Origin of the sequence: Microbacterium canaveralium (genome assembly GCF_047238045.1) — a bacterium.
In the GTDB taxonomy this organism is placed as follows: Bacteria; Actinomycetota; Actinomycetes; order Actinomycetales; family Microbacteriaceae; genus Microbacterium.
On record NZ_JBDFMA010000003.1, the window covers coordinates 2094365 to 2209707 of the forward strand.

Sequence of the window (115343 nt, forward strand, 5' to 3'; positions counted from 1 at the left end):
GTTTCGCCGAGCTGTGGAGCCGGGGCGACGTCGGCGGCGAGCGCCACGCGGTCAAGCACCTCGTCAACCCGCGCGTCGGCGAGCTGCACCTCGAGATGTCGAGCGTGTGGGTCGACGAGAGTCTGGGTTCCCGGGTGGTGTGGTTCGCCCCGCGGGATGCCGCGACGGCGGCGCGCCTCGAGCGCCTCGCCGCCGAACATCCCGAGCAGGCGTTGATCAGCGCCGTCGCCTGACGGCCGGGGCGGAGATCAGCCGAGCGGCTTCATCTCGAGCGACTCCACCGTGGTCTCTGCGCCGACGGTGGCGAACGACGTGTAGCCGTCGGCGCTCGAACGCTCCAGCAGCGCCTTGAAGTTCTTCGGGCGCTGCTCCAGGCGCACGCGGGCGCCTTCGGCGACGAGGGCCGCCTTGATCCGCAACAGGTGCGCCAGGGGGACGTCGCGATCGTGCACCAGCACCACCGAGCGCTCGTCCCCGTCGTCGGCATCCTGGAGCAGGTCGACGATCCGCTCGAACCCGATCGAGAAGCCGACCGCCGGGACGTCCTGGCCGAGGAATCGGCCGATCATGCCGTCATATCGGCCGCCGCCGCCGAGCGAATAGTCGACGCTCGGGTGCGCGAGCTCGAAGATCGTGCCGGTGTAGTAGCCCATGCCGCGCACCAGGAACGGGTCGAATCGGAGGGGGGCCTCGGCGCCGCGCGCGGCGGCCACCGTCTCACCGAGCGCCACGAGGTGGTCGACGATCTCGTCGGGGATGCCGGCCGGCAGAGCCGCGCGGATCCCCGACGCATCGAACCCCGCGTCGTCGCCGCTCGGACGGTCGAGATAGGCGGCGAAAGCGTCGACCGCCGCGGCGGTGGCGCCCCGATCGCGGAGCTCGGCCACAACCCCGGAGGGGCCGATCTTGTCGAGCTTGTCGATCGTGATGAGGACGCCGGGTCGTTCGTCGGCGGCGAACCCGAACACGTCGAGCATGGCATCCAGCGCGCGGCGGTCGTTGACGCGGACGATGCCGCCTTCCAGGCCCAGCGCGTCGAGCACGTCCAGGCTCGCCGTCATCAGCTCGGCCTCGGCGCGTGCCGACGCGTCACCGATGATGTCGATGTCGCACTGCACGAACTGGCGGTAGCGCCCCTTCTGCGGACGTTCGGCGCGCCACACGGGTGCCATCTGGATCGCGCGGAACACCGTCGGCAACTGTGCCCGGTTCGTGGCGTAGAACCGCGCGAGCGGCACGGTGAGGTCGTAGCGCAGCCCCAGGTCGGCGAGCGCGGCCGGGTCGTCGGCGGCGGCGCGGATCGCCTCGGCATCCATCCCTCGCTTGAGGATGCTGAACGAGAGCTTCTCGTTGTCGCCGCCCATCCCCGAGTGGAGGCGGGAGTACTCCTCCATGACGGGCGTCTCGATCTCGTCGAAGCCGTGCGCGCGGTAGCGCTCACGGATGACGGCGAGCACGCGTTCGCGTCGGGCCTTGTCAGCGGGGAGGAAGTCGCGCATACCGCGCGGCGGGTTCACGGATGCCACGGTTCCATTGTTCCAGGCCCGGGCCGGCGGCCGCGCGCGATGCGCCGAGAGCCCACGATCCGGCCGAGCGCTCACGGTGCGGACGCCCGGAACGCGGGCGCTCGACCGAATCGTGAGCGCTCGCGGTGGCTACTCGGCGGACCGAACCTCGGCGGACAGACGGCGGAGGCGCTCGCGGAGGGCGCGATCGGCGTCCCAGCCGTGCTCGCGGGCCAGCTGCACGAGTGCCAGCAGGGCATCGCCGAGTTCGGATTCATCGGCGGGGGCGAGAGGCGCGCGGCCCGCGACGACGCCGACCTGGGCGGCCTTGCCCAGCACCTTCTGTGCGAGCGCGAGCGAGGGCATGTGCTCGGAGACGCCGTCCAAGACGCTGGTGCGCTCGCGCTTCTCGGCGGCCTTCGCGGCGTTCCAGTGCACGAGCACCTCTTCGGGGGTGGATGCCACGGCGTCCCCGAACACGTGCGGGTGCCGGCGCACCATCTTCTCGGTGAGACCGCGGGCCACGTCGTCGATGTCGAACGGATCGTCCGGGTCGCCCGCGGCGATCTCGGCGTGGAACAGCACCTGCCACAGCAGGTCGCCGAGCTCCTCCCGCAGGTCCGCCCGCGTGCCGGACTCGACCGCGTCGATGACCTCGGCGCTCTCTTCGACCAGATACGGCACCAGGTCGCAGTGGTCGATCGTCTGCGTCCACACGCAGCGTTCGCGCACCGCGCGCATCGTCTCGGCGGCCTCGCGCAGCGCGTCGTCGCTCACGGTCCCTCCTCCGGCGGCATCCGTGCACCGCTCGTGCCGAGTATGCCCCGCGGCGGGGGCGGGCGGGCGTGCCGAACTCCGGAGATTTCGATTCGCCGACGGATGGCATCCGCGAAATGTTGCGGTCGAAGTCATCCGCGGTCACAGAATCTCCGGAGTTCGGCACGGCACGCGGCCGTCAGGCGGCCCGCGTGATCTGCAGGCAACGTGACACAACTACTCTGAAACCTGTGCGTGAACTGACCCCGACCGAGGCCATCGACCTCGTGGGCCGCTTCGAAGCCGGCCAAGAGCTTCCCGAGCAGATGCGTGCGGACGTGCGCCTCCTCGGATCCCTGCTGGGACGGGTACTGCGAGAGAGCGGCTCCCCCGGCCTCTACGACGACGTCGAAGAGCTCCGGACCGCGACGATCCAGGCCTACACCGACGAGACGCCCGAGGCGTTCGAGCGAGCCGCGGCGATCGCCGACGGTTTCTCGATCGCCCGCGCCGACGAGGTGGCGCGCGCGTTCACGGCGTACTTCCACCTCGTCAACCTCGTCGAGGAGCACCAGCGCGTGCGCATCCTCCGCGAGCGCGGCGACCGGCCGTCGCGCGGGGGCACCCCCGACACGATCGCCGCGGCGTTCGACAGGCTGTCGGCCGAGGTCGGCGAGGAGACCGCACTGTCGCGCCTGCAGGCGCTGCGGTTCCACCCCGTCTTCACCGCGCACCCCACCGAGGCCCGTCGCCGCGCGATCTCGACGAGCATCCGCCGCCTGTCGGAGCTGCTGGGCGAGCACGACTCCGCCGCCGACAACGACACCGAGATCCGACGCACCGAGCGACGCATGCTCGAGGAGATCGACACGCTGTGGCGCACCGCGCCGCTGCGCCGCGAGAAGCCCTCCCCGGTCGACGAGGTGCGATCGGTCATGGCCGTGTTCGACGAGACGCTCTACACCGCCGTGCCGCGCGTGTACCGCCGCATCGACGACATCCTCCAGGGCGAGAACGCCGGTGCGCGCGCGCCGATCGTCAAGCCGTTCGTGCGCGTCGGCTCGTGGGTCGGCGGCGACCGCGACGGCAACCCCTTCGTCACGGCATCCGTCACCCGCAAAGCGGCGGCGATCGCGAGCGAACACGTCCTCCTGGGCCTCGAGCGCACCACCCAGCGTGTCGGGCGGGGCCTGACCCTGGATGCCGAGACCACGCCGCCGAGCGACGCCCTCCTCGCACTGTGGCACCGTCTTCGCGCCGCCGATGAAGATGCCGCCGCGGAGATCGCCGAGCGCTCGCCCGCCGAGCCGCACCGGCGGATCCTGCTGCTCATCGCCCGGAAGATCGCGGCGACACGCACCCGCAACGCAGACCTGGCGTACCGCGACCCCGAGCATCTCCTCGCCGATCTGCGGACGGTGCAGGACTCTCTCGTCGCCGCCGGCGCGGCGCGGCAGGCCTATGGCTCGCTGCAGCGCCTCGTCTGGCAGGTCGAGACGTACGGCTTCCACCTCACCGAGCTCGAAGTGCGCCAGCACTCCGCCGTCCACCGCAAGGTGCTCGACGAGCTGCGCGCCGGGGGCGAGCGCAGCGAGCTCGCCGACGAGGTGCTCGAGGTCTTCCGCTCGATCGCCTACGTCCAGGAGCGCTTCGGCCCCCGCGCCGCGGGCCGGTACATCGTGTCGTTCACGCAGTCGGCCGAAGACCTGGCCAACGTTCACGAGCTCGCGTCGTACGCGATGGGCCCGGGCGAGCAACTCCCGGTGCTCGACGTCATCCCGCTGTTCGAGACGTTCGCCGACCTTCAGGCGGCCCCCGGGATCCTCGCCGAGATCGTCGCCCACCCCGCGTTCGTCAGCCGACTGGATGCCACCGGTCGCCGCCTCGAGGTCATGCTGGGGTACTCCGATTCGTCGAAGGACGTCGGCCCCGTGGCCGCCAATCTCGCGCTGTACGAGGCGCAGGCGAAGATCTCGACGTGGGCCGAGGCCGAGGGCATCGAGCTGACGCTCTTCCACGGCCGCGGTGGCGCGCTCGGACGCGGTGGTGGACCCGCCAACTCGGCGATCCTCGCCCAGCCGCCGCACTCCGTCGACGGCCGGTTCAAGCTCACCGAGCAGGGCGAGGTCATCTTCGCGCGCTACGGCGACCCCGACATCGCGATGCGCCACATCGACCAGGTCGCGGCGGCGGTGCTGACGGCATCCTCGCCTTCGATCGAGCGTCGCAACCGCGGCGCGGCCGAGGCGTTCGCCGACGTGGCCGCCACGATGGACGTCGCGTCACGCGAGCGGTTCTTCGCGCTCGTGAAGGCGCCCGGCTTCGCGCCGTGGTTCGCCACCGTGACTCCGATGGAGGAGCTCGGTCATCTGGCACTCGGCTCGCGTCCGGCCCGACGCGGCCTGTCGGTGGAGTCGCTCGAAGACCTCCGCGCGATCCCGTGGGTGTTCTCGTGGACGCAGGCGCGCATCAACCTCGCCGGATGGTTCGGTCTGGGGACCGCGCTCGACGCCGTGGCAGACGAGCAGCGCCTGCGTGACGCGTACGAGCAGTGGCCGCTGTTCCGCACGATGATCGACAACGTCGCGATGAGCCTCGCCAAGGCCGACACGCGCATCGCGCGGCGCTACCTGGCACTCGGCGACCGCGACGACCTGGCCGCGCTCGTCATGGACGAGATGCTGCTCACCCGTTCATGGGTCGAGCGCATCACCGGTGGCGAGCTGCTCGGCAACAAGCCCGTGCTGCAGCGCGCGGTCAAGATGCGCAGTCCGTACGTCGACGCCCTGTCGCTGCTGCAGCTGCGGGCACTCCGCGCTCTGCGCGACGCGTCCGCAGAGAACCCGACACCGGATGCCGAGCACCAGCGCCTTCTGCTGCTCTCGGTGAGCGGTGTGGCCGCGGGTCTGCAGAACACGGGCTGATTCCGGTTCCTCCGAGAGCGCCGGCGTGCCAAGGAACGTCGGCGCTCTCGCGTGCCCGCCGCGTCAATCGAGGCGGCGATCGGCGGCGTGACGTGCGAGGCTCCGGCCGTACCGCTCGGTGAGCTGCACCATCAGGTCGGGGGTCTCGCGGTCGAGGCCAAAGACGTACCCGGGGAAGTCGAGCTCCTTTTGCGCGGCCCAGATCTCGTCGTGACGGTCGGGCGAGAGCAGTCGTGCGGGGTCGCCGACCGCCACCCATCCGATCGGCACCACGGTTTCGGGCGGGAGCACCGTGCGCAGGTGCACGATCGCGTTGATGCGCACCTCGCTGCGGTCGCCGATCTCCGCGCCGTTGAAGACGCGGGTGCCCGTGGCGAGGAACACCTCCTCGCCGATCTCCGCTCCCGCGACGCTCGCCATCGGCCCGATCAGCGAGTGCGCGCCGATGTGCACCGCGTGCGTGGAGCTGGCCCGCAGCAGCGCGTTCTCCATCACGATGCTGTTCTCCCCCAGCACGATCCGACTGCCCTCGGCCGTGAGGACCGCGCCGTGGAGGACCTGGCATCCCGCGCCGATCGTGACGTCACCGCTGATGACCGCGGTGGGGGCGACGACGGCGTCGGGGTGGATGCGGGGCTCGGCCCCGAGGTGAGCGAAGCGCATGGGCGGCGTCCTTCCCGTCGGTGCCCGCCAGCGTAGTCCTCGGCGGCAGGGCGAGGACACGCTCACTCCGGGTCGTAGGCGAACACGTCGTCGAGCCGGACGCGGAACTCACCCACGATCTGGAACGCCAGTTCGAGGCTCGGCGAGTATCGCCCCTGCTCGATCGCGATCACCGTCTGGCGCGTCACGCCGAGCCGGCGGGCGAGTTCGGCCTGGGTCGTCCCGGCGCGCTCGCGATGCTCGCGGATGGTGTTGGTCACCCGCGTGGGCTTGGCCATCACGGCATCCCCCGGTAGTACAGGGCGAGGCGCGCGAGGCTGCCGATGATGGCCGAGAGCGCGAAGCCCGCGTAGACGGCGTTGGCGATCCAGAACAGCGGCGCCTGGACGGCGCAGAGAGCCAGTGCCGCCAGACCGCCGAACACGAGGAAGGCCTGGCCGACGCGGTCTCCCTGCGTGGCGATCTCCCGATCACGCACGTCGGAGCGGTGGTCGGTGTCGGGATCGCGGCGCGATTGCACGATCCCCCACACGATGCTCACGGCGATCGCCACGACGATGCTCGCGACGATGGTCGAGACCATCGGCCACACCCAGTCGACGCGGTCGACGGCCGTGTCACGGGCAGCCACGAGCATCCAGACCGTGTACACGAGCACCCCGGGGACACTAGCGATCAGCCCCGCCCAGGTGTTGCGTTCCTCGAACGACATCGCGGCCTCCATGTAAAGAAAACTTGACATTGTCACCCTAGGGCGGGCACGATTCGGTGTCAAGAATCTTTGACACCCAGGAGCCATCATGGACATGAACGCCGCTGTCGTCGACGCCTACGGGCCGCCCGAGGTCGTCCGCATCGACCGCCGCCCCCGCCCACGGGCCACCGGCAGCGACGTCGTCGTCGAGGTCGCTGCCGCATCCGTCAACAGCGGCGACGCGCGGATCCGCGGCGCACGGTTTCCCGCCGGCTTCGGCGTCCCCGCCCGGCTCGCGCTGGGTCTGCGAGGTCCCCGTCGAGCGGTGCTCGGCGTCGCGCTCTCGGGCCGCGTCATCGAAGTGGGTCCGAAGACGACCGCTCTGCGGATCGGGGACCGCGTGTCCGGAATGACCGACATGCGCATGGGCGCGCACGCCGAGTACACCGCGGTCCCCGAGCAGCGATTGGCGCGCATCCCCGACGAGGTCAGCGATGAGGATGCCGCGGCCGTGCTGTTCGGGGGAACCACCGCCCTGTGGTTCCTCCGCGACCGCGCGCGGGTGCGTCCCGGTGAACGCGTCCTCGTGATCGGCGGCGCCGGCGCCGTCGGTAATCACGCGGTGCAGATCGCCCGGTCCCGCGGCGCGGAGGTCACGGCCACGGCCGGCAGCGGCAATCAGGCGCTGCTCGCGCGTCTCGGAGCGCATCACACGGTCGACCGCACCGCGGTGCGGCTTTCCGATCTCCCGGGCCCGTATGACGTCGTCTTCGATACCGTCGGCGCGCTGCACCCCGGTACGGCCGCACCCCTGCTGTCGCCGAACGGTCGGGTGATCCTGGCCGCGGCGACGCTCGCCGAGACGATCACGAAGCGCGCGCGCGTGATCACCGGCACCGCGGGTGCGGGGCGTGAGCTCGTCGGCGACCTCATCGACGGGATCATCGACGGAACCCTGACTCCCGTTATCGAAGCGACCCTGCCGCTGGACCGGATCGCGGAGGCGCACGCCCGCGTGGACTCCGGTCACAAAGTGGGAAGCATCCTCGTGCGACCGTGATCCGGTCGAGAGATCCACGCCGCGTGGACAGCGCGACCACAGTTAGCGAGCAGCGCGCCGATCGGGTCGATCAGGGCATCCGCCCCCTCAGGCCGTCGTCGTCTCCGACGCCTTCCCCACCGGGAGCGGCCACAGCGCGTCGAGCAACTGGCGCACCCACGCGATGAGGTTCGCGTCGTCGGCGTCCTGCGGAAGCGGCACGACCATGGCATCCCCGTTCGCGACGAGCTTCGCCTTCGGATACAGCCGCTGCAGACGCACCCGCATCGAGTCGGCGAGGTGCGCCGGCGCGATGCGCAGGTTCGACCCCATCGCCACCACGTCCGCGAGACCCGCCTGCGCGGCGCGACGGCGCAGACGCGCGACCGCCACGAGTCCCTCGACCTCGGCCGGCGGCTCGCCGTACCGGTCGCGCAGTTCCTCGACCACGAGGTCGATCGCGTCGTCCTTGGCGGTCGCGGATGCCGCAGCCGAGAGCTTCTGGTACGCCTCGAGCCGCAGTCGCTCGCTGTCGATGTACGTCTCGGGGAGGCGGGCGTCGACGGGGAGCTCGAGACGCAGTTCGGTGGGACCCTCGGTGTCCTCCCCCCGGAAGGTCGCGACGGCCTCGCCGATCATGCGCAGGTACAGGTCGAAGCCCACGCCCGCGATGTGACCGGCCTGCTCCGCACCGAGCAGGTTGCCCGCCCCGCGCAGCTCGAGGTCTTTCAGCGCGACCTGCATGCCGCTGCCGAGGTCGTTGTTGACCGCGATCGTCTCGAGACGGTCGGCAGCGGTCTCGGAGAGGGGCTTCATCTCGTCGTAGAGGAAATAGGCGTACGCCCGCTCGCGACCACGTCCGACGCGTCCACGCAGCTGGTGCAGCTGGGACAGGCCGTACTTGTCGGCACGATCGATGATGATCGTGTTGGCGTTGGCGATGTCGAGACCCGTCTCGATGATCGTCGTCGAGACGAGCACGTCGGCCCGCCGCTCCCAGAAGTCGTCGACGACCTGCTCGAGCTGGTGCTCCCCCATCTGGCCGTGGGCCACGACGATGCGCGCCTCGGGGACGAGCTCGGCGAGGTGGGCGGCGACGCGCTGGATCGACGACACCCGGTTGTGCACGTAGAAGACCTGCCCCTCACGCAGCAGCTCGCGCCGGATCGCCGCGGCGATCTGCTTGTCATTGCGCGGGCCGACGTAGGAGAGGATCGGATGCCGATCCTCCGGCGGGGTCGCCAGAGTCGACATCTCACGGATGCCGGTGACCGCCATCTCGAGCGTCCGAGGGATCGGCGTGGCGCTCATGGCGAGGATGTCGACGTTGGTCTTGAGCTTCTTCAGGGAGTCCTTGTGCTCGACGCCGAAACGCTGCTCCTCGTCGATGATCATCAAGCCGAGGTCTTTGAAGATGACCTTCTCGGTGAGGATCCGATGCGTGCCGATGACCATGTCGACGGTGCCGTCGGTGAGCCCCGCCAGCGTGGCCCTCGCCTCTTTGTCGGTCTGGAAGCGCGAGAGCGGGCGAACCGTCACGGGGAAGCCGGCGAAACGCTCCGCGAACGTCTCGAGGTGCTGCTTGACCAGAAGAGTCGTCGGAACGAGCATCGCGACCTGCTTGCCGTCCTGGATCGCCTTGAAGGCGGCGCGCACCGCCACCTCGGTCTTTCCGAACCCGACGTCGCCCGACAGCAGGCGGTCCATGGGGACTGGCTTCTCCATGTCGGCCTTGATCTCGTCGATCGTCTGCAGCTGGTCCAACGTTTCGGCGAACGGGAACGCCTCCTCCAGCTCGCGCTGCCACGGAGTGTCGGGCCCGAAGGCGTAGCCCTTCGCGGCCATGCGCGCCGAGTAGAGCTTCACCAGCTCGACGGCGATGTCGCGCACCGCCTTGCGTGCGCGCCCCTTCGCCGCCGCCCAATCGCTCCCGCCCATCTTGGAGAGCACGGGAGCCTCGCCGCCGACGTACTTCGACAGCAGATCGAGCTGATCCGTCGGAACGAAGAGCTTGTCGCCCGGGTACCCGCGCTTGGACGGCGCGTACTCCAGGACCAGGTACTCCTTGATCGTCTTCACCGCGTTGCGGCCGCCACTGGAGACCTCGCGGCGCGTCAGCTCGAGGAACTTGCCGATGCCGTGGGTCGCGTGCACGACGACGTCGCCGGGCTTGAGCTGCAGGGGGTCGACGACATTGCGTCGACGCGAGGCGAGCTTCTTGACGCCGCGGTTGTCGCCGCCCACCGCGCGACCGTAGAACTCTGTCTCCGTGATGACGGCGAACTTGACCTCGGTGAGTTCGAAACCGCGCTCGAGCGAGGCGCACACGATGTGGGCCACTCCGGGCTCGGGCGGCGTGCGGACGTCGTCGACCCGACGCGCCGCGATCCCCCGCTCGGCCAGGACGTCGCGCGCGCGGTCGACCAGACCCGGGCCGGATGCCGTGACCACGACGACCCACCCGTCGGCGAGCAGTTCCCCGACGTGGGCCGTCGCACCCTCCACGTTGCCCTGGAACGAGGGCACGGGGTCGGCCTTCACACGGTGCGCGGAATCGTCACCGACGACGAGGCCCTCGGCCTCGGCATCCGCCGCCCCCGAGTCGAACGCGCTCAGCCGCCACCACACGCCCCCGCGGCCGCTCGCGATCTCGTGCAGATCGTCCAGGGTCACGAAGTCGCCGGCGCCCAGATCGACCGGGGTGTCGGCGCCGGCCGTGGCCGCTGACCAGGCCGCCTCGAGGAACTCCCGGTTCGTGTCACCGAGGGTCGTGGCGCGTGCCAGCGAGCGTTCCGGGTCGACCAGCGCGACCGCGGCACCCCCGGGCAGGTAGTCCACGATCGTGGTGAGGTCGTCGATGAGGACGGGGATGAGCGACTCCATCCCCTCGGCGGGAATGCCCTCGGCCATCTTCTCGAGCAGCTGCCGGAGCCCGGGGTATCCGTCCCGCAGCTCGGCGGCGCGGGCACGCACGGCCGGAGTCAGGAGGAGCTCGCGACTCGGCACCAGCGAGACCTCGGACACCTCGCCCGGAAGCGAACGCTGGTCGGCGACCGAGAACGCGCGGATCTGGTCGACCTCGTCACCGAAGAATTCGACGCGGTACGGGTGATCGGCGACCGGGGGGAAGACATCCAGGATGCCGCCGCGCACGGCGAACTCGCCCCGGCGCGAGACCATGTCGACGCGATGGTAGGCCAGTTCGACCAGACGCGCGGTGACCTGGTCGAGCTCGCTCCCCCGCCCGCCCACGCGGAGCTGGACCGGCTCGACGTCGCCGAGGCCCGGGGCCAGCGGCTGCAGGGCGCTGCGGACCGACGCGGTGACGACGAGCGGTGTCGTCCCGTCCCACGCCGCGATGCGGCGCAGCACGTCGAGGCGACGCCCGACCGTCTCGGGGCTCGGGCTGAGGCGTTCGTGGGGCAGCGTCTCCCACGCGGGGAAATGCAGGACCTGCGCGCCCGGGAGCACGGCATCCAGAGCCGGACCCAGCGATTCGGCGCGTCGGCCGGTCGGGGCGATGACGAGGACCGCGCCGGGCGCTCCCCCGCTTCGCCGATGCTCGAGAAGACCCGCGATCACGGGCGCATCGAGCCCGTCGACGAGGGAGAGAGACAGATCGGAGGATGCCGCCGAGGCGGCCTCCCGGTACGAGTCAGCCTGCTCGAGGGCGCGCACGATCCCGGGAACTGTCACTCGACACATCCTACGCGGGGGCACCGACACCGGCTCCCGAGGGCGTCACTCCGGGACCGTGCCGTGCGCTCGCGATGACGGACCCTCGAGACCCCGCCGGCTCGGACCGGCGTCGTACAGTGGGCTCATGACCTCGCCCGGCCTGCCCGACTTCGCGGCGCCGCACGCGGCAGCCCCGGTCGGGACGATGCTCACTCCTCCGTCCCCGACACCGCGACGGCGTCCCCTCGGGGCCATCGCCCTCGTCTTCTCGATCCTCGCGGCCGTCGTGGCGCCGGGCGTCGCCGGATTCGCGGCGTTCCGGGTCGCGCGCGGCGCGGGCGCGGAGTACGTCGCACGCGGTGGGCAGTCCGTCGACTGGCGCCTCCTGTCGCCGGTCCGCGATCTCGTCCTCATGGGTGAGATCGCCTTCTGGTCGGGAACCGTTCTCGGCACCGCGGCCCTCGTTCTGGGGATCGTGGCCACGGTGCGCGGGGCCGGCCGCGGCTCCGGTATCGCCGCCATCGTCCTCGGGTCACTCGGTCCGTTCGCGTTCGCAGCGCTGGTCTTCCTCGCCCTCGTCACCGGCGCGGCCGGCATCAACGGACTTGCCGCCTGAGGGGCCCTACCGGCTCTCCCCTCGGTCCGTCCACCCCATACAGCAATCACACGGCGACTCCATAGGGTGTGGATGACGAGGGCGCCCCGTGCCCTCGACGACCACAGGAGGACACCGTGAGCAGCACACCGCCGCCCCCCGAGCCGTACAACACTCCCCCGACGACGCGCGCCGAGGCAGCGCAGAGCGGCTACTCCGCACCGCCCGCCGCCTATGCTGCGCCGACACCCGCGGAGACATCACGTCCGACAGGCTCGACCCGGCTCGGCCTCATCGCCTTCGTCGTGTCGCTCCTGGGCATCGTGATCGGGGCCATCCTCGCCACCCTCGGCGGCATCCAGAGCGGCAGCCTGGCGCAGTTTGCGGAATACTCCAACGGCACCGCCACCATCGACCCCGAGACACTTCCCCCCACCGCGAACCAGATCGCCATCGCCGCCGGAGCGCTGTCGGTCTCGGCCTTCCTGGTGTGGGGCGTGCTCGCGCTCTGGGGTTTCATCCAGGGCATCATCGCCGCGGTCAAGAACCGCGGCCGCGGGTGGGGCATCGCCGCGATCATCCTCGCGGTCATCGGCGGAGGGATCGTCTTCGGCTTCTTCCTCCTCGGTGCGACGATCGGGGCGGCACCTTACGCGTCCTGACCGACGTGGAGTGAAGCACTCCCGCCGCGCGCCGGGAGGCGCCTGACGCAGAACCCCGGCCCCTCGGCCGGGGTTCTCCGCGTTGGCCCGGGTGCCGCCTCTCGACGGGTCGAGATCCTCTGCCGCGTCGGAGAGTTCGGATTCGGAGGGTCCGGGGTTCGAGAGCACCTCACCCCTCCTCCACAGGAATCGATCGGCATCACTTGTCCACAGATCGGCTTCGGAGCCCGCGCCGACCACACCGCGGCCCGTAGCGTCGCCCGGAGCCGGACCGACCGGCGCGCAACGCGCGAGGACACCCCATGCATGACTTCCGTTCGGCGGATCCCCCCACCGTGTCCGGCCGCGAACACACGACGGAAGCGGTGCGCCGTGCTGAACCGGCGGCAGGATCCGATCGTTCGAGACCGTCGCGGCTCATCCCCTTCCTGACGTTCGGATCGATCAGTGTGATCCTCTTCGCGTTCGCCGGCCTGCTCCGCCGCGACCCGGAGCCAGTCCTGGCATCCGTCGGGGACTACAGCTGTCTGGGGGCCTGCCTCAGTGGCGTCGCCGCCGCGATCTTCGGGTGCGTCACCGTGTCCCGCGCCATTCGACGGCGGCGAGGTCAGAAGAACAGATGACAGCCCCGTCGCCGGCATGATCGGTCGAGCGCGCGGCGGCTTCGCGCGGCCCGTCGCGGCGTCGACTCAGCGTGGCGCGTGGAACCGCTGCTGAGCGGCGAGCAGCCCGTCCTCGACCAGCAGTTCCACGGCGTCAGCAGCGTCGGACACGAGGATGGGCAGGGTCTCCCGCTCCTTCGCACCGAAGGGATCGAGCACCCAGTCCGCGGGGTCTTGCCGGCCCACCGGACGACCGATGCCGACCCGGATCCGAGGGAACTCGGGTGTTCCGAGGGCCTTCGCCACGTCGCGAACACCGTTGTGACCGCCGTGCCCCCCGCCGGTCTTGAGCTTGATCGTGTCGTAGGGAATGTCGAGCTCGTCGTGCACGACGACCACGCGCTCCGGGTCGACCGCGTAGAACTTCGCGAGTCCCGATACCGGACCACCCGACACGTTCATGAAGCTGTTCGGCTTGGCCAGGATCAGCTTCGGCCCGCCCGGGCGAAGCCACGTCTCGACGACCCGCGCGTTGGCCTTGTGCGCGCGGAAGGTCTCCCGACGACGGCCGGCCAGTTCGTCGACCACCATCTGGCCGATGTTGTGCCGGGTCGCCTCGTACCGTGGTCCCGGGTTGCCGAGCCCGACGATGAGCCACGTGTCCGCCATGGCATCCATCCTTCCGGATCCGCGCGGACCCTCACGTCTCCGCGACCCGCAGCGGATCCCGGCAGGAAAAAACGAGGGGGCGTGACGCACGCCCCCTCGTCGACAGAGGACCGCGCGCGCGGTCCGATGGGATCAGTTCTCGTTGGAGCCGGAAGCCGCCTCGGACTCCTCGGACTGCTCCTCGGCGACCTCGGCATCGGCCTCGGCGATCTCCTCTTCGGCGGCGAGCGTGTCCAGCGGAACCGACACGCCGATGATGAGGGTCTCGGGCTCGGTCACGAGGGTCGCACCGGCGGGAAGGACCAGGTCGGCCGCGGTGATCTGCGTGCCGTCCTCGGCGCCCTCGATCGAGACCTCGACGTTCTGGGGGATGTGGGTGGCCTCGACCTCGAGCGAGACGGTGGTGTTCTCGAGGTTCGCGATCGTGCCGGGGAAGGGCTCGCCGACGACCGTGACAGGCACGTCGACCTGGACCTTCTCGCCCTTGCGCACGACGAGGAGATCGATGTGCTCGACGATCTGGCGCACCGGGTCCTTCTGGACGTCCTTCACGAGCGTCAGCTGGCTCTTGCCGTTGATGTCGAGGTCGAGCAGCGCGTTGGCGCGACGGATCAGGAGCGACACCTGGTGGCCGGGCAGCGCGACGTGCTGGGGCTCGGTGCCGTGACCGTAGATGACGGCCGGGATCTTGCCCGCAGCGCGCAGACGGCGGGCGAAGCCCTTGCCGAAGTTCTCGCGCACTTCGGCGACGACCTTGTTGTCTTCCGACATGTTGTTCTCCTCGCGGGCACGTGTCCCGCAGCTTATGAGCGGACCTTGTCCGCGCGTATGTGGTCTGGATTCGACTCGAACGCGAGCGCGTGAGGAAAGCCGGAAGCCTGCATCACCGCGTCGATCACGGATGCCACGCGCGCCCGCCGGGCGCACGACGACGCATCCCTCGCCGAAGTTCCCCGGAAGTCTACCAGCGCGACGGCCGCTCCACGACCCGGAACGTCATTCGCGGCGTGGACGCGACGGTACGATGAGAAGCCCATCTACCCGGAGGATCACCATGGACAGCGGCTTCTTCTCTCACGTCGTGCTCTGGGTCGTCGGCGGCATCGCGGCGATCGGCCTCGTGGGCACGGTCGGTGCCCTGTTCTCGATGGGCCGCAACGCGGGCTACAAGAAGCACTGACGCACGCGGCGTGTCTGCCGCGAGCGGCACGACGCGTCGAGCCGCCGCACGCACGAGTCAGTCGGTACCGACCGCGGATGCCATGGCATCCCCCGCTTCGCGCACGATGAGCCGCATTGCGCGTGCCGCGTCGTCCGCCCTCCCTGCGGCGATCGCGAACGCGACGTCCTGGTGCCACCGGACGGCGTGCGGGTTGGCGTCGTGCGGCATGAGTTCGTGTCGCGTACGGCCGGTCAGGACCGCCTCGACGACGTCGCCGAGCGCCGCGAACATGGTGTTGCCCGACGCGGCCAGGATGGTGCGATGGAACCGCACGTCCGCCGCGAGGTACTCGGCCTCGTCGGCGGCCCCCTCCGTGCGCGCCATCTCGAGCACGGCCGCGACGAGTTCCTCGCGCTGGGCTGCACTCGCGACCGCGGCGGCGGCCCGAGCCGCGAGCGGCTCGATCGCGCCGCGTAGCTCACTGAGCTCGCGCAGCTGAGATCCGCGCGCGGGGCCACTCAGCCGCCAATCGATGATCTCGGGCGCGAAGACGTTCCACTCGCTCGAGGGACGCACGACCACGCCGGCCTTGCGACGCACACTCACGAGCCCGAGCGATTCGAGCACCCTTACGGCCTCACGCCCGGCACCACGCGAGGAGCCCTCGGACAGCTCGCTCGTCACGAGGCGCGCGCCCGCGGGCAAGCGCCCCTGCACGATGTCCGCACCAATGCGCGAGACGAGAGCGTCGTGCAGCGTCCCCGCGCCGGGACCAACGGTGGTCATGCATCGATGATGCCAGACGAGAGTGCACGCTCTTCCAGAATTCGTCATGCATAACCGCGACTTGTGTGCTTTTATGTACGACAAATAATCATCGGCATTGCAGCCGCCGCCGGAACAAGGACGCTCATGGCCATCCCCCTCCTCCCCACAGCCCTCGTGCTCGCCGCGGGCGAGCCCACCGCCCCCAGCGCCCCCGCCGGGCAGCTGATCACCGCCGCCGTCATCGGCATCGCCCTCATCGTCGTGCTCATCACGTGGGGCAAGCTCCACCCGTTCCTCGCCCTGACGATCGGCGCGTTCACCACCGGTGTCGTCGCCGGCATGCCCATCGGCACGGCCGTGACGAGCTTCACCGGTGGATTCGGTTCCACCATGGGCGGGGTCGGCATCCTCATCGCCCTCGGCGCGATCTACGGCAAGCTCCTGGCCGACTCCGGCGGCGCCGACCGCATCGTCGACACCCTCGTCGCCCGTGCCACGCCGCGCAGCCTCCCCTGGATCATGGGCCTCATCGGCGCGATCATCGGCTTGCCGATGTTCTTCGAGGTGGGCCTCGTGCTGCTCGTGCCCGTCATCATCCTCGTCGCCCGCCGCTCCGGGGCATCGCTGATGAAGATCGCGATCCCGACCCTCGCCGGCCTCTCCGCCATGCACGGTCTCGTCCCGCCGCACCCCGGCCCCCTCGCGGCGATCTCCGCTCTGAATGCGAACCTCGGGCTCACCCTCGCCTTCGGCGTCATCGTCGCGATCCCCGCGGTCATCATCGCGGGGCCCCTGTTCGCCCCGCTCGCGGCACGATGGGCGCCGGTCCCCGTGCCCGAGCTGTTCGTCTCGGCCGAAGAGAAGGGTGAGGAGCCCGTGCGGCGGCCGTCCTTCGCGGCCACGCTCGCGAGCATCCTGCTCCCCGTGGTCCTCATGCTCCTGAAGGCTCTCGCCGACATCCTCGCCCCCTCCTCCACCGACGCCTGGAAGGTCGTCATCGACTTCCTCGGGCTCCCGGTGATCGCGCTGTTGCTCGCCGTCCTGGTCGGTTTCGTCGTCCTCGGTCGCGGCGCGGGCTTCGACCGCGCGCGCCTCACCGGCGTCGTCGGGTCCTCGCTCGGACCGATCGCCGGCATCCTGCTCATCGTCGGCGCGGGTGGCGGGTTCAAGCAGGTCCTCGTCGACACGGGCATCGGAAAGGTGATCGCCGACCTCGTCGCCGGCTCCAGCGTCTCGGTGCTGCTCCTCGCGTGGCTCGTCGCCGTGGTGATCCGCGTGGCGACCGGATCGGCGACGGTCGCGACGATCACCGCCGCCGGCATCCTGCAGCCGCTCACGACGTCGCTCGACGCCCCGATGACGGCGCTCCTCGTGCTCGCCATCGGCGCCGGATCGGTGTTCTTCAGCCACGTCAACGACGCCGGCTTCTGGCTCATCAAGGAATACTTCGGGCTGAACATCCCGCAGACGCTCAAGACCTGGACGGTACTGGAGTGCATCATCTCGGTCACGGGCCTGGCCGGCGTGCTCGCCATCAGCGCGTTCGTCTGAGAACCGGAAGGATTCCGATATGGCCTCCCCCGCCCCCGTGCTCGTCTTCATGGGTCCGGCCGGTACCGGCAAGTCCACCGTCGCCGGAATGCTCGCCGGACGCCTGGGCTGGGACTTCCAGGAGGGCGACGACCTCCACCCCGCCGAGAACGTCGCCAAGATGGCGGCCGGTCACGCCCTGACCGACGACGACCGCTGGCCGTGGCTCGACCGCGTCGCGGCGTGGATCGACGGCCAGCTCGCCGCGGGACGACCGGGCGTCATCACCTGCTCCGCGCTCAAGCGCAGCTACCGCGACGTTCTGCGCCGCGACGACGTGACGTTCGTCCTGCTCCTGGGTGACCCCGCGCTCGTCCTCGCGCGGTTGCTGCGGCGCCAGGGGCACTTCATGCCGCCCGCGCTTCTCACCTCGCAGTTCGACACCCTGGAGATCCCGGATGCCGACGAGCGCGCGATCCACATCGACCTCGATCTGACCCCGCAGGAACAGGTCGACACGGTCATCGCGCAACTGCACCTCTCCCCCGGCACCTGATCGGCGTCGGAACGAGCCGATACAGTGGCGGGGGCATGTGACTCCCGTCCGCCACCCTCCTTTCGCACGTGAACACGGAGCAACGAATGACGTCGACCCCCTCCCCGACCGGACCCTCGACCGACCAGGACCAGGCGCCGCACGAGGCGGCTCAGCACCACGAGGGGGCACCCGCTCCCGACGAGGTCGCCCGCCCCACCGCCGACGCCGCTTCGAGCCCCGAGGGCGAAGGCGACGCGCGAGCGAACATCGGTGTCGTGGGCCTGGCCGTCATGGGCTCCAACCTCGCTCGCAACCTCGCCAGCCGCGAGGGCAACACCGTCGCGGTGTTCAACCGCAGCGCCGACAAGACCGAGCACCTCGTCGACGCCCACCCCGAGGCGGAGTTCGTCGCGTCGTTCTCGTACGAGGACTTCGCCGCGTCGCTGTCGAAACCGCGCACGGCGATCATCATGGTCAAGGCGGGACGCGCCACCGACTTCGTCATCGACGAGCTGGTGAAGGTCTTCGAGCCGGGCGACATCATCGTCGACGGCGGTAACGCCCTGTTCACCGACACGATCCGCCGCGAGAAGGCCGTCCGCGACACCGGCATCAACTACGTCGGCATGGGCGTCTCCGGCGGCGAGGAGGGCGCCCTGCTGGGACCGTCCCTCATGCCCGGCGGCTCCGACGAGTCGTGGCAGACGCTCGGCCCGATCCTCACCTCGATCGCCGCGGTCGCCGAGGGAGAGGCGTGCGTGACGCACGTCGGTCACGACGGCGCCGGGCACTTCGTGAAGATGGTGCACAACGGCATCGAATACGCCGACATGCAGCTCATCGCGGAGGCGTACGACCTCATCCGCCGCGCCACCGGCAAGACGCCCGCCGAGATCGCCGACGTCTTCGCCGAGTGGAACCGCGGCGAGCTGGAGTCCTACCTCATCGAGATCACCGCCGAGGTTCTGCGGCAGACGGATGCCGAAACGGGCAAGCCCCTCGTCGACGTCATCCTCGACCAGGCCGGCGCGAAGGGCACGGGCGCCTGGACGGTGCAGACCGCGCTCGATCTCGGCGTCCCCGTCTCGGGCATCGCCGAGGCGACGTTCGCCCGCTCCCTCTCGAGCCACCCCGAGCAGCGCTCCGTGTCGCGCGACCTTCCCGGACCCTCGCGCGCCGACGTGCTCACGGACGAGGATGCCGACGCGTTCATCGAGCAGGTGCGTCTTGCCCTCTACGCCTCGAAGATCGTCGCGTACAGCCAGGGCTTCGACGAGATCCGTGCGGGTGCCGCGCAGTACGACTGGAACATCGACCTGGGCGCGGTGTCGAAGATCTGGCGCGGCGGCTGCATCATCCGTGCGCAGTTCCTCAACCGCATCGCCGAGGCCTACGACGCCGAGGCCGAGCTCCCCGTGCTGCTGACCGCGCCGTACTTCGTGGAGGCCCTCGGCCGCGCGCAGGACGCGTGGCGCACCATCGTCGCGCTCGCGGCGGAATCAGGCATCCCCGCACCGGCGTTCAGCTCGTCGCTGGCCTATTACGACGGCTTGCGCGCCGACCGCCTCCCCGCCGCCCTCATCCAGGGGCAGCGCGACTTCTTCGGTGCGCACACGTACCGTCGCGTCGACAAGGAGGGCACCTTCCACACTCTCTGGTCGGGCGATCGCACCGAGATCGAGGCCGAGGACACGCACTGACGACGAACCGGACGAAGCGGCGGCGGGCACTGCTCGCCGCCGCTTCGGCGCTGTACGCGTTCGCGGTGTGGTGGATGACGCTGCGTCCGGAACCGTACGGAGCCGAGACCGCCGGCATTCTCCGCCGCGTGCTCGCGCTGTTGGCCGGGTGGCCGCCTACCGCGTGGGTGACGTTCGACATCGTGGAATTCGCCGCGAACGTCACGATGTTCGTGCCGTTCGGCCTGCTGGTCTCGGCGTGGGGCGGCCGCCCGTGGCAGGGCGTCCTCGGTGGATTCATCGCGAGCGCCGTGATCGAGACGACCCAGCTGCTGTTCCTCCCCACCCGGGTCGCCGACGTCCGCGATCTGGTCGCCAACACCCTCGGGGCGACGATCGGCGTCCTCGTGGCCGCGCTGATCTCCCGCGTGATTCGTCTTCACAGCGAGCGCATAGCCACCGCCATAGAAAGCTCATAGATTCCGGCGCAGAATGGCATCCATGACCGCCACCGTCAGCGCCCCCGCCTTCACCCGCCCGGACGGCAGCGCTCTGCGCGTCCTCGTCGTCGATGACGAGCAGATGCTCACCGACCTCCTGTCGATGGCGCTGCGCATGGAGGGCTGGGACATCCGTACGGCCGGATCCGGGTTCGACGCCCTGCAGGCGGCGCGCGATTTCGAGCCGGATGCCATGGTGCTCGACATCATGATGCCCGACCTCGACGGCATGGCCGTTCTCCAACGACTGCGGCATTCCGGCAACGACGTTCCCGTCCTCTTCCTGACCGCCAAGGACGCGGTGGCGGATCGCGTCGCGGGGCTGACCGCGGGTGGCGACGACTACGTCACGAAACCGTTCAGCCTCGAAGAGGTCGTGGCACGCTTGCGCGGTCTCATGCGCCGAGCGGGAACGGCGTCCACTCGCGACGCGGAGCCCATCCTCCATGTCGGCGACCTCTCGCTCAACGAGGACAGTCACGAGGTGGTCCGCGCCGGCACCGAGATCGAACTGACCGCGACCGAGTTCGAACTGCTGCGCTTCCTCATGCGCAACCAGCGCCGCGTCGTTTCGAAGGCGCAGATCCTCGACCGCGTCTGGAATTACGACTTCGGTGGGCGATCCAGCGTCGTGGAGCTCTACATCTCGTACCTCCGCAAGAAGATCGACGCCGGCCACGAGCCGCTGATCCACACCGTCCGCGGCGTGGGCTACATGATCAAAGCCCCTCAGTGAGCCGGGCCGAGGCGCGCCACCGGTGGTCGCTGCAATCGCGGCTCATGGCCGCGGTCATCGGCATGGTGGCGTTCATCCTGGTGATGATCGCGGTCTCGACGGGGGCGATCATCACCGGCGTCCTGCAGACGAACCTCACCGCCCAGGTGTCGGCCGCCGTGAACAACGTCCAGGTCGGCGCCACGAGCACGGCGAGTGACGTCCTCGCGAACGGCCCCTTCCCCGACGGCACCGTCCTGGTCCTGCGGAGCCCCAGCACCGGCGACACCGGCGCCTACATCGACGGCCGCTCGGTGCGCGCGCTCGACGGCCCGCAGGTCGACGAGATCCGCGATGCCGTCGCCGACGCCGTGACGACGGGCATGCCGGACTCCGACACGGTCGACCTGCCGGGCCTGGGCGACTACCGCATCGGCTTCCGGGCCGGCCAGCTCGGCACGGTCGCGGTGCTGGGCCTGCCGCTCAGCCAGGTGACCGCGACGATCGGGGCGATCCTGACCACGGTGGCGCTCGTCACCGCCGGCGGGCTCTTCCTCCTCGCGGCGATCATCGCACTCGTCATCCGCGTGGGCCTGCGCCCCCTGCGGTCGGTGTCCGAGACGGCGACGCGCGTGGCATCCATCCGGATGGATCAAGGCGACGTCTCCATCGACGAACGCGTGCCCGACGAACAGGTCGACGATCACACCGAGATCGGGCAGGTCGGTGCCGCGCTGAACTCGCTCCTCGACCGCGTCGACGCGTCGTTGGCCGCTCGGGCCCGCAACGAGGAGATGATGCGGAGATTCGTGGCGGATGCCAGTCATGAGCTGCGCACGCCGCTGGCATCCATCCGCGGGTTCTCCGAGCTGTCGCTGCGGGCGATGCGCCAGGCGCAGGACGACGAGAGCCGCCAACGTATCGAGATGGCCGTCGAGACGACCGAGCAGTCGCTGGAGCGCATCCAGGCCCAGTCGCTGCGCATGACGACCCTCGTCGAAGACCTGCTGCTCCTCGCCCGCCTCGACGAAGGGCAGGAACTCGTCTATGGAACGGTCGATCTCACGCGGCTCGCGGTCGAGGCGGTCGGGGACGCGCGCCCCGCGGGGCCCGATCACGCGTGGTCGATCGACGTCGACGACGAGCCGGTCGAACTCGCCGGCGACGCGTCGCGCCTGAACCAGGTCGTCGCGAATCTCCTCGCGAACGCCCGAACGCACACGCCCGCCGGCACCGAGGTGACGGTCGCGGTGGCGCGCGAGGACGACGAGGCGGTGCTCCGGGTGCACGACGACGGGCCGGGTATCGATCCCTCCGTCGCTTCGCAGCTGTTCGAACGCTTCGCCCGTGCGGACCGCTCGCGCGACCGCAAGACCGGCGGAACAGGGCTCGGGCTCTCCATCGCGAAAGCGATCGTCGAAGCGCACGGGGGCACGATCGCCGTGCAGAGCACCCCGGGAGACACGACGTTCGAGGTGCGTCTGCCGGCGAAGCCGCGCGACCCGGCCTGAGGTCAGTACCCCGCGAACGCGTCCGTGGTGAGCGACTTCGCCTTCGCCAGCGCCGGGGCGAGGGTCGAGATCAGCCGCGGTGGGCCCGACACGTACGCGGCGCGCTCGGCCAGGTCGGGAACGGCACGCAGGAGCGCTCCGGCATCCACGCGATCGGGTCCCGCCCACGTCCACCCGCCGGGTAGATCGCGAGGCTCGTCCCGCGAGAACACCACAACCGGGATGCCGCTGGCCGCAAGGTCGTCGCGGAACGCCAACTCACTCGCCTCCGACACGACGTACACGAGCACGACGTCGCGACGCTGGCCGGTGGCCGCGAGGTGGCGCAGCTGCGACACGAACGGCGTCACGCCGATCCCGGCCGCGACGAGGAGCACGGGTGAGGTCGGGCGGGACGGCAGCACGAAATCTCCCCAGACCCCCGTGACGGCGAGCGTGCCGCCGATCGGCACCTCGGCCAACGCCCGCTTGTACGACGACTGGGAGCCGTCCTTGAACGCGATGCGCACCGTGGGCAGATCCTCGGGCGCCGACGCGATCGAGAACTCTCGCCGCGTGCCGCGGGCGTCGGGGCGGCGGTGCGGAACGTCGAGCTCGAGGTACTGCCCGGGCGAGAAGGAGAACGATCGGGCGGCGTGGAACGTCAGCTCCCGCACGGTCGGCGTCAGGTCGCGCCGGCCCTCCAGACGGAGGCGCACAGCGGCGCGCAGGCAGAACAGGAACGCCACGAGGTTGCCGATCAGCAGCGCCCGCTCCTGGCCGAGGGTGATGTCACCGACGGCGATCGGCCAGCCGGCGAGCACGCCGACCACCAGCGCCACCACGAACTGCTGACGACGGCGCGGCGGCAGCGTCAGGGGCTCGGACAGCATGAACGCGCCGAGGAACAGGAACGGCGACGAGAACGCCACCTGCAACAGGACGGCGGGAACATCGACGGGGAAGCCCGCGGACTGGAACTGCACCGTCGTGCGGACGAACGCCACGAGGGCAGCCACCACCCAGAACACAGCGACGACGGCGAGCCGGTCGGTGCGGGCCAGCAGCAGCACGCCGAGCACCAGCACGGCGCCGGCGAGCCACGGCGAACCCACCCACCACGCGGACACCCCCAGGTCGGGGGCCCACACGCTCACGATCGTGAGCACGGCGGCGCCCGTGGCGGCGGGGTTGAAGATGTGCCGGCCCCGCCAAGCGAGCACGTACTTCGACAGGGATGCCGCGACGCCCGCGAGAACCAGCCCGACGAGACCGAGCGGCTCCACGGTCGGGCGCACCACGAAGAGGAGGATCGCGGCGGTGATGAGCGAAGACTCCAGACGCCGTGGCATCCGGAGCACGCTCTGCGCCACGAGGTCGGTGACGACGCACGCGGCCGCGAGCACCACGGCGCTCACGACGAGCTCGAGCGGGTCGGGGACGACGAGGCCCGCGAACGCCAACGCGAGGGCGGTGAGCGTGAGCAGCCCCAGTGAGGCCAGCACGAGCCGGTACATCGAGACGCGGCCGAGAAGGCCGCGGACGCGGGTGGATCCCGCGGTCAGGGTCGCACTCATCAGAAGATCTCTCCCTCGAATCCGGGTGACCACTCCACGCGGCCGTCGGTGCGCATGCGCACCCAGGAGGCGCCCCACGCGGCCGCGAGCTCGGGACCGCCGTCGAAGAACAGCGCGGTGGCCAGACCGTCGGCCCGCATGGCCGTGTCGGCCATCGCCCACGTCGCCGCGTACGCCCGCACCGGCGCTCCCGTGCGGGCATCGAGCACGTGATGCAGCCCCTCCCCCCACGCTCGACGCGTGATCGCGGACGCGCACAGAGCCGCATCCCGCACCTCGACCACGCCGATCGCGCGAGTGGGGTCGTACGGGTGCTCCAAACCGATGCGGACGGGCGCACCGCGGACGGCGAGGTCGCCCGAGCCGTCGACGATCACGTCGCCGTCGACGTCGGCCAGGACCGTCGCGAGCACGCGATCGACCAGTCCGCCCTTGCCGAGGGCGCCGACGTCGAGCGTCGCCGGGCGCGACAGCGACAGGATGCCATCCCCCCACGTCACGACGTCGCGCCAGTCCGGAGCGGGTTCCGGCGTCCCCCACGGCGCGAGCGTCAGCCGCGCGTCGTAGCCGAGGCGGGCGAGAGCGTCCCCGACGAGCGGGTTCACCGCCCCGCGGGTGGCGACGTCGAGCTCGTCGTACAGGGCCAGCATGGCATCCGTATCCACGGGGGCGTGAAGGGATGCCGCCCGCCCCTCGGCGAGAGCGGAGACCAGCGAATCGTCCCGAAACCGCGACCACTCCCGGTCGAACGCCTCGACGACGGCCCCGACCGCTCCGCGGGTCGCCGAAGACAGCGGGGTCTCCGTCTCGATCGCCCAGGCGGTGCCGATCGCCTCGAACGTCCACACCGAACCGGTCGCGGTCACCGCGGTCATGGGATCAGGCCTTCGCCTCGGACTTGATCGAATCGAGGGCCTTCATGAAGCCGCCGCTGGTGAGCGAGGATCCTGCGACCTTGCTGACCGAGATCTCGTCGACCTTCTTGCCGACGACCTCGTCCTTGATCCCGCCGATGAACTCGCTCTGATAACGGCGCGACTCCGCGGCCTGCGGGTCACCGGTCACCTCGACGTCGGTCACCGTGTCGCCGGCGATGGTCACGGTCACGTCCACCGTCTCGACGCTCTCGGGCGTGGAGTACTGGCCCGTGGCCTCGTAAGTACCGTCGGCGTACACGCCGGACGACGAGCCGCCGGCCGCAGAGCTCGCGCTCGGGGCGGACGACGCGACCGGCGCGGACGCCGACTCGACCGGCGCGGCGGCGTCGGTGTTCCCCCCGGAGCAGCCGGCGAGGGTCACCATGCCGGCGACGCCCAACAGGGCGGTGCCGATGCGAACCGGGCGGGGGACGGCGGTCGTGCGGATCATGAGGGTCCTCTTTCGGTCGTGCCTCGCGGAGCGGTCGTGCTCACCATGAAGACACGATCCCGAACCGGACCTGGTTCAGCCCTCACCGAACCTATGAACCGACCATGAACCTCAGGCGTCGCCGCCGAACATGCTCGTGACCGAGCCGTCCTCGAAGACCTCGTGGATCGCGCGCGCCAGCAGCGGCGCGATGGGCAGCACCGTAAGGCGCTCGAAGCGGCGCTCGGGCGGCAACGGGATGGTGTCGGTGACCACGACCTCGTCGATCGCAGGGTCCTGCAGTCGCTCGGTGGCGGGGTCGCTGAAGATCGCGTGAGTGGCAGCCACGATGACCTTGCGGGCACCGCTCGCCTTGAGCGCCTGGGCGGCCTTCTGGATCGTGCCGCCGGTGTCGATCATGTCGTCCACGAGGAGACACGTGCGCCCGTTCACGTCACCGACGATCTCGTGCACCGAGACCTGGTTGGCGACCTTCGGGTCGCGACGCTTGTGGATGATCGCGAGCGGGGCGCCGAGACTGTCCGACCACGTGTCGGCGACGCGCACGCGGCCCATGTCGGGCGACACGACGGTGAGGGTCTCACGGTCTTCTGCCGAGAGTCCCTGCTCGAAGTGCTCGAGCAGCACGGGCTTGGCGAACAGGTGGTCGACCGGGCCGTCGAAGAAGCCCTGGATCTGCGCCGCGTGGAGGTCGACGCTCATGATGCGGTCGGCACCCGCGGTCTTGAGCAGATCAGCGACGAGGCGGGCGCTGATGGGCTCGCGGCCGCGGCCCTTCTTGTCCTGTCGCGAATACGGGAAGTACGGGGCGACGACCGTGATGCGCTTGGCCGACGCGCGCTTGAGCGCGTCGAGCATGATCAACAGCTCCATGAGCCACTCGTTGACGGGCGGACCGAACGACTGCACGACGAAGACATCGCACCCGCGGATCGAGACCTCGAAGCGCGTGTAGATCTCACCCGACGCGAAGGTGCGGTGCTCGGTCGGGGCGAGCTCGGTGCCGAGGTGCCGGACGACCTCGGATGCCAGGTCGGGGTGCGAACGACCCGAGGCGACGACGAGGCGCTTCTTGGTCTTTGCGACGAGCCCGGGGGCGATGTCGTTGTCGCGGTCGAGATCTACACGGTTCTTCTTACGAGCCATCGCGCGCTTCCTGTTCACCCCGGGCCCGCGCGGCGACGTCCGCCGCACCGGTGCCCGGTCGATTCTTCTCGACCCACCCCTCGATGTTCCGCTGGGGTGCAACGCTGAGTGCCAGGGCACCGGCGGGAACATCCTTGCGGATCACCGCGCCGGCACCGGTCTTGGCGCCATCCCCAATCGTAACCGGCGCGACGAAGACGTTGTGCGAGCCGCTGTGCACCTCGTCGCCGATCACGGTGCGGTGCTTGGTGATGTCGTCGTAGTTGGCGGTGATCGCACCGGCACCGAGATTGACGTGGCGTCCGATCTCGGTGTCACCGATGTACGACAGGTGCGGGACCTTGCTGCCCTCGCCGATCGAGGAGTTCTTCACCTCGACGAACGTGCCGACCTTGCCGTTGACCCCGACCCGTGCGTTGGCACGGAGGTAGGCGAACGGGCCGACGGTGGCGCCGGCTTCGACGACCGCGAGCGTCGCGTCGGTGCGGGTGATCGTGGCATCCTCGCCCACCTCGCAGTCGACCAGGCTCGTGTCGGGGCCGACCGTGGCGCCGGCGGCGATCACCGTGGCCCCGCGCACGTGCGTGTTGGGGAGAAGCGTGACATCCGGTGCGAGGACGGCGGTGACGTCGATCCACGTCGTGGCCGGGTCGATCACCGTGACGCCCTCGCGCTGCCAGTACCGGACGGTGCGCGCGTTGAGCGTGCGTCCCGCCTCGGACAGCTGGATGCGGTCGTTCACGCCGAGCGCCGCCGCGGCGTCGCCCGTGACGGATGCCGCGACCCCCAGTTCCGCCTCGCGCAGCAGCGCGACGACGTCCGTGAGGTACTTCTCCCCCTGGGCGTTCGCGGTGCCCACGCGGCCGAGCTGGTCGCGCAGCGGCGTGGCCTGGAAGACGTAGACGCCGACGTTGATCTCGGTGACCGCGGCCTCTTCGGCCGTGGCATCCTTCTGCTCCACGATGCGCCGCACGCCGTCGACGTCGTCACGGATCACGCGACCGTACCCCCTGGGGTCGTCGACGCGAGCGGTGAGGAGGGTCACGGCCGTGCCGCCGGACCGGTGCGTCTCGATGAGCTCGGTGAGCGTGTGCGACTCCAACAGCGGGACGTCGCCGCTCAGCACCAGCACGTCGCCCACGAAGCCCTCGAGGGCCGTGAGCGCGGCCTCGACCGCACGTCCCGTGCCGGGGATCTCGTCCTGATCGACGATGACGACACCCGGGGCGAGCTCGGTGACCGTCTCGGCCACGAGGTCGCGCTCGTGCCGGACGACGACGACGATGCGGGACGGATCGAGGGATGCCGCGGTGTCGAGCACGTGTCCGACGAGCGGGCGACCGCCCACCGCGTGCAGGATCTTCGGGATGCGCGATCGCATGCGGGTGCCTTGACCCGCGGCCAGGACGATGACGGCGAGCTCGGTCGATGAGGTCATGCTCCGCCGCCAGGATTCGAACCTAGACCTAACAGCTCCAAAGGCTGTCGTGCTGCCGTTACACCACGGCGGACCGTGCCCGCGGGCACCGGTCAAGTCTGCCAGACCGCGACGGGGGGACGTTGTCGACATAATGAAGTCGTGAGCCGGGACAGCGACGAAGTCGATCGCATCGTCGAGGCGTGGGTGCGCCAACGACCCGACCTCGATTTCTCGCCGCTCGAAGTGCTCTCCCGCGTCGCGCGTCTCTCCCGACACCTCGACATCGCCCGCAAAGAGGCGTTTCGTCGCAGCGACATCGAATCGTGGGAGTGGGACGTGCTCTCGGCCCTCCGCCGCGCCGGCGAGCCCTACCAGCTCAGCCCGAAGCAGTTGCTGCAGCAGACACTCGTGTCCAGCGGAACCATGACCAATCGCATCGACCGGCTCGTCGCCCGCCGGTTCGTCAGACGCGAAGCCGACCCCGGCGACGGACGGAGCATCCTGGTGACCCTCACAGACGACGGTCGCGTGCGCGTGGACGCCGCGATCACCCGCCTCGTCGATGCCGAGGCCCTGCTGCTGGAGAGCCTGTCCCGCGGTGACCGCGAGCGTCTGGCGACCCTGCTGCGCAAGCTCAGTCTGGGGTTCGACGCGTGAGCGCCCCGGTCCAACCGACCTCGACCTGGCGTCGCATCGTCGCGTGGTTCGATGTGCGCTTCCGCTCGCCTGCCGCGATCTACGGCCTGATCGTCTTCACCGCGTTCGTGACGATCGCCGAGGACCACGCCGAAAGCATCGACGACATGCTCGCGACCTCCATCGCGAGCCTGATCATCTTCTTCATCGCCCACGTCTTCGCGCACACGCTCACCGAGCACTCCGAGCACGGCTTCCGCGCGGCGACGAGGAATGCGCTACGCCACGGCGCCGGGATGCTCTACGCCTCGGTGCCGTCGATCCTCGTGCTGGTGATCTGCGATGTCGCCGGGGCGACGATCTCCGACGCGGTGGACTACTGCATGCTCGCGGCATTCATCGTGCTCGCCATCCTGGGCTACCACGCGTTCCAGAGTCGCCGCGCCCCCTTCTTCGCGCGGATCCTCGGGGCGCTGGCCACCGCCATGCTCGGGCTGTTCATCGTGGCCCTCGAGTACGGCTTCCACTGACGCCGGACGCGGTGCTCAGCCGATCGCCTCGGTGAGCTCGAACCAGCGCATCTCCAGCTCGTCTCGCTCGGACTCCCAGTCGGAGATGCGCTGCATCTCCTTCCCGAGCCCGACGTAATCGGCCTGGTCGTGGTCGGCCAGGGCCGCCTTCGCCCGGTCGATCTGCGTTTGCAGCTTCTCGATCTTCCGCTCGGTGGCGGAGGCCTCCTTCTGCGCGGCCCGAAGGTCGGCACCCTGCAGACCGGCGGATGCCACGGCCCCGGTGGCCGTCGACTTCTGGGGTTCGGCATCCTGGATCGCCCGCAGGCGCAGATACTCGTCGACCCCGCCGGGGAGGTGACGAAGCTTGGCGTCGAGGATCGCGAACTGCTGATCGGTGACGCGCTCGAGGAAGTACCGGTCGTGCGAGACCACGATGAGCGTGCCCGACCAGGAGTCGAGCAGGTCTTCCATGGCCGCGAGCATGTCGGTGTCGAGGTCGTTGGTCGGCTCGTCGAGAATCAGCACGTTGGGCTGGTCCAGGAGGATCAGCAGCAGCTGCAGACGCCGCTTCTGCCCGCCCGACAAGTCTTTGACGGGCGTCGAGAGCTGGGCGCTGGAGAATCCGAGACGTTCCAGCAGCTGGCCGGGCGTCAACTCCTGCGCCTTGGAGCCCGCACCGAACGTGTAGGTCGTGCGGAGCCCGGCGATCACGACCCGCACCGGGTCGTTCATGTGCTGCTCGAGCTCGTCGAGGCGCTGGGTGAGGGTCGCGACCTTGACGGTCTTGCCGCGCTTGACGCGGCCCGTCGTCGGCTCGACGGTTCCCGAGACGAGTCCGAGCAGCGTCGACTTGCCGGCGCCGTTGACGCCCAGGATGCCGGTGCGCTCCCCCGGCGCGATGCGCCACTCCACGTCGCGGAGAACCGTGTGCTCGCCGTAGGTCACGCCGGCGTCGAGGAGGTCGACGACGTCCTTGCCGAGGCGTGCGACGGCGAGCGACTGCAACGCGACGCGGTCGCGGATCTCGGGCACGTCCGAGATGAGCTCGTTCGCCGCGTCGATACGGAACTTCGGCTTGGACGTGCGGGCGGGGGCCCCGCGGCGCAGCCAGGCCAGCTCCTTGCGGGCGAGGTTCTGACGGCGCTGCTCGATCGTGGCCGCCTGACGATCGCGCTCGACACGCTGCAGGATGTACGCCGCGTATCCGCCCTCGAAGGGCTCGACGAGGCGGTCGTGGACCTCCCACGTGGTGTTGCAGACCTCGTCGAGGAACCAGCGGTCGTGGGTCACGACCAGCAGCCCGCCGGCGTTGGGCGCCCACCGCTTCTTGAGGTGGCCGGCCAGCCACGTGATCGCCTCGACGTCGAGGTGGTTGGTCGGCTCGTCGAGGAACAGCACGTCCCAGTCGCCTGAGAGCAGCCGCGCGAGCGCGACGCGTCGGCGCTGGCCCCCGGACAGGTCGCCGAGGCGGGCGTCCCACGGCAGGTCGCCGAGCAGGCCCGCGATGACGTCGCGCGTGCGCGCGTCACCCGCCCACTCGTGCTCGGGCCGGTCGCCGACGACCGCGTGCCCGATCGTGTCGTCGTCGTCGAGCGTGTCCTGCTGATCGAGGACGCCGACCGTGACTCCGCCGCGCACCGTCACGCGCCCGCCGTCGGGCTCACGGATGCCGGCGAGCATGCCGAGCAGGCTCGACTTGCCGTCGCCGTTGCGTCCGACGATGCCGATGCGGTCGCCCTCGTTCACGCCGAGCGAGACGGAGTCGAACACGACCTTGGTCGGGTATTCCAGGTGCAGGGCTTCGCCCCCGAGCAGATGTGCCATATCCGTCCCAGGCTACGCGGCCCGGGCCGGTCGGTCCGCCCGCGTCGGGCGTACGGGCCCCTCTGTGCGTCGGTGGCCTCCGCGAGACTTCATCCCGCCGACAAAGCCCTTGCAGCCTGCAAGGGAGATGTCGGCCGCATGCAGTCTCGCGGTTCCGGTCCCAGCGAACGGCGCCGACCGACCCCGCCGGGCGGGCACCGCAGGGGCAAGGGATGCCGACTTCCTGGGCCCGCGAGACTTCATTGCGCCGACAAAGCCCCTGCAGCCTGCAAGGGAGATGTCGGCGCGATGAAGTCTCGGCGGTCCCCGGGGGGGAGGGCGGTACGCGCGCAGCGGGGCCGCCCGGAGATTCCGGACGGCCCCGCTGGTGTGGCGACGGCTCAGAGGTTGTTGTCGGCGAGCCAGGCCTTCGCGATGTCGGCCGACGACTGCTGGTCGACGGTCGACTTCACGTTCAGTTCCACGAGACCCTCGGGGGTGAGGGCGGCGGAGACCTTGTTCAGGACGTCGGACACCTGCGAAGCGACGCTCGAGTTGACGACGGGAACGACGTTCGAGGCCAGGAACAGGCCCTCGGGGTCTTCCAGGGTCACCAGGTCGTCGGTCTGGATCCGCGGGTCCGCGGTGTAGACGTTCGCGACCTGGATGGTGCCGGCGACGAGGTCGTCGACCGTGGTCTCGCCGGTGGGCGAGAACTGCACGTCGACGCCGTAGGTCGACTTCAGGCCCTGCGGGCCGTAGGGACGCTCGGCCAGCTCGGCGTTACCGCCGAGGGTCAGACCGGTGGTGACCTTCGAGAGGTCCGCGATCGTCTTGAGGCCGTTGGCCTGAGCGAACGCGGCGGTGACGGTGTACGAGTCCTGGTCGGTGGCCGTCGACTGGTCGAGCACCTCGAGGCCCTCGGGAAGCGCGGCGGGCAGAGCGGCGTAGACCTCATCCGCGGTGCGGGCCGTGGTCTCCTTGTCGAAGAACTGCAGCAGGTTGCCGCTGTACTCCGGGAACACGGTGACGGTGCCGTCCTCGAGCAGCGGGATGTAGGCGTCGCGCTGACCGATCTGGAACTGACGCTTGACCGTCAGGCCGGAGTTCTCGAGCGCCTGGGCGTAGATCTCGGCGATGATCTCGTTCGAGAAGTACGCCTGCGAACCGACGACGATCTCGTCGGACGACGCGCTGGCGTCACCGCCGTTGTTGCTCAGGGGGTCGCTCGAGGCGCCGCAACCGGCGAGGGCGAGCGAGGCGACCGCGAGCCCGGCGAGGACGCCGAGACCCTTGCGAGTTCGTGCTGTGAACATGGGTTCCTCTTTCTGGTGGTGGGATTCGGGTGGGTCATGGAGTGGTCGCGGGCGCGGTGGGCGCTCCGACCGCGATCGCCTCGGCGCGACGCTCGCGCGCAGACCGGCTCCGCGGCGACGCGGCACCCGCGGCCCGGATTCCGCGCGGCACGACGAGGTGCTGGAGGAGGGCGAACAGGCCGTCGATCACGAGCGCTAGGACCGCGACCAGGATGGCGCCACCGATCAGGATGTCGAACCGTCGCAGCGGGATCGCAGCGATGATGTACTGCCCGAGACCGCCCAGACCGATGTAGGCGGCGATCGTGACGGTCGCGAGCACCTGCAGGGTCGCGGCGCGGATGCCGCCGACCAGGAGTGGCAGACCGAGCGGAACTTCGATGCGCCACAGGATCTGCGCCTCGGTCATCCCCATGGCACGTCCCGCGTCGATGACGCGACGGTCGATGGCTTCGAACCCGGTGTACGCGCCGGCCAGCAGCGATGGGATCGCCAGGACGACGAAGGAGATGACGGCGGCCTCGGGTTTGTGAAGCACGCCGAGCAACAACGTCAGCAGGATGAGCAGACCGAACGACGGAATAGCCCGCGCCGCGCCGGAGATGGCGACGGCGGTCTCGCGCCCCTTGCCGGTGTGGCCGATGTACCACCCGAGCGGGATGGCAATGGCCCCCGCCACGACGACGGAGACGAGCGTGTAGAGCAACTGCACGCCGATCGCCGCGGGGATGGAGTCGAAACCCGTCCCCGGGTCGCCGGAGAAGATCCAGGCGATCGCTTCACCGAGGAGATTCATGCCTTCACCAACGTCCGGTTGGCCTGGCGCGAGACGGTCTTCATGCTGCGCGTCCAGGGCATGAGCAGGCGGCCCGCGATGACGAGCAGCAGGTCGATGACCAGCGCGATGACCACGACGGCGAGCACCCCCGTGAAGACTTCGGGGATGATCCGGCGCTGCAGACCGTTGGTGAAGAGGTATCCGATGTTCTGGATGCCGACCAGGATGCCGACCGTCGCCAGGGCGATCGTGCTCGCCGAGGCGACGCGGAGCCCCGCGAGGATCACCGGCCCGGCGAGCGGGAACTCGACCGCCCAGAAGCGGCGGAACGACCCGTATCCGAGCGCGGTCGATGCCTGTCGCACACCCGCGTCGACCGAGTCGAGGCCGTCGGCGACCGCACGCACGAGGATGGCCACGGCGTAGATGGCGAGCGCGACGATCAGGTTCGTCTCGCTCACGATCGAATACCAGCCGGTGACGACCGGCATCAGGATGAGCAGGGCCAGCGACGGGATGGTGTACAGCAGCCCGGTGATCGTGATCACACTGCTGCGCACCAGTCGGTAGCGCCACGCCATCCACCCGAGCGGGATGCTGAGGACGAATCCCGCCACGAGCGCGATGAGGCTCTGGCGGAGGTGCGACACCGTCAACTCACCGATGAGGCCGAGATTGTTGAGGACCCAGGTCACGGGCGCGGCTCCTCCACGAGAGCACCCTGCGTGCGGCCCTCGGCATCCACGACGACCGTGCCGCGATCGGTTGTCTTCAGGTGCAGGGCGCGCTTGCCCTTGACTGCGCCGATGAAGCTGGCGACGAAGTCGCTCGCGGGCTTCTCGATGATCTCGCTCGGCGCACCCACCTGGGCGATGTGCGCACCTTTTTCCAGCAGCACGACCTGGTCGCCGAGGAGGAACGCCTCGTCGATGTCGTGGGTGACGAAGACGATCGTCTTGCCGATGTCGCTCTGCAGCCGGATGAGTTCCTGCTGGAGCTCGTCGCGCACGATGGGGTCGACGGCGCCGAACGGCTCGTCCATGAGCAGGATGTTGGGGTCGGCGGCGAGGCCGCGCGCGACGCCGACGCGCTGCTGCTGACCACCCGAGAGCTGGCTCGGGTACCGGTCGGCCATCGAGGTGTCGAGCCCCACCGTCTCCATGAGTTCGAGAGCACGGGTACGGGCTTTCTTGCGGTTCTCCCCTTGCAGGACCGGCACGGTGGCGATGTTCTCGGCCACGGTGAAGTGCGGCAGCAGTCCCGAGTTCTGCATGACGTAGCCGATCCGTCGGCGCAGCTGCACGGGCGGCTGCGCGGCGATGTCGTCGCCGTCGATCGCGATCGTGCCGGCGGAGGGCTCGACCATGCGATTGATCATGCGGAGCAGGGTGGTCTTGCCGCAGCCCGACGACCCCACGAAGACGGTCGTCTTGCGCGACGGGATGACGAGGCTGAAGTCGTCGACGGCGCGGGTGCCGCCGGGGAAGACCTTCGAGACGGTCGAGAACTCGATCATGCGCGTACCCGACTCAGTCGGAGACCACGACCTTCCGGTCGAAGGCCACGTAGCCCGAGAAGTCCGTCCCCACTCGGTCGACCGCGCCCGGACGCAGGTCGGGGTAGGACCACGCCCCGTCGGTCAGATCGACGCCGTCGAGGGCGATGTTCCAGTACTGGGCCGCACCCTTCCACGGGCACGTGTACGGGGTCGGGCTCTGAGAAAGCGCACCTTCGCGGATCGCGCTCGGCGGGAAGTACCAGTTGCCTTCGATGGAGACGAGATCGGTGCGGTCGGCTTCGGCGATCACCACGCCGTCGAGTACTGCCTTCATGGGAATTCCCCTTTCGTGGCCGTTCGGGGGCACGGCGCCCGCCGGTGGATGACCACCTCGATCGAGGCTAGTGAGGGGTACCGACACGAAACGCAAGATTGCCCCGTGTGACGACCTGGGCTATGGTGCGGAGCGGTCAGACCACACGCGCGCCCGAGACGGGGCCGTGCACGTGCAGCGCAGTGTATCCGTCCGCGCTCAGCGTGACCTGCAGGTCGATCGCCGCGGTCTCGTCGGCGGCCAGGAACGCGAGAGTCGGTCCTGAGCCCGACACCAGTCCCGCCAGCGCGCCCGAGCGTTCGCCGCGCTCGAGGACGCGCGCGAGATCCGGACGCAGGTGCAGGGCGGGGGCCTGGAGGTCGTTGCGCACGGTCGCCGCGAGCATGCGGGAGTCGCCCTGCCGAATCGCGTGCAGCACGTCGGGATCGACGGCGGGAACACGCGGCGCGGGACCGATGTCCACCGCGTGGCGTGCGCGGTGCGCGTCGAGTTCGCCGTAGACCACCGGCGTCGACAGGCCGCGGTCGTTCGGCACGAGGACCCAGTGGAAGCGTCCCGAGGCCAGAGCCGGACTCAGCTCATCGCCGCGGCCGGTGCCGATCGCGGTTCCGCCGAGAAGGGCGAACGGCACGTCTGCGCCCAGCTGCGCAGCGAGACGCGCCAGGTCGGCCGTCGGCATCCCGAGACCCCAGAGCGCGTCGCACGCCACGAGGGCGGCCGCGGCATCGGCGGAGCCGCCGCCCATCCCCCCCGCCACCGGCACGGACTTGCGCACCGTGAGGTGGGCGCCGTCGGTCACCCCGGCGACCCGCGCGAGCATGCGTGCGGCGCGAAGGGCGAGATTGCTCTCGTCGGTGGGAACGCCCTCGACGTCCACCGTCGACGTCGCGGCGATCTCGATCGTGAAACCCTCGGCGGGAACGGCGGTGATCTCCTCGTAGAGCGAGACGGCCTGATAGGCGGTCGCGACGTCGTGGTAGCCGTCGTCGCCCACATCCCCGACCTCGAGGAACACGTTGATCTTCCCTGGCGCGCGCACGCGCACCGGGGCTGTCGAGGGGGCGCTCATGGGCGGGCCCGCTCGACCCGGAACGTCGCTTCGTGTGCGAAACTGGAACGTCGGACGGAAGTCGCCCGGCCCGTGAGCGACGGGTCGACGGCGGCCAGTCTGGAACGGGCGATCTCAGTCACTCTTCGACAGTAGCGCCCCACTCACCGCCGTTCGGCGCCGTCGCCGAAACGCGGACGTAACGCCGGCTCCCTACGGTGAACGAACCGTCCCCACATCCCCCGAGGAGGCACAGTATGCGATCGATGGTCCCCCTTTCTGTCGAGACCGACCCCTGGCGCGCCCTCCTCTCCCGGACGGACATCCGCATGGTCGACGGCATCCTGCACATCGTCGACGACACCCGCACCCCGACCGAGGCCGAGCGCGACGACCTCCTCACGGTCGCAGCAGCGATCGAGGCCGCGGGCGTCGAGGTCATGCTGGTTCGGGATGCCAACCGCCGCCCCAAGCTCGTCGTCGACACCGCGCACGCCGAGGCCGCGCTCGCGGCGTTGCGCGACCCGGAGCTCGGTCCCGTCTACCTCAAGGCCCGCGGCGAGGAGCCGGTGCCCGCCCACAGCGTGACCCCCAGCCGCAACGCGGTAGAGGCCTACGCCGTCTTCCGTCCCCGTACCTCGGTCGAGGGGTCGTACCGGTACGGCGCCGCGCTCGCGCCGCGCCTCGAGCTGTGGCGCTTCGGCGCACGGACCATCGAGGCCCCGCGCCCCAGCGCTCTGACGCGTCGCACCTTCGCCGCGGCCGACCTCGACGTCGTGGAGATCGAGCGCTACGGGCGTCGCTGGCGGACGGTCGCCGGCATGTTCGACCCGCACCCGAACGAGTTCACCGAAGACGTCGACATGGTCTTCTCGTGGGTGGACGGATCGTCCAGCGAGTTCCAGCGCCAGCGCGCGGCTCGCATGAAGGGGTACGTCGTCGGGGACGGCGACGACAACGCCGCCCGCTACCGTCAGGTCGACGAGCTGCGCTACGCGCTGCGCAGCGTCCACATGTATGCGCCGTGGGTGCGCCGCATCTTCATCGCGACCGACTCCCCCACGCCGGAGTGGCTCGCGGACCACCCGAAGGTCACGATCGTACGCAGCGAGGAGTTCTTCGCCGACCCGTCGGTGCTGCCCACGCACAACTCGCACGCCGTCGAGGCGCAGCTGCACCGCATCCCGGGGCTGGCCGAGCACTTCCTGTACAGCAACGACGACATGTTCTTCGGCCGTCCCGTCACGCCGGAGCTGTTCTTCAGCGGCGCCGGCATCAGCCGCTTCGTCGAGAGCGGCATCCGCATCGGCAGCGGTCCCGCGCACGTCGACCGTTCGGGACACGACAACGGCCTGCGAGTGAACCGTGCGTTGCTCAAGGAGCGCTTCGGCCGCGTCATCACGCTCGACCTCGAACACTGCGCGACCCCCCTGCGACGCTCGGTCGCGTACGAGCTCGAGCGCGAGTTCGCCGAGGACTACGCCCGGACGGCGGCGAGCCGCTTCCGCTCCGCCACCGACATCTCCGTGACGAACAGCCTCTACCACTACTACGCACTGGCGACCGGACGCGCGGTCATCACGACCGAGCCGCGTACGCGCTACGTGCAGACCACGCAGCTCGACTCCCTCCGCCGCATGGAACGCCTCGTCACCGGCCGCGACACCGACATGTTCTGCCTCAACGACGGCAGTGTGCCCGAGATCCCCGAGGAGGTCCGGGTGCCGGCCCTCCGCGCGTGCCTCGAGCGCTACTTCCCCGTGGCTGCGCCGTGGGAGAGGGATGCCGTCAGCGCAGGATCGGCAGCGGCGTCGTCGGCGGCGACACCCGCCCGCTGAGTGCCCCCGCGGCCGGCACGACGATACCGGCCGACCGCAGACGCTCCTGCGACTCGGCGGCGTCGACGTACTGCAGGACTTCCGCAGAACCCACGGGCACGACCGAGTGGACGATCGTCTCGTCGTAGACGTGCACGATGTTGAAGCCCTGCGCGCCGTCCTGCGGCCGCGTGCCGCCGACGGGCACCATCAGGTCCTGCGTGTAGCACGTGGCGGATGCGACCGACACGGGGATGCCCGCGAAGGTCGCGAACGTCGAGTAGTGCAGGTGTCCCGCGAGGATCGTGCGCACGTCGCTTCCGCGAAGGACGTCGGCGAGGAGCCGCTGGTCGCGGAGTTCGACGGTCGCGGCGAGATCGAGCACGCTCGGCACCGGCGGATGGTGCATCGCGAGGATCGTGCCGAGGGGTGCGGGGACCGACAGCACGTCAGCGAGCCAGTCGCGCTGTGCGGCGCTCACTTCGCCGTGGTGGTGTCCGGGGACCGAGGTGTCGAGGGTCACGACCCGCAGGCCGTTGAGTTCATCGACCCGGTCGACCGGCGCCGTGGGGTCGCCGATCTCCGCGGGGAGGAGGTGCGAGCGGAACGTCGCGCGGTCGTCGTGGTTGCCCATGACCCAGATGACGGGCGCGCCGAGGCGGTCGGCGGCGGGCTCGACGATGGCCCGCACGCGCTCGTAGGCGTCGGCCTCACCGAAGTCCGCGAGGTCTCCGGTGAAGATCAGCCCGTCCGGACGGACCCCGGATGCCTCGATCGCGGCGACCGCCTCCGCGAGATGTGCTTCCGAGTCGACCCGGTCGTACAGCGGCGATCCCCCCGCTCGCAGGTGGGTGTCGCTCAGGTGCAACAGCACACGTTCTGCACGCGGATGTTCGGCGTAGCGCATCTCGTTCCCTTCGGGTCGTCGGGTGCGACCTCTGCCCGGCGTGATGCTCCCGGTTGGGCTGAAATGTTACAGACATGTTTCACGAACGCATGATGAACACGTCGAGAATTCGCCCGGACGCGCGGCCGCTCCGACCCGTGGATGTCCGAGTGAAGTGCGGGAGTCAGGCGTCGGGAAGGGCGGCGATCCGCACGAAATCATCGATCGACAGTTGCTCGCCGCGGAGCGTCGGATCGATGCCCGCGCGCTGCAGCGCTTCCGACGCCGCGGCGGCCGACCCACCCAGTACGCTCGACAGCGCCTGCCGCAGCATCTTGCGCCGCTGCTGGAAGGCGGCATCCACGATCCTGAAGGTGCGACGGCGAAGATCCTCGTCGCCTCGAGATTCGGCATCCCGCCGAAAACCGACGAGCACGCTGTCGACGTTGGGGACCGGCCAGAAGACCTGGCGCGAGACGGTGCCGGCCAGGCGCCACGGGCCGTACCAGGCGGCCTTCACGCTCGGGGCACCGTAGACCTTCGACCCGGGCGGGGCTGCGAGGCGCTCCCCCACCTCGGCCTGCACCATGACGACGCCGCGTTGCAGGAACGGGAACGTCTCGAGGAAGTGCAGCAGCACGGGAACCGAGACGTTGTAGGGCAGGTTCGCGACGAGCACCTCGGGCTCACCCGGGAGTTCGTTCACCTGCAGGGCGTCGGCGTCGATCACGGTGAGTCGCTCGGCGGGCACGTTATGGGCGGCGGCGGTGTCGGGAAGCCGCGCAGCGAGTCGGTGATCGATCTCGACGGCGACCACCGAGGCCCCCGTCTCCAGGATCGCCAGCGTCAGCGACCCGAGTCCGGGCCCGATCTCGACGACGCGATCGGATGCCTCGACACGCGCGGCCTGCACGATCTTGCGCACCGTGTTGGCGTCGACGACGAAGTTCTGGCCCAGTTTCTTCGTCGGCGTGACGTCGAGGTCGGCGGCGAGCCGGCGGATCTCGGCGGCACCGAGGAGGGAAACGGGCATTGTTCCACTGTAGCCAGGGCGGCCGCCAGTCGCCGCGCCCCCAGGGTCTAGGGGCAGTAACGTGGGCGGGTGAGCCAGACGCAGTCGATACCCGCCAACGCCTATACCCTCCGAGGCCCCTACGGGCGGCGGGCCGTCGTCCTTTCGATCGCCGCGGCGGTCGGCGGATTCCTGTTCGGGTTCGACTCGTCGGTGATCAACGGTGCGGTCCGCTCGATCGAGTCGGACTACACCAAGGAGCCGATCCTCACCGGATTCGTCGTCGCGATCGCCCTCATCGGGTGTGCCATCGGCGCGATCATCGCGGGCGCCCTGTCCGACCGGTTCGGACGCCTCAAGGTCATGATGGTCGGCAGCGCGCTCTTCCTGATCTCCTCGATCGGTTCGGCGCTGACCTTCAGCGTCCCCGACCTCATCGTCTGGCGTGTGCTGGGCGGCCTGGGGATCGGTATCGCCTCGGTGGTCGCCCCGGCCTACATCGCCGAGGTCGCCCCGCGGCAGATCCGCGGAAGCCTCGCCTCGCTGCAGCAGCTGGCGATCACGCTCGGCATCTTCGCTGCGCTCCTGAGCAACGCGCTCCTCGTGTCCGCTGCCGGCGGCAGCGCCGACAACATGCTCTGGTGGGGCCTGGATGCCTGGCGCTGGATGTTCCTCATCGGTGTCATCCCGGCCGCCGTCTACGGCTTCCTCGCGTTCACCATGCCCGAATCGCCCCGCTTCCTCCTCGCTCGAGGACGGACCGACGAGGCGCGCGAGATCTTCGCCCGGCTGGTTCCGCCGGCCGACCTCGAGAAGACCGTCAACGACCTCGTCAGCGGGATCGAGAGCGACCGCAAGAACAAGAGCGCGTCGCTGGCCGGCCCCGCGCTGGGTCTCCAGCCGATCGTCTGGATCGGCATCATCCTGTCGGTGTTCCAGCAGTTCGTCGGCATCAACGTGATCTTCTACTACTCCACGACCCTCTGGCGGGCGGTCGGATTCGACGAGAGCAACTCGCTCCTCATCGGCGTCATCACCTCGGTCACCAACGTGCTGGTCACCCTCATCGCGATCTGGCTGGTCGACCGCGTCGGGCGGAAGCCCCTCCTGCTGGTCGGTTCCGCCCTGATGGCGATCTCCCTCGGCGCGATGGCTCTGGCGTTCTCGTTCGCCATCGGCTCGGGTCAGGACGTCTCGCTCCCGGGCGCCTGGGGCCCGATCGCGCTCGTGGCCGCCAACCTCTTCGTCGTGGGCTTCGGCGCCTCGTGGGGTCCGCTGGTGTGGGTGCTCCTCGGCGAGATCTTCCCGAGCCGCATCCGCGGCAAGGCGCTGGGCGTCGCCGCCGGCGCGCAGTGGCTCGCGAACTTCCTCGTGTCCTGGACCTTCCCGGCGCTCGCGGACTGGTCGCTGACGATCACGTACGGCGCGTACGCGTTCTTCGCCGCGCTGTCGTTCGTGTTCGTCCTGTGGAAGATCCCCGAGACGAAGGGCATGGAGCTCGAGCAGACCGAGACGCTGTTCGTCAAGAAGCCGAAGACCAAGGCCTGAAGCGACACGAAGGCCGGCGCCCCACGGGGCGTCGGCCTTCGTCATGCCGGGAACGCCGCGGGCGTAACCTCAGCAATCTGCACAAAGTCAGCGGCATCCGCCAAAACGAAAGGAACCGACGCGAATCGCTGAGCGTGCGCGACGGGCGCCGGGTCAGAACTCGCCGTAGACCTCGAGCGTGTTCGCCGCGACCTGCGCCCCGAGCTCGTCGGCATCCATCCCGAGTTCCTCGGCGAGGAAGCGCAGCGTCACCGGGATCAGGTACGGCGCGTTCGGACGTCCCCGGTAGGGCACGGGCGTGAGGAAGGGCGCGTCGGTCTCGACGAGGATGCGCTCGCGCGGGGTCACGGCGAGGGCGTCCCGCAGGTTCTGCGCGTTCTTGAACGTGACGTTGCCCGCGAACGAGAGGTAGTACCCGCGGTCGGCGGCGATGCGCGCCATCTCGGCGTCGCCCGAGAAGCAGTGGAACACCGTTCTCTCGGGGGCACCGACGCGTTCAAGCGTCTCCAGGACCGCGTCATGGGCGTCGCGATCGTGGATCTGCATCGCGATGCCGTGCTTCTTGGCGAGGGCGATGTGCGCCTCGAACGAACGGATCTGGGCCGGGATGCCATCCGCCTCCGTCCGGAAGAAGTCCAGGCCCGTCTCGCCGATCGCCCGCACGCGCGGCTCGTCCGCGAGCTCGTCGATGACCGCGATGGCGGCATCCAACTCTCCGGCTGCTTCGTACGCGGGCGCTTCGTTCGGGTGGATCGCGACCGCGGCGAGCACGCGGGGGTGCTGCCGGGCCGCCCACGCCGACCAACGCGACGAGTCGACGTCTCCCCCGGCCTGGACGACGCCGTGCACGCCGACGGCCACAGCGCGGGCGAGCTGCTCGTCGAGCGAGAGCCCGGTCTCGCCGTCCTCGATCTCGAGATGGGTGTGGTTGTCGTAGACCGGGACGCCGAGCGGCTCGGGTGCGGGCGGGTAGCTGACGTCACGACGGCCGTCCACCGAACGCTCCCGCACGTACTGGCTCGGGTCGCCGCCCTCCATCGTGCCGCGGGGCCGCTCGACGGGCGTACTCATGCCTGTTCGACGCGCGGGAACAGCGGCGACAGCCCGTTCACCGACGTTCCCGGACGCAGCACCCCCCACGCCCCGGCCTCGCGGAGCGGGTGATCCGTGAGCCGGCCGATGCTCTCGGCGGCGCCGAGCGCGATCCACAGCTTCTCGGTCGAGATCGGCATGACCGGCGACAGCAGGACGGCGAGGGCCCGCAGCCCATCGGCGGCGGTGTAGAGCACCGTGCCCAGGCGCTCACGCTGGGCGTCGTCCTTGGCCAGCGCCCACGGCTCGTTCTCGGTGATGTATTGGTTCAGCGCGTCGACGATCGTCCAGATCGCATCGATGGCCTCGTCGATGCGGAACCGCTCGATGGCCGCGTCGGCGTGCGTCGCGGCATCCGCGACCGTCTTCTGGATCGCGCGGTCGGCGTCGGTGTACTCCCCCGCCTGCGGCACGATGCCCTCGAAGTAGCGCTCGATCATCGCGATCGACCGGGATGCGAGGTTGCCGAAGCCGTTCGCGAGTTCGGCCTGGTAGCGGGCCGAGAGGTCTTCCCACGAGAACGACCCGTCCTGACCGAACGCGATCGCGGAGAGGAAGTAGAAGCGGTACGCGTCGGAACCGAAGACGTCGGTGATCTCGGTCGGCGCGATGCCGGTGAGCTTGGACTTCGACATCTTCTCGCCGCCGACGAGCAGCCAGCCGTGCGCGAAGACGCCGCGGGGCACCTCGAGCCCCGCCGCCATGAGCATCGCGGGCCAGATCACGGCGTGGAAGCGCAGGATGTCCTTGCCCACCACGTGGTACGCCGGCCAGCGACGTGCGAACTCCTCGGGGTCGCTCCCGTAGCCGACCGCCGTGGCGTAGTTCAGCAACGCGTCGACCCACACGTAGATGACGTGCGAGTCGTCCCACGGCACCTGAATGCCCCAGTCGAACGTCGACCGCGAGATCGAGAGGTCCTTGAGACCGTTCTTCACGAACGACACGACCTCGTTGCGCGCCGAGTCGGGGCGGACGAAGTCGGGCACCGAACGGTAGAGCTCGAGCAGGGGCTCCTGGAACTCGCTGAGCTTGAAGAAGTAGTTCTTCTCCTGCAGCAGCTCGAGCGGCTTGGAGTGGATCGCACAGACCTTCAGTCCCTCGAACGGCCCCTCGCCGTCGACGATCTCCGCCTCGGTCTTGAACTCCTCGCAGCCGACGCAGTAGAGCGCCTCGAATTCTCCGGCGTAGATGTAGCCGCGATCGTAGAGCGCCTGCACGAACTTCTCGACGCGCTCCTCGTGGCGCGGCTGGCTCGTACGGATGAAGTCGTCGTTGGCGACGTCGAGCGTCTTCAGCAGCGGGAACCACGACTCGCTGACGAGCTTGTCGACCCACTCCTGGGGCGTGTGGCCGTTCGCGGCAGCGGCGCGCATCATCTTCTGGCCGTGCTCGTCGGTGCCGGTGAGCATCCAGGTGTCGTCACCGGACTGCCGGTGCCACCGCGCGAGCGCGTCCACCGCCACGGTCGTGTAGCCGTGGCCGATGTGGGGCACGTCGCTCGGGTAGTAGATCGGCGTGGTGATGTAGAAGGATCGGCCGGAAGTCACCCCAGGATTCTACGGGGGCCGGGTGCGCCCTCCGGTCGGTGTGACGCGTCAGCCCTTGACCGCGAGAGCGGCCTGGTACAGCTCGCGCGAGGAATGCCCTGTGAGCGACGCGACCTCCGCCGCCGCCTCTTTGAGGCGCGCGCCGCCGCGCACGAGCTCGAGCACCTGGGTCACGGCATCCGGGAACGCCACTTCGCGGGCCGAGGCACCGCCGACGACGATCGCGATCTCACCGCGCACACCCTCGGACGCCCACGCGGCGAGCTCGGCGAGCGTGCCGCGGCGCACCTCTTCGTGCAGCTTCGTCAGCTCGCGGCACACCGCGGCGGGACGGTCGGCGCCGAACGCGGCCGCGAGATCGTCGAGGGTGGATGCCAGCCGCGACGGCGACTCGAAGAACACCAGGGTGCGCGTCTCGGCGGCGAGGTCGGCGAAGGCCCGGCGCCGATCGCCGGGCTTGCGGCGTGGGAAGCCCTCGAACGCGAACCGGTCGGTGGGCAGGCCCGCGACGGCGAGCGCGGTGACGACGGCGCTCGGACCCGGCAGGGCCGTCACGGTCACGCCCGCCGCGGCTGCGGCCGCGACGAGCCCGTACCCGGGATCGCTGACGGTGGGCATGCCCGCGTCGCTGAGCACCAGCAGGTCGTTCTCGCGGGCGAGTTCGACCAGTTCGGCCGCGCGCTCCTTCTCGTTGTGGTCGTGCAGGGCGAGCAACCGCGGCCGGTTGGCGACTCCCAGTCCCGCCAGCAGACGCTGAGTGGTGCGGGTGTCCTCGGCGGCGACGACCGTCGCGTTCTCGAGGGCCTCGACGAGGCGGCGCGAGGCATCCCCGAGGTTGCCGATGGGCGTCGCCGCGAGGATGATCACCGCCCCACCTTATGCTGGGGGCCGTGACCGCCGTCCCCTCGATCATGCCTCCGGACGAACGGACGCGCCTGGATCGATGGCGAGATGCGCTGCTCGCGCATCCCCGCGGCGCTCGTCTGTGGCGCTGGCTCGCGCCGACGCTGATCACGCTCGTCGCCTTCGTGCTGCGCGTGGTGAATGTCGGCGACCCGCACCAGCTGATCTTCGACGAGACGTACTACGTCAAAGACTCGTGGAGCCAGTGGCTCCTCGGCTTCCCCTCGACCTGGCCGGAGGGCGCGGACGAACGCTTCGTCGCGGGCGACACGAACTCCTTCCTCGGCGCCGGCAGCTACGTCGTGCACCCGCCGCTCGGCCGCATCTTCATCGGTGCGGGGATGGCGCTGTTCGGGTCGGATTCCTCGACGGGCTGGCGGATCTCCGCGGTCGTCTTCGGAACCGCCACGGTGCTGCTGGTGTATCTGCTCGCGAAGACCCTCACGGGTTCGGTCGTCTTCGCCTCCGTGGCATCCGGTCTGATGACGATCGACGGTCTCGGGATCGTCCTCAGCCGCGTCTCGCTGCTCGACATCTTCCTGACGTTCTTCATCGTGCTCGCGCTGTGGTTCGTGGCGCTCGACCGGCGCGCGATGCGGAACCGCTGGTCCGCCCGGGCGCCAGGCGAGACGACCTGGGGGCCCGTGTTCTGGCATCGGCCCTGGCTTCTCGCCGCCGGCGTCGCCGCGGGGGCCGCCACCGCCGTGAAGTGGTCGGGGCTGTACGTCATCGCCGGCATCGGCATCTACGTCGTCGTGACCGATGCGCTCGCCCGTCGCCGCGCGGGTATCGTGCAGTGGCCGATGGATGCCGTGCGTCAGGGCCTCGTCTCGTTCGTCCAGCTCGTCCCCGCCGCCCTCGTCGTGTATCTCGCGAGCTGGTCGGGATGGCTGTTCACCGACGGCGGCTACTTCCGCCACAACATGGACGCGACTCCCGCGACAGGATTCTGGGCGTGGGTGCCCCTGCCGCTGCAGAACCTCTGGGCGTACCACCAGCAGATGTACGCCTTCCACGTCGGGCTGTCGACCCCGCATTCCTACGCGAGTCCCGCGTGGCAGTGGCCGCTGATGATCCGGCCCACCTCGATGTACTGGCACCAGGACGAGGTCGGGCAGAACGGATGCCAGCTCCCCAGCGGCTGCACCGAGGCCATCTCGAGCATCGACAACCCGCTGCTGTGGTGGGCCGGGATCGCCGCGGCGATCTACCTGCTCGTGCGATTCGTCCTCCTCCGCGACGGGCGCTACGGCCTCGTGCTCATGGGCCTGGCGGCGACGTACGTGCCGTGGCTGCTGTACCCCGAGCGGACGATCTTCCAGTTCTACACGGTCGCGATGGTGCCCTTCCTCGTGCTCGGGCTCACTTTCGCCCTCCGCGACCTCGCCCGGGGTCCCCGGTCGATGACGCGGGCGAGCGGACAGGCGTGGGTCGTGGTCTTCCTCGCCGTGTGTGTCATCCTCTCGGCCTTCTGGTACCCCGTCTGGACGGCGCTGCCGGTGCCGTACGAGTTCTGGCGCCTGCACAACTGGATGCCGACCTGGATCTGAGCGCCCACCGCTACGGGTGCTCGGAGAAGCGCACGTTCTCGCGGGACGGACCGCGTCTGCACGGGTGAGACCTGGTCGCGCCGCGGGCGAGCGTCCTGGCGAGAGCCCGGACACTTCCACGGTCGGACGCGGTGAGGTGTCCAGAATGACGAGAGTGAAGGTGCTGCTCGTGAACACGTCGTACCCGCCGTTCGTCATCGGCGGGGCGGAACTGTCGGTGCAGGAGCTCGCCGAAGACCTCGCGGCGGCCGGGCACGACGTGCGCGTCCTGTGCCTGGCACCCCGGTCGCACCGGCGCAGCTCGATCTCATCGACAGACTCTCCGCGGGAGGGGCGCGGCGTCACGGTCCACCGACTCTGGCGCCGCCGCTTGCGCGTGGACGGCCGACATCCGGCCCGGTGGGCGCGAGCGTTATGGCACGTGGGCGAGCTCGTCCGCGTGCGCGAATACGCGGCGCTGAGAGCGGAGATCCGGCGCGGGAGACCGGACGTCGTCCACTTCAACAACATCGCGGGTTTCGGGTGGCTTGCCTGGCTCGCCGCGCGTGATGTCCCTTCGGTGCAGACCCTGCGCGATTACTCCCTCGTCTGCACGTCCTCGTTCGGCGAGCACGACCGCAAGGTCTGCTCGCGGCGGAGTCTGCGCTGCCGGATTCTCAAGTCACCGTTCGTCCTGCCTCCCCTCCGTCCGACACGCATCGTCGGAGTCAGCGAGTACGTCGTCGGGCGGATGACGGCAGCCGGCGTGCGGGGAAAAGACGCCGCACCCTCGGTGGTGCGCAACCGTCCGCACCTCGCTGCCCGGGTGCACCGACCGGCGGCGGTCGGCCGCGCGTCGGACGCGCCGCCCGTGGTGGGATTCCTCGGACGCCTCGATGCTGACAAGGGGGTGGGGGTACTCCACGAGGCGGTGCGGCGGCTGCGCCGATCCGGCACCGCTGCGACCCTCGTCGTCGCGGGTGCTCCCACGCCCTATGGCCGCGAGCTGCAGAGGACGTACGAGGCGGAGTACGCCGAGGGCGCCTTCCGGCAGGTCGGATACCTCGACGCGGCGTCGCTGTTCGCCCGCTGCGACGTTCTCGCCGTCCCCACGCAGTGGCAGGAGCCGTTCGGACGCGTCGCGGCGGAGGGCGTGCAAGCGGGCACCCCCGTGGTGGCCGCGCACGTGGGCGGACTCCCCGAGCTGAGGGAGGTGTACGGCGGCGGAATCCGGACGGTGCGCCGATACCGGGACCCCGACGCGTGGGCCGCCGCGCTCGCCGCGCCGCCCGCTCTCGCGACACGACGCGGTGCTCTGTCGGACTCGCCGCGACCGTCCGACGCCTACCTGACCATCTACGACGAGGTGCGTCAGCGCTCCAGCGCCGCGGGATCCGTCGTGGGCAGCGCGCACGTGAAGGCGCGGCAGTCGTAAGCCGTCTCCTCGCCACCGCGAGAGACCTTTCCCTCGAACAGCGCAAACCCCGCGCGCGCGAAGTCCTCGGCCTGGGCGGGAGTCACGATCGCCACGACGTCGGCCGTGATCCGGCGCGCGGCGTCCGCGAGAGCGGCATCCGTCTCCCCCACCACGACCACCTGCCGCGGCGGGGTCGCAACGCCGAGCGCGACGTCGAGGATCGCGCCGTACGCGAGCGGCGCCGCGAGTGCCGCGGGCGCGGCGGCGCGGACGAGCGTCTCGGCGGCCGCGCGATAGCGCTCGCCCGCACCGAGGCGCCACAGGTCGAGGGCCGCGGCGGCGAAAGCCGACGGACCCGACGGCGCCGCGCCGTCACTCGGGACGCCCTGTGGCTGCATGCCCTGCCCCGCCAGTACCGCATCGCCTCCGCCGGGCGGACGGATGCCGTCGTCGGCGAGACACATGTCGACCAGGGACCGCGCACGCTCGGCGTAGATGACCTCGCCGGTCACCCGGCCGAGGGCGAGGAGCCCGCGAGCGAGACCGCCGTAGTCTTCGAGCGTTGCGGGCGCGGAGGATCGGATCTCGTCGAGCGACGCACGGCGAAGCGTCCCGTCGTCGGCGACGTTGTTCTCGAGCACGGTGTCGGCGGCCCAGCGCGCGGCCTCGACGAACCGCGGATCGGTGCGCGAGCCGGCGGCGGCGAGCGCCGCGATCGCGTGTCCGTTCCAGCCGGTGACGACCTTGGCATCCAGGGCGGGCGGGGTGAGATCCGCGCGATCGGTCGTGCGGTAGTAGCCGCCCTCGGAACGCTGCCCGTCGATGATCGACTCGGAGTCCTGCGCGGCGGCGATCCCCCCGGAGGGGAGTTGGAGCACGTCGACGACGAACCGCGCGGTCTCGGCTGCGGTGGCGTCGTCCCCTGCGGCGAGCGCGACCTCGATGAGCCCGGCGTTGTCGGTGAGCATGCGCTCGTAGTGCGGCACGCTCCAGTCGCGACGCGTGGCGTAGCGGAAGAATCCGCCCTCGACCGGGTCGTGGAGTTCGGAGGACGTCATCGCGCCCAAAGCGCGTGACGCCACGCCCGCCGCGTCGGGGACGAGTGACGCCAGCGCGGGGTTCTGCAGCAACCGCAGCACGGGGGTGTTGGGGAACTTGGGGGAATCGATCGAGGCGCCGGCGGCGAATCCCCCGAACTCGGCGTCTTCGCGGGAGACGACGTCGGCCACGGCGGCGGCGAGCGCGGCGGCGTCGGGGACCGCGTCGGCCGGGGCCGGGGCCGCGGCGGCCAGAGCCTCGCGGAGGGAAGTGCCGGTGGCATCCACTTCTCCGCGCCGCTCGGTCCACGCCTCGCGGACGGCGGCGAGCACCTGACGGAACGACGGCAGCTGCCCTCGCGCCTCGGGTGGGAAGTAGGTGCCGGCGTAGAAGATGCGTCCCTCGGGAGTGGCGAACGCGGTCAGTGGCCAGCCGAGGTGCGGAGTGAAGGCGGAGGCGGCGTCGAGATATGCCGCGTCGACGTCGGGGTGCTCTTCGCGGTCGACCTTGATCGCCACGAACCCGTCGTTCACGAGCGCGGCGGTCTCGGCATCCTGGAACGACTCGCGCGCCATGACGTGGCACCAGTGGCAGGTGCTGTAGCCGATCGAGACGAGCACCGGCACGTCGCGCTCGGCCGCGACGGCGAACGCCTCGGGCCCCCACGGGAACCACGCGACGGGATTGTCGGCGTGGGCCCGCAGGTAGGGGCTCGAGGCGTTCGCGAGGCGGTTCAGTTCACTGACCCGTCACTCGACGTCGTCGGGGTGCGAGCCGACGCGTCCGGAGTCGTCGCCCGGGTCGATGGCGTCGATCGCGGCCATCTCGTCGGCGGTGAGCTCGAAGTCGAACAGGTCGAAGTTCTCCTCCAGGCGCTCGCGGCGCACCGACTTGGGGAAGACGATGAGACCGTGCTGGATGTGCCAGCGCAGCACCGCCTGAGCGGGCGACTTGCCGTGCGCCTCGGCGGCGTCCTTCACGGCCGGGATCTCGAACAGGTCGTACTTGCCCTGGCCGAGGGGGCCCCACGATTCGATGTGCATGTCGTGCTCGGCACCCCAGGCGCGGATCTCGCGCTGGCTGAGCGCGGGGTGCAGCTCGATCTGGTTGACCACCGGCGTCACACCGGTCTCGGCCACGATGCGGTCGAGGTGCGGCACGAGGAAGTTCGAGACACCGATCGAGCGCGTCTTGCCCGCCTCGCGGATCTCGATCAGCTTCTGCCACGCGTTGAGGTAGTTGTCGGCCTTGGGCGTCGGCCAGTGCACGAGGTAGAGGTCGACGCTGTCGAGGCCGAGCTTCGCGAGGCTCTCGTCGATCGCGGCGTGCGGGTCGTCGCCGTCGTGGCGGGAGTTCCAGAGCTTCGTGGTGACGAAGAGCTCTTCGCGCGGGATGCCGCTGGCGGCGATGGCGCGGCCGACGCCCTCTTCGTTCTTGTAGATCGCGGCGGTGTCGATGTGGCGGTAGCCGACCTCAAGGGCCTCGGACACGGCGCGCTCGGCGTCGTCGGCGGGGACGAGGAACACGCCGTAGCCGAGCTGGGGGATGGAGTTTCCGTCATTGAGCTGGACAGAGGGAACGGTCATGGGATCCACCCTAGGAGGAGCCGCCGACACCGGGCCCGGGGTTGACGAGGTGGTCACGAAAGGGGTGCCGCGTGCGCCGCACGCGCGAGCGCCTCGGCGACGAGACGGACGTTCTCCACCACCGATCCGGCGGTCACCCGCACGCGCGCAGGCGCCGGCACCCCCGCCTCGGGCTCGACCACGAACGGCGACCCCGCGGCGATGCCGATGCCCTCGGCCGCGGCGTGGACGAGCGCCGCGCGTTCGTCTCGCACCGGCATCCAGAGATTGATGCCATCGGGATCGCCGACATCGATTCCGAGTCGGCGGAGGGAGGCGGCGACCCGGTCCAGACGATCGCGGTAGATGAGGCGCGCGGTCGCGACCGGAGCGGTCGAGCGCGCATCGGTGAGCAGCTCGTACAGCACCGACTGGAGGAGCCGTGACGTCCACCCGGGACCGAGCATGCGGCGGCGCACGATGCGGTCGACGATCGCGGACGGTCCGCCGAGCGCCGCGATGCGCAGGTCGGGGCCGTGCGACTTGGAGAAGCCGCGCACGTGCACGACCTGCGCCGGCAGCCACAGCGCGAGCGTCACCGGCGGGGCGCTCGCGATGAGCGCGGAGTGGTCGTCCTCGATCACCGTGACGCGAGTACCGCCCGGCACGCTCAACAGCACGTTGGCGAGCCGCCGCGCGCGCTCGAGCGACATCGACACCCCCGTCGGGTTCTGCGCGCGCGGCTGCAGGAGGACCGCCGACGGACCGAGCGCGAGGGCGCGGGCGAGCGACGAGGGAAGGACCCCGTCGGCGTCGGTCTCGAGCGTCACGGGCACGGCACCGGCGGCCTCGATGAGGTCGAAGAAGTACGGGAACCCCGGCGACTCCACCGCGACCCGGTCTCCGAAGCGCACGACCTGGTCGAGCGTGCGGGAGATGCCGTCCAACGCGCCGTCCACGACGGTGAGCTCCTCCACCCCGCGGACCGGCCACTGCTCGCGCAAGACCTCGTAGAGGTCGGGCAGCACCGGGAGGTCGTGATACCGCCCCGTGTCGGCGCGCGGGCGGGCGAGCGCCAATGCGCGCTCGATCGAGGGCAGCATCGCGGGGTCGGGCGTGCCGAGCGACAGGTCGAGGCGCAGCGCCGCCACCTCGCGCCCCGCCCCGAGGCCGCGGGGCGCGCCGGGCACGCGGTCCGCCGACATCCCCTGCACGCGGGGGCTCAGCCACTCCCGCCGTTCGGCGCGGACGAAGGTGCCGGCCCGTCCGCGCGAGAACACGACACCGGCGTCGGCGAGTGCGCGCCAGGCCGATGCGACCGTGCCCGTCGAGACGCCCAGGGCAGCGGCGACATCGCGCACGGTGGGCAGACGCTCCCCCGGTGCCAGCGTCCCGTCGCTGACGAGACGCGCGATCTCGGCCGCCAGCCCCGCCGATGTGCGCTCGACGAAGGAGTCGGGCGGGATCATGGGCCCCCAATTTACGGCAGTGTCACTCGTGGAAATCGTGGAGAAATGTTCAGGCGCGACAGTAACAGAACCGGGCGACGACGGCCCGGAGGAACGAGGGGACCATGACGACGGTACGCGCCGCGATCACGCAGACCACCTGGACCGGCGACAAGGCATCCATGCTCGACAAGCACGAGCAGTTCGCTCGGGATGCCGCGGCGCAGGGTGCGGAGGTCCTGTGCTTCCAGGAACTGTTCTACGGCCCCTACTTCGGCATCACCCAGGACCAGAAGTACTACCGCTACGCCGAGCCCGCGGACGGTCCGATCGTGCAGCGGTTCGCGGCCCTCGCGAAAGAGCTGGGGCTGGTCACCGTCCTCCCCATCTACGAGGAGGCGCAGACCGGGGTGTACTACAACACCTCCGTGCTCGTCGACGCCGACGGCACCGTGCTCGGGAAGTACCGCAAGAATCACATCCCGCACGTCGAGAAGTTCTGGGAGAAGTTCTACTTCCGGCCGGGCAACCTGGGCTACCCCGTCTTCGACACCGCCGTCGGCAAGGTGGGCATGTACATCTGCTACGACCGCCACTTCCCCGAGGGATGGCGCGAGCTGGGTCTGAACGGCGCCCACATGGTGTTCAACCCCAACGCCACCAAGCCCGGCCTGTCGAACCGCCTGTGGGAGGTCGAGGGCCCCTGCGCCGCGGTCGCGAACGGCTACTTCGTCCTGCAGCCCAACCGCGTCGGCCGCGAGGACAACGAGTACGGCGACGAGGCCGTCACCTTCTACGGCACGAGCCAGGTCATCGACCCGCGGGGCAACCACGTCGGGGCGCTCGGCTCCGACGAGCACGAGGAGATCCTCATCCGCGACCTCGACCTCGACCTCGTGCAGCAGATGCGCGACGACTGGCAGTTCTACCGCGACCGTCGCCCCGACACCTACGGCGAGATCGTGGAGGCCTGAGATGACAACGACCCTCATCACCGGCGGCACCGTCGTCAACGCCACCGGCACGGGCGCCGCGGACGTCCTGATCGACGGCGAGACGATCGTCGCCGTCCTGCAGCCGGGCTCGACCCTCCTGGGCCACGACCTCGCGGCATCCGTCGACACGGTCGTGGATGCCACCGGCAAGTACGTCATCCCCGGCGGCATCGACGCGCACACGCACATGCAGATGCCGTTCGGCGGGACCGAGGCATCCGACACCTTCGAGACCGGCACGCGCGCCGCCGCGATCGGGGGGACGACGAGCATCGTCGACTTCGTCGTGCAGTATCCCGAGGAGAACATCCTCGACCGCTACCAGGCGTGGCACGAGAAGGCCGCCGGGGAGTGCGCGATCGACTACGGCTTCCACCAGATCCTCTCCGACGTGCAGGAGAGCTCGCTCACGGCGATGGACGAGCTCATCGCGGAGGGCGTGACGAGCTTCAAGCTGTTCATGGCCTACAAGGGCGTGTTCCTCTCCGATGACGGGCAGATCCTCCGGGCGTTCCAGAAGGGCGCCGACAACGGCGCGATGATGATGATGCACGCCGAGAACGGCGCGATCATCGACGTCCTCGTGCAGCAGGCCCTCGCCCGGGGCGAGACGAGCCCGTACTTCCACGGCACCACGCGGCCGTGGCAGGCCGAGGAAGAGGCCACGCACCGCGCGATCATGCTCGCCGACCTCACCGGTGCGCCGCTGTACGTGGTGCACGTCAGCGCGAAGCAGGCGGTGCAGCAGATCGCCGAGGCCCGTGACCGCGGTATGAACGTGTTCGGCGAGACGTGCCCGCAGTACCTCTACCTCTCTCTCGAGGACCAGCTCGGCGCGTCGAGCGAGGAATGGGGAGACTTCGAGGGCGCGAAGTGGGTGTGCTCGACGCCACTGCGATCGAAGCACGAGGGTCACCAGCACCACATGTGGCAGTCGCTGCGCACCAACGACATCCAGATGGTCTCCACCGACCACTGCCCGTTCTGCATGAAGGGGCAGAAGGACATGGGGCTCGGCGACTTCTCCAAGATCCCCAACGGCATCGGCTCGGTCGAGCACCGCATGGACCTGATGTACCAGGGCGTCGTCACCGGCCAGATCACGCTCCCCCGCTGGGTGGAGCTGACGAGCACGACTCCGGCGCGCATGTTCGGGATGTACGGCAAGAAGGGCGTCATCCAGCCGGGCGCGGACGGCGACGTCGTCGTCTACGACCCGAACGGGCACACCTCGATCGGCATCGGCGAGGGCCGATCCCACCACATGAACATGGACTACTCGGCGTGGGAGGGCTACGAGATCGACGGACGCGTCGACACCGTGCTCTCACGCGGCAAGGTCGTCGTGGACGCCGGCGGGTACGTCGGCGACAAGGGCCACGGCCGGTACATCGCCCGCGGCCTCAGCCAGTACTTGGTGTGAGAGGGGACCCCATGGATTTCGGCGTCGTCCTCCAGACCAACCCGCCCGCCGCCCGCACGGTGCAGCTCGCGCAGCTCGCCGAGGCGCACGGCTTCAGCCACGTGTGGACCTTCGACTCGCACCTGCTGTGGCAGGAGCCGTACGTCGTGCACTCGGCGATCCTCGCGGCCACGCGCCGCGTGACGGTGGGCCCGTTCGTCACGAACCCCGCCACCCGCGACTGGACCGTCACGGCATCCACGTTCGCCACGCTCAACGAGATGTACGGCAACCGCACGATCTGCGGCATTGGCCGCGGCGACTCCGCGGTGCGCGTCACCAACGGACGCCCGACGACGCTGAAGGCGCTGCGCGAGTCGGTGCACGTCATCCGCGAGCTCGGCAACTCCCGCGCCGTGGAGTACAACGGCGCGACCCTCCAGTTCCCGTGGAGCCGGGGCTCGAAACTGGACGTGTGGGTCGCCGCCTACGGCCCCCTCGCGCTCAAGCTCACCGGCGAGGTGGCGGACGGGTTCATCCTGCAGCTCGCCGACCTCGACATCGCCGAATGGATGATCACGACGGTGCGCCACGCCGCCGAGAACGTCGGCCGCGACCCCGACGAGATCGCGTTCTGCGTCGCCGCCCCCATGTACATCGGCGAGGACACCCCCGAGAGCCGCGCGCACATGATCGAGCAGTGCCGGTGGTTCGGCGGGATGGTCGGCAACCACGTCGCCGACATCGTCTCGAAGTACGGCGCCGGCTCCGACGTCCCGGCGGCCCTGACCGACTACATCGCCGGCCGGACGGGCTACGACTACAACTCCCACGGCAAGAGCACCAACGACCACGTCGACTTCGTCCCGGACGAGATCGTCGAACGGTTCTGCATCCTCGGCACCGCCGAGGAGCACATCGCGAAGCTCGAGAAGCTGCGGGCCCTGGGCGTCACGCAGTTCGCCGGCTACCTCCAGCACTACAACAAGGAGGAGACGATGCGGGTCTACGGCGAGACCGTGATCCCCGCGCTCACTCCCCCGGTGACGGCGAAGCGGTGACCGATCAGGCGATCGCCCCGGGGTCGGTGACCTCGATCGCCCCCGACGACGGTGGGGGGATGCCACGCGCTCGACGCCGTCGCGGCGCGGGCACCGCCGTGCGTGTGGCGTGGGGCGTCGCCGGGGTCGCGGCCGTGATCGCGATCTGGGAGCTGTACAAGCTGCTCGGTCCTGCCGACGGCGTCACCGTCGGCGGGGACGGATCCGCCGGATCCGGCGTCATCCTGCTCCCCCGCACGCACGACCGAGCCATGCCGCACGTGTGGGACATGATCGCGCGGATGTTCGCCCCCACGAGCGGCGGCGACACCCCGGCGCTCCTCATCTCGGTCCTCCAGGCGGCCGGGACGACCCTGGGCCTCGCGGCCGTGGGGTGGCTCATCGGCGTGGTGGTCGGCGGCATCCTGGGCGTCGCGATGCAGCGCTGGCGCCTCGTCGAGTGGGGCCTGCTGCCGTGGATCGTCGTGAGCCAGATCGTCCCGCTCATCGCCTTCGCCCCCGTCGTCAACGCGCTCGGCAACCAGATCGACCGCGCCGGAGTGTTCCCGTGGCCGCAGTGGTTCTCGGTCGCGCTGATCGCCTCGTACCTGGCGTTCTTCCCCGTCGCCATCGGCATGCTCCGGGGCCTGGCGGCCCCCGACGCGCTGCACCTCGACCTGTTCCATGCGGGAGCTGCCGGCTGGTGGTCGACGCTGATCCACCTGCGCCTCCCCGCCGCCGTGCCCCACCTGCTGCCCGCCCTCCGGCTCGCCGCCGCCTCCGCCGTCGTCGGCGCGGTCGTCGCCGAAGTGTCCATCGGACTGCGCGGTGGCATCGGCCGCATGCTCATCCAGCTCGCCGGTCAAGCCTCGTCCGACCCGGCCGCCCCCTGGGCACCCACCTTCGGAACCGTCGCCATCGGGCTCATCGCCGCCGCGGGCGTCGCCCTCATCGGTGTGACCCTGCACCGATTCCGTCGCGGAGAGGAGATCCGATGACCGCACCCGCTGTCCACGCCACGGGCGTGGGGAAGGTGTTCCCCTCGACGGGTGGCGAGGTGACCGCGCTCACCGGCGTCGAGCTCGACGTCGCCGCCGGCGAGTTCGTCTCGCTCATCGGCCCGTCGGGGTGCGGCAAGTCCACGCTGCTGCGCCTCATCGCCGACCTCGACTCGCCCAGCACCGGCGACCTCGCGATCTTCGGCAAGCCCGCTCGCCAGGCGCGCATCGACCAGGACTACGGCATCGCGTTCCAGCAGGCGGGGCTCCTGCCGTGGCGCACCGTCGCGGCGAACATCGCGCTCCCGCTCGAGCTGCACCGCTGGAACCGCGCCCGCCGGGACGCCCGCGTCGCGGAGCTCGCCGACCTCGTCGGACTGTCCGACTTCGTCGGGCGCTACCCCGACCAGCTCTCCGGCGGGATGCAGCAGCGCGTCGCGATCGCCCGTTCGCTCGCGGCCTCCCCGCAGTTGCTCCTCATGGACGAGCCGTTCGGCGCCCTCGACGAGATGACGCGCGAGAGACTGCAGACCGAGCTCGCCCGCATCACCGCCGAGACCGGCGCCGCGGTGGTCTTCGTCACGCACTCGATCCCTGAGGCGGTGTTCCTCTCCGACCGCGTCGTCGTGATGAGCCCGCGTCCCGGACGGATCACCGACGTGATCGACACCCGCCCGGGGCGCCCGCGCGACGAGGCCCTACGCGAGTCGCCCGAATACTTCACGCGGGTGACCGCCGTGCGCGAGGCGTTGCACGGCACTCCCCTGCAGCGGGCGAACGAACGATGACCGCCACCCGGCTCCCGGCGTGGGTGCGCGTCGCCGCACCGATCGCCGTCGGTCTGATCGGCCTCGCGCTCTGGTACGCCTACGTGGCCTCGGGGAGCGCCCCGCGCATGCTCCCCGACCCGGGCGCCATCCTCGACGAAGGCATCCAACGCTTCCCGCTCATCGTGGAGGCGGCCACGATCACGGGGACCAACGCCCTCGTCGGGCTCGTCGCGGGCACCCTCGTCGCCGTCGCCCTCGCCGCCCTGGCCGCGACGTGGCGCCCCGTCGACGGCATGACCGCTCCGTTGGTCGCGGCCCTCGCCGTAGTCCCCATCGTCGCGATCACGCCCATCCTCAACACGATGTACGGCGCGTCGAGCCAGTTCGGCCGCGAGGCGGTCGCCGCCATCGCCGCCTTCGTGCCCGTCTTCGTCAACACGCTCCGCGGCCTGCGGCAGACGCGGCCGGTGCAGCGCGACCTGTTCCGCGCCACCGCCGCGACGGGAGGACAGACGTTCCGCTTCCTCACCCTCCCCACCGCGCTGCCGTACCTGCTCACCGGCATCCGCGTCGCCGCCTCGCTCGCGGTGATCTCCGCCCTCGTCGCCGAGTACTTCGGGGGCCCGTCCGACGGCATCGGCACCGCGATCGCCACGTACGCCAAGTCCGGGCGCGCCGCCCTGGCGTGGGCGTTCGTGGGCGGCGGCATCGTGATCGGTCTCGTCTTCTTCCTCGTCACCTCGCTGCTCGAACGCGTCGTCGCACGGCGCCTCGGCGCGGGGCGTCCGCCGGCCTGATCGGCATCCTTCCCATCCGCTCTCGACAGAACAGGTTCCACCGCTCCACACCTGCACCACCCGCACCCGAAAGGACTCCCATGACACACAGCACACGTCGCGCCCTCGGCGCGTTCGCGGGGATCGCCGTGGCATCCCTCGCCCTCTCCGCCTGCGCCGGCGGTTCCAGCGCGCCCGCCGAATCGAGCGAGGACTTCACGCCCCTGACCTCGGTGAAGCTGCAGCTGCAGTGGCTGCCGCAGGCGCAGTTCGCCGGCTACTACGTCGCCCTCGACAAGGGGTACTTCCAGGAAGAGGGCTTCGACGACGTCGAGGTCGTCCCCTCGGGAGGCGACATCGTCCCGCAGGACGCCCTGGTCGCCGGCGACGTCGACTTCGCCGTCGCGTGGGTGCCCAAGGTTCTGGGCACGATGGAGAACCAGGGCGTCGAGCTCACCGACATCGCCCAGGTGTTCCAGAAGTCCGGCACGACCCAGGTGTCGTGGAAGGACTCCGGCATCACGAGCGTCGACGACTTCGAAGGAAAGCGCATCGGCTCGTGGGGCTTCGGCAACGAGTGGGAGATCTTCGCCGCGATGGCGGACAAGGGCCTGGATGCCTCCACGGTCCAGATCACGACGCAGGACTTCTCGATGAACGCGCTCCTGGACAAGGACGTGGATGCCGCCCAGGCGATGACGTACAACGAGCTCGCTCAGCTGCTCGAGACCGTCAACCCCGCCACCGGGAAGCTGTACACGATGGACGACATCAACGTCATCTCGTACGAGGACACCGCCGGCGCCATGCTCCAGGACGCCATCTGGGCCGACACGAAGCGCCTCGCCGACGACCCGGCCTACGCCGACGCCGCGACGCGCTTCCTCAAGGCCGTCATCAAGGGCTGGGTGTTCGCGCGGGACAACCCCACCGAGGCCGCCGACATCACCTACACGGCCGCGACCGCACCCGGGGTCAGCGCGTTCCCCGTGGGCCCGACCCACCAGCTGTGGCAGATGAACGAGGTCAACAAGCTCATCTGGGCCGGCGGCGACTTCGGTCTCGTCGACTCGGCCGCGTGGGACAAGACGGTCCAGGGCGCGCTCGCCGCGAAGAACCAGGACGGCCTCAACCTCATCACCACCGAGCCCCCGGCATCGGCGTACTCGAACGACTACATCGAGGCCGCGCTGACGGCGCTGAAGGACGAGGGTGTCACCGTGGACGGCGACTACACGCCGATCGACGTCACCCTCACCGAGGGCGGGCAGTAAGTGGCGCACGGGGCGGTCGGCGGTCCGGCCGCCCCGTGTCTCACCGCGTTCTCGGGGCGGCATGATTGACTACCCGGATGACGCAGCCCCCCGCGCAGCACGCGCGCCGCGCCCCCGTGTCGGGCTGGCGCCGCGGAGCCAAGGCCCTCGCGATCGTGCTGACGGTCGTCGTCGTGGCGGCCGTCGCCGTCGGCGGCTTCTTCGCCTTCTCGCTGACGCAGCGTCTGCAGGAGGCAGCCGTCCCCCTCAAGGACGCTCCCGCGCAGCCCCCGGCGCTCAGCTCCTACGACGAACCGTTCTCTGTTCTCGTCGTCGGCACGGACGAGTGCGACGACGAGGTGAAGGCGGCTTTCGGCGCGCGCTGCAGCGACCCGGAGAACGAGGGCGCACGCAACGACGTCAACATGCTCGTCCACGTCTCGACCAATCCGCGTCGAGTGACGGTCGTCTCGTTCCCGCGCGACCTCCTGATCCCGATCCCGGAGTGCACGGCCGCGGACGGCACGCTCTTCGAGGGCGCGTACAAGGCACAGATCAACACCGCGTACGAGGACGGCGGTCTCGCCTGCGTCGCCAACACCATCTCGGAGCTGAGCGGTCAGACGATCCCCTTCGCCGCGAAGGTGAGTTTCGGCAACGTCGTGAACATCACCGACGCGATCGGCGGCGTCGAGGTGTGCATCGGCGGCGACGGCATCGACGACCCCGACGCGGGCATCGACTGGCCCGCGGGGCCACGCGTCGTCACCGGGTATGACGCTCTCGCATTCCTGCGCACCCGCCACGGCGTCGGCGACGGCAGCGACCTCGCCCGCATCGGCAACCAGCAGCAGTACCTCTCTCGACTGATGAACAAGCTGCGCAGCGACGAGGTGCTGTCGAACCCGGCGACTCTCATCACGCTCGCCAACACGGCGGTCAACAACATCACCCCGAGCCAGAGCCTGGCCGATCCGCTCCGCATCGCGCAGCTCGCCTACACGCTCAAGGATGTCCCGTTCGACGACATCACCTTCGTGCAGTATCCCGTCGTGGACGACCCGGACGACTCGAACCGGGTGATTCCGGACGAGGCATCGGCCACCGTGCTGTGGGGCGCGCTCGAGAGCAACGCCCCCCTCGTCCTCACCGGCGAGGCCGGAGCCAACGGCGGCGTGATCGCCGATCCGTCGGCGCCCGCGCCCACCGAACCCGCCCCGGTCGAGACCACCCCGGCTCCGGATGCCTCGGCCAGCGCGGGATCCGTCCCCGTGGAACTGCCGAGCAACGTCACGGGGTCGAAGGCCAACCAGGCGACGTGTTCGGCCGGCAACGGCTGAGCACGCGGGCATCACGCCGCGGGCGCGGTCAAGCCCCGGCCCCGCTGCGCGTTCGCGCCGGATGATGAGCGACCATCGAAGGGTGAAGAACGCCACGCGGTCGATGGTCCTGCTCCTGCTCGCCGCCGTTGCGTTGAGCGGGTGCGTGCCCGAGCCCACCCCCACGGCGACCGCCACCGCGGTCGCCACCCCCACCCCCAGCCCGACGCCGACACCGACACCGACGCCCGACCCGCTCGCGGGCATGAGCCTGCCCGACAAGGTCGGCCAGCTGTTCATGGTCGGGACATCGGTCGCCGGCGCCGATCCGACGACGCTCGCCGCGGTGCGCGACGACCACATCGGCGGCATCTTCCTGCACGGGCGTTCGGATGCCGGCATCCAGGCCACCGCCGACCTCGTCGCCGGGTTCACCTCCGCCGTCGGCGCCGGGCGACCCGAACTGTGGGTGGCGACCGACCAGGAGGGCGGCGACGTGCAGGTGCTGTCGGGGCCCGGATTCGATGGCATCCCGTTCGCCCGCGATCAGGGTGAGTGGGACGACGCGGGGCTCCGGACCAACGCGGCGGTGTGGGGACGCCAGCTCGCCGAGGCCGGCGTCACCATGAACCTCGCCCCGGTCGCCGACATCGTCGACGGTCCGGACGCCGCGCAGAACAATCCCCCGATCGGGCAGCTCAACCGTCAGTACGGGTACGACGGCGCCACCGTCGCGGCGAAGGCCGGAGCGTTCGCGCAGGGGATGCGCGACGGCGGCATCCTCCCGACGTTCAAGCACTTCCCCGGCCTCGGGCACGTGAGCGGGAACACCGACACGCGCACGGACGTCACCGACGACGTCGTGACCCCCGACGGGCCGGACGTCGGGGTGTATTCGATGGTCCTCGGCCAGGGGCCGGCCCTCGTGATGGTCTCGACGGCGATCTACACCCGCATCGACCCGAGCGCTCCGGCCGCCTTCTCCCCCACCGTCGTGGGAATACTGCGCAACAGCGTGGGCTTCGACGGGGTCGTCACCGTCGACGACCTCTCGGCCGCGCAGCAGGTGCAGCCCTGGACGCCCGCGGACCGGGCGACCCTCGCGATCGACGCGGGCATCGACCTGCTGCTGGTCTCGGCCGACCCCTCGGTGTACCCCGAGATGCATCAAGCGGTCCTCGCCCGGGCGCAGGCTGATCCGGCGTTCGCCGCGAAGGTGGATGACGCCGCCCGCCGCATCCTGGTCGCCAAGGCCGCCATGCCCTGACCGGGCCGCCCGCCGCACCGCCCGGTGCTGGACGCCGGGCGCCGGGAGGCCGGACGCCGGACGCCGGGCGTCGGGACGCCGGCCGGACCTCATCGCGATAGGCTGGAAGGCTGTGTCCGTCGAACCCGTCATCGTCTACCCGCCCGAGCTGCCCGTCAGCGCCGCGCGGGACGAGATCGCGCGCGCGATCCGCGACAACCAGGTCGTAATCGTCGCCGGCGCGACCGGCTCGGGCAAGACGACGCAGCTGCCGAAGATCTGTCTCGAGCTGGGACGCAGCTCGATCGCGCACACCCAGCCGCGCCGCATCGCCGCGCGGACCATCGCCGAGCGCATCGCGGAAGAGATGCAGGTCCCCCTCGGCTCCACCGTGGGTTACAAGGTGCGCTTCACCGACAAGGTGTCGGCCGACACCCGAGTGACGCTCGTGACCGATGGCATCCTGCTCAACGAGATCCATCGCGACCGTCTGCTGCGCCGGTACGACACGATCATCGTCGACGAGGCCCACGAGCGGTCCCTCAACATCGACTTCTTGCTCGGGTACCTGCGGCGCATCCTTCCGCAGCGGCCCGACCTCAAGGTGATCGTCACGTCGGCGACGATCGATCCCGAGAGCTTCGCCCGGCACTTCGCTGCCCCCGCCACCCAGCCCGGCGGCGAGCCGGTGCCCGCGCCGGTGATCGAGGTGTCAGGGCGGACCTACCCGGTCGAGATTCGATACCGGCCCCTCGACGGCGCGGACGAAACTCCGGAGAATCCGGATGCCGAGGAGCCCGCGGCCCCCGCGCATCGCGGCAGCGCCGGCCACAAACCGTCGAAAGTCAGGAGTTCGGCCCGGCCCGGGCGCGACGCCGACGACGTCGACGAGGTGGGCGCCGTCGTCGCGGCGCTGCGCGAGCTGGACCGCGAGTCCGCGGGCGATGTGCTCGTGTTCTTCCCGGGCGAGGCCGAGATCCGGGATGCCGCGGACGCCATCCGCGGGGCGTACCAGAAGGATGCCGCGCCGACCGAGGTCCTCCCCCTCTACGGCCGCCTCTCCGCCGCCGAGCAGCACCGGGTCTTCGAGCGCTCCACGGTCGCGGGGGTCCGCCGTCGCGTCATCCTCGCCACCAACGTCGCCGAGACGAGCCTCACCGTGCCCGGCATCCGGTACGTCGTCGACACCGGGACCGCGCGCATCTCCCGCTACAGCAATCGCTCGAAGATCCAGCGGCTGCCGATCGAGGCGGTGTCGCAGGCGTCGGCGCAGCAGCGCTCGGGCCGCGCCGGGCGCACGTCGCCGGGCATCGCGATCCGGCTGTACTCGGAGGAGGACTTCCTCCGCCGTCCCGAGTACACCGAGCCGGAGATCCTGCGGACGTCCCTGGCCTCCGTCATCCTGCAGATGCTCTCGCTGGGGTTCGGCGACATCCAGGCGTTTCCGTTCCTGACACCGCCGGACTCCCGGGGTGTCAAGGCCGCGTTCGACCTCCTCGTCGAGCTCGGCGCCGTGAAGCTCCCGGCGCCGGGGTCACGGGGCGCCGATGTATCGCGCGACCGCGACGTCCGCGGCGACGGCGACCCGTCACGGCAGCGGAGCGGGCGCGGCGACGAGCGCGGCCCGCGGCTCACCGGCATCGGCCGCGAGATCGCCCGGCTGCCGATCGACCCGCGGTTCGCCCGCATGCTCCTCGAGGCGCGCGATGCCGGCGTGCTGCCGGAGGTCATGGCGATCGTGGCGGGGATGTCGATCCAGGACGTGCGTGAGCGTCCCGAGGAGCGGCGCGAGGAGGCCGACCGCTTCCACGCGCGCTTCACCGACCCGGCCAGCGACTTCCTCTCGCTGCTGAACCTGTGGGAGTACCTGCAGGAGAAGCAGGCCGAGCTCGGCTCGAGCGCGTTCCGGCGACTGTGCCGCAGCGAGCACCTGAACTACGTGCGCGTGCGCGAGTGGGTTGACGTTCACCGCCAGCTCTCGTCGCTGCTCGGCGCGGGGCGCGGCGAGGCGGGGCGCGGGGCAGGCGGCCGCGGTGGCGCGAAGAACAATGTCCCACTTATGGCCGGTTCGGGCCGCTCCGAACGGCAACATTCGGGACACGCACCGTCAGGAGTGGGACGAGAGGCGCGCGGAGACGCCCCCGAGGGGCACGCGCAGGGGGATGCCATCCACCGCGCGATCCTGTCCGGGCTCCTGTCGCACCTCGGCATCCTGGATCCCCGCACGATCGCCGCGCCGAAGGACCGCAAGACGCCGGGCGACGGCCGCCCCAGCAAGGGCGAGTACATCGGCGCCCGCGGAGCCCGGTTCGCGATCTTCCCCGGGTCGGGGCTGAAGAAGAGACGTCCCTCGGCGGTCATGGCGGCCGAGCTGGTCGAGACTTCTCGCCTGTTCGCCCGCACCGTTGCGGCGGTCGACCCGGCGTGGGCCGAGGACCTCGCCCCCGAGCTCGTCAAGCGTTCGCTGAGCGAGCCGCACTGGTCGAAGGATGCCGGCTCCGCCGCCGCCTACGAGAAGGTGACGCTCTTCGGGGTCGAGCTCGTCGGACGACGCCGGGTTCAGCTCGCGCGTTTCGACCGCCCCCTCGCGCGCGAGATGTTCGTGCGTCACGCGCTGGTCGAGGGCGAGTGGGACCCGTCGGTGCTGGACAAACGCCTCACGGCGTTCCTCCGCCGCAACCAGGAGCAGCGCCGCCTGCTCGAGAAGATCGAGGAGCGCGAACGCCGCCGCGACATCCTCGTCGGCGACGAAGCGGTGTTCACGTTCTACAACGCGCGCATCCCCGCCGACGTCACCGACGTCCGCTCGTTCGAGACGTGGTGGAAGGATGCCTCGCAGCGCACGCCGCATCTGCTCGACCTGCGCGAGTCCGACCTCACCGGTGACCGCGCGCAGGGCGATGACCGGGCGTTCCCGGCACGCTGGCGGCAGGGCGATCAGACTCTGAACCTCGCCTACCGCTTCGAACCCGGCGCCCCCGACGACGGTGTCACGGTCGTCGTGCCGCTGCCGCTCCTCGCGCAACTGCGCCCGGACGGATTCGACTGGCAGGTGCCGGGGATGCGCGACGAGCTGGTCACCGCTCTGCTGCGCGCCCTCCCCAAGACGATCCGGCGCAACGTCGTGCCGGCGGCGGACTGGGCGGAGAAGTTCTCGGCCGAGCTCGCCGAGAAAGGCCCCGAGCACGCGAACGGGCTTCCGAAGGCAACGCTCGTCGACGCTTTGGCGGCGCAGGTGCAGCGGGTCGCGAATCAACGCGTGAGCGCCGCCGACTTCGAACTCGACCGCGTACCGGGCCATCTCATGATGTCGTTCCGCGCGGTGGACCCGCGGGGACGCGCCGTCGGCTCCGACCGCGATCTCGCTGCCCTGCAGCGTCGGCTCGCCGACCGCGCGCGCTCCAGCGTCGAGTCGACGATCGCGCGGCCGAACGCCAAGGCCGCGGCGCGGGTCGCCGAGGCATCCCCCGCGTTCGCCTCCCGGACGAAGCTCACGACGTGGGATCTCGACGAACTCACCGAGGTCGTCGACACTCCCGTCGCGGGCGGCGTCGTGCGCGGCTACCCCGCCCTCGTCGACGAGGGAGACAGCGTCGCACTGCGGGTGGAGGCCACCCCCGAGGACGCCGCACGGCATACCCGGGCCGGTATCCGTCGCCTGCTGCTGCTGGCCGTCCCCTCGCCCGCGTCGTACGTGCTCGACCACCTCACCGCGAACGAGAAGCTGGCTCTCGCCGCCTCGCCGTATCAGAACGCCAAGGCGCTCATCGAGGACGCGCGGGTCGCGGTGGCCGACGACGTGCTTCAGCGCGCGGCATCCACCGGGATCGTCCGCACGCGGGCGGAGTTCGAGAGCGTGCGCGACGCGTTCTCGGCGGCGTCGGTCGAGCAGACGTTCCAGGCCGTATCGCTGGTCGCCCGGATCCTGCTGGCGCAGCGAGACGTGGAGCGGGCGATGAAGGATGCCTCGTCGATCACGCTGCTCGGGGCTCTCAACGACGTGCGGGGGCAGCTGCAGGGCCTCGTCTTCCCCGGCTTCATCTCGCGGACGGGGCTCTCCCGCCTGGCGCACCTGCCGCGCTACCTGGCGGGAGCTCTCGAGCGGGTGAAGACGCTGTCGGACAACCCGGGCCGCGACCGTCAGCGGATGACGGAGTATGAGCGCGCGGCCGCGGGTTTCGTCGAGGCGGGCGGAACGATGCCGCTCCCCGCCGACGCCCCGGCGAACCTCGTGCAGACGCGCTGGCTGCTCGAGGAGTTCCGGGTGAGTCTGTTCGCCCAGCGCCTGGGGACCGCCGAGCCGGTGTCGCCCCAGCGGCTGGCGAAGGCCCTGAAGGGCGCGTGAGGGGTCAGTTTTCGTCGCCCGGAAGCGGTCCAGGCGACAGAAACTGACCCCTCACGCCTGCATCAGACCCCCAGCGCCCTGCCCCACGTGCGCAGCAGCGCTTCGAGGTCGGCGCGCTGAGCACGGCTGAGGGACTCGAGCAGCCGCTGTTCGTTGCGCACGTGGGCGGCGAACGTCTCGTCGATGACACGCACACCCGCGGGAGTCAGAGCGACGATGCGTCCGCGTCCGTCGTCGTCGCTCCCCCGACGGACGACCAGACCGGATGCCACGAGCCGGTCGACGCGTTTCGTCACCGCACCCGTGGTCACCATCGTCGTGCGCGCGAGCTCGCCCGCCGCACAGGCGTAGGGCTCGCCCCGGCGGCGCAGGGCCGCGAGGATGTCGAACTCGCCCTCCCCGAGCCCGTGATCTCGATAGACGCGAAGCAGTTCTTCGCGGAGGCGGTCGGCGACGCGGTGCAACCGACCGATGACCTGCAGGGGCGAGACGTCGAGGTCGGGCCGTTCGTCGCGCCATTCCTCCACGATCCGGTCGACGCGATCCATGTCGTTCACGCCGCCCACTTTACCTTCCCTGGAAGCTACAATGTCTTCCGTGGAAACTATCTGGCGTGCGGTCGCCATCACCGCCGTCGCTCCGATCGCCTGGGGCGCGACGTACGTCGTCACGCGGCACCTGCTCCCCGCCGATGCCCCGCTGTGGGGCGCGGCATTGCGCGCTCTGCCCGCCGGCGTCCTCCTCCTGCTCTTGGCCCGCCGGATGCCACGCGCAGCGTGGTGGTGGAAGGCGCCGATTCTCGGCGCCCTGAACTTCGGCGGCTTCTTCGTCCTGGTGTACATTGCCGCGCAGCTCCTGCCCTCGTCGGTTGCGGCGTCGATCATGGCGCTCGCGCCGTTGGTGCTTGCCGGTCTCGCCTGGCCTCTCCTGCGGCAGCTCCCGACGGCACGCTGGGCCCTCGGCTCGGTCCTCGGCATCGCCGGGGTGGTCCTCATCGTGGGGCTCAGCGCCGGCGGCGTCTCCCCCGCCGGGGTCGTGGCATCCGCGATCGCGCTCTCGTCGTCATCGCTCGGCGCCATCCTCACGACACGGTGGCGAGACGACACACCGCTCCTCGCTACGACGTCGTGGCAGCTCACCGCCGGTGGGATCGCCCTGACCGCCGTGGCGGCCGTCGTGGAGGGGCCGCCTCCGCGAGTGGATGCCACGGGGGTCGCCGCCTACGCCGGGGTCGCGGTCGTGGCCACGGCCCTCGCGTTCGTGTGCTGGTTCACCGGACTGCGGCTCCTGCCGGCGGGAACGGTGGGAGTGATCGGACTGCTCAACCCGGTGACCGGCGTCCTCCTGGGCATCGCGGTCGGCGGGGAGTCACTCGGCGCGGGCCAGGTCATCGGCATCGTGGCGGTGCTCGCCGCCATCGTCGCCTCCCGCCCGCACAAGCGCGTGAGAGGTCAATCTCTGTCGCCCGGGGGCGACCCAGGCGACAGAAACTGACCCCTCACGCAACAGCGCCGGGTCAGGACGTGCGCAGCGTCACAGAACCGATCGTCGCCTGCACGTCGACGCGGGGCGTCGCGGTCGGCGAGGTCCGCAGGGAGTTGTCGACCGAGCCCGGGCCCTCGCTGGTGAGGCGGTAGGTCTCGTCGGGAAGCCCGATGTCGGCCGAACCCGCCGTCACCTCGACGCTCGTGCGCGCGGGAGCCGCCCCCGTCAGATCGGCGGTGAGGTCGCCGCCGGTGACCTCGAACGTCGCCGCGTCGGCGCCGTCGACGTCGGCGGTGATCGACCCGCCGGAGACGCTGAGGGTGAGTGCGCTGGCGCCCCCGGACAGCGTTGCGGCCCCGCCCGTGACCTGAACGTCGACGTTCCCGTAGTCGCCGGTCAGATCGAGGGTGCCGCCCGCGACCTCGACACGGAGGTCGAGGTCGGCGCGCTCCAGTGACTGCGGGAGGGTGAGCGTCGCCTGCGAGCCGCTGCCCCAGTCCGCGAACGAGCGGCGAGGCGACGAGACGTGGAGGGTGTTCCCCCGACGCTCCAGCGTCCAGGCGCCCGCGCCTCCGCCGCTCAGCTCCGCGTCGGAGACGTCGTCGTAGGAGATGCTCAGCGCTCCCCCGGCCAGATCGACGTCCAGGTCGCGCACCCCCTGCACGTCGCTCTGCTGCAGCGGCGGTCCCGCTTCGCTGCCGCGAAGGTCGTACGCGGCGCTGATGCCCGTGCTCACGAGCGTGCCCAGGATGACGCAGCCGCCCACGATGATCGTGCCGATCGCAACGGCCAGCGCACCCTTGGACCGCGCGGGTGCGGCGGGCTTCGGATCGGTCGGGGTCTGAACGGTCATGAGGACGCTCCGATGGTGTCGTGGCCCAGGTGGACCAGGGCGGCGATGACGCGACGGTTGCCCGTCTCGTCCTGCTCGAGACCGAGCTTGGTGAAGATCGCGGTGATGTATTTCTCGACGCTGGCGGGCGAGACGAACAGGGTCTGCGCGATCGCCTGGTTCGAGCGCCCTTCGGCGATCAGGGCGAGCACCGCGCGCTCGCGCTCGGTGAGCGACTGGAGTCGGTCATCGCGGCGTCGACGGGCCAGCAGCTGACCGACGACCTCCGGGTCGAGCAGGGTGGCTCCCTCGGCGATCCGCGCCACGGCTTCGAGGAAGTCACGCACGTCGGCGACCCGGTCTTTCAACAGGTAGCCGAGCGAGCCCTGACCGTCGGCGATGAGGTCGCTGGCGTAGCGCTCCTCCACGTACTGCGAGAGCACGAGGACCGCGAGCCCGGGATGCCGTGACCGCAGCGCGATCGCCGCACGGATGCCCTCGTCGGTCCAGGTCGGCGGGAGCCGCACGTCGAGGATGCAGAGGTCGGGGGTGGTCTCGGCCACGGCGTCCTCGAGCCCGGCCGCGTCCGCGAGCGCGGCGACGACCTCGTGGCCGTCGTCGGCGAGGAGGCGGACGAGCCCCTCGCGCAGCAGGACGGAGTCCTCGCAGATCAGGATGCGCACGGTACCGTCACCTCCACCGAGGTCGGGCCGCCCTGCGGGCTGTCGATGCGAGCGGTTCCCCCCGCCGCCGTGACGCGGTTGACGATGCCGTCGAGCCCGCCGCCGGGGACGACGCGTGCGCCGCCCAGACCGTCGTCCTCGACGCGCGCCCACAGCGACCCGTCGTCACGGACACGCACGTCGACGCGGCAGGCGCCGGCGCGCGAGTGCTTGGCGGCGTTGGTGAGCGCTTCGGCGATCGAGAAGTACACCGCCGCCTCGGCCGCTCGGCTGCACCGTCGAGGAAGGCGCACGTCGATGGTCACGGGGATGTGCGACCGTGAGGCGAGCGCCGACAGGGCGGCATCCAGCCCTCTGTCCTCGAGGACGGACGCGTGGATGCCACGCGCCAGCTGTCGCAGCTCCGTGATGGCCGACTTGGTCGAGGCGTGCGCCTCGGCGACGAGCGCCTTGGCCGCCTCCGGGTCGTCGTCGATCTTCGTCTGCGCGAGACCAAGGGTCATGCCGATCGAGACGAGGCGGGGTTGGACGCCGTCGTGAAGGTCGCGTTCGATCCGGGTGCGCTCTACTTCGGCCGCTCGGACGGCGCCGGCGCGGCGCGTGTCCGACGTGCGCGCCTGCTCCTCGAGCTGCGCTTCACGGGAGGGGACGAGGATCGCCCGGACGAGCACTCCGTGCAGCAGGCCGAGGCCGACCAGCGCGCCGGTGGCGACGAGGGCGACCAGCGCCCCGACGAGCGGGGCGGCCAGGCCATCGAGCGGGAGCAGCCCGAACAGGCGTGTGTGGCTCCATCCGAAGATCGGGCTGGCGACGAGGGCGAGCCCCCAGGCGACCGCGCCGACGAGGACGAGCGTGACGAGGCCGAGCACGGTCGAGACGGTGAAGGACGCCACCGCCCGCCACTGCCGCGCGTCGATCGCCTGCAGCCAGATGGTGTGCAGCACGCCGACGAACCCCGGCTTGGGGCTGCGTCGCACGCGCAGGGCGGGGAGGCCGAAACCGTAGAGGCCGTCCACCCGCGCCAGTTCGAACCAGGCGACCGCGAACAGCGCGTAGACGAGACCGGCGAGCACGACGACGCCGATCAGAACGGCGAATAACAGGCCGACGCCCGCGCCGAGCAGGCTGAAGAGCCCGCCGAAGACGGCCGGGCCGATCATGCCGAGAGCGGCGAGCTGCGCGATCGCGCCGGCGACGTGCCCGGGCGAGGAGATACGCACCGACGTCCGCGGCAGCGCGCCCGGGGGCGCGGGCAGCGGCGGCGGCGAAGGAGGAAGGACGGATGCCGTGGTCATGTGTCCCACGGTAGGACGCCGCCCGCACCGCGGTCAGCCGGGCATCCCGCGTCTTCGTTCGGGTTTTCCCGAATGCCGCCTTCCCGCTGCGCCACCCGGCACACGGCCCGGGAAACGACGGACGCCCCGCCGCACGAGGCGACGGGGCGTCCGGGGACGGGGTGGATCAACCGCGGGTGCGGTTCTTGTTCCACACGTCGAAGGCCACGGCCAGCAGCAGCACGAGACCCTTGATGAACTGCTGCACATCGGTCGAGATGCCCATGAGCGACATGCCGTTGTTGAGCACACCCATGACGAGACCACCGGCGATCGCGCCGACCACGCGGCCGACACCACCCTGCACGGCGGCGCCACCGATGAACGAGGCGGCGATGGCATCCAGCTCGAAGAGGTTTCCCGCGCCGGGGCCGGCCGAGTTCAGGCGACCCGTGAACACGATGCCGGCGAGGGCCGCGAGCACGCCCATGTTGACGAACAGCAGGAAGTCGACGCGGCGCGTGTTGATGCCCGACAGCTTCGCGGCGGTGCGGTTGCCACCGATCGCGTAGATGTGACGGCCGAAGACGCTGCGGCTCATGACCGTCGAGTACCCGATGACGAGGATCGCCAGCACCACGAGGACGATCGGCGTCCCGCGCGAACCGGGCGCGACACCCAGCAGGTAGGTGAGGTAGGCGATGAGCGCACCGCCGCCGATGACCTTGACCAGGAACGCCGCCATCGGCTCGTTCTGCAGCTCGAGCGCGGCGCGCTTGGCGCGCTGGCGCACCTGCGAGAAGACGAACAGCACGAGCGTGAGGACGCCGAGGGCGACCGTGATCCACTCCGCGGGCGACGTCGCCGCGGGGAAGAGCTCCGGGAACAGGTAGCCACCGCCGAGCTGACGGTACTCGGTCGGGAACGGCGTGATCTGCGTGTTGCCGAGCGTCATCTGCGTGAGACCGCGGAACAGCAGCATGCCGGCCAGCGTCACGATGAACGCGGGGATGCCGACGTACGCGACCCAGAAGCCCTGCCACATGCCGACCACCGCGCCGAGCACGAGGGAGAGCAGGATGCCGAGCCACCAGGGCATACCCCACTGCACGATGAGCACGCCCGAGACGGCACCGACGAAGGCGGCGACCGAACCGACGGACAGATCGATGTGGCCGGCGATGATGATCATCACCATGCCGATCGCGAGGATCAGGATGTAGCTGTTCTGGACGATGATGTTCGACACGTTGCCCGCGGTGAGCAGACGCCCGCCGGTGAGGGCCTGGAACAGCAGCACGATCACGATCAGCGCGATGAAGATGCCGATCTCCCGCAGCCGCGACGTGAAGAACTGCACGATGTTGCCGGTTCCCCCGGCGGCACCGCCGACGGGTCCCTTCGGCGTCGCCGGCCCCGTCTGGGTCGTGGTGTTAAGCGCTGACATGGTCGGCTTCCTTCTCCTTCGTCATGAGCACCATGAGGGCCTCGGGTGTGGCTTCTTCGATGGGCAGCTGGCCGGTGATGTGGCCCTCGCTGAGGGTGTAGATGCGGTCGCAGATGCCGAGCAGCTCAGGCAGCTCCGAGGAGATGACGAGCACCCCCTTGCCCTGCGCCGCGAGGGAATTGATGATCGTGTAGATCTCGTACTTCGCGCCCACGTCGATGCCGCGGGTCGGCTCGTCGAGGATCAGCACCTCCGGGTCGGAGAACAGCCACTGCGACAGCACGACCTTCTGCTGGTTGCCGCCGGAGAGCTTCCCGACCACGACGTCGACCGTCGGCGCCTTGATGTTCATCGACTTGCGGTACCGGTTCGCGACGAGGTACTCCTCGTCACCGTCGACCCAGCCGCGCTTGGTGAGCTTGCGCATTCCGGCGAGCGAGATGTTCCGCTTGATCGTGTCGATGAGGTTGAGGCCGGCGCCCTTGCGGTCTTCGGTGACGTACGCCAGTCCGCTGCGGATCGCGGCGGGGACCGTAGAGGTGTCCGCCTTCTGCCCGCGGATGTAGACGTTGCCGGAGATCCGGGAACCGAAGCTCTTGCCGAACACGCTCATCGCCAGCTCGGTGCGGCCCGCGCCCATGAGACCGGCGATCCCGACGACCTCGCCCGCGCGCACGTTCAGGTTGGCCTCGTGGATGACGACGCGACTGGCATCCGTCGGGTGGTGAACGGTCCAGTCCTCGATGCGGAGGACTTCGTCACCGATCTCGACGTCCCGGTCGGGGTAGCGGTTCTCGAGCTCGCGACCGACCATGCCACGGATGATGCGGTCCTCGCTCGTGCCGCCGGTGGCCACGTCGAGGGTCTCGATCGTGCGACCGTCGCGGATGATCGTGACCTCGTCGGCGATCGCGCGGATCTCGTTGAGCTTGTGGCTGATGATGATCGACGTGATGCCCTGCCCCTTGAGGTGGCGGATCAGGTCGAGCAGGTGCTCGGAGTCGTCGTCGTTCAGGGCGGCCGTCGGCTCGTCGAGGATGAGGAGCTTGACGTCCTTCGACAGCGCCTTGGCGATCTCGACGAGCTGCTGCTTCCCCACGCCGATCTCGTTGACCGGGACGTCGGGGCTGTCGCCCAGACCCACGCGGGCGAGGAGCTTGGATGCCTCGCGGTTCGTGGCATCCCAGTCGATGAGGCCGCGGTGGGTGATCTCGTTGCCGAGGAAGATGTTCTCCGCGATGGAGAGGTAGGGGCTCAGCGCGAGCTCCTGGTGGATGATGACGATGCCGGCCGCTTCGCTGTCACGGATGTCCTTGAACTCGACGGTCTTGCCGTCGAAGACGATCTCGCCGCGGTAGTCGCCCGCGGGATAGACGCCGCTGAGCACCTTCATGAGAGTGGACTTGCCGGCGCCGTTCTCGCCGCAGATGGCGTGCACGGTGCCGCGGTCGACGGTCAGGGACACGTCCGCCAGGGCGATGACGCCAGGGAACTCCTTGGTGATCGAGCGCATCTCGAGGATGGTGCTCACGAGGTCCTCCTTGCAGGGCCGGCTCGCAGCCGGTGAGGGGTGAGGGAACAGGGGCCTCCGCCGCGCCCGAACAGGTCGGTCGCGGCGGAGGCGGTGCGGGAGGGCCGGAGCCCTCCCGCGGGGATCACTTGAGGTCGTCGGCGGTGTAGTAGCCGCTGTCGACGAGGACCTTCTCGTAGTTGTCCTTCGTGACGATCGTGGACTCGAGCAGGTACGAGGGAACGACCTTCTCGCCGTTGTCGTACGTCTCGGTGTCGTTGACCTCGGGCTCGGTGCCCTTGCGGATGTCGTCGACCATGGTCACGGCCTGCTTGGCGAGCTCGCGCGTGTCCTTGAAGATCGTCGAGTACTGCTCACCCGCGATGATCGACTTGATCGAGCCGACCTCGGCGTCCTGACCGGTGATGACCGGCAGCGCGTTGGCTGCGTAGCCGCCCGAGGTCAGAGCCGAGATGATGCCGATCGAGAGGCCGTCGTAGGGCGAGAGAACGCCGTCGAGCTTCGTGCCGCCGATGACGGTGAGGATGTTCTCCATGCGCTTCTGCGCGGTTTCGGGCAGCCACCGGAGGATCGCGGCCTGGCCGAACTCGGTCTGGCCGGAGGGGACCTTCAGCACGCCCTTGTCCATGTAGGGCTGGAGCGTGTCCATCGCGCCCTTCCAGAAGAAGGTGGCGTTGTTGTCGTCGGGGCTACCGGCGAACAGCTCGACGTTGAAGGGACCCGCGGCACCGGTCTCGGCACCCGAGGCGTCCAGGACGCCCAGGCCCGTGAGCAGCGACGTGGCCTGCTGCACGCCGACCTTGTAGTTGTCGAAGGTCGTGTAGTAGTCGACGTTCTTCGTGCCGTTGATGAGGCGGTCGTACGCGATGACCGGGATCTTCGCGTCGGCGGCCTGCTGCAGGACGTCGGTGAGGGTGGTGCCGTCGATCGAGGCGATGATCAGGGCCTTGGCGCCCGAGGTGATCATGTTCTCGATCTGCGAGACCTGGGTGGGGATGTCGTCGTTGGCGTACTGGAGGTCGACCTGGTAGCCGAGGTCTTCCAGCTGCGACTTGACGTTGTTGCCGTCGGCGATCCACCGCTCCGACTGCTGCGTCGGCATGGCGACGCCGATGATGCCGCCGGCTTCTGCCGCGTCTCCGCCGCCGCTGCCGGTACGGTCGCCCGCGCAGCCCGCGAGGCCGATGCCGAGCGCAAGGACGCCCGCCCCCGCGATCGCCTTGAGCATGCTGTGCTTCTTCACTCTGGTTCCCTTCGTTGGGTTTGATGTCACGGTCTCTTCACACGAAGCCGACCGCTGCAGCGCGGACGGCACGCCGGTCACGCGGCCGTCGGGGCGAAACGAGGCCGGTCGGCGAGGCGGGTTCAGTGCATCGTTCGAAACGTCTTCGTCTCGACGGAGTCGCTCCGCAGCGAGTCCCGTCGGCGTTGTGTGGGCGGTCATGTGACCGTTCACATTGTGTGTGTGATGCTACCCCGCGTATCGCCGCCGCTGTCAAGTCCCTGTGCGTTCGTCGACCAGCCGTTGCCAAACCGTGACGTGTCAGCGGCTGGGCGGAGCGGTCGACGAGCGCACGATCAGCCGCAGATGATCCGGTTCGGGGATGGTCGGGTCATCGTGGGAAACACCCAGATCAGTGAGGAGATCCCACATGGCGCGCTGACCGATTCCGGCGAAGTCCTGGCGCACGGTGGTCAGCGGCGGCCACAGGTGTGCGGCCTCCGGAACGTCGTCGAATCCGACCACTGAAATGTCCTCCGGGACGGATCGCCCGATGGCGCGCACGGCGTGCATGAAGCCCAGAGCCATGTGATCGTTGCCCGCGAAGACGGCCGTGGCATCCTCGGTCCGGAGCAACTCCAAGCCGGCCTCGAAGCCGAACTGGGCGGTCCAGTCCCCCAGGACCGGCGGACGCGGCGACAGATCTTGCGCGTCCATCTCGGCGAGGTACCCGCGCATACGGTGATCGGCCTCGAGCCAGTCGCGGGGGCCGGCGATGTGCAGGATGCGGGTGTGCCCGAGGTCGACGAGGTGGCGCACGGCCGCCCGCGCCCCCGCGACCTGGTCGTTGAAGGTCGCGGTCGGGGTCGCGGGCCCCGTGGACGACACGATCCGTACGGGCACAGGAAGCTTCATCTCGTCGAGGATCGGCACCACGCGGGTCTGAGGTGCGACGGCGATGAGTCCCTCGATGGACTGCGCGACGAGGTGATCGATCGAAGCCCGCACGTCGTCGGGGGCGCTGGTGCCGAGGTTCGTGAGGGTCAACCGGTAGCCGGCGCGGCGCGCCGCGGATTCGGCCGCCTGCACCATCGCCGAAACGCCGTGGGTGGTCGTGCGCGGACCCAGAACTCCGATGAGCCGCGTGCGGCTCGTCGCCAGGGCGCGGGCGGCCTGGTTCGGGACGAACTTCAACTCCGCAATCGCTTCGCGTACGCGCGCCGCGGTCTCCGGGCGCAGTTGCGGGCTGTTGTTGATCACGCGCGAAACGGTCTGGTACGACACCCCGGCCAGACGTGCCACGTCGCGGATGCTGGGCGCCTTGGCCGCGGCATCCGGGATGTCGGTCTCGCTCATCGATCTCGCTTCTTTGCGTCGCCGATCGCGTCGTGACCGGTCACACGAGAATAGCCGACGCGCGCTGGGCCCCCCGACGCCGCGGTGTTCGCCCTCGTCCCCGGGGTGCTCCGGCGGGTCCGCCGGGCCGCGCTCCGGGGTCGCCCCCCGAGGGTCCCTGGATCGCCGAGACTTCATCGCGCCGACAAGTCCCTTGCAGCCTGCAAGGGAGTTGTCAGCCCGATGAAGTCTCGGGGGCAGATGCGGGGCGGGGTGGGGGCGGGCGCGCGCGGGCGGGCGGGGGCGGGCGCGCGCGGGCGGGCGGGCGGGCGGGCGCGGGCGGGCGGGCGCGGGCGGGCGGGCGGGCGGGGGTCAGGATGCCAGCAGAGCGCGGTAGAACCGGATGCCGCGGAGCCACACCTCGACGCGGATGCGCTCGTCGGGTGCGTGCAGCGCGTCGCGCTCGGCCCGCGTGAGGTGGAACGGGGTGAACCGGTACACGTGCTCGGTGAGGCCGGTGTAGAAGCGGCTGTCGCTCGCCCCGAGCTGCAGATACGGCAGCGTCACGACGTCTTCGCCGAGCGTCTCCCCCACCGCCGAGGCCAGGCGCCGCCAGGGCTCCCCCTGCCAAGGCGATACCGGCGACGGGTCTCCCCCGTGCCGCACCTCGATGTCGATGAGGGGATCGGCGATGGCGCGGCGCAGGTGGATCGCGGCATCCGCGACCGTGTCGCCCGTGAGCAGACGGACGTTGACCGTCGCGCGGGCGGTCGTCGCCAGGACGTTGTCGCCGGCCGATCCCTCGAGGCGGGTCACGACGGCGGTCGTGCGCACCAGCGCGTTCGTCTCCGGTCCGAGGAGGGCGAACGCCGCGGTCAGCGCCGGTCCCGTGATCTCCGCGCGACGGAACACCGTGCGCAGCGGCTCGGGGGCGTGGGCGGCAGCCGTGGCGAGCATGGCGCGCACCGGGGGCACGAGTCGGCGCGGGAAGGGGCGTCGGCGAACCCGGTCGATCGCGCGCGCCAGACGCGCCGTCGCCGGGAAAGGCGGCGGGGTGGAGGCATGGCCTCCGGCCTCCCGTGCGACGAGGTCGAAGGTCACCGTGCCGCGCTCGGCGACACCGATCATGGCCGTGGGCACGACGAGGCCCGGGAGCGCCCCCTCGACCACCGCGCCGCCCTCGTCGAGGACGAGCGCCGGATGCACGCCGCGGTCCGCGAGGATCGCCGCCATGGCGCGGGCCCCTTCCCCGAGGGTCTCCTCGTCGTGGCCGAACGCCAGCCACACGTCGGCGCGGGGAACGACCCCGTCCGCCAGCGCCGCCTCGACCGCCTCCAGGATCGCGACGAGCGCGCCCTTGTCGTCGATGGCGCCCCGTGCGTAGAGGGTGGCGTTCTCGCCCTCCCCCTCCACGGCGGCGGCGAACGGGTCGCGTGTCCACGGCTGTCCGGCGGTGTCGACGACGTCCTGGTGGGCGAGGAGCAGCAGCGGCTCGGCGCGGGATCGCCCCGCCCACCGGTACAGCAGCGAGTGACCCGCGACGATCTCGCGGTCCAGGTGGGCGTGCACCAGCGGGTACAGCCGCTCCAGCGCCGCACGGAACTCATCGAAGCGCGCCGTGTCGGTGCGGACCGGGTCGACGTGCGACACGGTCGGGATGGCCAGCAGCTCGCGGAAGCGCTCGACGGGCGTCATGACGCGAGCCTACGCGGGCGGCATCCGTCCTCGCCCCTTCGCGTGACGGCCCAGCGCGACGCGCCACCCGCCCGCGCCGATACGGTGGAGCCATGACCGGACTGCACTGGGGCATCCTCGCAACGGGCGGCATCGCGCACGCCTTCACCTCCGACCTCCGCACCGCGGGTCTCGACGTCACCGCCGTCGGGTCGCGGTCGATCGAGAGCGCTCAGGCGTTCGCCGACCAATTCGGCATCCCGCACGCGCACGGCTCGTACCAGGAGCTGGTGGCCGACCCCGATGTCGACATCGTCTACATCGCGACTCCCCACCCCGGCCACCTCGAGAACGCGTTGCTCGCCCTCGACCACGGCAAGCACGTGCTGGTCGAGAAGCCGTTCACGCTCAACGGGGAGGAGGCGGCCATGATCCGCGACCGCGCCGCGGAGAAGGGCCTGCTCGCGATGGAAGCGATGTGGACGCGGTATCTGCCGCACATGGTGCGTATCCGCGAGATCCTCGCGGCCGGCACCCTGGGCGACGTGCGCGTCGTCTCGGCCGATCACACGCAGAAGATCTCCACCGACCCGCGGCACCGGCTGAACGCCCTCGAACTGGGCGGCGGCGCTCTGCTCGACCTCGGCATCTACCCCGTCTCGTTCGTGGTGGACGTGCTCGGTCTGCCCGAGCGCGTCACCGCCATCGCGCGGCTCTCCGACGCGGACAGCGACGCCGAGGTCGCCACGGTGTTCGCGCATCCCGGCGGCGCCCTGTCGACCACCGTGTCGTCGTCGCGCGGGGCCGGCGCGAACGTCGCGCAGATCGTCGGCACCGAGGCGCGGATCGAGATCGACCGCGTCTGGTACACCCCGACGACGTTCCGCGTCGTCGGCCCGGACGGCACCGTCCTCGAAGAGTTCGACGGCGCCGTGGAAGGTCGCGGCATGCAGTTCCAGGCCCTGGCGGCCGAGCGGCTCGTCCGTGACGGTGCGACCTCGAGCGACGTCCTGTCGATCGATGACACCGTCTCGATCATGGGCGTCCTCGACGAGGTACGCCGCCAGATCGGTGTGGTCTACCCCGGCGGACGCTGAGCCGACTACCCGTCGGGCTCCGCGCGGGAGAGACTGAGGGCATGCCGGATTCCCAGACCGCCCGCGTCGCCGTCTACCTCGACTTCGACAACATCGTGATGTCCTGGTACGACCGCGTCCACGGGCGAAACGCGTACTCGCGCGACCGCCAGAAGATCGCGGAGAACCCGATGGATCCCGAGATCGCCGAGCGCCTCACAAAGGCGACGATCGACGTCGGCGCGATCATCGACTACGCCGCGTCGTTCGGCACCCTCGTCCTCACGCGGGCCTACGCGGACTGGTCGGCCCCGGTCAACGCGGAATACCGGTCGCAACTCGTCGCTCGCGCCGTCGACCTCGTGCAGTTGTTTCCCGCGGCGGCATACGCCAAGAACGGCGCCGACATCCGGCTCGCAGTGGATGCCGTGGAAGACATGTTCCGCCTCCCGGACCTCTCGCACGTCGTCATCGTCGCGGGCGACAGCGACTATGTGCCCCTGGCCCAGCGGTGCAAGCGCCTCGGCCGTTACGTCGTGGGCGTCGGAGTCGCGGGCTCGACCGCAAAGTCGCTCGCCTCGGCGTGCGACCGGTTCGACAACTACGACAGCCTCCCCGGCATCCCGAAGCTCGCCGACACGAAGAAGGATGCCGCGCCCTCCCGCCCGCGGGCACGGAAGCGCTCACAGGATCCGGCGGTCAACCTGCTCGAACGCGCCATGCAGCTCGAGGGGGAACGCTCCGACGGCGAGTGGCTGCACGCGTCGGCCGTGAAGGATCTGATGAAGCGACTGGATCCGTCGTTCAGCGAGAAAGCGCTCGGGTTCCGCAGCTTCTCCGACTTCCTCAAAGCGCAGACCGAGCACGTCGAGGTGGACGAGGACTCCAATATCGTTCAGGTGCGGGCGGTCGCTCGCACCGCCTGACGCCCGCCTACCCCTCAGCGGCGCTCCGCGCCCGGCGCGACGTGAGCGAGGACGCTCTCCCACACGGAGGAGAGTGTGACGTGGCCGTTGATCGTGTCGAGCTCGTCGGCCCCGATCACCTCGATGCGGGCGGTGGGGATACGACCGAGGTACCAGGCGGCGTCGTCGACGTCGGCCGGCCCGTCGCCACCGACGATGATCAGCGTGTCGGCGACCACGTCATCGAGGAGCGGCGTGTGGATGTCGCGACTGAGCGGGTCGGAGGGGCTTTCGACCCCGACGATCGCCAGACGATCCACGACCCCGCCCATCGCGGCCGCGAGATGGATCGCGAGCGGTCCGGCGGATCGTTCGCCGACGAGCCCCACCGTCGTGCCGGGTGCCTCGCGCTCCAGGAGGTCTCGGAGAGCGTCGACGGTGAGTCCGGCCGGCGTCTGACCGCCGAAGGCCGGTGGATCCTCGAGCTCGGGAGCGTCCAGTCCCACCGCGACGATCCGGACGTCGAACCCGGAGGTGATGCGGACGTCAGGGTCGATCGTCGAGACGTCTCCGGTGCGCAGCACCATCACCGCCCGCGGAGCGCCCGGCGTTCCGAAGCTGCGGTACTCGAGTTCTCCGTCCAACCACGGAACACGGCTCATCAGGTCATCCCTCCGCGGGCATCGCGCCCGAATCATCTCGCGGTGCGGTCGTCTCGGCCGGCGCCGCGCCCATCCCGAGGAGGAGCGCGCGCAGCGTGTCGATGGTGTCGGCCTCCGCGGCCGGCTTGTCGGGACGGTACGCCTTGACGCGCGCGAAGCGCAGGGCCACGCCGCCCGGGTAGCGGGTCGACCGCTGGACGCCATCGATCGCGATCTCGACGACGGTGTCGGGCGCGACGCGGATACCCCCGGGCACGTCACCGATCTCGCGTTCGGCGAAGTGGACCGTCTGCCAGCGCAGCAGGTCGTCGGTGAGGCCCTTGAAGGTCTTGCCGACCATCACGAATCCGCCCGGATCACCGAAGGCACCGCCGGGATCTCGTGCACCGAGGTGAAGGTTCGAGAGCCACCCCGAGCGCCGGCCGGAGCCGCGTTCGACCCCGAGAACGACGAGATCGAACGTGTGCACGGGCTTGACCTTGAGCCAGCTCTTGCCGCGCCGACCCGCGGTGTACGGAGCGTCGACGGCCTTCACCATGACGCCTTCGTGGCCGGCCCGCAGCGCCGCGCGAGAGAACTCGTCGGCCGCGTCAGGATCGTCGGTCACGATCGAGGGGATGCCGAACCCGGGCGCGATGCGGCCGAGTTCGGAGCGGCGCACCGACAGGGGCTCGTCGATGAGGTCGCGGCCGTCGAGGTGCAGGAGATCGAAGAACCACGGGCGCAACGCGATCTCGCGGGCGGTCTCGGCACCGAAACGGGCCATCGTCTCCTGGAACGGCCGCGGTCCCCCGTCGTCGTCGAGCGAGAGGGTCTCGCCGTCGAGGATCGCATCGGTCACCGACAGCGTCCGCACGGCCTCGACGATCTCGGGCACGCGGTGGGTGACATCGGCCAGCGTGCGCGTGAACACCCGCACGTCGTCGCCTCGTCGGTGCACCTGCACCCGCGCTCCGTCGAGCTTGTACTCGACCGAGGCGAGACCCGTGAGCGTCAGGGCCTCCGCCACGGAGGTGGCGGTGGAGGCCAGCATGGGCTGCACGCCGCGACCCACGACGAGACCGACGGATGCCAGCTCGTCAGCCGTCCCCGTGAGCGCCACCGCCGCCGTCTCGCCCAGGTCTCCAGACAGCATCGCCGCGCGGCGCACGAGCGTTCCCTCGCGATCGGCGGCGCGTGCGATCGCGTCGAGGAGCACGCCTTCGAGCGCCCCCGTGCGCAGCTCGCCGGTCATGATGCGCACCAGCAGATCCCATTCGTCGGGCGTCGCCTGCGCGGCCAGCTCGTCGAGCAGCGTGGTCCGCGCCGCGGCGGACCCGTTACCGGAGATCTCGACCAGCCGGGAGAACGCGGCGTCGATGTCGGCGACCGTGAGCGAGGCGGAGTCGGCGTGCGCGCGGCTCCGCGCGGCCAGCGTGCGCCACCCGACCCCCAGACGTCCCTGGCGTGGCGCGGCAGTGAGGAGCCCGACCGCCGGCACGATCTCGTCGGGCGTCAATCGCTCCAGAACCTCGGCGAGCGCGTCGACCTTGGCCAGGCGCGATCGCGTGGCGGCGACCGTACCGAGCGCGACCTGCAGATCACCGAAGAGCATGTCGGCATCCTGGCATCCCCCTCCGACATCGCCGGGCCTCTTGCGCTCTCGGAATCCGGATGCCAGCGCCCTCGAGGCGCGCCGACGGATCACACGACGTCGTCTTCCGCAACCCCCGACCGACAGGTCCGCTCGTATCGTGTGCTGGATTTCCCCAAGAAATGAGGTCCCGTGAACGCTCCCGCCACCGCCGAACAGTCCGCCCGCACCGCCCGCGAGGCCTTCGGATGGGATGCGTTGCTGCCGGGTCAGGCCGAGGCGATCGATGCCGTGGTGGCGGAGCGGGACACGCTCGTCGTCTTCCCCACGGGCGCCGGGAAGTCGGCCGTGTACCAGATCGCCGGATGCGAACTGGGTGGGGTGACGGTCGTCATCTCGCCGTTGCTCGCGCTGCAGCGCGATCAGATCGCCTCGATCGACGCCGCGCCCGACGCGCCCGCGGCGGTCGCGCTGAACTCCCGCACGGCGGCGCGGGCACGGACGGCCGCATGGGCCGCGATCGAGAGCGGTGACCCGGTGTATGCCTTCTTCGCCCCGGAGCAGCTGGCCAACCCCGAGGTGTTCGACCGGCTGAAGAAGGCCGACGTGCGTCTCGTCGTGGTGGACGAGGCGCACTGCGTGTCGGCCTGGGGGTTCGACTTCCGCCCGGAGTACGCGCGAATCGGCGACGCCGTCGCCGCGCTCGGGCACCCTCCCGTGCTGGCGTTGACGGCTACGGCATCCGGTCCCGTCCGTGACGACATCGTCGCGAGCCTCGGCATGCGCGACCCGCACCTGGAGGTGCGCGGGATGGACCGTCCCGAGATCCACCTGTCGGTCCGCCGTCACGAGCACGACGCGGATAAACGCCGTGCGGTCCTGCGGGATGTGATGGATGCCGACGGCCCCACGCTGCTGTACGTGGCCACCCGCAAGGAGACCGATGCCTACGCGGCCGAACTCGTCGAGCAAGGACGTCGCGCCGCGCCGTACCACGGGGGCATGGCGCAGAAGCGTCGCGACGAGGTGCACGCCGCGTGGAGCGCGGGTGAGCTCGACGTCGTCGTGGCCACCTCGGCGTTCGGGATGGGCGTCGACAAGCCGGATGTCCGGTGGGTCGTGCACGCCGACGTGACCGAGTCCCTCGACGCCTACGCCCAGGAGATCGGTCGGGCCGCGCGCGACGGGCAACCCGCGCGCGCCGTGCTGCACTACCGCGCCGAGGACTTCTCGCTGCGCTCGTTCTTCGCCGGCGGGCGGAGCCGACGCGCGGACGTCGCCGGGGTCTGGGACGCGTTACTGCACGGCGACGCGCCGATGCGCACCCGGGACATCGCCGACGAGAGCGGTCGCTCGACGCGGGTGATCGGGCGCGTGCTCACCCAGCTCGTCGCGTGCGGGCTGGCCGTGTCCGGCCCCGAGGGCATCTCCGCGGCCTCGACCGTGTCCGCGGGCGAGGCGGTGGCCGCCGTGCGCGAGCGCGACGAGGCGGAGGAACGTATCCGCACCTCCCGCATCGACATCATGCGGGGGTTTGCCGAGACGGTCCGTTGCCGCCGCCGCGCACTGCTGGAGTACTTCGGCGTCGCCGCCGCCGAGCAGTGCGGCATGTGCGACCGCTGCGACGCCGCCGCTGCCCTCACCCACACGGAAGAACCCGCGGAAGCCGTCAGGGAGCCGGGGAGCGGCGACCTACGCGTCGACTCCGTCGTCGACCACCACGAGTGGGGAACCGGAACCGTCATGGCCGTCGAGGCCGACCGCCTCACCGTGTTCTTCCCCGATCACGGCTACAAGGTGCTGGCGCGCTCCGCTTTCGACCGCGGCATCCTGGAGCTCGGCGACGCCGCCTAGCGGGTCGCGCGTTCCACGGTTCTTCGGGCCGCAGTCCCCTCGCCGAGCGCGCGCTCCGCGGTTCTCGGGCCCCATCCCCCTCGCCGAGCGCGCGCTCCGCGGTTCTCGGGCCGCATCCCCCTCGCCGAGCGCGGGCTCCGCGGTTCTCTGGCCCGCGCGCAGCTCACTCGCGCGTCGACCACCAAGCCCAGGCGATGAGCGGCACCTGGAGGAACAGCCTCACGAACCGGGCGCGATCGCTGCTCAGGCCCGGAGCCGACCGCCCCGTGCGCCACTGGTGCACGTTCCCCGGGAACACCGCCACGAAGAACGCCGCGATCGTCGCGCCGACACGCCGACGTTCCCTCGGCAGCGCGACGAGCCCCACGCCGAGCAGCACCTCCGCAGCCCCGGATGCCACCACGATGGCGTCCTTGTCGGTGCGCAAGAGTCTCGTCGCCCAGTCCGGAACCACGATCCGGTAGCCGCGTCTGCCCCACGTCACGTGGCTGACCCCCGCGGCGACCAGCAGCGCGGTCAGCGCACCGCGGGCGACGGAGCGAACGGGGAGACCTCGACGTCGTGGCATCCGGTCAGTCTGCCAGCCGAGGACGGGGCGGGGGCCGTGCGTCGACGTCAGAGCGGTGTGGGTCCGGTCCGCCGCACGAAGTCCACGTACGCCTCCACGGTGTCGTCGGGGACGATCGCGCGCAGGACCACCTCGTCGACCGCAGCCGTATAGGCCTCGAGAGCGCCGCCGAGTTCGTTGACGTCGCGGATCGTGGTGTCGGCGGCATCCACCCCCATCCGTGCGAAATTCGCGGCGTAATTCGGGGAGGACGCGTATCGCGCGGTCTCGGCGTCGAGCCGCGCGCGAGCCGCATCGACGATCGCCGTGCGCACGTAGACCGCCACGAAGGCTTCGGCGCCGAGAGCCTCGGCCTGGGCTGCGGCCTCCGTGGGCGGCACCCAGTTCAAGAGCACACCTTCGGCGAGATCAGCGCCGAGGCGTCGCATTCTCGGCCCGAGCGCACCGACGAGCACGCGCGACAGTCCCGCGTCGTGGAGCACCGCGATCGCCTCGCGCACGCGGGCGAGCGCCCCCTCCTTCGCCATGCCCGAACCGATGCCGACGGTGAGGCGGTCGGTCGGCAGGCCCAGGGATGCCACCGCGGAGACGATCTCGGCGGCCGGCCGACGATCCACGGGGACGACGCCCGTCGCCAGATGCAGCGTCCGCGTCACGCCCGCGGCGGCGGCCAGGGCGGCGAGCGCGTCGCCATCCGGCGTGTCGTTGATCCACAACGTGTGGAATCCCGCCGCTTCGACGGCCGGCGCGATCTCGGCGACGGCGGCGGGACCGAGCGAGCCCGCGAGACCGATCGAGACGACACCGCGCGTCACGACACGCCTCCCGCGGCCGGCAGCGCGACGGCGACCTGACCCACGGCGGCGAAGAAGACATGCAGGTCGACGTCGTCGGTGGGGAGCAGCACGACGTCGTCCACCCCGGCAGCCTGGAAGCGCGCGACGCCCTCGGCGACCTCGCTGACCGACCCCGCGAGCGCGCGCTCCGCGGCATCCGGCCGGTCCTCGAGCACGGCGGAGACCCTCTCGGACGCCCCGGGGCCGAACGCCGTCAGGACGTACGCGACCACGTCGGGAGCGCCCTCGCGTCCCGCCTCGGTCCAGCCCTCGCGGACGGTGCGCACGGCCTCGGCGATCTCGTCGACCGTGTGACGGCTGTCGAGGATCACACCGTCGGCGACGGCACCGGCGAGGTGCAGCGTCTTCGGTCCTTCCGCGGCCGCGTACACCCGCGGCGGGACGACCGGCGGCCAGTCGAGCGAGACGTCGCGCAGCCGCACGTAACGCCCCTCGGTGCTGACGGTGTCGCCGGCCAGGAGCGCACGCAGAGCGGGCAGTTGCTCCTGCATGAGGGTGAGCGGCGAGGCGGCCTTCGCGCCGATCTGCCGCATCCAGTCCTGCACGCCGTGTCCGAAGCCGGGCAGCAGGCGCCCCGGGAAGATGCGCTCGATCGTGGCGACCTCCATCGCCGAGGCGGCGACGTTGCGCAGCGGGAACGGCGCGATGCCGACGCCCACGCGGAGGTGGTCGGTCGCGGCGAGCGCCGCCGCGGCGGCCGCCCACGCCGACGAGCGGAAGCAGTCCTCCCACAGCCAGAGCTCGGGCACGCCCTCCCCCTCGGCCACCCGGGCGGCCTCGCGCAGTTCCTCGGGCGGGTGCGGGTACGGGCTGAAGATCGTGCCGATGCGACTCATACCCCTACTCTGCCGTGCCCCACTGACATTCGGCAGCGGGCGGCCACCCAGGCGCCCGGGGCACCCGGTCCGGCGTGTGCCGAACTCCGGAGAAACCCGGCATCGCCGCCTCCACGCCGCGGCCAGGGCGCTGGATCGCCACGAAACTCCGGAGTTCGGCACGCACCGCGCCGGCACCCGAAACGGCGAAGGCCCTCGGAACCCGAAGGGTCCGAGGGCCGACACCAGCCGTTACGCGGCGAGTGCCTCCACCGCGGCCCGGACGACGAACCCGGATGCCGTGGCATCCACCGTCACCGCTCCCCCGTCGACCAGCTCACCAGCGACGAACAGGTCGGCGATGCGATCGTCAATCTCGCGCTGGATGACCCGGCGCAGCGGCCGTGCACCGTACTCGGGCTCGTATCCGACCTCGGCGAGGCGGTCGATCGCGGCATCCGTCACCTCGAGCGACACCTCGCGCGAAGCGAGACGCTTCGACGTGCGCTCGAGCAGCAGCCGGACGATGTCGCGCAGCTGCTCCTTCTCGAGCTTGCGGAACATCACGATGTCGTCGATCCGGTTCAGGAACTCGGGCCGCATGGCCTCGCGCAGCTTCCCCATGACGCGGTCGCGCAGGTCGGCGTCGTCGAACTCCCGCCCGGTCGTGGTGAACCCGATGGCTCCCGAACGGGATGCCAGGTACTCGCTGCCAAGGTTCGAGGTCATCACGATCACCGTGTTGCGGAAATCGACCGTGCGTCCCTGGCCGTCGGTCAGGCGCCCGTCGTCGAGCACCTGCAGCAGCAGGGTGAAGACGTCGGGGTGGGCCTTCTCGATCTCGTCGAACAGCACGACCGAGTAGGGGTTCCGGCGCACGCGCTCGGTGAGCTGTCCGGCCTCGTCGTAGCCGACGTATCCCGGAGGGGCACCGATGAGGCGCGACACGGTGTGCCGTTCGCCGAACTCGCTCATGTCGAAACGGATCACGGCGGAGTCGTCGTCGAACAGCGATCCGGCGAGCGCCTTCGCGAGCTCGGTCTTTCCGACACCGGTGGGTCCGAGGAACAGGAACGATCCGACGGGACGGTTCTCGTCACCCATGCCCGTGCGGTTGCGACGCACGGCCTTGGCGACCGCGGTGACCGCGGCATCCTGCCCGATGACCCTCGCGTGCAGGTCGTCCTCGAGGTGCGCGAGACGTCCGCGCTCGGAAGCGGTCAGACGCGACACCGGGATGCCGGTGGCCCGGCTGATCACCGAGGCGATCTCGGACTCGTCGACCACCGCGTCGGGGCGCGGGGCGGACGTGGCCTTCTCGAGCCGCTCCTGCACCGCGGTGATCTCGTCGCGGATGCGAGACGCCTCTTCGTAGTGCTCCGCCGAGACGGCGGCGTTCTTGTCGGCCTCGAGCGTGGCCAGACGCTCCACCAGGGCGGACACGTCCACCTTGGCGCCCAGGCGCAGACGCAGGCGCGCACCGGCCTGGTCGATGAGGTCGATCGCCTTGTCGGGCAGCACGCGGTCGGGAAGGTACCGGTCGCCGAGCTCCACCGCGGCGCGCAGCGCGTCGTCGGTGTACGTCACGGCGTGGTGCTCCTCGTAGGCCGAGCGGAGGCCGCGCAGGATCTCGACCGCGTCGGGGATCGAGGGCTCGCCCACCCGCACGGGCTGCAGGCGCCGCTCGAGAGCGGGGTCCTTCTCGATCGTCCGGTACTCCTTGAGCGTGGTGGCTCCCACCAGGTGCAGCTCGCCACGAGCGAGGCGCGGCTTCAGGATGTTTCCGGCATCCATCGCTCCGTCGCCACCGGCGCCGGCGCCCACGATCGTGTGCACCTCGTCGATGAAGACGACGAGCTTGCCGGACTGAGCGGCGATCTCGTCCATCGTCTGGGTGAGACGCTCCTCGAAGTCGCCGCGGTAGCGGGCGCCGGAAAGCATCGCGGCCAGGTCGATCGACACGACGCGCGTGTCGCGCAGCTGCTCGGGGACGCTGCCCTCGACGATCGCGCGGGCGAGTCCCTCGACGACGGCGGTCTTGCCGACGCCGGCCTCACCGATCAGCACGGGGTTGTTCTTCGTGCGGCGGCTGAGGATCTCGATGGTCTGCTCGATCTCGTCGGCGCGGCCGATCACCGGGTCGAGGCGGCCGTCCGCGGCGAGCGCGGTGAGGTCGGTACCGAAGCGATCCAGGTTGGGGGTCGTGGATGCCGTCTCCTCGGGCGCGGAGGGCTGCTCGCCGCCGACGACGGTCTCGCGCACCCCCTGCGTCAGGGCCTCGGCGGTGACACCGGCCTGGGCCAGGATCTGACCGGCCGGGGCGTCCTGCGCGAGGACGAGCGCGAAGAACAGGTGGTCGGGGTCGACGTAGGTCGATCCGGCCGCGCGGGCGACCTGGAAGGCGTGGAACAGGGCGCGTTGGACCGACCCCGCCACGACGGCGCCGTCGACGTCGGCGGCGGGACCGGCGGCCGGGAGGCGGCTCTCGGCGGCGCGGGCGATCGCGGCGGGGTCGGCGCCGAGACGGGCGACGGCTTCGCGAGCGGGCGACTGCCCGACGAGCACGTGCAGGACGTGCAGCGCGTCGAGTTCCCGCTGGCCGCGGCCCAGCGCGTAGCGACCGGCGTCCTGCAGCGCCTCTTGCGTGCGCGCGCTCAGGAACCGGCTGAGGTCGATCGAGCGCTCGGCGCGGGCCCGCTCACCGGCGAGGTAGCGCGCGAGGAACTCGTCGAACGACTGGGCGCCGTTGTCCCCGGCGCCGGGGGTGACATCTTCGGGCAATTCCGTCTCCTGTGATACGTGAGTGGAGTCGACTCAATTTTGAGACTTGAGCGACTGCGTATCAAGTTCAACGGTGCGGCTCCGAGGATATTCCCGGCGATCGCGCGTCAGGCCCGGAGCCGCGGGTCCGGCTCGTTCCACAGCTCCGCCGTCTGGAGGATCCAGAACACGGCGAACAGGACGAGCGCCGCCGCCTCGCCCACGAACAGCCAGGGCACGGGCCGCACGATGTCGGCTCCCCCGGCCGCCGCTGCGAGCGTGACACCGAGCCCCACCAGGGAGAGCAGGATGCCGATCGCCACCGCTGCGTACGCCGGGCGAAACCGCTCCGGTGCGCGCTGCGGGCGCCACGCGGCGATCGCGGCCACCGCTCCCACGAGAAGGAAGAACCCGACGGCGGCGACGTTGTGCCCGGCGGCGAGGAAGGACGTCGGGGCGACAGCCGCCCACACGATCACCCCCACGACGAGTGTCGCGACGGCGCCCGCCGTGAGCACGACTCCGCGGGACATCGTGCCCTGCACGATCGACAGCACGACCCCGGCGATCACGCCGACGAGGACGACGGATGCCACCGCGACACCGTTGTTCACCGCGGTGGGAATGGTCGCCGGCGGAACGCACCGGACGAGCTCGCCGCAGACCTCGGACTCGAGAGTGGTCGGGACCACGGCGATCACGAGCGCCAGCACCGCGGCCACGTCGAGAAGGCCCTGCTCGACGCTGTGGCCCGACAGCGCGACGAAGGCCGCGGCGACCACGAAGAGAGCGGCCACGAACATCGGCCCCGCCGGGGTGTAGTACGCGGCGCTCAGCGACGGGAGCGGGCCCCCGACCATCGCCTGCATCCCCACCGCGACGGCCAGAAGCAGGGTCGCGGCGAGGATCGTCAGCCGCACGTACCGATAGGTGCGCTGCGTCGACGTGGTGCGGATGCGCATGCCCACATCCTGTCAGCGAGCCCCGACGTTCCCGCGCGCCGCTCTGCGACAATGCCCGGATGCGCGAGTTTCTCCACGGCGCCCGGATGCTCCTCCGCGGCCTCGGCCAGTGGCGCCGCTCCCCCGGCGCGATGGCGCTCGGACTCATCCCCGGATTCCTCGTCGGGCTGGTCTTCGGCGCCGCCCTCGTCGGCTGGGGCATCCTCCTCGGCGAGGTCGTGGACGACTGGACGCCCTTCGCGAACACCTGGGATCCGCTCTGGGCCACCGTCCTGCGCACCGCGATCGCGGTCGCCTCGTTCGGGGCGGTCGCGTTCCTCGCGATCGTGTCGTTCACGGCGGTGACCCTCGCGGTCGGCGAGCCGTTCTACGACCGGATCTGGCGTGCCACTGAACTCACGGCGACGGGCCGGATCCCGGATGCCGAGTACGGCTTCTGGCGCGCGGCCGGAGACGCCGTGCGCCTCATCGCCCGCGGCGCGCTCGCCGCCCTGGCCGCGTGGCTGCTCGGACTCATCCCGTTCGTCGGCGGCGTCCTCGGCTTCACCACCGGTCTCCTGCTGACCGGATGGCTGCTCGCCGACGAGCTGACCTCGCGCGCTCTGTCCGCGCGCGGGCTGGACCGCCGCGCTCGCCGCGCCGTCCTCCGCGACAACCGCGCGCGAGCCCTGGGTTTCGGTGTGGCGACGCAGCTCTGTTTCCTCGTGCCGCTCGGCGCGATCGCGGTCATGCCGGCCGCGGTGGCCGGGAGCACCCTGTGGACGCACGCGGCTCTCCGCGAGACTCCCCCCGCCGCGGACCGGGCGCCCGACGCGGCACGATAGCCTGGAGCGACCGAAGGGATCCCCTATGTTCATCGTCTCGCTCATCCTGTTCGTCGGCGGCATGCTGCTCACGGGCCTGTCGTTCTCGCTCGCCGCGCCCGCGCTGTTCTTCGCCCTCGGCATCCTGCTGGTGGCCGCCTCCCTCGCGCTGCCGTTCCACTTCGGCACCCGGTAATCGCCGCCTACGACGCCCCGGTGACCTTCTCGTTCGACGACGTCCGCCGCTGGCCCGACCTCGAGGGTCCGGACCTCGTCGCGGTGGATGCCGCCGATCGCCTGATCCTCGACGAATCCGCCGCCGCGCGGCGCGACGTCCCCGACGGAACGCTCGTCGTCATCGACGACGCCTACGGAGCGCTGACCCTGGGCGCCGCTTCGGACGGAGCCCGCGGCATCCGCGTGCACCAGGACGCCCTCACCGGCGAACGGGCACTCGCTGCCAATGCCTCCCGCGTCGGACTCGACGATGCGTTCTCGTCCCACGGTCTGGATGCCGACCTCGTCCGCGACGCGCGGGTCGTCCTCCTGCGTCTGCCCCGGTCGCTCCGCGGACTCGACGACATCGCGGGTCTGATCGCCGCGCATGCCCACCCCGACGTCGTGGTGTTCGCGGGCGGCCGGATCAAGCACATGACGCCCACGATGAACGACGTGCTGCGGGCGCGCTTCGACCGCGTCGACGTCACGCACGCCCGACAGAAGTCGCGTGTCCTCGTTTCCCGCGGCCCGCACGACGGCGCAGACCCGCAGCCCGAGGCGGCCGCGGTGGACGGGCTGGAGGTCCGCGCTTTCGGCGGCGTCTTCGCGGGCGCGTCGATCGACATCGGCACGCGTCTGCTGCTGGCCCACCTGCCCGAACCGACAGCCCCCGAGGCCATCGACTACGCGTGCGGGAGCGGGGTCGTGGCCGCGGCGCTCGCGATGCGGCATCCCCACCTTCGGGTAATCGCGTGCGACCAGTCGGCCGCCGCGGTGGCCTCCGCGCGCGCGACGGCCGCGGCCAACGGCGTCGCCGACCGTGTCGAGGTCGTCCGCGACGACATGCTCGGCGCACAGCCCGACGGCAGCGCGCGGTTCATCGCTCTGAACCCGCCGTTCCATTCCGGCTCCGCGATCAACGAGGGCATCGCACCGCGCTTCTTCGCCGACGCCGCCCGCGCCCTCGCGCCCGGCGGCGAGCTGTGGACGGTGTGGAACTCCGCACTGCAGTACCGTCCGGCGCTGGAGCGGATCGTCGGCCCGACGCGTCAGGTCGCCCGCGACCGCAAGTTCACGGTCACGGTGTCGACGCGCCGCTGAGCATCAGCCGCTCTGGGGCACCCCCTCGTCCCACTTCTGACGGTGCGTGTCCCACATATGGTCAGTGCGCGCCACCCGCACCAGCCACTCTTGGGACAAGCTCCGACACGTCGCCCTCTGCAGCTCCCTTCGCGCCCTCGTCCCACTTCTGACGGTGCGTGTCCCACATATGGTCAGTGCGCGCCACCCGCACCGGCCACTCTTGGGACAAGCTTCGGCACGTCGCCCTCTGCAGCTCCCCGCGCGCCCTCGTCCCACTTCTGACGGTGCGTGTCCCACATATAGTCAGTGCGCGCCACCCGCACCGGCCACTCTTGAGACAAGCTCCGACACGTCGCCCTCTGCAGCTCCCCGCGCGCCCTCGTCCCACTTCTGGCGGTGCGTGTCCCACATGTGTCCAGCAGCAGCGGCGCCAGCCATCCATTTTTGGGACATAGTCCCGAGGGTTCAGCCCTTGCCACCCGGCGGGCCGACCACCAGCAGCACCACGAAGATCAGCGCGACAGCGAGCAGGATCAGGATGCCGAGCACCCACGGCCGCCGCAGGAAGAACCGCAGCACACGGTCGAGGGGCCGCTGATCGTGCGGGTCGTCCCCGGCCTCGAGGCGCCACGTTCCGCGCAACCTCCCGGTGCGGTGCAGCCACAGCTCGGTGGGAACCGTCGCGTACGGGATCACCGCGCTGATGATCGCGACGGCCGCGGGGCCCACGCCCCAGCGCTGGTTCAGAGCTACCACGACCGCAGTCGCGCCGTACGCCAGGAACACGAACCCGTGGATGCCACCACCGATCGTCACCGCGATCGGAAGGTCGGCGGTCGCGCGCAGGACAAGCCCCGCGATCAAGAGGGTCCACGAGACCGCCTCGGCGATCGCGAGCGTTCGAAACAGGGCCAGGGGCGTGCGGAACACGTCTCTCCTCGTTCGGGTGCGGGGCTTCCCACCCTACGGAAACGCCCCGGGGGTCACCCCTGCACTGTTCGACGTCGAGGCAGCGCGCGCTCACTCGATGGGTTCGTCGTCGTGGTCGAGCGTCGGATCCGACTTCTCCCCCTGGGCGGCGGTCGAGGTGTCGGGCTCGGGGCCGGGGTCGATCGGTTCCTTGTCGCGGTCGGCATCCATCTCTCCACCTCACCCCAGCGCCGCTCTGCACCCAAGGCCTTGACCCGGCGGTTCGGTCGCGCCAGATTGCACGACCGAACCGCCGCAATCGACACATCGCCGCCACCGAAACGCACGCAGGATCCCCGCCCACCGCGCGTCGCGCCACCTTGCACGACCGAACCGCGGCAATCGACACATCGCCGCCACCGAAACGCACGCAGGACCCTCGCCCACCGCGCGTCGCGCCAAATTGCACGACCGAACCGCGGCAATCGACACATCGCCGCCACCGAAACGCACGCGGGACCCCCGCCCACCGCGCGTCGTGCCACCTTGCACGACCGAACCGCCGCAGCGAACACAACCCCGCCACCGAAAGCCCGCACGCCGCGGCGTGTGCCCAGCCCCCACGCCGCTCGCCGCGAACACGCAACGTAGGCTGGACGGGTGGCGGAATCCCGGGGACGCGTGTGGACCGGGATCATCCGCATCGGCCCCCACCGCGGAGACCACCGCGTCGCGGCCCGAGCGGCCCTCAGCGTGGGCGTGCCGCTTCTCGTTCTGCTCGCCATCGGGCGCCTCGATCTGAGCGTCTACGCCTCGTTCGGCGCGTTCGCCGCGCTCTACGGACGCCTCGACCCGCCGCGCACCCGGGTGCGGATGCAGGCCACGGCGGGTGGCATCCTCATCATGTCGATGCTGCTCGGAACGCTGCTGTCCACCTTGACCGCACCGCCGCTCGCGAGCGTCATCGTCGTCGCCGCTCTCGCCGCGGCGGTGACGCTGTTGGCGTATCGGGCCCAGTGGCATCCGCCCGGCGCGCTGTTCACCGTGTTCGCCGCCGGCGCGTGCGCGAGCTTCCCCGCCACGACGGCGACCTTCGGGCTGGTGCTGCTCGTCGGGGTGAGCAGTGTGATCTGGAGTCTCGTCGTCACGACGGCGTTCGCCCTAGCGCGCCGAGGGTCATGGCGCCTACCGACCCGGCAGCGCCCGCCGATCGGCGCGGTCGCGTGGGAGATGACGGCGACGGTCGGCGTCGCCGCGCTCCTCGCCGGCATCGCGGGAGTGCTGCTGATCGGCAGTCACTGGTACTGGGCGATGGTGGGCGCGGTCGCCGCCGTCGGCGGTGCCCACGTCACCGCGCGGCTCATCCGGGGTGCGCAGCGTCTCGGCGGAACGCTCGTGGGCGTCCTGATCGCCGCCGGTCTGCTGGCCCTGCACCTGCCGCCGTGGGCGATCCTCCTCGTGGCTGTGGCGATGCAGGTCGGTGCCGAGCTGTTCGTCGGCCGCAACTACGGCATCGCCATGATCTTCATCACGCCGCTCGCGCTGCTCATGATCTCGCTCGCCTCCCCCGTGACACCCGATGTGCTGCTGCGCGACCGCGTGCTCGAAACGGTCATCGGAGTCGCCGTCGGAACGATCGTGGCCATCGTGTCGGCGGCGCTGCGGCGCCGACCTACCACCTGAACATGAAGGAGCCCCGGATGCCGGAGCCCACCCGAGTCGCCCTCACCGTTGTCGGGGCGATCAACGTCGACCTCACCGCGCGAGTGGAGCGCGCCCCCGGCCCGGGTGAGACGGTCGCCGACGGCGTCCTCCAGCGCGGGCCCGGCGGGAAGGGAGCGAACCAAGCGGTCGCCGCGGCGCGCCTCGGAGCGGATGTACGTATGGTCGGCGCCGTGGGCGACGACCTCGACGGGCGCGGCATCCACGAACGCTTCGCGGAACTCGGTGTCGACGCGTCCGGTGTGCAGATCTCGGATGCCGCGACCGGCACAGCCCTCATCGTCGTCGATGCGAGCGGCGAGAACTCGATCGTCGTGTGCGCCGGAGCGAATGGCGCGATCGACGCCGACGCCCTCGGCATCGAGCCGGGTGCCGCGGTGCTCGCGCAGTTGGAGGTGTCGGATGCCGTCGTCTCCGCCGCCGCGGAAGCCGCCGGGTTCTTCGTCCTCAACGCCGCCCCCGCGCGACCGCTCCCACCCGGTGTGCTCGACCGCGCCGACCTCGTGATCGTGAATGAGACGGAATACGCGCAGCTCCCCGAGGTGCACGGCGTCCCCCTGCTGTGCGTCACGCTGGGCGCCGACGGTGCACGGCTGTACCGGCACGGCGACCTCGTCGCGTCGGCGCCGGGGGTGCCGACGACCGTGCGCAACACCGTCGGCGCGGGCGATGCGTTCTGCGCGGCGCTGGTGGTGGGCCTCTTGCGCGGCGATTCCGAGACCGACGCGCTCGCGCGGGCGTGCACCGTCGGGGCCGCCGCCGTCGCCGACGACGCCTCGCAACCCGACCTGCAGCCCCTCGATGCCTACGAGGCCACCCGATGACCCGCCGCCCGATCCTGGTCGACTGCGACACCGGTATCGACGACGCGCTCGCCCTGGCGTATCTGCTCGCCGAGCCGGCGGTCGAGATCGTCGGCGTCACGACGGTCTCCGGGAACACGGATGCCGCCCGCGCCGCCGCCAACACCCTGACGCTGTTCGAGCTCGCCGGCGTCCACGACATCCCGGTCGCCGTCGGCGCGCACCACTTCCGCGGACGCGACTACGCCGGCGGCGCGCCGCACGTCCACGGTGACGACGGCGTGGGCGGCATCGCCTGGACCGCGGCAGACCGGTCCCCCGACGCACGACCCGCGGTCGAACTCATCGATCACCTCGCCTCCCGGCATCCGGATCTCACCGTCCTGGCCCTCGGTCCGTTGACGAACCTCGCCGCGTACGCCGAGACGCCCGGCGTCGCCGCGTTCGACCGGCTCGTCGTGATGGGCGGCGCCTTCGGCCACTCCGGCAACGTGACGGCGTGGGCCGAGGCGAACATCCACAACGATCCCGAGGCCGCGGCCGTCGTCTTCGCGCAGGACTGGGACACCACCCTCGTCCCTCTCGACGTCACGATGACCCAGACCCTGGATGCCACAGACCTCGTGCGCCTCGAAGCGATCCCGGGTGCTGTTCCCCAGGCGTTGGCCGCCATGCTGCCCGCGTACCTCGACTTCTACGAGGGCCGCGTCTTCCCCGACCGCCGCTGCGCGCTGCACGATCCGCTGGCGGCGATGGTCGCGGCCGGTGCGTTGCGCGGTGTCAGCGTTTCTGCGGGTCAGGTCGAAGTGCGACTCGAGCGCGGGGAACGTGGGCGGACGGTGTCGTCGCGCGGATCGACGACGCATCGCTGGGTGCGCGGCATGGAAGGGTCGGCCGTGGAGCTGCTCCTCGACCGGCTCGAGTCGCGGGAATGGCCGGGCTGAACCGCTGGTTGCGCGCCGCCAGCGCCATGATGTCCCCGTTCACAGGAACTCCAACGGGGGAGGAACCATGGCAGGCAAGTACGAGCTGTACACCGACAAGGCCGGCAAGTACCGCTTCCGCCTGCTCCGTCTGGGTGATCGTCAGATTAGCCGTTGCACCAAGGGCCAATCGCGCGGCGATTCGCACACGACTCGCGATCCTCAAGCCGAAGTTTCGCGCAGTTATGTCTCACGAAAGTTTAACTGCACCGCACTTTGATACTAGCGCATTACTGAGCCTCGATGTCATTCTCGTCGTATGCATCAGCATCGGTCTCCTTGAGCACTCGCTCATAAATCTCCAGGTCCACAGCCATTGCTGACCCTATTGCCTGCAACCGCCGAAACAGGCGCATCACGAAGAATATGAGCTGAGTGCCAGGTGCAGCAAACTCGATACCGGGGGTTAAAAGTTGAGTGTTCGCATCTCTCGGGATGTGATCAAAAGCCGAGTCATCTAGCGCAAGCCCGAAGTCGATCCACTCAGCTCCGGAGAAAGAGTCGATGTGATTCTTGGCCGAGTGTCCTTGGAGCCCGTCAATCCAGTCCGAGCGCAACGCGAGGAGACCCCCAAGAATTGGCCGGGTCAGGGGGTCAGGTCCAGCCTGAGTTCCATAGATGTCAACGATCTTTGCCGAGGTACGAGAGAGCGACCGAACGCTCGCGATCTTGTCGGCCGCGTATCGAAGGTTTTGAACATTGATGTTCTGCTTGACCTCAAATACCGCGTAGATACTTTCGACTGGGACAAACCTGCTCGATCCGGATTGAAACCAGAGTGGGGAGTATTGCCGATCGTAGATGGCGAGGTCAACTTGCTGACTCTGATTTCCCTTTGCATCGAGCGCAAAAGCGGGCCCCACCTCGTACCTACCCGGCAGAAACGAACGAAGCATGCGACCCCAGTTCGCTTCACTAGCGTCCCCGATCGTCGTCGGGTGTGACGTGAACTGCAACGGAAGCTCAAGCTCAGCCGACAGCAACTTCTGTCGATCGAGAAAGGCCTTCTTCAGGTCAATGTGTCCCGCAGCCATTAAACAATCCTTCTCTTGGTGGCACTTCTCAGTCTGAGCAAAGTGTTGCAGCAACTTCCAATCAACGCGTGGCTACGAGATCCCTCGCCCGCTGGCTATTCATCTAGGCTGCGGTCAGATGCGCAGATTGAACGCGAATTTGCCCGAAGACCCCGCGGCACCCGACCCTAGAATCGACGGTGACGTCTGCCGCACCGTTTTCAAGTATCAGCACGATCAGCGCGACTGGAGATCGCACGCCCTTCGCGATGGCCGCAAGGCTGCTGATATCAGTCGCGCTCGCGACTGACGATCGCGGGTGGGAATGCCACTCTCCGACGTATCCTAGACGCGAATCCTCTGCGTCGTCGAGGTATCTCTTGAGCGAGTCACTCGCCTCGCGATGTCCCCGCTTGTAGTCGCCGTTGGTTGCACGAGGATCGGGCACCGATAAGAACTCGTGAACCACGATCGTTGACCGTTGATGCCACCCCAAGAGAATACCGCCCGTTTCGAACGGCGCCGCCTCGCGCGCGTACCGAGACGCGAGAGCTAGCGCCGTGGGCGAGGTGACGATGGCGAAGGTCATAGGGAGTAGACGCGGATCACGCCAGCCGGTTCGGTTTGAAGGTCGGTAAGAATCCGCACGGCTACGCGGGTGGCGATTGCTGCCGCTTCCATTGCCGCGTACGGCGGCGTCATCGACACAGGGTCTCCACATCCGGCTTCAAAGAAATCATGCTCACGCCTTGAGGGAATACCGACTTCTCCGATAGCCTCTCCGCTGAGAGGGGGGACTACATCGACTCGCACTACGCGCCCCTCATCTTGTAGAGCTGCGCTGATGATATGCACACCAAAAGTTCGAGCTGCATCCGCGAGCATGGCTGATGCCATACCGTCTGCGGTGGCATCAATGACAAGGTCAAATTTTGCCAAGAGGTCGGGAATCTCAGTACGGTCGGTGAGATGACGCGCTTCTGAAGCAATGTCTGTTACGCAGTAAGAACGTTGGCTCAGTAGGCGCTGGAGCGCCTCGACCTTCGGATACCCCGCGAATGTTGACGGCAGGACATGCCGGACCGCATTGCCTGGGCGGACAATATCTCCATCACGGATAGCAAGCTGACCGAGGCCAGCACGAACTAGGTTCTCGCAGATGAATGAGCCCACTGCGCCGGCGCCGACGACGAGTACGCTCTTGCCTTCTAGTTTGTGGGCATCTCGGCCGCTTCGGAGGGAAACTACGGGCAGCGAGGTCGACGCGCTAGGCAGGGACTTCAACTCAATTGGAGCGTACGCCGTCACGAGCAGCGCAATCGCGCCTGTCGCTCCAGCGCGCCGATACCGGACCAGCAGTAGATCGAGTGCACCCAAACGGAGTCGACGATCGAGCTGTTCAACAATCTTTGGGTCGACCTCTTCCCGGATGTCCCTCCAACCCCGTGGTGGCGTGTCTGGTTCCCCGATGTCGATCACGTACCCGTAGAGCCGGTAACGTCTTGGGTTGGATTTTGCCGGCTTCATGCCGGTGCCGACGAGCACAACCGTCGCACCCTCGACTTTGAATCGGACGAATTTGCCCGTGAGGGACTCGATCCGCTCGTCGTAAAGCACGAGGGGCCCTGTGCCCGCGGGCTCGAAGTAGCGCTCCAGGTCCATTTCGGGAGTGTCTGCTGGCCAACCCGCGCTGGACGACTCCAGCCAGCGCACCACCGTTGCGACGAAATCGGCGACATCGAGCCATGGCAGACTTCCACGGCCGACCTCAGGGTAGAGGCACATCGCCCCATCTAATTCGCTGTGCCATGACGGCCGCTGATCGTCAACCGGGAAGACTCTCGGTGGCGAAAAAGGAAAGTCGTTTGTGACCTCCAGGCGAACACGCATACGTCGGGTCCCGACGTCAAGAGTGGCGGTGAGTTCGGTCGAGGTTGTGGACCTCCACCCTCGCCTCTCGAGCTGCTCGACAAAAGACTCAACGGTGGCGACAACACGCTCTTCCCAAGGAGTCATCCGAAGCGACGATCACCCGCCGGTACGATCCGCTCGCCAGCCTTGATCGGCGTTGAGGATGCCTTCTTTGTCCCGTCTTCGTTGTACCCCGCAGGCATCGGGAAAACTGTCAGACCATCGTCGACGTCACCGAGAAGGTTACGATAGGCGAGAGCAGCGAGGCCGGGATCGTCCTCGGCATAAGCCGCGCGTGCCTCTTCAGCCGCCTTTGCGAATCGATCGCGGGCAGTCTGCCATTGAAGATCCGTTGCTCGGAACGACGCCGAATGCCCGGGCATCGTCGGATCAGGCAGCTCGCGTCCCCAACTAAACTTGTCCTGCAAGTACAAGGCGATGGCTTCCAGCCCAGTCACGAACGCAAGCGCCTGGTCCTCGAACTCCACAAGTCCATTCGCGCATGCCTCATAAAGAGCGAGTTCGACAAAGAGCCCACCCGGACGCGAATCGAGAATGGTTCGTCGAGCTTGTCGGAGAAGCTTCACCGTCGGCACGTACATCTCGGATGTAGACGCGTTCATATCAGTTTTTAGCTGTGTCAGCTGCTCCGGGTTTGTGGGCTGCCAGTCGTCGGAGTCCTTCTTTGGGATCTCCCAGTACCCGTCGGGACGAGGGCGTGCGGGGACTGCGTCGACATAGAGCCCATCAAACTCCGGGAACGCCACCTGAAGCGATCGCGCCTGGCGACGCACGCGCCGGTTCCCGTCCTGATCACGACCGTATTCGCTGTCTAGAACCGTGAAAAACGCGTCCAAGACCTGGTCACCTGCGACATCCAGGCCGATCGAATACATGCGACAGAAAACGTCGACATCTTTTACCCTCCGGATCGATACATCTCGTTTATAGGACCCAATCAGCACGGGAGACAGACCCCACTCCCGGAGCGTCTCAGCTCCGGTCAGCGTGGCGCGGACAGAGGCGTGGGCCAGCGGCGCATTAATTTTATCCACGGAAGACGGCTCGATCGTCGCCAGCGCAGTCCGAAAACAGTTACTCAGTGTAGCCAACTCAGTCTCCTTAGTCGTACCCGATTTTCGACGCCCTACCTGCCCGAACTACTTCACCCTGAACCAAACACAAATTCGACATTTGTGGCCCCCACAAGGCGGTCGTGGCGAGGCAATTTTCGGTCGGAGAGTGATCATCTGGTTGCGTTCTGAATTAGCCGTCTGGAAGCTAGAAGTCCCAGTCGTCGTCTTCCGTAGCCTCGGCCTTGCCGATGACGTACGACGAACCCGATCCCGAGAAGAAGTCGTGGTTCTCGTCGGCGTTGGGCGACAGGGCCGACAGGATCGCCGGGTTCACGTTCGTCACCGACGACGGGAACATCGCCTCGTAGCCGAGGTTCATCAGCGCCTTGTTGGCGTTGTAGTGGAGGAACTTCTTCACGTCTTCGCTGAGGCCCACCGAGTCGTAAAGGCTCTGCGTGTAGTGCACCTCGTTGTCGTACAGCTCGTACAACAGCGAGAACGTGTAGTCCTTGATCTCGTCGCGGCGCGCTTCGTCGACCTGCTCCAGCCCGCGCTGGAACTTGTAGCCGATGTAGTAGCCGTGCACAGCCTCGTCACGGATGATCAGGCGGATCAGGTCGGCCGTGTTCGTGAGCTTCGCGCGGCTCGACCAGTGCATCGGCAGGTAGAAGCCCGAGTAGAACAGGAACGACTCCAGCAGGGTCGAGGCGACCTTGCGCTTGAGCGGGTCGTCGCCACGGTAGTAATCCATGACGATGTGCGCCTTCTTCTGAAGGAACTCGTTCTCGGTCGACCAGCGGAACGCCTCGTCGATCTCCTTCGTCGAGCACAGCGTCGAGAAGATCGACGAGTAGCTCTTCGCGTGCACCGACTCCATGAACGCGATGTTGGTGTACACCGCCTCCTCGTGGGGCGTGATCGCGTCGGGGATGAGCGAGACCGCGCCCACGGTGCCCTGGATCGTGTCGAGCAGCGTCAGGCCCGTGAAGACCCGCATCGTCAGCGTCTGCTCGTCGGGGGTCAGCGTGTTCCACGACTGGATGTCGTTGGACAGCGGCACCTTCTCGGGCAGCCAGAAGTTGTTGACGAGACGGTTCCAGACTTCGAGGTCTTTCTCGTCCTGGATGCGGTTCCAGTTGATGGCCTGAACGTGATTCAGCAGCTGCAGCTTCTCAGCCATGGTGTCCTCAATACGAATTCGTGATCAGCGGATCAGAGCATGCACGAGACGCACTCGGTCATGTCCGTGCCCTCGAGCGCCAGCTGGCGGAGACGGATGTAGTAGATCGTCTTGATGCCCTTCTTCCACGCGTAGATCTGGGCCTTGTTGATGTCGCGGGTGGTGACGGTGTCCTTGAAGAACAGCGTCAGCGACAGACCCTGGTCGACGTGCTGCGTGGCGGCGGCGTACGTGTCGATGACCTTCTCGTAGCCGATCTCGTAGGCATCCTGGTAGTACTCCAGGTTGTCGTTCGTCATGAACGGCGCCGGGTAGTAGACGCGACCGAGCTTGCCTTCCTTGCGGATCTCGATCTTCGACGCGATCGGGTGGATCGAGCTCGTCGAGTTGTTGATGTACGAGATCGAGCCGGTCGGCGGGACGGCCTGCAGGTTCTGGTTGTAGATGCCGTACTGCTGGACGGATGCCTTCAGCTCACGCCAGTCGTCCTGGGTGGGCACGGGGATGCCGGCGAAGAGCTCCTTGACCTTGGCGGTCTGCGGCTCCCACACCTGGTCGGTGTACTTGTCGAAGAACTCTCCCGACGCGTACGTCGAGTCGGCGAAACCGTCGAAGGACGTGCCGCGCTCGATCGAGAGGCGGTTGGACGCCCGCAGCGCGTGGAACAGCACCGTGTAGAAGTAGATGTTCGTGAAGTCGATGCCCTCTTCGGAGCCGTAGTGCACGTGCTCGCGAGCGAGGTACCCGTGCAGGTTCATCTGGCCGAGGCCGATCGCGTGCGAACGGTCGTTGCCGTCCTCGATCGAACGGACGGAGGCGATGTGGCTCTGGTCGCTCACCGCAGTGAGGGCACGGATCGCGGTCTCGACCGTGAGGCCCAGGTCGCGGCCGTCCATCGCCAGGGCGATGTTCATCGAACCGAGGTTGCAAGAGATGTCCTTGCCGATCTCGGCGTACGAGAGGTCTTCGTTGTAGGACGTCGGGGTGTTGACCTGCAGGATCTCCGAGCACAGGTTGGACATGTTGATCCGACCCTTGATCGGGTTGGCCTTGTTTACCGTGTCCTCGAACATGATGTACGGGTAGCCCGACTCGAACTGGATCTCGGCGAGGGTCTGGAAGAACTCGCGCGCGTTGATCTTCGTCTTCTTGATGCGCGGGTCGTCGACCATCTCGCGGTACTTCTCGGTGACCGAGATGTCGCCGAACGGCTTGCCGTAGACGCGCTCGACGTCGTACGGCGAGAAGAGGTACATGTCTTCGCCGTTCTTGGCCAGCTCGAACGTGATGTCGGGGATGACGACACCGAGCGACAGCGTCTTGATGCGGATCTTCTCGTCGGCGTTCTCACGCTTGGTGTCGAGGAAGCGCAGGATGTCGGGGTGGTGCGCGTTGAGGTACACGGCACCGGCGCCCTGGCGGGCTCCGAGCTGGTTGGCGTAGCTGAAGCTGTCTTCGAGGAGCTTCATCACGGGGATGATGCCCGAGGACTGGTTCTCGATCTGCTTGATCGGGGCGCCCGACTCGCGGATGTTGGACAGCAGCAGGGCCACGCCGCCGCCGCGCTTGGAGAGCTGCAGCGCCGAGTTGATGCCGCGGGCGATCGACTCCATGTTGTCTTCGATGCGGAGCAGGAAGCACGAGACGAGCTCGCCGCGCTGCGCCTTCCCGGCGTTGAGGAACGTCGGGGTCGCGGGCTGGAAGCGGCCCGAGATGATCTCGTCGACGAGCTGGACGGCGAGGCGCTGGTCGCCGTCGGCGAGCGCGAGGGCGGTCATGACGACGCGGTCTTCAAAGCGCTCGAGGTAGCGCTTGCCGTCGAAGGTCTTGAGCGTGTAGCTCGTGTAGTACTTGAACGCGCCGAGGAAGGTCTCGAAGCGGAACTTCTTGCCGTAGGCACGGTCGTTGAGCTCCTGGATGAACTCCAGCGAGTACTTCTCGAGCACCCTGGGCTCGTAGTACTCCTTCTCGACGAGGTAGTCGAGACGCTCCTTGAGGGAGTGGAAGAACACGGTGTTCTGGTTCACGTGCTGCAGGAAGTACTCCCGCGCGGCCCGCTTGTCGGCGTCGAACTGGATCTTGCCGTCGGCGTCGTACAGGTTCAGCATCGCGTTGAGGGCGTGATAATCCAGCCCCTCGAATCGCGCCTCGGTCTTGAAGTCCACGTCGCTCAGCCCTACTTCCACCACTGTTCCAATCCTTCGGTGACGCGCTCGACGTCTTCTGGTGTGCCGAATACTTCGATGCGATACAAGTGCGGCACGGAACACTTGCGGCTGATGACATCTCCCGCGAGGCCGAAGGCGTCGCCGAAGTTGGTGTTGCCCGCGGAGATCACTCCGCGGATGAGACGTCTGTTGCTTTCCTCGTTGAGGAAGCGGATGACTTGCTTGGGGACGGCGCCCTTCTCGACGCCACGACCGACACCGCCGCCGTAGGTGGGGGTGACCAGCACGTAGGGTTCGTCGACGTGGAGCGGCGGGTCGGTCGGTCGCAGGGGGATGCGGACGGCCCGCTTGCCGAGCTTCTCGATGAAACGTGCGGTGTTGCCCGACACGCTCGAGAAGTAGACGAGCAGCGGAGCCTCGGTCTCCGACATGACAGCGCTCATGAGAACCCTCTGAGCCCGTCGGGGATCAGGCCAGGCGCGAGGCCAGCTCGTCGATCTTGTCGGGACGGAAGCCCGACCAGTGGTCCTCGTCGGTGATGACGACGGGGGCCTGGAGGTACCCGAGCGACTTGACCTGCTCGAGGGCCGCAGGGTCTTCCGTGACATCGAGGACGTTGTACTCGATGCCCTTCGAGTCGAGTGCGCGGTACGTCGCGTTGCACTGGACGCAGGACGGCTTGGTGTAGACCGTGATCGCCATTTCGTTCTCTCTCTCCCCTGGAAAATCGTCGTCCGGTCGCTTGGAGCGGGCCGGGAGCTCAATACTACATATGGGGACGGACATCGGGGGGAACCACAAGGGGTAGTAGTTACACGAGTGTGATTTTCCACCACTCTCCCCAAATACAACACAGGTTGTCCACGATTTCATCCACAGGTGGCAGACCGTTTTCGACCCCGACGAGGCCCGCCGTTCCGCGGATTTCACGCCTCCTTCCGGCATCCGTCCACAGTTCGGACGTTAGACGGGGGTTCCGACATCGCACAGGGGGTGGATATCGCGCTTCGGCGTGTCGCGGCGTGTCGCGCAAACGATGCGACCGCCATCACACCGCCGTGTCGGAGGCACCGGGTAGCGTGGTGCGGTGGCCGGCTACCGCGTACTCCTCAGAACCCCCGGCGTGGGGCGCATCATCGCAGCTCAGCTGACCGCGCGATTCCCCAACGGCATGATCAGCCTCGCCGTGCTTCTGCACATCGAGCACGTGACCGGTTCGTACGGCGCGGCGGGTCTCGTGCTCGCCGCCACCAGCGTCGGCCAGGCCATCGCGGGTCCCGTCACGAGTCGCTGGATGGGTCGATGGGGCATGCGCCGCGTGCTCACCGTCACGCTGCTGTTCTGCGCGGCGGCAATCGCCGCGATCGCCCTGCTCGTCGTCCCCCTGCCGGTCTACATGGCACTCGGGCTGCTCGGCGGTCTCGCCACTCCCCCGGTGCAATCGGCCGTGCGCACCATCTATCCCAAGATGGTCAATTCCTCGCAGTTGACCCCGCTGTACTCACTGGATGCATCTCTCCAAGAGATCATCTGGGTGCTGGCACCCGTGCTCATCACCCTGGTCGGAACGCAGGTGGGCACCGTCCCGGCGCTGCTGCTCATCGTCGTCATCCTCCTCGGCGGGGGCGCGTGGTTCATCCTCAGTCCCGAAGTGGGGCGCGTCCGCATCCCCCGCAGCCGCCGCGCCCTGGGCACGGTGCTACGCAAGCCGCCCGTCATCCTGGCGACCGCGACCGGGTTCCTCCTCATCGGCGCGTGCGCCGCCGTCGAGGCGGGAGTCGTGGCCACGTTCGACCACGGCGGGCTCGAGGCGGGTCTGGTCCTCGCCGTCTTCGCGGTCGGCAGCCTCACGGGCGGTCTCGCCTTCGGTCACATCCCGATCGGCCCCTGGGCGATGGCGCGTCGGTTCGCGATCGTCGCGGTCGGCCTCAGCCTCACGATCTTGTCGCTCAACGCGTGGTGGCTCGGTGCGACGCTGCTGGTCGCGGGCGCGGGCATCGCTCCGGCCCTAGCCGTGATGTTCGCGATGACCTCGGCGAGCGTGCGGTTCAGCGAGACCGCCGAGGCGTATGGCTGGATCGGCACCGGTCAGCTCATCGGGGCGGCGGCGGGTTCGGCCGTCGCCGGATTCCTCGTCGACGGCGTCGGACCCCAGGGCGCGTACGTCGCGGCGGCAGCGTTCGCCGTCGCCGGACTCCTCGTCTCGGCACTCTTCGTGCGCGGCTTCCCCGACCTCCGCCACCGCGACGCGAGCCCGATCCCCGACACCGAGCCGGTGCACACCATCACCTGAGGCACCGCGCCGAACGATCAGTGCTGAAGCCGGCGCAGAAGCTCCAGCACCGCGAGCGCGTACGCATCGGCCGGCTCCGGGTGCTCGAAGACGAGCGTCGTCCCCCCGACCGAGATCTCCACCTCGTGCGTGTCGGCCAACCGCCGCAAGGAGCGGAACGCGGACCGCAGCATCTCACGCAGCTGGGCCTCCGACGGCAGCCACAGCGCGTCCTCGGTCGCGACCGAGTCCAGCGCCCACTCGGTGGTGCCGTTGAACGCCAGGATCCGCCCGGTCGGGTACTCGCGGGGTTCCACCGTCATCTCGCTCACGGTGAAGATGTCCGCCTCGAACTCGGGTTCGTTCAGTTGGAACCGGTCGCCCGAGCGCGGATGCCACACCAGCCCGGCCTCGCGTAGTGCCAGCGCCATCTCGGTCGAGATCATGGCATCCATTCTGGTGGCGCTCCGCGCCGGCGGGGCCGCATCCCGCGCACCCGACAGAATGGATGCCATGCCTACTCCCCTGGTCCTGCCCCGCCTGTCGTGGGGTGCCGTCGGTCGGCCCACCGCGCTGCTCGCCCACGGCCTCGGCTCGGATGCCGCCCTCATGTGGCGTCTCGGAACCGCGCTCGCCGATGCGGGCTGGAGTGCCGTCGCGGTTGACCTCCGGGGTCACGGCGACGCGCCGCGGGCACTCGACTACACCCTCGCGGCATACGGGGCCGACCTCGGGGCGACGCGTCCCGACGACGGCGGCCCCTGGGATGCCGTGATCGGCCACTCCCTGGGCGGCGCGGCGGTGACCATCGCCGCCGCGGAGGACGCGGCGTGGACGCGTCGCCTCGTGCTCATCGACCCCGCGATCCTGCTGGCCGACCGCGACCGCGAGACCGTGAGGGCGAGCCAAGAGCAGGCGTTCGCCGACCCGACGGTGGAGGCGGTGCGCGCCGAGCACCCCGACTGGCATCCCGTCGACGTCGAGTTGAAGGCCCGGGCGACGCGACGCGCCAGCCGGTGGGCCATCGAGCAGACGAGCGCGCAGAACACCACGTGGGATGTGCGCCCCGAGGCCGCCGCCCTGAGCGTTCCGACGCACATCATCGGCGCCGACCCGACCGTGTTCTCGATCTTCACCGGAGCGCTCGCCGCGGAGGTGCTGCAGAACCCCGTCGTCACGATGTCCGTCGTGTCCGACGCCGGGCATTCGCCCCACCGTGACCGTCCCGACGCGACGGTGGCGGAGCTCCTCGCCGCGCTCGCCTGACTCGACGGCCGCGATGTCGGGTGGGAGGACCAGAATGGATGCCATGTCCTCCGCGTTCGATCACGCTCGGTTCCTCCCCGACGACCTGCTCGCCCGTCTGCGCGAGCGCGCGCCCGTGCACGACCGCGACAACACTTTCCCCCACGATGACCTCGACGATCTCCGCGCGGCGGGGTACCTCGGCATCCTGGCACCGGCGGAGCTCGGCGGAGCGGGCCTCTCCCTCGCCGAGGCGGCTGTCCTGCAGCAGCGCCTCGCGGGAGCGGCTCCAGCCACGGCGCTCGCGGTGAACATGCACCTCGTGTGGACGGGTGTCGCGAAGGTGCTGCGCGATCGCGGCATCGACGACCTCGAGTTCGTCCTGCGCGGCGCGGCAGCGGGCGAGGTGTTCGCCTTCGGGATCAGCGAGGCCGGCAACGATCTCGTGCTGTTCGGCAGCGACACCGAGGCGGCGCCCGACGGCGAGGGCGGATACCGCTTCACGGGGACGAAGATCTTCACCTCCCTTTCTCCCGTGTGGAACCACCTGGGTGTGCACGGGCTCGACACGACGTCCCCCGACGCCCCCAAGATGGTGTTCGCGTTCCTCGATCGCGATGACAGCGTCGTCTCGCGCGACGACTGGAACACGATGGGCATGCGCGGCACGCAGAGCCGCACGACCGAACTGCACGGGTCCCACGCTCCCGCCCACCGGGTGGTCAGGCGACTCGACCCGGGCCCGCAGCCCGACCCGCTCGTGTTCGGCATCTTCGCGGTGTTCGAGATCCTGCTCGCCTCGGTGTACACCGGTATCGCGCGGCGCGCGCTCGACCTGTCGGTCGACGCCGCACGCGCCCGCCGATCGAAGAAGACGGGCGCCAGCTACGCCGCCGACCCCGATATCCGGTGGCGCATCGCCGACATGGCGCTCGCGTACGACGCCCTTCCGCCGCAGATCGCGGCGCTCAGCCACGACGTCGACGCCCGCGTTGACCACGGCGCGCGCTGGTTCTCGCTCCTGGCCGGGGTGAAGCACCGCGCGGTGACCGCGGCCAAGACCGTCGTCGACGAGGCAATGCTCGTGAGCGGCGGCTCCTCCTACTTCGCGCACACCGAGCTCAGCCGCCTGTACCGCGACGTCCTGGCCGGCCAGTTCCACCCCTCCGACCCCGAGTCCGCGCACTCCGCGCTCGCCACGGCGTGGCTCGGACCGGTCGACGCGTGATGGCGCGCACCCCGACGGCGCTCCTGAGCCCCGCCGATCAAGAGCGCCGCCGCGCACTGCGTCGGATGAAAGCCGTGGCGCTCGGTGCGCTCCTGGGCATGGCCGTCATCTTCGCCGTCGCGTTCGCGCTGCAACGCGACGTCGAATGGCTGCAGTATGTTCGGGCCGCCGCCGAGGGCGGCATGGTCGGCGCGCTGGCGGACTGGTTCGCGGTGACCGCGCTCTTCCGGCGGCCGCTCGGTCTCCCGATCCCGCACACCGCGATCATCCCGCGGCGCAAAGACGAGATCGGTCAACAGCTCGGGGAGTTCGTCGAGACGAACTTCCTCGAAGGAGACGTGGTCCGCACCAAGCTTCAGGCGACGCCGCTGGCCGCACGAGCGGGGGCGTGGCTGGCCGACCCGGCGCACGCCGAGCGTCTCGCGGCGGAGGGCGCGACCCTCGCCTCGAGTGTCCTGCGCGCGCTCAGCGACGACGATGTCCAGGGCCTGATCGAAGACCTCGCCCGTGAGCACCTCCTCGAGCCGGACTGGGGCCCGTCGGTGGGCGGCTGGCTCGAACGCGTCGTGAGTGCCGATGCCCACCACGGCGCGGTCGACCTCGCTCTGGACAACATCGCCGTGTGGCTGGGCAACAACCGCGACATGTTCCAGGGTCTGGTGTCGCGGCGACTTCCGTCGTGGGTGCCGAGCCTTGCCCAGCGACTCGTCGACGACACGGTCTACCGCGAGGCGGTCGGATTCGTCGATGCCGTCCGCGCCGAGCCCCACCACCAGGCACGGGTGGCCATCGACGAGTACCTCGCGCGCCTCGCGGACAACCTCCAGCACGACCCCGCCACCCGGATGCGCCTCGAAGAGGCCAAGGCATCCGTGTTCGACAGTCCGCGGGTCCGCGGACTCGCCGCCGACGCGTGGAACACCGCCAAGGCCGGACTCCTCCGCTCCCTCGCCGACCCCGCGAGCGCGCTGCGCCGTCGGGCCGCGGCCGCCCTCGCCGACATCGGTGAGCGCCTGCAGAACGAGGAGTCGCTGCAGCGCCGCGTGGACGGCTGGGTCACCGATGCGGCCGTCTTCCTGGTCGAGCGGTACCGCCACGACATCGCCTCGATCATCACCGACACGGTCGAGCGGTGGGATGCCGAGGAGACCACCGAGAAGATCGAGCTCATGGTCGGGCGCGACCTGCAGTACATCCGCCTGAACGGTACGATCGTCGGCGCGCTCGCCGGCCTCGCCATCTTCACGGTCGCGCGCCTGGCCTGGGGCTCCTGACTCCTCGAGACACACACCGCCACCACACCGCATCCGTGGATAGCCTGTGCGCGTGAGCTTCGGTCCCGGCGCTGAGCCCCTCTTCACGTATGGAACGCTCCAGCTGCCCGAGGTGCAGCTGGACACCTTCGGACGCCTGATCCCCGGCGAAGACGACGTCCTGCACGGCTACCGGCTCGAATGGACCGAGATCGATGACGATCGCGTCGTACGGGTGTCGGGTTCCGATTCGCATCCGATCCTGCGCCGCACCGATGATCCGCGCGACCGGGTCTTCGGTCGCGTGCTCGCTCTCACCGCCGACGAACTCGATGCCGCGGACGAATACGAGGTGGCTCTGTATCGCCGCGTCTCGGTGACGTTGGCGAGCGGTATGCGGGCGTGGGTCTACGTCGGTCACTGAGATCTCCCTGCCACGGGACACGCCGTGCGCGCTACCCCGTTCGTTCCCGCGTCGCCGTCGATATTCTCGTTTCGGATGCCGGCTCGACCCTCACGCCACTTGCGCGCTCCGCGTCCGATTCCTCGATAGCAGAGCAGCGGAGAGACGATGATCCAACTGATCCTGGCGCGGCACGCCAAGTCGGACTGGGCCGACGAAGGACTCGACGACCACGAGCGACCGCTCAACGACCGCGGCCGCCGCGAAGCCCCCGCCATGGCGCGATCGGCCCTCCGCCGCGGAGTGCGCCCGGAGGTACTCCTCACCAGCACAGCCGTGCGGGCGCGCAGCACGGCCGCTGCGTTCGCCGAGGAGTTCGAGGTCGATATGACCGAGCAGCCCGAGCTCTACCTCGCCGACGCCGACGCCCTTCTCGAGACGGCGCGCGCAACCGGCGCGCACGAGGTCATGGTCGTGGCGCACGACCCGGGCATGAGTGAGCTCGTGTCGCGCCTCGCCGAGCGCGACGTGCGGATGGTCACGTCGGCGGTCGCGATCTTCACGTGGCACGAAGGCGACTGGAACGACGTCGGGACGACCGCGCCCGACGAGTTCGAGCTGCTCACTCCCTGACGTACCGCGCCGTCCCCGAGACGGGGGCCGAGACCCCGAACGCTCGCGCCAGCACCTGCTCCGGCCGCCCGTCATCGTGCTCGGCCCACCAGGTCAGGGCGGAGCTGACGACGGCCGCGAGAGCGTGGGCGCGGACGACCGCGGCGAGCTCGTCCCCTTCCGGATCGCGTTCGACGAGGAACCGCCGCGTCTCATCGGTCACCGCGGTCAGCCGCGGATCCGCGCGGAGATCGAGCGCGGGGGTGACGTGGATGACCCGCAGGCGGCGCCGCGTGACCTCGATCTGGTCGTCCGGGAACGCCGACGCGACGACGTAGGCGGACTGCAGAGCACGCACCGCGTCGGGGCCGTCATCTGCCTCGAGGGCGGCGCGGAAGCGCGCCACGAACTCGTCGAGGCCGCCCCAGACGAGAGACTGCTTGCTCGGAAAGAGCCGAAACAGCGATCGCCGGCTGACATCCGCCTCGCGGGCGACGTCGTCCATCGACACCGCATCGAAGCTCTTCGTATCGAAGAGGCGCAACGCGACGAGCGAGACGGCATCCGGGGAGATCGTGCGCGGCCGGCCGGGGGAAGAGGTCATGGCATCCTTTCGGCACTCAGTGCTATAAACGGTGCTGACGCGCCTCGCGCCACCCGATCTCGAGGAGGAGTTCTCATGTCACCGTCATCCACCGGACGATTCGCCGGCAAGACCATCATCGTCACCGGAGCCGGATCCGGCATCGGACGCGCCACGGCTCACCGGATCGCGCACGAGGGCGGCCGCGTCGTCGCGACCGACGTCGTCGCAGAGCGCCTGGACGCCCTCATCGCCGAGCTCCCGGGCCTCGACGTCGCCACCGTCGTCGGCGACGTCTCCTCCGCCGACACCATCGACGCGCTCCTGGCTGCCGCCGGCGAACGGATCGACGGGCTCGCCAACATCGCGGGCATCATGGACGGCTTCCTGCCGCCCAGCGAGGTCGACGACGCGACGTGGGACCGCGTGTTCGCGGTCAACCTCACCGCCCCGATGCGCCTGACCCGCGCGGTGCTCCCGCGCATGATCGATGCGGGAGCCGGCTCCATCGTCACCGTCTCGTCCGAGGCCGGCCTCCGCGGCTCGGCAGCCGGAGTCGCGTACACCTCGTCGAAGCACGCCGTCGTCGGCTTCACCAAGAGCGTCGCGTTCTTCCACGGCCCGCAGGGAATCCGCGCGAACGCGGTGGCACCCGGTGCCGTCTCGACCAACATCGAGGCGCCGATGCGAAGCGAATACGCCGGGTCACGGATCGGACCGCTGATGCAGGTCGTGATCCCCCCGGTCGCCCAGGCCGAGCAGCTCGCCGCCGCGATCACGTGGCTGCTCAGCGACGACTCCGCGAACGTCAACGGTGCCATCCTTCCCAGCGACGGCGGCTGGTCCGCGATCTGAGCCCGGCTGCTCGCCGGGGCGAGCGTCCGGGACACGCCGTTCGCCATCATCCGCATCGGCGCGTCCTGGACGCTCGCCCCGGACGTTCCGCCGCGCGAACTCCCGAGACCCGCGCGCCCAGCGGCGCGAATGCGTCCTGCGACTCAGCGCACGATGAGCCGCGGCTCCACGAGCACGTGGGCCGCGCCGGCCGTCGCGGGGCGCGGGGCGACGACCGTCCCCTCCTCCCCCATCAGCAGGTCGAGAGCCCCGGATGCCACGCGCTCGGGTAGCTGCTCGACGCTCGAGAGACCGAGCGCCTCGGCGGCGGGGGTGTTGTCGAAGCCGACGACGGGGACGTCCGCGCGCCCGGCGACCGTCGTGGCGAGGTGCGCGCCGATGGCGAGCGAGTCGCTCGCGCAGACGATCCCGTCCACCTCCGGGTCGTGAGCGAGCCCCGCGGCGATGACGTCGCGGGCGAGGGCGACGTTGTCCTCGACGACCCAGCGCGGACCGGCGGCGGTTCCGACGCTTTCGCGCCAGCCGCGTTCGCGCTCGTCGCCCGTGCCCGAGCCGGTGGGCCAGCCCAGGAAGGCCACGCGTCGAGCCCCGCCGGCGAGGAGGTGCTCGGTCGCGGCGCGCGTGCCGGCGGCCCCATCGACGTCGACCCAGAGATGTGCGGGAGCAGCCACGTCGTCCTCGCCCCACGGACGCCCGAACGACACGAACGGCAGCCCTCGCTCGCTCAGCCACCCCGTGCGCGGGTCACCGTGGAAGGTGCCGGTGACGACGACGGCATCCACTTCTCCCCCCTCGAGCAGGTCGCCGAGGCGGTCGATCTCTTCCTCCGCCGTCCGGGCGGCATACAGGAGCACACGCATGTCGCGCTCACTCGCCCTCTCGGTGAGGGCATGCACGAAGCGGTCGAGCACGACGCCCGCAATCCCGCCGGCGTACGGATCCAGGTGGATGCCGATCGTCGAGCTTCGTCGAGTGCGCAGGCGCCGGGCGGCAGCGTGCGGGCGGTAGCCCAGTTCTGCGATGGCCGCCTCGACACGCAGACGCGTCGTCTCGCGGACGATGCCCGGCGTGTTCACGACGTTGGACACCGTCTGCCGTGACACACCGGCGACGCGTGCCACGTCTTCGACGGTGGGGGCTTTCGTCATCCGGTCCCTCCCGGGGGTCCTCGGTCATCGTAGGGCGGGCGGGATGGCTTGACAGTGTGCCCCACCGATCCGTACTTTAGTCGGACCGGAGTTTGAACGTTCAAACTTTGCCCCTCCGAACACATGCGGAGGGCTCGCATGCCTCATCAAAGGAGAGAGACACATGACACGGCACATCGCCCGCACCTGGCTCGGAGCCGGGGCGCTCCTGGCCACCGGGGCCCTCACGCTCACCGCGTGCGGTTCCGGCTTCACCGACTCGAGCGGCGCCGAGCAGTCCTCCGGCGGCTCGCTTTCGATCCTCATCGGCTCGTCGGGCGACGCCGAGACGCAGGCCGTCGAAGACGCCGTGGCGGCGTGGTCGAAGGAGTCGGGAGTCGACGCGCAGGTCCAGGTCGCGAACGACCTCCCCCAGCAGCTGTCCCAGGGCTTTGCGGCGGGGTCGCCGCCGGACCTGTTCTACCTCGCACCGGAGGCGCTGGCGGGCTACGCCGCGAATGGCTCGATCGCCGCGTACGGCGACGAGCTCGCGAACAAGGACGACTTCTACCCCTCGCTCGTGGAGAACTTCACGGTGGACGGCCAGTTCTTCTGCGCCCCGAAGGACTTCTCCACCCTCGCCCTCGTCATCAACACCGACCTCTGGCAGCAGGCCGGACTCACGGATGCCGACGTCCCCCAGACGTGGGACCAGCTGGCATCCGTTGCTGAGAAACTCACCGCCGACGGTCGCGTCGGCCTGGCCTTCGGCGCCGAGTACCAGCGCGTCGGCGCCTTCATGGCGCAGGCCGGCGGCGGCTTGCTGACCGACGGCGCGGCGACCGCGGACAGCGCGGCCAACGTCGAAGCCCTGCAGTACGTCAAGACGCACCTCGCGGACGGCACGTTCGCCTTCGCCTCCGATGTGGGCGCCGGCTGGGGCGGCGAGGCATTCGGAACCGGGAAGGCCGCGATGACCATCGAGGGCAACTGGATCACGGGCGCCCTCACCGCCGACTACCCCGACGTGAAGTACACGGTGGCCGAGCTCCCCGCCGGCCCCGGAGGCAAGGGCACGCTGCAGTTCACGAACTGCTGGGGCATGGCCGCCGACAGCCCGAACCAGGACAACGCGCGCGCCCTGGCCGAGTACCTCACGGGCACCGACCAGCAGCTGGCGTTCTCGAAGGCGTTCGGACCGATGCCGTCGATCCAGTCCGCCGCCGACGCGTGGTCCAGCGCGAACCCGAACCTGACGGCGTTCCTCGCCGGGGCCGAATACGCCCAGTTCCCGCCGAACATCGCCGGCGCCGCCGACGTCATCACCGACTTCAACGCCCAGTTGGAATCGCTGAAGACCGGTGACCCGCAAGCGATCCTCACCACGGTGCAGGGCAACCTCGAGGCGATCGCCAAGTAGGCGCGACCGTCCATGACCGCTCTCACCACCGCGCGCCGCCGCGTCGGGTCCTCCGGGATCCGGCGCGGCGAGGCCGCCGCCGGCTGGCTCTTCACCGCCCCGGTGCTGATCATCCTCGGCGTGTTCCTCCTCGTCCCGGTGCTCATGGCGCTGTGGGTGAGCTTCTCCGACTGGACCGGCCGGGGCAGTCCCTTCTCCTCGAACGTGAGCTTCGTCGGGCTCGACAACTACGCCGCCGTGACCACCGGCGGCGGACTCGCCGAGCGCGACTTCGGCACGGCGCTGCGAAACAACGCCTGGTACGTGCTCCTCGTCGTCCCGCTGCAGACCGCGCTCTCGCTCTTCCTCGCCGTCCTCGTCAACCGCGCGGTGCTGCGCGGACGCGGATTCTTCCGAACGGCGTTCTACTTCCCCTCCGTCACGAGTTCGGTGGCGATCACGGTCTTGTGGCTGTTCCTCTTCTCCACGTCGGGCGCCGTCAACGAGGTGCTGTCGTGGCTCGGGATCAACGGTCCCAACTGGTTCAGCGACCCGTCGGGAATCGTGCACAACGCGTTCGCGGCCGTGGGGATCACGAGCGCACCCGCCGCTCTCACCGACGGCACGTTCCTCGGCGTCTCATGGTGGGACTGGCTGGGCGGCCCTTCGGTGGCGATGTCGGCCTTCATCCTCATGGCCGTCTTCACGACCTCGGGGACGTTCATGCTCCTCTTCATCGCGGGCCTGCAGAACATCGGCGGCGACGTGCAGGAGGCCGCGATGATGGACGGGGCGAACGGCTGGCAGCGGTTCTGGCGCGTCACGCTCCCCCAGCTGCGCCCCGTGCTGTTCACCGTGTTGACGCTCGGGCTCATCGGCACGTGGCAGGTCTTCGACCAGATCTACACCGGAACCCAGGGTGGCCCCGGCAAGACCACGCTGACCCCCGCCTACCTCAGTTACTCCTCGGCGTTCCTCTCTCAGGAGTGGGGACAGGGCGCGGCGATCGCGTTCGTGCTGTTCGTCATCATCGTCGTCTTGACGATCCTGCAGCGGTGGGTGCTGCGCGAGCGCCCCGTGTCGCGCCGGCGCGTGCGACAGTACGAGGTGCGCGCACCGAAGGGAGGTGCGCGATGACCACCACGGCTTCCCCCGAGACGACCGTCGCGGCGCAGCAGGTCGTCGGCGCGCCCCGGCGCAAGGTCCAGAAGCACCGCATGTCGGGCAAGGCGCTGCGCTGGCAGATCGCGCTCTACGCTCTGCTGTGCGTGCTCGCCCTGATCTACATCTATCCGTTCCTCGTGCAGGTGGCGACGTCCTTCAAGCCGGATGCCGTCGCGGCGACCGACCCGATCTCGCTCGTGCCGCAGCCGTTCACGTGGGCAGCGTACGAACGGCTCTTCCTCCGCTCGGACTTCCCCGTGTGG

General features: G+C 69.8%; 106 protein-coding genes and 1 tRNA gene (2 of these 107 running past the window's edge). 49 read left to right on the forward strand and 58 right to left on the reverse strand.

The window, feature by feature from the left end; translation table 11 throughout:
- Nucleotides 1-233, forward strand: the final stretch of a protein-coding gene (locus ABC271_RS11030; protein WP_412924912.1) for a helix-turn-helix transcriptional regulator. The gene continues 625 nt to the left of window position 1, outside the view; 233 of the gene's 858 nt are visible here — the last part of the coding sequence; the start codon falls outside the window, past its left edge; the stop codon is at nt 231-233.
- Between the two features lie 15 nt (nt 234-248).
- On the opposite strand, the gene hisS is transcribed toward ABC271_RS11030, so the two are convergent.
- Nucleotides 249-1499: a histidine--tRNA ligase gene (hisS, locus tag ABC271_RS11035; protein WP_412926140.1), complete on the reverse strand. Its 1251-nt coding sequence runs from the start codon at nt 1497-1499 to the stop codon at nt 249-251.
- 156 nt (nt 1500-1655) lie between these two features.
- Entirely contained in the window at nt 1656-2246 is a 591-nt protein-coding gene (locus ABC271_RS11040; protein ID WP_412926141.1) for a MazG nucleotide pyrophosphohydrolase domain-containing protein, read from the reverse strand.
- Between the two features lie 266 nt (nt 2247-2512).
- On the opposite strand from ABC271_RS11040, the gene ABC271_RS11045 reads away from it, so the two are divergent.
- The gene (locus ABC271_RS11045) at nt 2513-5185 is read left to right on the forward strand and encodes a phosphoenolpyruvate carboxylase (RefSeq protein ID WP_412924913.1); all 2673 of its coding nucleotides are present in this window, start codon (nt 2513-2515) and stop codon (nt 5183-5185) included.
- Between the two features lie 63 nt (nt 5186-5248).
- On the opposite strand, the gene ABC271_RS11050 is transcribed toward ABC271_RS11045, so the two are convergent.
- From ABC271_RS11050 to ABC271_RS11060, 3 genes are all read right to left on the reverse strand, one after another.
- Entirely contained in the window at nt 5249-5848 is a 600-nt protein-coding gene (locus tag ABC271_RS11050; protein WP_412924914.1) for a gamma carbonic anhydrase family protein, read from the reverse strand.
- A 62-nt stretch (nt 5849-5910) separates the two neighbouring features.
- Entirely contained in the window at nt 5911-6126 is a 216-nt protein-coding gene (locus ABC271_RS11055; protein ID WP_412924915.1) for a helix-turn-helix transcriptional regulator, read from the reverse strand.
- Nucleotides 6126-6590 (reverse strand): hypothetical protein, encoded by a 465-nt coding sequence (locus ABC271_RS11060; RefSeq protein ID WP_412924916.1) that lies wholly within the window; start codon nt 6588-6590, stop codon nt 6126-6128. Before ABC271_RS11060 ends, ABC271_RS11055 begins: the two co-directional genes overlap by 1 nt.
- Nucleotides 6591-6648: 58 nt before the next feature.
- Here ABC271_RS11060 and ABC271_RS11065 point away from each other — a divergent pair, with 58 nt between their 5' ends.
- The gene (locus ABC271_RS11065; protein WP_412924917.1) at nt 6649-7602 is read left to right on the forward strand and encodes an NAD(P)-dependent alcohol dehydrogenase; all 954 of its coding nucleotides are present in this window, start codon (nt 6649-6651) and stop codon (nt 7600-7602) included.
- Nucleotides 7603-7689: 87 nt separating this feature from the next.
- On the opposite strand, the gene mfd is transcribed toward ABC271_RS11065, so the two are convergent.
- A complete protein-coding gene (gene mfd / locus ABC271_RS11070; RefSeq protein WP_412924918.1) occupies nt 7690-11277 on the reverse strand; it encodes a transcription-repair coupling factor in 3588 nt (1195 codons plus the stop codon).
- 127 nt (nt 11278-11404) lie between these two features.
- On the opposite strand from mfd, the gene ABC271_RS11075 reads away from it, so the two are divergent.
- Both ABC271_RS11075 and ABC271_RS11080 read left to right on the forward strand, forming a co-directional pair.
- Entirely contained in the window at nt 11405-11875 is a 471-nt protein-coding gene (locus ABC271_RS11075; RefSeq protein ID WP_412924919.1) for a hypothetical protein, read from the forward strand.
- A 116-nt stretch (nt 11876-11991) separates the two neighbouring features.
- Nucleotides 11992-12516: a hypothetical protein gene (locus ABC271_RS11080; protein WP_412924920.1), complete on the forward strand. Its 525-nt coding sequence runs from the start codon at nt 11992-11994 to the stop codon at nt 12514-12516.
- A gap of 689 nt (nt 12517-13205) precedes the next feature.
- Here ABC271_RS11080 and pth read toward each other — a convergent pair.
- Both pth and ABC271_RS11090 read right to left on the reverse strand, forming a co-directional pair.
- Entirely contained in the window at nt 13206-13787 is a 582-nt protein-coding gene (gene pth, locus ABC271_RS11085; RefSeq protein ID WP_412924921.1) for an aminoacyl-tRNA hydrolase, read from the reverse strand.
- 132 nt (nt 13788-13919) lie between these two features.
- Nucleotides 13920-14558 carry a 50S ribosomal protein L25/general stress protein Ctc gene (locus tag ABC271_RS11090; RefSeq protein WP_412924922.1) on the reverse strand — a complete coding sequence of 213 codons (639 nt, stop codon included), beginning with the start codon at nt 14556-14558 and terminating at the stop codon, nt 13920-13922.
- 283 nt (nt 14559-14841) lie between these two features.
- Between ABC271_RS11090 and ABC271_RS11095 the strand changes: the two genes are divergently transcribed.
- Nucleotides 14842-14967, forward strand: coding sequence for a hypothetical protein (locus ABC271_RS11095; protein WP_412924923.1), 126 nt, complete (start codon nt 14842-14844; stop codon nt 14965-14967).
- 57 nt (nt 14968-15024) lie between these two features.
- On the opposite strand, the gene ABC271_RS11100 is transcribed toward ABC271_RS11095, so the two are convergent.
- Nucleotides 15025-15735, reverse strand: coding sequence for a FadR/GntR family transcriptional regulator (locus ABC271_RS11100; RefSeq protein ID WP_412924924.1), 711 nt, complete (start codon nt 15733-15735; stop codon nt 15025-15027).
- Between the two features lie 126 nt (nt 15736-15861).
- On the opposite strand from ABC271_RS11100, the gene ABC271_RS11105 reads away from it, so the two are divergent.
- From ABC271_RS11105 to ABC271_RS11130, 6 genes are all read left to right on the forward strand, one after another.
- Complete coding sequence (locus tag ABC271_RS11105; RefSeq protein ID WP_412924925.1) at nt 15862-17268, forward strand: GntP family permease; 1407 nt, start codon at nt 15862-15864, stop codon at nt 17266-17268.
- A 19-nt stretch (nt 17269-17287) separates the two neighbouring features.
- Nucleotides 17288-17803 carry a gluconokinase gene (locus ABC271_RS11110; protein ID WP_412924926.1) on the forward strand — a complete coding sequence of 172 codons (516 nt, stop codon included), beginning with the start codon at nt 17288-17290 and terminating at the stop codon, nt 17801-17803.
- An 86-nt stretch (nt 17804-17889) separates the two neighbouring features.
- Complete coding sequence (gndA, locus tag ABC271_RS11115; RefSeq protein ID WP_412924927.1) at nt 17890-19485, forward strand: NADP-dependent phosphogluconate dehydrogenase; 1596 nt, start codon at nt 17890-17892, stop codon at nt 19483-19485.
- Nucleotides 19482-19943: a VanZ family protein gene (locus tag ABC271_RS11120; RefSeq protein ID WP_412926142.1), complete on the forward strand. Its 462-nt coding sequence runs from the start codon at nt 19482-19484 to the stop codon at nt 19941-19943. The genes gndA and ABC271_RS11120 overlap by 4 nt, the downstream gene beginning before the upstream one ends.
- Before the next feature lie 22 nt (nt 19944-19965).
- On the forward strand, nt 19966-20700 hold the full coding sequence (locus ABC271_RS11125; protein ID WP_412924928.1) for a response regulator transcription factor: 735 nt from the start codon (nt 19966-19968) through the stop codon (nt 20698-20700).
- A gap of 44 nt (nt 20701-20744) precedes the next feature.
- Nucleotides 20745-22190: a sensor histidine kinase gene (locus tag ABC271_RS11130; protein ID WP_412924929.1), complete on the forward strand. Its 1446-nt coding sequence runs from the start codon at nt 20745-20747 to the stop codon at nt 22188-22190.
- 2 nt (nt 22191-22192) lie between these two features.
- On the opposite strand, the gene ABC271_RS11135 is transcribed toward ABC271_RS11130, so the two are convergent.
- The 6 genes from ABC271_RS11135 to ABC271_RS11160 form a co-directional block, all read right to left on the reverse strand.
- Nucleotides 22193-23746 carry an FAD-dependent oxidoreductase gene (locus ABC271_RS11135; protein WP_412924930.1) on the reverse strand — a complete coding sequence of 518 codons (1554 nt, stop codon included), beginning with the start codon at nt 23744-23746 and terminating at the stop codon, nt 22193-22195.
- Nucleotides 23746-24621 carry an FAD:protein FMN transferase gene (locus ABC271_RS11140; RefSeq protein WP_412924931.1) on the reverse strand — a complete coding sequence of 292 codons (876 nt, stop codon included), beginning with the start codon at nt 24619-24621 and terminating at the stop codon, nt 23746-23748. Before ABC271_RS11140 ends, ABC271_RS11135 begins: the two co-directional genes overlap by 1 nt.
- A gap of 4 nt (nt 24622-24625) precedes the next feature.
- Nucleotides 24626-25114 (reverse strand): FMN-binding protein, encoded by a 489-nt coding sequence (locus tag ABC271_RS11145; protein ID WP_412924932.1) that lies wholly within the window; start codon nt 25112-25114, stop codon nt 24626-24628.
- A 111-nt stretch (nt 25115-25225) separates the two neighbouring features.
- The gene (locus ABC271_RS11150) at nt 25226-26260 is read right to left on the reverse strand and encodes a ribose-phosphate diphosphokinase (RefSeq protein ID WP_412924933.1); all 1035 of its coding nucleotides are present in this window, start codon (nt 26258-26260) and stop codon (nt 25226-25228) included.
- On the reverse strand, nt 26250-27698 hold the full coding sequence (glmU, locus tag ABC271_RS11155; protein WP_412924934.1) for a bifunctional UDP-N-acetylglucosamine diphosphorylase/glucosamine-1-phosphate N-acetyltransferase GlmU: 1449 nt from the start codon (nt 27696-27698) through the stop codon (nt 26250-26252). Before glmU ends, ABC271_RS11150 begins: the two co-directional genes overlap by 11 nt.
- 1 nt (nt 27699) lies before the next feature.
- Nucleotides 27700-27771: transfer RNA gene (locus tag ABC271_RS11160), tRNA-Gln, on the reverse strand.
- A gap of 68 nt (nt 27772-27839) precedes the next feature.
- Here ABC271_RS11160 and ABC271_RS11165 point away from each other — a divergent pair.
- Nucleotides 27840-28337: a MarR family winged helix-turn-helix transcriptional regulator gene (locus ABC271_RS11165; RefSeq protein WP_412924935.1), complete on the forward strand. Its 498-nt coding sequence runs from the start codon at nt 27840-27842 to the stop codon at nt 28335-28337.
- Nucleotides 28334-28846 (forward strand): hypothetical protein, encoded by a 513-nt coding sequence (locus ABC271_RS11170; RefSeq protein WP_412924936.1) that lies wholly within the window; start codon nt 28334-28336, stop codon nt 28844-28846. The genes ABC271_RS11165 and ABC271_RS11170 overlap by 4 nt, the downstream gene beginning before the upstream one ends.
- 15 nt (nt 28847-28861) lie before the next feature.
- Here the strand turns inward: ABC271_RS11170 and ABC271_RS11175 are convergent, their stop codons facing one another.
- The 7 genes from ABC271_RS11175 to ABC271_RS11205 form a co-directional block, all read right to left on the reverse strand.
- Entirely contained in the window at nt 28862-30652 is a 1791-nt protein-coding gene (locus ABC271_RS11175) for an ABC-F family ATP-binding cassette domain-containing protein (protein ID WP_412924937.1), read from the reverse strand.
- Nucleotides 30653-31032: 380 nt separating this feature from the next.
- Nucleotides 31033-31947, reverse strand: a complete 915-nt coding sequence (locus ABC271_RS11180; protein WP_412924938.1) for an ABC transporter substrate-binding protein — start codon at nt 31945-31947, stop codon at nt 31033-31035.
- A gap of 34 nt (nt 31948-31981) precedes the next feature.
- Nucleotides 31982-32743 (reverse strand): ABC transporter permease, encoded by a 762-nt coding sequence (locus ABC271_RS11185; protein ID WP_412924939.1) that lies wholly within the window; start codon nt 32741-32743, stop codon nt 31982-31984.
- On the reverse strand, nt 32740-33420 hold the full coding sequence (locus ABC271_RS11190) for an ABC transporter permease (RefSeq protein ID WP_412924940.1): 681 nt from the start codon (nt 33418-33420) through the stop codon (nt 32740-32742). Before ABC271_RS11190 ends, ABC271_RS11185 begins: the two co-directional genes overlap by 4 nt.
- Nucleotides 33417-34241 carry an ABC transporter ATP-binding protein gene (locus ABC271_RS11195; RefSeq protein WP_412924941.1) on the reverse strand — a complete coding sequence of 275 codons (825 nt, stop codon included), beginning with the start codon at nt 34239-34241 and terminating at the stop codon, nt 33417-33419. The genes ABC271_RS11190 and ABC271_RS11195 overlap by 4 nt, the downstream gene beginning before the upstream one ends.
- A 13-nt stretch (nt 34242-34254) precedes the next feature.
- Nucleotides 34255-34557 (reverse strand): DUF427 domain-containing protein, encoded by a 303-nt coding sequence (locus ABC271_RS11200; RefSeq protein ID WP_412924942.1) that lies wholly within the window; start codon nt 34555-34557, stop codon nt 34255-34257.
- Nucleotides 34558-34693: 136 nt separating this feature from the next.
- Nucleotides 34694-35626: a 4-(cytidine 5'-diphospho)-2-C-methyl-D-erythritol kinase gene (locus ABC271_RS11205; protein ID WP_412924943.1), complete on the reverse strand. Its 933-nt coding sequence runs from the start codon at nt 35624-35626 to the stop codon at nt 34694-34696.
- A 236-nt stretch (nt 35627-35862) separates the two neighbouring features.
- Between ABC271_RS11205 and ABC271_RS11210 the strand changes: the two genes are divergently transcribed.
- The gene (locus ABC271_RS11210; protein ID WP_412924944.1) at nt 35863-37443 is read left to right on the forward strand and encodes a stealth family protein; all 1581 of its coding nucleotides are present in this window, start codon (nt 35863-35865) and stop codon (nt 37441-37443) included.
- Here ABC271_RS11210 and ABC271_RS11215 read toward each other — a convergent pair.
- On the reverse strand, nt 37394-38329 hold the full coding sequence (locus ABC271_RS11215) for a phosphodiesterase (protein ID WP_412924945.1): 936 nt from the start codon (nt 38327-38329) through the stop codon (nt 37394-37396). The genes ABC271_RS11210 and ABC271_RS11215 overlap by 50 nt on opposite strands.
- Before the next feature lie 163 nt (nt 38330-38492).
- Nucleotides 38493-39341, reverse strand: a complete 849-nt coding sequence (gene rsmA, locus ABC271_RS11220) for a 16S rRNA (adenine(1518)-N(6)/adenine(1519)-N(6))-dimethyltransferase RsmA (protein WP_412924946.1) — start codon at nt 39339-39341, stop codon at nt 38493-38495.
- Between the two features lie 69 nt (nt 39342-39410).
- Here rsmA and ABC271_RS11225 point away from each other — a divergent pair, with 69 nt between their 5' ends.
- Entirely contained in the window at nt 39411-40868 is a 1458-nt protein-coding gene (locus ABC271_RS11225; protein WP_412924947.1) for a sugar porter family MFS transporter, read from the forward strand.
- Nucleotides 40869-41021: 153 nt separating this feature from the next.
- Here the strand turns inward: ABC271_RS11225 and ABC271_RS11230 are convergent, their stop codons facing one another.
- Genes ABC271_RS11230 through rsmI form a run of 3 tightly spaced genes read right to left on the reverse strand, consistent with a single transcriptional unit; the run spans nt 41022 to nt 44377 of the window.
- Nucleotides 41022-41939, reverse strand: a complete 918-nt coding sequence (locus tag ABC271_RS11230; RefSeq protein WP_412924948.1) for a TatD family hydrolase — start codon at nt 41937-41939, stop codon at nt 41022-41024.
- Nucleotides 41936-43510 (reverse strand): methionine--tRNA ligase, encoded by a 1575-nt coding sequence (gene metG / locus ABC271_RS11235; RefSeq protein WP_412924949.1) that lies wholly within the window; start codon nt 43508-43510, stop codon nt 41936-41938. The genes ABC271_RS11230 and metG overlap by 4 nt, the downstream gene beginning before the upstream one ends.
- A 48-nt stretch (nt 43511-43558) precedes the next feature.
- The gene (rsmI, locus tag ABC271_RS11240) at nt 43559-44377 is read right to left on the reverse strand and encodes a 16S rRNA (cytidine(1402)-2'-O)-methyltransferase (protein WP_412924950.1); all 819 of its coding nucleotides are present in this window, start codon (nt 44375-44377) and stop codon (nt 43559-43561) included.
- A 23-nt stretch (nt 44378-44400) separates the two neighbouring features.
- Between rsmI and ABC271_RS11245 the strand changes: the two genes are divergently transcribed.
- Complete coding sequence (locus tag ABC271_RS11245) at nt 44401-45963, forward strand: dolichyl-phosphate-mannose--protein mannosyltransferase (protein WP_412924951.1); 1563 nt, start codon at nt 44401-44403, stop codon at nt 45961-45963.
- 145 nt (nt 45964-46108) lie between these two features.
- Entirely contained in the window at nt 46109-47377 is a 1269-nt protein-coding gene (locus ABC271_RS11250; RefSeq protein ID WP_412924952.1) for a glycosyltransferase, read from the forward strand.
- Here ABC271_RS11250 and ABC271_RS11255 read toward each other — a convergent pair.
- Genes ABC271_RS11255 through ABC271_RS11265 form a run of 3 tightly spaced genes read right to left on the reverse strand, consistent with a single transcriptional unit; the run spans nt 47314 to nt 51431 of the window.
- Nucleotides 47314-49134, reverse strand: coding sequence for a thioredoxin domain-containing protein (locus ABC271_RS11255; RefSeq protein WP_412926143.1), 1821 nt, complete (start codon nt 49132-49134; stop codon nt 47314-47316). The two genes, ABC271_RS11250 and ABC271_RS11255, sit on opposite strands and share 64 nt — an antisense overlap.
- Nucleotides 49135-49146: 12 nt before the next feature.
- Entirely contained in the window at nt 49147-49983 is an 837-nt protein-coding gene (locus ABC271_RS11260; RefSeq protein ID WP_412924953.1) for an aldo/keto reductase, read from the reverse strand.
- Nucleotides 49984-50036: 53 nt separating this feature from the next.
- Complete coding sequence (locus ABC271_RS11265; RefSeq protein WP_412924954.1) at nt 50037-51431, reverse strand: aminotransferase class I/II-fold pyridoxal phosphate-dependent enzyme; 1395 nt, start codon at nt 51429-51431, stop codon at nt 50037-50039.
- 104 nt (nt 51432-51535) lie between these two features.
- Between ABC271_RS11265 and ABC271_RS11270 the strand changes: the two genes are divergently transcribed.
- From ABC271_RS11270 to ABC271_RS11315, 10 genes are all read left to right on the forward strand, one after another.
- Nucleotides 51536-52384, forward strand: coding sequence for a nitrilase-related carbon-nitrogen hydrolase (locus tag ABC271_RS11270; RefSeq protein ID WP_412924955.1), 849 nt, complete (start codon nt 51536-51538; stop codon nt 52382-52384).
- A gap of 1 nt (nt 52385) precedes the next feature.
- Nucleotides 52386-53828, forward strand: a complete 1443-nt coding sequence (gene hydA, locus ABC271_RS11275) for a dihydropyrimidinase (protein ID WP_412924956.1) — start codon at nt 52386-52388, stop codon at nt 53826-53828.
- Nucleotides 53829-53839: 11 nt separating this feature from the next.
- A complete protein-coding gene (locus tag ABC271_RS11280; protein WP_412924957.1) occupies nt 53840-54868 on the forward strand; it encodes a TIGR03842 family LLM class F420-dependent oxidoreductase in 1029 nt (342 codons plus the stop codon).
- Nucleotides 54865-55845 carry an ABC transporter permease subunit gene (locus ABC271_RS11285; RefSeq protein ID WP_412924958.1) on the forward strand — a complete coding sequence of 327 codons (981 nt, stop codon included), beginning with the start codon at nt 54865-54867 and terminating at the stop codon, nt 55843-55845. Before ABC271_RS11280 ends, ABC271_RS11285 begins: the two co-directional genes overlap by 4 nt.
- A complete protein-coding gene (locus tag ABC271_RS11290; RefSeq protein WP_412924959.1) occupies nt 55842-56633 on the forward strand; it encodes an ABC transporter ATP-binding protein in 792 nt (263 codons plus the stop codon). Before ABC271_RS11285 ends, ABC271_RS11290 begins: the two co-directional genes overlap by 4 nt.
- Nucleotides 56630-57412, forward strand: coding sequence for an ABC transporter permease (locus ABC271_RS11295; RefSeq protein ID WP_412924960.1), 783 nt, complete (start codon nt 56630-56632; stop codon nt 57410-57412). Before ABC271_RS11290 ends, ABC271_RS11295 begins: the two co-directional genes overlap by 4 nt.
- An 80-nt stretch (nt 57413-57492) precedes the next feature.
- Entirely contained in the window at nt 57493-58665 is a 1173-nt protein-coding gene (locus tag ABC271_RS11300; protein ID WP_412924961.1) for an ABC transporter substrate-binding protein, read from the forward strand.
- 77 nt (nt 58666-58742) lie between these two features.
- Nucleotides 58743-59984, forward strand: a complete 1242-nt coding sequence (locus tag ABC271_RS11305; RefSeq protein ID WP_412924962.1) for an LCP family protein — start codon at nt 58743-58745, stop codon at nt 59982-59984.
- Between the two features lie 64 nt (nt 59985-60048).
- On the forward strand, nt 60049-61230 hold the full coding sequence (locus ABC271_RS11310; RefSeq protein ID WP_412924963.1) for a glycoside hydrolase family 3 N-terminal domain-containing protein: 1182 nt from the start codon (nt 60049-60051) through the stop codon (nt 61228-61230).
- Nucleotides 61231-61342: 112 nt separating this feature from the next.
- Nucleotides 61343-65554, forward strand: a complete 4212-nt coding sequence (locus tag ABC271_RS11315; RefSeq protein ID WP_412924964.1) for a DUF3418 domain-containing protein — start codon at nt 61343-61345, stop codon at nt 65552-65554.
- Nucleotides 65555-65616: 62 nt separating this feature from the next.
- On the opposite strand, the gene ABC271_RS11320 is transcribed toward ABC271_RS11315, so the two are convergent.
- Complete coding sequence (locus ABC271_RS11320; RefSeq protein WP_412926144.1) at nt 65617-66102, reverse strand: MarR family winged helix-turn-helix transcriptional regulator; 486 nt, start codon at nt 66100-66102, stop codon at nt 65617-65619.
- Between the two features lie 49 nt (nt 66103-66151).
- Here ABC271_RS11320 and ABC271_RS11325 point away from each other — a divergent pair, with 49 nt between their 5' ends.
- Entirely contained in the window at nt 66152-67048 is an 897-nt protein-coding gene (locus ABC271_RS11325) for a DMT family transporter (RefSeq protein ID WP_412924965.1), read from the forward strand.
- A 22-nt stretch (nt 67049-67070) separates the two neighbouring features.
- On the opposite strand, the gene ABC271_RS11330 is transcribed toward ABC271_RS11325, so the two are convergent.
- From ABC271_RS11330 to ABC271_RS11365, 8 genes are all read right to left on the reverse strand, one after another.
- Nucleotides 67071-67892: a hypothetical protein gene (locus ABC271_RS11330; protein ID WP_412924966.1), complete on the reverse strand. Its 822-nt coding sequence runs from the start codon at nt 67890-67892 to the stop codon at nt 67071-67073.
- Nucleotides 67889-68554 (reverse strand): LuxR C-terminal-related transcriptional regulator, encoded by a 666-nt coding sequence (locus tag ABC271_RS11335; RefSeq protein ID WP_412924967.1) that lies wholly within the window; start codon nt 68552-68554, stop codon nt 67889-67891. Before ABC271_RS11335 ends, ABC271_RS11330 begins: the two co-directional genes overlap by 4 nt.
- Nucleotides 68542-69849: a sensor histidine kinase gene (locus tag ABC271_RS11340; protein WP_412924968.1), complete on the reverse strand. Its 1308-nt coding sequence runs from the start codon at nt 69847-69849 to the stop codon at nt 68542-68544. Before ABC271_RS11340 ends, ABC271_RS11335 begins: the two co-directional genes overlap by 13 nt.
- Before the next feature lie 166 nt (nt 69850-70015).
- Nucleotides 70016-71275, reverse strand: coding sequence for a multiple monosaccharide ABC transporter permease (mmsB, locus tag ABC271_RS11345; RefSeq protein WP_412924969.1), 1260 nt, complete (start codon nt 71273-71275; stop codon nt 70016-70018).
- Nucleotides 71262-72788 carry a multiple monosaccharide ABC transporter ATP-binding protein gene (gene mmsA, locus ABC271_RS11350; protein ID WP_412926145.1) on the reverse strand — a complete coding sequence of 509 codons (1527 nt, stop codon included), beginning with the start codon at nt 72786-72788 and terminating at the stop codon, nt 71262-71264. The genes mmsB and mmsA overlap by 14 nt, the downstream gene beginning before the upstream one ends.
- 142 nt (nt 72789-72930) lie before the next feature.
- Nucleotides 72931-74034, reverse strand: coding sequence for a multiple monosaccharide ABC transporter substrate-binding protein (chvE, locus tag ABC271_RS11355; protein ID WP_412926146.1), 1104 nt, complete (start codon nt 74032-74034; stop codon nt 72931-72933).
- A 315-nt stretch (nt 74035-74349) separates the two neighbouring features.
- Nucleotides 74350-75384: a LacI family DNA-binding transcriptional regulator gene (locus tag ABC271_RS11360; protein WP_412924970.1), complete on the reverse strand. Its 1035-nt coding sequence runs from the start codon at nt 75382-75384 to the stop codon at nt 74350-74352.
- 351 nt (nt 75385-75735) lie between these two features.
- Complete coding sequence (locus tag ABC271_RS11365) at nt 75736-77058, reverse strand: M20/M25/M40 family metallo-hydrolase (RefSeq protein ID WP_412924971.1); 1323 nt, start codon at nt 77056-77058, stop codon at nt 75736-75738.
- A gap of 92 nt (nt 77059-77150) precedes the next feature.
- Between ABC271_RS11365 and ABC271_RS11370 the strand changes: the two genes are divergently transcribed.
- Together ABC271_RS11370 and ABC271_RS11375 are read left to right on the forward strand one after the other, a co-directional pair.
- Nucleotides 77151-78134, forward strand: a complete 984-nt coding sequence (locus ABC271_RS11370) for a Gfo/Idh/MocA family protein (protein ID WP_412924972.1) — start codon at nt 77151-77153, stop codon at nt 78132-78134.
- Between the two features lie 41 nt (nt 78135-78175).
- Complete coding sequence (locus ABC271_RS11375; RefSeq protein WP_412924973.1) at nt 78176-79039, forward strand: NYN domain-containing protein; 864 nt, start codon at nt 78176-78178, stop codon at nt 79037-79039.
- A 14-nt stretch (nt 79040-79053) separates the two neighbouring features.
- On the opposite strand, the gene ABC271_RS11380 is transcribed toward ABC271_RS11375, so the two are convergent.
- Nucleotides 79054-79680, reverse strand: a complete 627-nt coding sequence (locus tag ABC271_RS11380) for a hypothetical protein (protein ID WP_412924974.1) — start codon at nt 79678-79680, stop codon at nt 79054-79056.
- 4 nt (nt 79681-79684) lie between these two features.
- A complete protein-coding gene (locus ABC271_RS11385) occupies nt 79685-81274 on the reverse strand; it encodes an ATP-dependent DNA ligase (protein ID WP_412924975.1) in 1590 nt (529 codons plus the stop codon).
- A gap of 171 nt (nt 81275-81445) precedes the next feature.
- On the opposite strand from ABC271_RS11385, the gene ABC271_RS11390 reads away from it, so the two are divergent.
- Entirely contained in the window at nt 81446-83107 is a 1662-nt protein-coding gene (locus ABC271_RS11390; protein ID WP_412924976.1) for a RecQ family ATP-dependent DNA helicase, read from the forward strand.
- Nucleotides 83108-83270: 163 nt separating this feature from the next.
- On the opposite strand, the gene ABC271_RS11395 is transcribed toward ABC271_RS11390, so the two are convergent.
- From ABC271_RS11395 to ABC271_RS11415, 5 genes are all read right to left on the reverse strand, one after another.
- Nucleotides 83271-83675 (reverse strand): DoxX family protein, encoded by a 405-nt coding sequence (locus ABC271_RS11395; RefSeq protein WP_412924977.1) that lies wholly within the window; start codon nt 83673-83675, stop codon nt 83271-83273.
- 47 nt (nt 83676-83722) lie between these two features.
- Entirely contained in the window at nt 83723-84490 is a 768-nt protein-coding gene (locus ABC271_RS11400; RefSeq protein ID WP_412924978.1) for an LLM class flavin-dependent oxidoreductase, read from the reverse strand.
- On the reverse strand, nt 84487-85368 hold the full coding sequence (locus ABC271_RS11405; protein WP_412924979.1) for an LLM class flavin-dependent oxidoreductase: 882 nt from the start codon (nt 85366-85368) through the stop codon (nt 84487-84489). Before ABC271_RS11405 ends, ABC271_RS11400 begins: the two co-directional genes overlap by 4 nt.
- Before the next feature lie 231 nt (nt 85369-85599).
- Entirely contained in the window at nt 85600-88128 is a 2529-nt protein-coding gene (locus ABC271_RS11410) for an ATP-dependent Clp protease ATP-binding subunit (RefSeq protein WP_412924980.1), read from the reverse strand.
- A gap of 107 nt (nt 88129-88235) precedes the next feature.
- Nucleotides 88236-89069 carry a hypothetical protein gene (locus tag ABC271_RS11415; protein ID WP_412924981.1) on the reverse strand — a complete coding sequence of 278 codons (834 nt, stop codon included), beginning with the start codon at nt 89067-89069 and terminating at the stop codon, nt 88236-88238.
- 59 nt (nt 89070-89128) lie between these two features.
- Between ABC271_RS11415 and ABC271_RS11420 the strand changes: the two genes are divergently transcribed.
- Genes ABC271_RS11420 through ABC271_RS11430 form a run of 3 tightly spaced genes read left to right on the forward strand, consistent with a single transcriptional unit; the run spans nt 89129 to nt 91192 of the window.
- Nucleotides 89129-89893: an EI24 domain-containing protein gene (locus tag ABC271_RS11420; RefSeq protein WP_412924982.1), complete on the forward strand. Its 765-nt coding sequence runs from the start codon at nt 89129-89131 to the stop codon at nt 89891-89893.
- A 25-nt stretch (nt 89894-89918) separates the two neighbouring features.
- Nucleotides 89919-90068: a hypothetical protein gene (locus ABC271_RS11425; RefSeq protein WP_166671746.1), complete on the forward strand. Its 150-nt coding sequence runs from the start codon at nt 89919-89921 to the stop codon at nt 90066-90068.
- A gap of 20 nt (nt 90069-90088) precedes the next feature.
- On the forward strand, nt 90089-91192 hold the full coding sequence (locus ABC271_RS11430) for a class I SAM-dependent methyltransferase (protein WP_412924983.1): 1104 nt from the start codon (nt 90089-90091) through the stop codon (nt 91190-91192).
- A gap of 447 nt (nt 91193-91639) precedes the next feature.
- On the opposite strand, the gene ABC271_RS11435 is transcribed toward ABC271_RS11430, so the two are convergent.
- A complete protein-coding gene (locus ABC271_RS11435; RefSeq protein ID WP_412924984.1) occupies nt 91640-92104 on the reverse strand; it encodes a DUF3817 domain-containing protein in 465 nt (154 codons plus the stop codon).
- 639 nt (nt 92105-92743) lie between these two features.
- On the opposite strand from ABC271_RS11435, the gene ABC271_RS11440 reads away from it, so the two are divergent.
- The 4 genes from ABC271_RS11440 (at nt 92744) to ABC271_RS11455 (ending at nt 95811) form a co-directional block, all read left to right on the forward strand.
- Complete coding sequence (locus ABC271_RS11440; protein ID WP_412924985.1) at nt 92744-93766, forward strand: FUSC family protein; 1023 nt, start codon at nt 92744-92746, stop codon at nt 93764-93766.
- Between the two features lie 17 nt (nt 93767-93783).
- Nucleotides 93784-94629, forward strand: coding sequence for a ribokinase (locus ABC271_RS11445; RefSeq protein WP_412924986.1), 846 nt, complete (start codon nt 93784-93786; stop codon nt 94627-94629).
- Entirely contained in the window at nt 94626-95552 is a 927-nt protein-coding gene (locus ABC271_RS11450; RefSeq protein ID WP_412924987.1) for a nucleoside hydrolase, read from the forward strand. The genes ABC271_RS11445 and ABC271_RS11450 overlap by 4 nt, the downstream gene beginning before the upstream one ends.
- A 67-nt stretch (nt 95553-95619) precedes the next feature.
- Nucleotides 95620-95811, forward strand: coding sequence for a YegP family protein (locus ABC271_RS11455; protein WP_412924988.1), 192 nt, complete (start codon nt 95620-95622; stop codon nt 95809-95811).
- 10 nt (nt 95812-95821) lie between these two features.
- Here the strand turns inward: ABC271_RS11455 and ABC271_RS11460 are convergent, their stop codons facing one another.
- The 8 genes from ABC271_RS11460 to nrdH all read right to left on the reverse strand — a co-directional run bounded on the left by ABC271_RS11460 (nt 95822) and on the right by nrdH (nt 103641).
- On the reverse strand, nt 95822-96625 hold the full coding sequence (locus ABC271_RS11460; RefSeq protein WP_412924989.1) for a DUF6602 domain-containing protein: 804 nt from the start codon (nt 96623-96625) through the stop codon (nt 95822-95824).
- Between the two features lie 103 nt (nt 96626-96728).
- Nucleotides 96729-97193, reverse strand: a complete 465-nt coding sequence (locus ABC271_RS11465; protein ID WP_412924990.1) for a Mov34/MPN/PAD-1 family protein — start codon at nt 97191-97193, stop codon at nt 96729-96731.
- Nucleotides 97190-98266: a HesA/MoeB/ThiF family protein gene (locus tag ABC271_RS11470; protein WP_412924991.1), complete on the reverse strand. Its 1077-nt coding sequence runs from the start codon at nt 98264-98266 to the stop codon at nt 97190-97192. The genes ABC271_RS11465 and ABC271_RS11470 overlap by 4 nt, the downstream gene beginning before the upstream one ends.
- A 350-nt stretch (nt 98267-98616) precedes the next feature.
- A complete protein-coding gene (locus ABC271_RS11475; protein WP_412924992.1) occupies nt 98617-99627 on the reverse strand; it encodes an SMODS domain-containing nucleotidyltransferase in 1011 nt (336 codons plus the stop codon).
- 169 nt (nt 99628-99796) lie between these two features.
- Entirely contained in the window at nt 99797-100771 is a 975-nt protein-coding gene (gene nrdF / locus ABC271_RS11480; protein ID WP_412924993.1) for a class 1b ribonucleoside-diphosphate reductase subunit beta, read from the reverse strand.
- Between the two features lie 32 nt (nt 100772-100803).
- Nucleotides 100804-102936 carry a class 1b ribonucleoside-diphosphate reductase subunit alpha gene (nrdE, locus tag ABC271_RS11485; RefSeq protein WP_412926147.1) on the reverse strand — a complete coding sequence of 711 codons (2133 nt, stop codon included), beginning with the start codon at nt 102934-102936 and terminating at the stop codon, nt 100804-100806.
- An 11-nt stretch (nt 102937-102947) separates the two neighbouring features.
- A complete protein-coding gene (gene nrdI, locus ABC271_RS11490; RefSeq protein WP_412924994.1) occupies nt 102948-103382 on the reverse strand; it encodes a class Ib ribonucleoside-diphosphate reductase assembly flavoprotein NrdI in 435 nt (144 codons plus the stop codon).
- Nucleotides 103383-103407: 25 nt separating this feature from the next.
- Nucleotides 103408-103641 carry a glutaredoxin-like protein NrdH gene (gene nrdH / locus ABC271_RS11495; protein ID WP_022878810.1) on the reverse strand — a complete coding sequence of 78 codons (234 nt, stop codon included), beginning with the start codon at nt 103639-103641 and terminating at the stop codon, nt 103408-103410.
- A gap of 385 nt (nt 103642-104026) precedes the next feature.
- Between nrdH and ABC271_RS11500 the strand changes: the two genes are divergently transcribed.
- A complete protein-coding gene (locus ABC271_RS11500; protein WP_412924995.1) occupies nt 104027-105232 on the forward strand; it encodes an MFS transporter in 1206 nt (401 codons plus the stop codon).
- Between the two features lie 17 nt (nt 105233-105249).
- Here ABC271_RS11500 and ABC271_RS11505 read toward each other — a convergent pair whose 3' ends face one another.
- Nucleotides 105250-105657, reverse strand: a complete 408-nt coding sequence (locus tag ABC271_RS11505; protein ID WP_412926148.1) for a pilus assembly protein CpaE — start codon at nt 105655-105657, stop codon at nt 105250-105252.
- 67 nt (nt 105658-105724) lie between these two features.
- Between ABC271_RS11505 and ABC271_RS11510 the strand changes: the two genes are divergently transcribed.
- From ABC271_RS11510 to ABC271_RS11530, 5 genes are all read left to right on the forward strand, one after another.
- Nucleotides 105725-106477: an alpha/beta fold hydrolase gene (locus ABC271_RS11510; protein WP_412924996.1), complete on the forward strand. Its 753-nt coding sequence runs from the start codon at nt 105725-105727 to the stop codon at nt 106475-106477.
- Between the two features lie 43 nt (nt 106478-106520).
- A complete protein-coding gene (locus ABC271_RS11515) occupies nt 106521-107684 on the forward strand; it encodes an acyl-CoA dehydrogenase family protein (protein ID WP_412924997.1) in 1164 nt (387 codons plus the stop codon).
- The gene (locus tag ABC271_RS11520) at nt 107684-108958 is read left to right on the forward strand and encodes a DUF445 domain-containing protein (protein ID WP_412926149.1); all 1275 of its coding nucleotides are present in this window, start codon (nt 107684-107686) and stop codon (nt 108956-108958) included. Before ABC271_RS11515 ends, ABC271_RS11520 begins: the two co-directional genes overlap by 1 nt.
- A gap of 52 nt (nt 108959-109010) precedes the next feature.
- On the forward strand, nt 109011-109361 hold the full coding sequence (locus ABC271_RS11525; protein ID WP_412924998.1) for a gamma-glutamylcyclotransferase family protein: 351 nt from the start codon (nt 109011-109013) through the stop codon (nt 109359-109361).
- 147 nt (nt 109362-109508) lie between these two features.
- Entirely contained in the window at nt 109509-109973 is a 465-nt protein-coding gene (locus ABC271_RS11530; RefSeq protein WP_412924999.1) for a SixA phosphatase family protein, read from the forward strand.
- Here the strand turns inward: ABC271_RS11530 and ABC271_RS11535 are convergent.
- Nucleotides 109963-110556: a TetR/AcrR family transcriptional regulator gene (locus ABC271_RS11535; RefSeq protein WP_412925000.1), complete on the reverse strand. Its 594-nt coding sequence runs from the start codon at nt 110554-110556 to the stop codon at nt 109963-109965. The two genes, ABC271_RS11530 and ABC271_RS11535, sit on opposite strands and share 11 nt — an antisense overlap.
- Before the next feature lie 75 nt (nt 110557-110631).
- Here ABC271_RS11535 and ABC271_RS11540 point away from each other — a divergent pair, with 75 nt between their 5' ends.
- Nucleotides 110632-111390 carry an SDR family NAD(P)-dependent oxidoreductase gene (locus ABC271_RS11540; RefSeq protein WP_412925001.1) on the forward strand — a complete coding sequence of 253 codons (759 nt, stop codon included), beginning with the start codon at nt 110632-110634 and terminating at the stop codon, nt 111388-111390.
- A 143-nt stretch (nt 111391-111533) separates the two neighbouring features.
- Here ABC271_RS11540 and ABC271_RS11545 read toward each other — a convergent pair whose 3' ends face one another.
- The gene (locus ABC271_RS11545; RefSeq protein WP_412925002.1) at nt 111534-112538 is read right to left on the reverse strand and encodes a LacI family DNA-binding transcriptional regulator; all 1005 of its coding nucleotides are present in this window, start codon (nt 112536-112538) and stop codon (nt 111534-111536) included.
- A 163-nt stretch (nt 112539-112701) separates the two neighbouring features.
- Here ABC271_RS11545 and ABC271_RS11550 point away from each other — a divergent pair, with 163 nt between their 5' ends.
- From ABC271_RS11550 to ABC271_RS11560, 3 genes are all read left to right on the forward strand, one after another.
- Nucleotides 112702-113937, forward strand: coding sequence for a sugar ABC transporter substrate-binding protein (locus tag ABC271_RS11550; protein ID WP_412925003.1), 1236 nt, complete (start codon nt 112702-112704; stop codon nt 113935-113937).
- A gap of 12 nt (nt 113938-113949) precedes the next feature.
- Nucleotides 113950-115053 (forward strand): carbohydrate ABC transporter permease, encoded by a 1104-nt coding sequence (locus ABC271_RS11555; protein WP_412925004.1) that lies wholly within the window; start codon nt 113950-113952, stop codon nt 115051-115053.
- 80 nt (nt 115054-115133) lie between these two features.
- A protein-coding gene (locus tag ABC271_RS11560; protein ID WP_412926150.1) for a carbohydrate ABC transporter permease crosses the window boundary here: on the forward strand, nt 115134-115343 show its 5' portion. Its footprint extends 624 nt past the window's final position; only the first 210 of its 834 coding nucleotides appear in the window; its start codon is at nt 115134-115136; the stop codon falls past the right edge of the window.

Coding starts and splice junctions, on each gene's coding strand:
- hisS (WP_412926140.1), bottom strand. CDS start 1,499: ATGCGCGACTTCCTCCCCGCTGACAAGGCCCGACGCGAACGCGTGCTC.
- ABC271_RS11040 (WP_412926141.1), bottom strand. CDS start 2,246: ATGCGCGCGGTGCGCGAACGCTGCGTGTGGACGCAGACGATCGACCAC.
- ABC271_RS11050 (WP_412924914.1), bottom strand. CDS start 5,848: ATGCGCTTCGCTCACCTCGGGGCCGAGCCCCGCATCCACCCCGACGCC.
- ABC271_RS11055 (WP_412924915.1), bottom strand. CDS start 6,126: ATGGCCAAGCCCACGCGGGTGACCAACACCATCCGCGAGCATCGCGAG.
- ABC271_RS11060 (WP_412924916.1), bottom strand. CDS start 6,590: ATGTCAAGTTTTCTTTACATGGAGGCCGCGATGTCGTTCGAGGAACGC.
- ABC271_RS11065 (WP_412924917.1), top strand. CDS start 6,649: ATGGACATGAACGCCGCTGTCGTCGACGCCTACGGGCCGCCCGAGGTC.
- ABC271_RS11075 (WP_412924919.1), top strand. CDS start 11,405: ATGACCTCGCCCGGCCTGCCCGACTTCGCGGCGCCGCACGCGGCAGCC.
- pth (WP_412924921.1), bottom strand. CDS start 13,787: ATGGCGGACACGTGGCTCATCGTCGGGCTCGGCAACCCGGGACCACGG.
- ABC271_RS11090 (WP_412924922.1), bottom strand. CDS start 14,558: ATGTCGGAAGACAACAAGGTCGTCGCCGAAGTGCGCGAGAACTTCGGC.
- ABC271_RS11095 (WP_412924923.1), top strand. CDS start 14,842: ATGGACAGCGGCTTCTTCTCTCACGTCGTGCTCTGGGTCGTCGGCGGC.
- ABC271_RS11100 (WP_412924924.1), bottom strand. CDS start 15,735: ATGACCACCGTTGGTCCCGGCGCGGGGACGCTGCACGACGCTCTCGTC.
- ABC271_RS11105 (WP_412924925.1), top strand. CDS start 15,862: ATGGCCATCCCCCTCCTCCCCACAGCCCTCGTGCTCGCCGCGGGCGAG.
- ABC271_RS11110 (WP_412924926.1), top strand. CDS start 17,288: ATGGCCTCCCCCGCCCCCGTGCTCGTCTTCATGGGTCCGGCCGGTACC.
- gndA (WP_412924927.1), top strand. CDS start 17,890: ATGACGTCGACCCCCTCCCCGACCGGACCCTCGACCGACCAGGACCAG.
- ABC271_RS11125 (WP_412924928.1), top strand. CDS start 19,966: ATGACCGCCACCGTCAGCGCCCCCGCCTTCACCCGCCCGGACGGCAGC.
- ABC271_RS11130 (WP_412924929.1), top strand. CDS start 20,745: ATGGCCGCGGTCATCGGCATGGTGGCGTTCATCCTGGTGATGATCGCG.
- ABC271_RS11135 (WP_412924930.1), bottom strand. CDS start 23,746: ATGAGTGCGACCCTGACCGCGGGATCCACCCGCGTCCGCGGCCTTCTC.
- ABC271_RS11140 (WP_412924931.1), bottom strand. CDS start 24,621: ATGACCGCGGTGACCGCGACCGGTTCGGTGTGGACGTTCGAGGCGATC.
- ABC271_RS11145 (WP_412924932.1), bottom strand. CDS start 25,114: ATGATCCGCACGACCGCCGTCCCCCGCCCGGTTCGCATCGGCACCGCC.
- ABC271_RS11150 (WP_412924933.1), bottom strand. CDS start 26,260: ATGGCTCGTAAGAAGAACCGTGTAGATCTCGACCGCGACAACGACATC.
- glmU (WP_412924934.1), bottom strand. CDS start 27,698: ATGACCTCATCGACCGAGCTCGCCGTCATCGTCCTGGCCGCGGGTCAA.
- ABC271_RS11175 (WP_412924937.1), bottom strand. CDS start 30,652: ATGGCACATCTGCTCGGGGGCGAAGCCCTGCACCTGGAATACCCGACC.
- ABC271_RS11180 (WP_412924938.1), bottom strand. CDS start 31,947: ATGTTCACAGCACGAACTCGCAAGGGTCTCGGCGTCCTCGCCGGGCTC.
- ABC271_RS11185 (WP_412924939.1), bottom strand. CDS start 32,743: ATGAATCTCCTCGGTGAAGCGATCGCCTGGATCTTCTCCGGCGACCCG.
- ABC271_RS11195 (WP_412924941.1), bottom strand. CDS start 34,241: ATGATCGAGTTCTCGACCGTCTCGAAGGTCTTCCCCGGCGGCACCCGC.
- ABC271_RS11200 (WP_412924942.1), bottom strand. CDS start 34,557: ATGAAGGCAGTACTCGACGGCGTGGTGATCGCCGAAGCCGACCGCACC.
- ABC271_RS11205 (WP_412924943.1), bottom strand. CDS start 35,626: ATGAGCGCCCCCTCGACAGCCCCGGTGCGCGTGCGCGCGCCAGGGAAG.
- ABC271_RS11210 (WP_412924944.1), top strand. CDS start 35,863: ATGCGATCGATGGTCCCCCTTTCTGTCGAGACCGACCCCTGGCGCGCC.
- ABC271_RS11215 (WP_412924945.1), bottom strand. CDS start 38,329: ATGCGCTACGCCGAACATCCGCGTGCAGAACGTGTGCTGTTGCACCTG.
- rsmA (WP_412924946.1), bottom strand. CDS start 39,341: ATGCCCGTTTCCCTCCTCGGTGCCGCCGAGATCCGCCGGCTCGCCGCC.
- ABC271_RS11230 (WP_412924948.1), bottom strand. CDS start 41,939: ATGAGTACGCCCGTCGAGCGGCCCCGCGGCACGATGGAGGGCGGCGAC.
- ABC271_RS11250 (WP_412924952.1), top strand. CDS start 46,109: ATGACGAGAGTGAAGGTGCTGCTCGTGAACACGTCGTACCCGCCGTTC.
- ABC271_RS11260 (WP_412924953.1), bottom strand. CDS start 49,983: ATGACCGTTCCCTCTGTCCAGCTCAATGACGGAAACTCCATCCCCCAG.
- ABC271_RS11265 (WP_412924954.1), bottom strand. CDS start 51,431: ATGATCCCGCCCGACTCCTTCGTCGAGCGCACATCGGCGGGGCTGGCG.
- ABC271_RS11270 (WP_412924955.1), top strand. CDS start 51,536: ATGACGACGGTACGCGCCGCGATCACGCAGACCACCTGGACCGGCGAC.
- hydA (WP_412924956.1), top strand. CDS start 52,386: ATGACAACGACCCTCATCACCGGCGGCACCGTCGTCAACGCCACCGGC.
- ABC271_RS11280 (WP_412924957.1), top strand. CDS start 53,840: ATGGATTTCGGCGTCGTCCTCCAGACCAACCCGCCCGCCGCCCGCACG.
- ABC271_RS11290 (WP_412924959.1), top strand. CDS start 55,842: ATGACCGCACCCGCTGTCCACGCCACGGGCGTGGGGAAGGTGTTCCCC.
- ABC271_RS11295 (WP_412924960.1), top strand. CDS start 56,630: ATGACCGCCACCCGGCTCCCGGCGTGGGTGCGCGTCGCCGCACCGATC.
- ABC271_RS11300 (WP_412924961.1), top strand. CDS start 57,493: ATGACACACAGCACACGTCGCGCCCTCGGCGCGTTCGCGGGGATCGCC.
- ABC271_RS11305 (WP_412924962.1), top strand. CDS start 58,743: ATGACGCAGCCCCCCGCGCAGCACGCGCGCCGCGCCCCCGTGTCGGGC.
- ABC271_RS11310 (WP_412924963.1), top strand. CDS start 60,049: ATGAGCGACCATCGAAGGGTGAAGAACGCCACGCGGTCGATGGTCCTG.
- ABC271_RS11320 (WP_412926144.1), bottom strand. CDS start 66,102: ATGGATCGCGTCGACCGGATCGTGGAGGAATGGCGCGACGAACGGCCC.
- ABC271_RS11330 (WP_412924966.1), bottom strand. CDS start 67,892: ATGACCGTTCAGACCCCGACCGATCCGAAGCCCGCCGCACCCGCGCGG.
- ABC271_RS11340 (WP_412924968.1), bottom strand. CDS start 69,849: ATGACCACGGCATCCGTCCTTCCTCCTTCGCCGCCGCCGCTGCCCGCG.
- mmsB (WP_412924969.1), bottom strand. CDS start 71,275: ATGTCAGCGCTTAACACCACGACCCAGACGGGGCCGGCGACGCCGAAG.
- mmsA (WP_412926145.1), bottom strand. CDS start 72,788: ATGCGCTCGATCACCAAGGAGTTCCCTGGCGTCATCGCCCTGGCGGAC.
- chvE (WP_412926146.1), bottom strand. CDS start 74,034: ATGCTCAAGGCGATCGCGGGGGCGGGCGTCCTTGCGCTCGGCATCGGC.
- ABC271_RS11360 (WP_412924970.1), bottom strand. CDS start 75,384: ATGAGCGAGACCGACATCCCGGATGCCGCGGCCAAGGCGCCCAGCATC.
- ABC271_RS11365 (WP_412924971.1), bottom strand. CDS start 77,058: ATGACGCCCGTCGAGCGCTTCCGCGAGCTGCTGGCCATCCCGACCGTG.
- ABC271_RS11370 (WP_412924972.1), top strand. CDS start 77,151: ATGACCGGACTGCACTGGGGCATCCTCGCAACGGGCGGCATCGCGCAC.
- ABC271_RS11375 (WP_412924973.1), top strand. CDS start 78,176: ATGCCGGATTCCCAGACCGCCCGCGTCGCCGTCTACCTCGACTTCGAC.
- ABC271_RS11380 (WP_412924974.1), bottom strand. CDS start 79,680: ATGAGCCGTGTTCCGTGGTTGGACGGAGAACTCGAGTACCGCAGCTTC.
- ABC271_RS11385 (WP_412924975.1), bottom strand. CDS start 81,274: ATGCTCTTCGGTGATCTGCAGGTCGCGCTCGGTACGGTCGCCGCCACG.
- ABC271_RS11395 (WP_412924977.1), bottom strand. CDS start 83,675: ATGCCACGACGTCGAGGTCTCCCCGTTCGCTCCGTCGCCCGCGGTGCG.
- ABC271_RS11405 (WP_412924979.1), bottom strand. CDS start 85,368: ATGAGTCGCATCGGCACGATCTTCAGCCCGTACCCGCACCCGCCCGAG.
- ABC271_RS11415 (WP_412924981.1), bottom strand. CDS start 89,069: ATGCGCATCCGCACCACGTCGACGCAGCGCACCTATCGGTACGTGCGG.
- ABC271_RS11420 (WP_412924982.1), top strand. CDS start 89,129: ATGCGCGAGTTTCTCCACGGCGCCCGGATGCTCCTCCGCGGCCTCGGC.
- ABC271_RS11425 (WP_166671746.1), top strand. CDS start 89,919: ATGTTCATCGTCTCGCTCATCCTGTTCGTCGGCGGCATGCTGCTCACG.
- ABC271_RS11445 (WP_412924986.1), top strand. CDS start 93,784: ATGCCGGAGCCCACCCGAGTCGCCCTCACCGTTGTCGGGGCGATCAAC.
- ABC271_RS11450 (WP_412924987.1), top strand. CDS start 94,626: ATGACCCGCCGCCCGATCCTGGTCGACTGCGACACCGGTATCGACGAC.
- ABC271_RS11455 (WP_412924988.1), top strand. CDS start 95,620: ATGGCAGGCAAGTACGAGCTGTACACCGACAAGGCCGGCAAGTACCGC.
- ABC271_RS11460 (WP_412924989.1), bottom strand. CDS start 96,625: ATGGCTGCGGGACACATTGACCTGAAGAAGGCCTTTCTCGATCGACAG.
- ABC271_RS11465 (WP_412924990.1), bottom strand. CDS start 97,193: ATGACCTTCGCCATCGTCACCTCGCCCACGGCGCTAGCTCTCGCGTCT.
- ABC271_RS11470 (WP_412924991.1), bottom strand. CDS start 98,266: ATGGACCTGGAGCGCTACTTCGAGCCCGCGGGCACAGGGCCCCTCGTG.
- nrdF (WP_412924993.1), bottom strand. CDS start 100,771: ATGGCTGAGAAGCTGCAGCTGCTGAATCACGTTCAGGCCATCAACTGG.
- nrdI (WP_412924994.1), bottom strand. CDS start 103,382: ATGAGCGCTGTCATGTCGGAGACCGAGGCTCCGCTGCTCGTCTACTTC.
- nrdH (WP_022878810.1), bottom strand. CDS start 103,641: ATGGCGATCACGGTCTACACCAAGCCGTCCTGCGTCCAGTGCAACGCG.
- ABC271_RS11505 (WP_412926148.1), bottom strand. CDS start 105,657: ATGATCTCGACCGAGATGGCGCTGGCACTACGCGAGGCCGGGCTGGTG.
- ABC271_RS11510 (WP_412924996.1), top strand. CDS start 105,725: ATGCCTACTCCCCTGGTCCTGCCCCGCCTGTCGTGGGGTGCCGTCGGT.
- ABC271_RS11515 (WP_412924997.1), top strand. CDS start 106,521: ATGTCCTCCGCGTTCGATCACGCTCGGTTCCTCCCCGACGACCTGCTC.
- ABC271_RS11520 (WP_412926149.1), top strand. CDS start 107,684: ATGGCGCGCACCCCGACGGCGCTCCTGAGCCCCGCCGATCAAGAGCGC.
- ABC271_RS11530 (WP_412924999.1), top strand. CDS start 109,509: ATGATCCAACTGATCCTGGCGCGGCACGCCAAGTCGGACTGGGCCGAC.
- ABC271_RS11535 (WP_412925000.1), bottom strand. CDS start 110,556: ATGACCTCTTCCCCCGGCCGGCCGCGCACGATCTCCCCGGATGCCGTC.
- ABC271_RS11540 (WP_412925001.1), top strand. CDS start 110,632: ATGTCACCGTCATCCACCGGACGATTCGCCGGCAAGACCATCATCGTC.
- ABC271_RS11545 (WP_412925002.1), bottom strand. CDS start 112,538: ATGACGAAAGCCCCCACCGTCGAAGACGTGGCACGCGTCGCCGGTGTG.
- ABC271_RS11550 (WP_412925003.1), top strand. CDS start 112,702: ATGACACGGCACATCGCCCGCACCTGGCTCGGAGCCGGGGCGCTCCTG.
- ABC271_RS11555 (WP_412925004.1), top strand. CDS start 113,950: ATGACCGCTCTCACCACCGCGCGCCGCCGCGTCGGGTCCTCCGGGATC.